Origin of the sequence: Pseudomonas sp. USHLN015, assembly GCF_037153275.1 — a bacterium.
In the GTDB taxonomy this organism is placed as follows: Bacteria; Pseudomonadota; Gammaproteobacteria; order Pseudomonadales; family Pseudomonadaceae; genus Metapseudomonas; species Metapseudomonas tohonis.
In genome coordinates this window covers 443495-553673 of sequence record NZ_JBBCKP010000001.1, presented here as the reverse complement: position 1 = coordinate 553673, position 110179 = coordinate 443495, and the positions used below count along the sequence as shown (strand labels likewise).

Genomic DNA, 110179 nt, shown 5'->3' with positions numbered 1-110179 from the left:
CTTGTGGGCGAAGTACATGTTCGGCACCCAGGCGACCAGGCCACCGCACAGACCAGAATATCCCGCTACGCCATCGTGCCACTGCCAGAGAACGACAGCGGCTAGCAGCAACACGACCAGTTGGGCCAGCAGTACCGGGAATACCGGAAGGCGATGGAAGGGCAGGCGGTTTTGCGTGCGTATGTCCATCGCAGCGGGTCCTCTGAGTCGGCGCCTCGAATCAATAACTTGGCATAGTTTGTGCCGACAAAATTGCGCGCAGAGTATAGGGGCGGAATACCCCCTGTTCAACTGCCGGGTAGTGAATTCCGACCGCGCGCTACATGGCCAAATGTTTCAACGGATGTGGGCCAGAACGCCCTGCAACTCATCGAGGGAGTTGTAGCGGATGACCAGTTGGCCCTTGCCCTTCTGGCCGTGCTTGATCTGCACCGGAGCGCCCAACCGCTCAGCGAGGCGCTGTTCGAGGCGACTGATGTCCGGATCGGCCTTGACCGGTTCGACAGCTTTGTCCTTGCTGCTCAGCCACTGGCGTACCAGTGCCTCGGTTTGGCGCACGGTCAGGCCTCGTGCGACAACATGTCGCGCCCCTTCGACCTGCTGTTCGGCCGGCAATCCGAGCAATGCACGGGCATGGCCCATTTCCAGATCGCCATGGGAAAGCAGGGTCTTGATCTCCTCGGGGAGGGCGATCAGGCGCAGCAGGTTGGTGATGGTCACGCGCGATTTGCCGACCGCCTCGGCTACCTGCTGCTGGGTCAGCTGAAATTCCTGCTGCAGCCGCTGCAGGGCGACGGCTTCCTCGATCGGGTTGAGGTCTTCGCGCTGGATGTTCTCGATCAGCGCCATGGCGATGGCGGCTTCGTCCGGCACCTCGCGCACCAGGGCGGGGATGCGTTCCAGGCCGGCCTGGTGGCTGGCACGCCAGCGACGTTCACCGGCGATGATCTCGAAGCGTCCCCCGTCGATGGGGCGTACCACGATGGGTTGCATGACGCCCTGGGCGCGAATGGACTGGGCCAGCTCCTCGAGGGCGGTGGGGTCCATGTCACGACGGGGTTGGTACTTGCCACGCTGGATCAGTTCCAGAGGGAGATTCTGCAGCTCGCGAGTGTCGGCCTTGGCGGCCTCCTCCTGCAGGACGGTGGGGGTAGTGCCGCCCAGCAGGGCGTCCAGGCCGCGGCCCAGACCTCTTTTTTTCGCTGCCATGCGGTTTCCTTATGCGGTAGCGGTTTTGGCGTTCGCACGCTGGCGGCGAACCAGCTCGCCGGCCAGCGCCAGGTAGGCGATGGCGCCACGGGATTGCTTGTCGTAGACCAGCGCCGGCATGCCGAAGCTGGGGGCCTCGGCGAGGCGGACGTTACGAGGGATGACGGCGTCGTACAGCTTGTCGCCGAAATGCTCCTTGAGCTGGGCGGTGACATCGTTGGTAAGGCTGATGCGCGGGTCGTACATGGTGCGCAGCAGGCCTTCGATCTTCAGGCTCGGGTTGAGCAGCTGGCCGATGCGCTGGATGCTGTTGACCAGATCCGACAACCCTTCGAGCGCGTAGTACTCGCACTGCATGGGGATGATCACGCCGTCGGCGGCGACCAGAGCGTTGATGGTCAGCATGTTCAGCGACGGCGGGCAGTCGATGAGGATGTAGTCGTAGTTCTCGCGGATCGGCGCCAGCGCATAGCGCAGCCGGCTCTCCTTCATCTTCATTTCCAGCAGGGCGACTTCGGCGGCGGTCAGGTCGCGGTTCGCCGGCAATAGCTGGTAGCCGCCGTGCTCGGAGAACTGCATGGCCTCGGCCAGGTCGCACTCGCCGATCAGCACGTCGTAGATCGAGTTCTCCAGGGCGTGCTTGTCGATGCCGCTGCCCATGGTCGCGTTGCCCTGGGGGTCGAGGTCGATCAGCAGCACGCGGCGCTTGGTCGCGACCAGCGAGGCGGCCAGGTTGATGCAGGTGGTGGTCTTGCCCACTCCACCTTTCTGGTTGGCGATCGCGAATACCTTGGCCATGGCTGCCTTTCCCCCTTATTCCGTGCGGCGCAGTATCAGCAGATGGCGCTGGCCTTGGCAACCGGGAACCGCCAGGGCGTGCTCGGCTTCAAGGCGGAAGTCTTCCGGCAGTGCGACCAGCTCGTCGCTGGGGTGCACGCCCTTCATCGCCAGCCAGCGGGTGTCGCCATCGCCCAGGTGACGGGTCCAGTTGGCGAAGTCCTCCAGCGAGCTGAAGGCGCGGGAAATGATGCCGGCGAAGGGGCGCTCGGGCTGAACGGCCTCGACCCGACTGTGGATAACTTCGAGGTTGGCCAGCTTGAGTTCCAGCTTCACCTGGGTGAGGAAGCGGGTCTTCTTGCCGTTGGAGTCGAGCAGGGTGAAGCGCCGATCAGGGAATAGGATGGCCAGCGGAATGCCCGGCATGCCGCCACCGCTGCCGACGTCCAGCCAGTGGTCGCCCAGCGCGGCCACATGGGGCACGACGCTGAGGCTGTCGAGCAGGTGGCGCGAGACCATCTCGTCCGGGTCGCGCACCGCGGTGAGGTTGTAGGCCTTGTTCCACTTGATCAGCAGCGCCAGGTAGGCCAGCAGCAGTTCCTGCTGGTTGGCGGAAAGTTCGACTGCGAGTTGCTGCGCACCACGGGACAGTTCGTCGGCGTGGCGAGAGGTGACCTGCGACATCAGGCGCTCTGCTCCAGTTGGCGACCGGCGCCGCGCTTCTTCAGGTGGATCATCAGCAGCGAGATGGCCGCCGGGGTGACTCCGGGGATGCGCGAAGCCTGGCCCAGCGTTTCCGGACGGCTGAGGCCGAGCTTGTGCTGGATCTCCTTGGACAGGCCGGAGATGGTCGCGTAGTCGAGGTCAGCCGGCAGCCGGGTGTCCTCGCTGGCGCGCAGGCGGGCGATCTCATCCTGCTGGCGGTCGATGTAGCCGGCGTACTTGGTCTTGATCTCGACCTGCTCGGCAACCTGCGGGTCCTGCGCACCCTGGCCGGTCACTTCCACCAGGCCGGCGTAGTCGATCTCCGGGCGACTCAGCAGGTTGAGCAGGTTGTACTCATGGGTCAGCGGCGTGCCGAAGCGCGCGGCGATGGCATCGCCCTGGGGCGTGCCCGGACGTACCCAGGTGCTCTTCAGGCGTTGCTCTTCGAGGGCGATGCCCTCGCGCTTCGCCTCGAACGCGCTCCAGCGGCGGTCATCGACCAGGCCGAGCTCGCGGCCCTTCTCGGTGAGGCGCAGGTCCGCGTTGTCTTCGCGCAGGATCAGCCGGTACTCGGCGCGCGAAGTGAACATGCGGTAGGGCTCCTGGGTGCCCAGGGTGATCAGGTCGTCGACCAGTACGCCGATGTAGGCCTCGTCGCGACGAGGGCACCAGGCTTCCTTGCCCTGGGCGCGCAGCGCGGCGTTGGCGCCGGCGAGCAGGCCCTGGGCGCCGGCTTCTTCATAGCCGGTGGTGCCGTTGATCTGACCCGCGAAGAACAGGCCGCCGATGACCTTGGTCTCCAGGCTGTACTTGAGGTCGCGAGGGTCGAAGTAGTCGTACTCGATGGCGTACCCGGGACGCACGATGTGGGCGTTCTCCATGCCACGGATGGAGCGGACGATGTCCAGCTGAACGTCGAACGGCAGCGAGGTGGAGATACCGTTCGGGTACAGCTCGTGGGTGGTCAGGCCCTCGGGCTCCAGGAACACCTGGTGGCTGTCCTTGTCGGCGAAGCGATGGATCTTGTCCTCGATCGACGGGCAGTAGCGCGGACCGACGCCTTCGATCACTCCGGAGTACATCGGCGAGCGATCCAGGTTGCTGGCGATGATCTCGTGGGTGCGTGCGTTGGTGTGGGTGATCCAGCAACTGACCTGGCGCGGGTGCTGCTCCTTGTTGCCGAGGAAGGACATCACCGGGATCGGCGTGTCGCCGGGCTGCTCGGTCATGACCGAGAAGTCCACCGAACGGCCATCGATGCGCGGCGGCGTGCCGGTCTTCAGGCGTCCGACGCGCAGGGGCAGGTCGCGAAGGCGTTTGGCCAGGGCGATGGACGGCGGATCGCCGGCACGACCGCCTGAGTAATTCTGCAGGCCGATGTGGATAAGTCCGCCGAGGAATGTTCCTGTGGTCAACACCACGGATTCCGCGTGGAAGCGCAGGCCCATCTGGGTGACGACGCCTTTCACCTGATCGTTTTCCACAATCAGGTCGTCGCATGCCTGCTGGAATATCCACAGGTTCGGCTGGTTCTCGAGGATCTCGCGGATAGCGGCCTTGTACAGAACGCGGTCGGCCTGTGCACGGGTGGCACGTACCGCCGGTCCCTTGCGGCTGTTCAATACGCGGAACTGGATACCGCCGAGGTCGGTGGCGACGGCCATGGCACCGCCGAGCGCATCGATCTCCTTGACCAGATGACTCTTGCCGATGCCCCCGATGGCGGGGTTGCAGCTCATCTGGCCGAGTGTCTCGACGTTGTGCGTCAGCAGCAGGGTCTTGACCCCCATGCGCGCGGCCGCCAGGGCAGCCTCGGTGCCGGCATGGCCGCCGCCGATAACGATCACGTCAAAACGGGAAGGGAAATCCACCACGCACCTCGTGCCTGTTCTGTAGATGGGTAATCAGGGAAGGCGGCAAGTATAGGGACTTCCCCTCGGTGAATGAAGCCTTCTGCACAAAAAATAGCCAACCACTCGGAGGAGTCCTTCTGCTTCATCTATTCGATCGCTTTCGTTTCCCAGGCTTCGAGCCAATAGAAAATAAGAGAGAAAGAATTCTTATAGAGCTTGTTCATTGTTTATATGAATGGTGTGGACGAATTTTGTGGATAACTACCTCAAGCCCAATATCCAAGAGCTCTGCAGGCAATGATAAGCCTGTGCTGAAGCTGACCGTTTCCTCCGGGTAAGCCGTGGAGGTCCTGTGGATGAAACGATGACTTACCCACAGGCCTGTTATACCGCCTGTTATCCTCAAGCTTATGGACTGGGTTCAGGCGTGGTTATGCACAGGGTTTGTTTCGCCATGTATAAATCCATGCGCCATAAAAAAGCCACCCGGAGGTGGCTGTGCCTGGAGCAGCTGCGGGCTATTTGCCGATGCAGAAGCTTGAGAAGATCCGCCCGAGCAGATCGTCCGAGCTGAAGGCTCCGGTGATTTCTCCAAGGGACTGCTGCGCGTGGCGCAGATCCTCCGCCAGCAGTTCACCGGCACCGGCTGCCGTGAGCTGGTTGCGCCCGTGTTCCAGGTGGGCGCTGGCCTGGCGCAGTGCTTCCAGGTGGCGCCGACGTGCACTGAAGCTGCTTTCCGCAGTCTGTTCGTAGCCCATGCAGGCCTTGAGGTGCTCGCGCAGCAGTTCCAGGCCGTCGCCTGAGCGGGCCGAGAGGCTCAGGGTCACGTGGCCGTCGGCACTGCTTTGCAGGTCGATGGTGTCGCCGGAGAGGTCCGCCTTGTTGCGGATGAGGGTCACCTTGGCCGGATCCGGTCGGCTGTCGAGGAATTCGGGCCACAGCGCGAACGGATCGGCGCTCTCGGCGGATGTGGCATCGACCACCAGCAGCACGCGATCCGCTTCCGCGATCGCCCTGAGGGCCCGCTCCACGCCGATCTTTTCCACATGGTCGTCGGTGTCACGAAGGCCGGCGGTGTCCACCACGTGCAGTGGCATGCCATCGATGTGGATATGTTCGCGCAATACGTCCCGGGTGGTACCGGCGATGTCGGTGACGATGGCCGCCTCGCGCCCGGCGAGTGCGTTGAGCAGGCTGGACTTGCCGGCGTTCGGCCGCCCGGCGATGACCACGGTCATGCCTTCGCGCAGCAATGCGCCCTGCCCGGCCTCGCGCAGGACTGTGGATAAATTTTCGCGCACACCGTCGAGCAGCCCGAGTACATGGCCGTCGGCGAGGAAATCGATTTCCTCCTCCGGGAAGTCGATAGCGGCTTCCACGTAGATGCGCAGCTGGATCAGCTTCTCGGTCAGGGCATGGACCCGCCGGGAGAACTCGCCCTGCAGCGAGCGCAGCGCGTTGCGGGCGGCCTGTTCGGAGCTGGCCTCGATCAGGTCGGCGATGGCTTCGGCCTGGGCCAGGTCGAGCTTGTCGTTGAGGAAGGCGCGCTCGCTGAACTCACCCGGGCGTGCCTGGCGGGCGCCAAGTTCCAGGCAGCGGCGCAGCAGCAGGTCGAGTACCACCGGGCCGCCATGGCCCTGAAGCTCGAGCACGTCTTCTCCGGTGAAGGAGTTGGGCCCGGGGAAGTAGAGCGCCAGCCCTTCGTCCAGGGTCGCGCCGCTGGCATCGTGGAAGGGACCGTAGTGGGCATAGCGGGGCTTGAGCTGGCGCCCGGCCACGGCCTGGGCGATATGCGATGCCTGCGGGCCCGAGACCCGGACGATGCCGACGCCGCCACGACCCTGGGCGGTGGCGACGGCGGCGATGGTTTCACGGGGAGCGTTCATGGCGTGAACCTCGATCTGCGTGGGGCGGATAGCAAGACGCCCCACAGAGGGGGCGTCTTTTCAAGCGTTGGCGAAGGTGGGCGGTCAGGCCGCCGCCTTGCTCGCAGCTTCGATCCGGCGGGTAATGTACCACTGCTGGGCGATGGACAAGCAGTTGTTGACCACCCAGTACACCACCAGGCCGGCGGGGAACCAGAGGAAGAAGAAGGTGAAGATGATCGGCATCAGCTTCAGCACCTTGGCCTGCATGGGGTCCGGCGGCGTCGGGTTCAGCTGCTGCTGGATGAACATGGTGGCGCCCATGATGATCGGCAGGATGAAGAACGGGTCCTTGATCGACAGGTCGGTGATCCAGAACATCCACGGTGCCTGGCGCATCTCGACGCTTTCCAGGAGTACCCAGTAGAGGGCGAGGAACACCGGCATCTGCACGAGGATCGGCAGGCAGCCGCCGAGCGGGTTGATCTTCTCCTTCTTGTACAGCTCCATCATCGCCTGGGACATCTTCTGGCGATCGTCACCGAACTGCTCCTTCAGGGCCTGCAGCTTGGGCGACACGGCGCGCATGCGGGCCATGGACTTGTAGCTGGCGGCCGAGAGCGGGAAGAAGGCGAGCTTGATCAGTACGGTGAGGACGATGATCGACCAGCCCCAGTTGCCGAGGATGCTGTGGATATGTTGCAGCAGCCAGAAGATCGGCTGGGCGATGAACCACAGGAAACCGTAGTCGACGGTCAGTTCCAGGCCCGGGGAAAGCTCCTTCAGGTGGTTCTGCACCTTCGGGCCTGCATACAGGGTGGCCGACGCTTCGCCCTGGGCCCCGGCGGGGACGCTCAGGCTGGAACCGACGAAGCCTACGATGTAGTTGCCTTTCGGATCCTTGCGGGTCTGGATGACGTTGGTCTGGCCCTTGTCGGCGACCCAGGCGGTGACGAAGTAGTGCTGCAGCCAGGCGACCCAGCCACCGCTCACGCTTTCCTTGAACCAGGCGTCGGGGTTGCCCTCGCGGCGCTTCTCGTCCTGCTTGTCGATGTCCTTGATGGAGATCTTCTTGTAGGGCTCGCTGGGGGTCCAGACGGCAGCGCCGAGGTAGGTCGATACGCCGGTCGCGGTGCTGGAGGACGGGTCGGCGCTGCCGTCGCGCTTGAGCTGCGCGTACATGCTGCCGTTCCAGGCCTGGGCGCTCTGGTTGTCGATGCGGTAGGCGACCTGGAGGTCGTACTTGCCGCGGGTCAGGGTGAAGCGCTTGACGTAGTTGACGCCGTTTTCGCTGAAGGTCAGTTCGACCACCAACTGATCCTGGCCGTCAGCCAGCTTGTATTGGCGCTGGGCAGCGCTGTAGAGCGGGCGGCCGCTGCTGCGAGCGTCGGGACCGTTGGTGCCGATCAGGCCGCTCTGGGCCTGGTACAGGCGCTCGTTGCCGTTGTCGAACAGCTGGAACGGAACGTCAGGGCGATCCTGGCGGCGCGGGAACTTCGGCAGGGTCAGCTGGACGATGTCGCCGCCGTTGGGGTCGATGGCCAGGTTGAGCACGTCGGTTTCGACGCGGATCAGCTCGTTGCTCGGCGCCACCTGGGCTGCGGCAGGTGCGCTGTGCTCGGTGTTGTCGGCGGTCGGGACGTCGTCATTGGCTGCTTGCTGTGCCGGCGTTGCGGTGTCAGGCAGCGTCGCGGTATTGGCGGCGGGTGCGCTGGCGGTCGGCAGGGCGGCCTGGCCGTAGTCCTGGTTCCACTGGAGAACCATCAGGTAGGACACGATTGCCAGGGCGACGATCAGGATCGAGCGTTGAATATCCATGATTACTCGGCCATCGAAGGGGGTTGGGAGGTTTTTACGGGCGGAACCGGGTCGTAGCCACCGGGATTCCAGGGGTGGCAGCGGCCGAGCCGACGCGCGGCCAGCCAGCCACCGCGCAGGAGACCATGGTTCTCGATGGCCTCAAGCGCGTAGCAGGAACAGCTGGGATAGAAGCGACAGTGGCTGGCCATCAGCGGGCTGATGGCATAGCGGTAGAACTGGATCGGAACGAGGGCCAGTTTACGCATGGGGACTGTCGGCCACCCCTGATTCGGTCGTGGATTCAGGGCGAGGCCGGCTGCGGGCGAGGCGTTTCCAGAGCTTGCCGAACTGATGACTCAGCTCTTCGTTCTCCAGATCGCCCAGGCCTTTTTTCGCCACGATCACGATGTCCCAGCCAGCCAGCAACTCGAGGTTGTGACGGAAGGACTCTCTGATCTGGCGTTTGAGGCGATTGCGTTCGACTGAAAGCTTGACGCTCTTCTTGCCGATCACCAAACCGAGGCGGGGATGATCCAGAGCGTTGTCGCGCGCGAGCAGCAGGACGTTCTTGCCGGGAACCTTGCCGGTAGGGGAGTCGAAGACTGCCTTGAATTGCCGGGGAACCAGCAGACGCTTTTCCCGGCCGAAGCCTCGACTCACCACCTGTTCCGGGTGAATCAGACGGTCAGGCGCTTGCGGCCCTTGGCGCGACGACGCGACAGGACTGCACGGCCGTTCTTGGTAGCCATGCGGGCACGGAAACCGTGTACACGAGCGCGCTTGATGGTGCTGGGTTGGAAAGTGCGTTTCATGATGCTTTACCTGGTTGATCACAACGGGCCGGAAGTGGCCCCCGTTTAAAGAGACCGGGGATTCTAGAGAAACAGCGCGGGCAGGTCAATTTCCAACCAACTCTTCCGATCAAAATATGTAAGAAAGAAAAGAGTACTTAAGAAAGACTCGTTTTGTTTATAACTCTTGTGCAGGTCCAGACCTGTGGAAAAGCCGGGCAAAGCCTAGTGAGCCATGACCTTGACCAAAGGATAAGGCTGTCCGGAAGCGGTGATCGACCTGTGCGTCGGCTGGGTACAGCCTGGGTATGAATGCCCGAGTTGCCCACAGGCAGGTTATACACCGGGTCCAGGGGGCGGTTGTCCAGAGGGTTGTTGCGTGGTTATCCACAAAGTTCCGGCATCTTTGCAATGGCACGTAGATATCCAATAACGTCTTGATTTTCCTTGGTGAAATGGCGTTCTTCATGTGGATAACTTTTTCCCCGGCAGCTACAATGACGCCTGTTTTTTCGCGTCGTACTCCTTTCCTTTTGGGGGATATCCGTGTCAGTGGAACTTTGGCAGCAGTGCGTCGAGCTACTGCGTGACGAGCTGCCCGCCCAGCAATTCAACACCTGGATCCGCCCGCTGCAGGTTGAGGCCGAGGGAGACGAGCTTCGTGTCTATGCGCCCAACCGTTTCGTGCTGGACTGGGTCAATGAAAAGTACATGGGGCGCCTTCTCGAACTGCTCGGTGAGCGTGGCAACGGGCTTGCACCCGCCCTCTCCTTATTAATAGGTAGCAAGCGCAGCATGCCGCCGCGTGTGGCGCCGGTCCCTCTCTCCGCCCCTCCGGTCATGGCGGCGCCCCCCGTGGCACCGGTCGCCGCGCAGCGGGTCGAGACGGTGGAAGACTCCCGTGGCGGTTTCGATCCCCTCGCCTCGGTATCCGCTCCTCCGGCCGTGCGCACCGAGCGCGCGGTGCAGGTTGAAGGTGCGCTCAAGCACACCAGCTACCTGAACCGTACCTTCACCTTCGAGAACTTCGTCGAGGGCAAGTCCAACCAGCTGGCCCGTGCGGCGGCCTGGCAGGTCGCCGACAACCCCAAGCACGGATACAACCCGCTGTTCCTCTATGGCGGCGTTGGCCTCGGCAAGACGCACCTCATGCACGCGGTGGGCAACCACCTGCTGAAGAAGAACCCCAACGCCAAGATCGTCTACCTGCATTCCGAGCGTTTCGTGGCGGACATGGTCAAGGCGCTGCAGCTGAACGCGATCAACGAGTTCAAGCGGTTCTACCGTTCGGTTGACGCGCTGCTGATCGACGACATCCAGTTCTTCGCCCGCAAGGAGCGCTCCCAGGAGGAGTTCTTCCACACCTTCAACGCCCTTCTTGAGGGCGGCCAGCAGGTGATCCTCACCAGCGACCGCTATCCGAAGGAGATCGAAGGCCTGGAGGAGCGGCTCAAGTCCCGCTTTGGCTGGGGCCTGACCGTTGCCGTCGAGCCGCCCGAACTTGAGACCCGCGTCGCCATCCTGATGAAGAAGGCCGAGCAGGCGAAGGTCGACCTGCCGCACGATGCCGCGTTCTTCATCGCCCAACGCATCCGTTCCAACGTCCGTGAGCTGGAAGGTGCACTGAAGCGGGTGATTGCCCACGCCCACTTCATGGGACGCGATATCACCATCGAGCTGATCCGCGAGTCGCTCAAGGACCTATTGGCCCTGCAGGACAAGCTGGTCAGCATCGACAACATCCAGCGCACGGTGGTCGAGTACTACAAGATCAAGATCTCGGACATGCTCTCCAAGCGCCGCTCGCGCTCGGTGGCGCGTCCACGCCAGGTGGCCATGGCCCTTTCCAAGGAGCTGACCAACCACAGCCTGCCGGAGATCGGCGACGCCTTTGGCGGACGAGACCACACCACAGTTCTGCACGCCTGTCGTAAGATTGCGGAACTCAGGGAATCCGACGCGGATATCCGCGAGGACTACAAGAACCTGCTGCGTACGCTCACCACTTGATAGCTCAAGCGCAGCCCATTGAGGCAAGGGACTAGACCATGCATTTCACCATTCAACGCGAAGCCCTGTTGAAACCCCTGCAACTGGTCGCCGGCGTCGTCGAGCGCCGCCAGACCTTGCCGGTTCTATCCAACGTCCTGCTGGTGGTCGAAGGCCAACAGCTGTCGCTGACCGGCACCGACCTCGAAGTCGAGCTGGTTGGCCGAGTGACCCTGGAAGAGACCGCCGAGCCTGGCGAGATCACCGTACCGGCGCGCAAGCTGATGGACATCTGCAAGAGCCTGCCGAGCGACGCGCTCATCGACATCCGCGTCGATGAGCAGAAACTGTTGATCAAGGCCGGGCGCAGCAAGTTCACCCTGTCCACCCTGCCGGCCAACGACTTCCCCACAGTCGAGGAAGGCCCGGGTTCCCTCACCTTCAGCCTGGTACAGAGCAAGCTGCGTCGTCTCATCGAGCGCACCAGTTTCGCCATGGCCCAGCAGGACGTCCGCTACTACCTGAACGGCATGCTGCTGGAAGTCAGCGCCAACCTGCTGCGTGCCGTCGCCACCGATGGCCACCGCCTGGCGATGTGCTCCATGGAGTCCGGCATCGAGCAGGCCGACCGTCACCAGGTCATCGTGCCGCGCAAGGGCATCCTCGAACTGGCCCGCCTGCTCACCGAGCAGGACGGTGAGGTACGCATCGTGCTCGGTCATCACCACATCCGCGCTACCACTGGCGAGTTCACCTTCACCTCCAAACTGGTGGACGGCAAGTTCCCCGATTACGAGCGTGTGCTGCCTCGCGGTGGCGACAAGCTTGTGGTCGGTGATCGCCAGGCACTGCGCGAAGCGTTCAGCCGCACCGCGATTCTTTCCAACGAGAAGTACCGGGGCATTCGCCTGCAGCTCGCCTCCAGCCTGCTGAAGATCCAGGCCAACAACCCGGAGCAGGAAGAGGCCGAGGAAGAAGTGGCCGTCGAGTACAACGGCAGCAACCTGGAAATCGGTTTCAACGTCAGCTACCTGCTGGACGTTCTGGGTGTGATGACCACTGACCAGGTGCGTCTGATCCTCTCCGACTCCAACAGCAGCGCCCTGCTCCAGGAAGCGGGCAACGACGACTCCGCTTACGTCGTCATGCCGATGCGCCTGTAACCACTCGATGTCCCTTAGCCGCGTCACTGTCACCGCGGTGCGAAATCTGCACCCGGTGACACTCTCCCCCTCCCCTCGCATCAACATCATTCACGGCGCAAACGGCAGCGGAAAAACCAGCCTGCTCGAAGCGATCTATCTCCTCGGTCTCGCCCGCTCCTTCCGCAGCGCCAAGCTGCAGCCAGTCATCCAGTATGAACAACCGGCCTGCACCGTTTTTGGCCAGGTCGAACTGCTTGAAGGGCGTACCAGTAGCCTGGGCATTTCCCGAGATCGCCAGGGTGAGTTCCAGATCAGGATCGACGGGCAGAACGCCAAGAGCGCCGCGCAACTCGCCGAAACCCTGCCGTTGCAGGTGATCAATCCGGATAGTTTTCGCTTGCTGGAAGGCGCGCCGAAGATCAGGAGACAGTTCCTCGACTGGGGAGTGTTCCACGTGGAACCTCGTTTCCTTCCAGCCTGGCAACGCCTGCAGAAGGCCCTGAGACAGCGGAACTCGTGGCTCCGGCATGGTACACTTGACGCCGTTTCGCAAGCGGCTTGGGACCGGGAACTGTGCTTGGCCAGCGATGAAATCGATGGCTACCGAAGGGCTTACATACAGGCGCTGAAGCCGGTTTTCGAACGCACCCTGGGTGAGTTGGTCGAGCTCGACACCCTCAGCCTGAGTTACTACCGCGGCTGGGACAAGGACAGAGAGCTTGCAGAAGTACTCGCGTCCTCCCTCCTCCGGGACCAGCAGATGGGGCACACCCAGGCTGGCCCTCAACGAGCCGACTTGCGACTGCGCTTTGGAGCGCACAATGCGGCCGACATCCTCTCGCGTGGTCAGCAGAAGCTGGTGGTCTGTGCGTTACGAATCGCACAAGGCCATCTGTTGAACCAGGCGAAGCACGGCCAATGTATCTATCTGGTCGACGATCTTCCGTCTGAACTGGATGAGCAGCATCGACGCGCGTTGTGTCGATTGCTGGACGATTTGGATTGCCAGGTGTTCATCACCTGTGTCGATCGAGAACTAATGAGGGACGGCTGGCGAACGGATACGCCGGTAGCCATGTTCCACGTGGAACATGGCGGTATCACCCAGACCTTTGATCATCGGAGTGAAGCATGAGCGAGAACAACACGTACGACTCTTCCAGCATCAAGGTGCTGAAGGGACTGGACGCCGTACGCAAGCGCCCCGGTATGTACATCGGCGATACCGATGATGGTACCGGTCTGCACCACATGGTGTTCGAGGTCGTCGATAACTCCATCGACGAAGCGCTGGCGGGCTTCTGCTCCGAGATCAGCATCACCATCCATACCGACGAATCCATCACCGTTCGAGACAATGGCCGTGGGATTCCTGTGGATATCCACAAGGAAGAAGGCGTCTCGGCAGCTGAAGTCATCATGACCGTGCTTCACGCCGGCGGTAAGTTCGACGACAACACCTACAAGGTGTCCGGTGGCCTGCACGGTGTAGGTGTGTCGGTGGTGAACGCGCTTTCCGAAGAGCTGCGCCTGACCATTCGCCGCGCTGGCCAGGTCTGGGAGCAGATCTACCACCACGGTGTACCGCAATTCCCGCTGCGCCCGGTCGGCGAGACCGAGGGCACCGGTACGGAGGTCCACTTCAAGGCTTCCAGCCAGACCTTCAACAACATCCATTTCAGCTGGGACATCCTGGCGAAGCGCCTGCGTGAGCTGTCTTTCCTCAACTCGGGCGTGGGGATCGTCCTGCGTGACGAGCGCTCCGGCAAGGAGGAGCTGTTCAAGTACGAGGGCGGCCTGAAGGCGTTCGTCGAGTACCTGAACACCAACAAGTCCGTGGTGAACCAGATCTTCCACTTCAACATGCAGCGCGAGGAAGATGGCGTTGGCGTCGAAGTGGCCCTGCAGTGGAACGACAGCTTCAACGAGAACATCCTCTGCTTCACCAACAACATTCCCCAGCGCGACGGTGGCACCCACCTGGCGGGCTTCCGCTCGGCGCTGACCCGTAACCTGAACAACTACATCGAGCAGGAAGGGCTGGCGAAGAAATTCAAGATCGCCACCACCGGCGACGACGCTCGCGAAGGTCTCACCGCCATCATCTCGGTCAAGGTTCCGGACCCGAAATTCAGCTCGCAGACCAAGGACAAGCTGGTTTCCAGCGAGGTCAAAACTGCGGTGGAACAGGAAATGGGCAAGTATTTCGCCGACTTCCTGCTGGAAAACCCCAACGAAGCCAAGGCTGTGGTCGGCAAGATGATCGATGCCGCGCGCGCCCGTGAAGCGGCACGCAAGGCCCGTGAGATGACCCGCCGCAAAGGCGCCCTGGATATCGCAGGCTTGCCCGGCAAGCTGGCGGACTGCCAGGAGAAGGACCCTGCCCTCTCCGAACTCTACATAGTGGAGGGTGACTCCGCGGGCGGTTCTGCCAAGCAGGGTCGTAACCGCAGGACCCAGGCGATCCTGCCGCTCAAGGGCAAGATCCTCAACGTCGAGAAGGCCCGTTTCGACAAGATGCTGTCCTCGCAGGAAGTCGGCACCCTGATCACCGCGCTCGGTTGCGGTATCGGGCGTGAGGAATACAACATCGAGAAACTGCGTTATCACAACATCATCATCATGACCGACGCCGACGTCGACGGTTCGCACATCCGTACCCTGCTGCTGACCTTCTTCTTCCGTCAGATGCCCGAGCTGATCGAGCGTGGCTACATCTACATCGCCCAGCCGCCGCTCTACAAGGTCAAGCGTGGCAAGCAGGAGCAGTACATCAAGGACGACGAGGCCATGGATGAATACATGACCCAGTCGGCCCTGGAAGATGCCAGCGTGCATGTCAACGAGAGCGCCCCTGGCCTTGCCGGTGAAGCCCTGGAGCGCCTGGTCAACGAGTACCGCGTGGTGATGCGTACCCTCAAGCGCCTGTCGCGCCTGTACCCGCAGGAACTCACCGAGCACATGATCTACCTGCCCCGTGTGAGCCCGGAGCAACTGGCTGACCAGGCTGCCATGCAGGCCTGGCTGGAAGCCTTCCAGGAGCGCCTGAGGGCCTCCGAGAAGTCGGGCCTCACCTATTCCGCCAGCCTGCGTGAAGACCGCGAGCGCCACCTGTGGCTGCCGGAAGTGGAGCAGGTTGCGCACGGCCTGTCCCACTACATCACCTTCAACCGCGACTTCTTCGCCAGCAATGACTACAAGATGGTGACCGCGCTCGGCGACCAGTTGAACAACCTGCTGGAAGAAGATGCATTCGTGCAGCGTGGTGAGCGCCGCAAGGCCATCTCCAGCTTCAAGGAAGCCCTGGGCTGGTTGATGACGGAGAGCACCAAGCGTCACACCATCCAGCGATACAAAGGCTTGGGCGAGATGAACCCGGAGCAGCTCTGGGAAACCACGATGGATCCGAACGTGCGCCGCATGCTCAAGGTCACCATCGAGGACGCCATCGGTGCCGACCAGATCTTCAACACCCTGATGGGTGATGCGGTCGAGCCCCGTCGCGACTTCATCGAAAGCAATGCCCTGGCTGTGTCCAACCTCGACGTCTGAGTCCGGATCTGGAATGGCTCGAAGAAGAAGCCCCGGCATGTCCGGGGCTTTTTATTGGATTGGAAAGAAGGAAGACGCGATGAGCGATGCAGATCGGAATGCAGTGCCCAGCGACGAGGAGATCGCCGCCTACATGCAGCGACTGGTGCGTTCGGGAAGGGTGAAAGCGGCGGTGCTGGTAGCCCAGACGGAGAAGCAATTTCCGACGGCGGGAAGAGACAGGATCATTCGCTGCTACAACGCGCTGGACTCGAAATACCTCAAGGGTTAGCGCGATCGGAAAGAAGCTTATGCACTTTTTCCCGAGATTTCCTGTTGCTGCTGAAAGCCCCGCCAACCGGGGCTTTCAGCGATTCAAATGGCACAAAGCCGGTATTTAATCCACAGCTTATCCACAAATTCAGGCCTGGCTGGAAACCGGCTCGTCCAAGGGCTGTTGCTGGCCTTCGATTTCACGCTGGGCTTGTTCTACCCAGGCGTGGGCGCGGTCGTTGAGCTCGGCGATGGCGCGGGGGCCGGTGCCTTCGGCGAACATCAGCGGTCCGATGACGACCTGGATGGTGCCGGGGTACTTCGCCCAGCCTTCCTTGGGCCAGAAGCTGCCGGCGTTGTGGGCGATGGGCAGTACCGGCATGCCGGCATTCACCGCCAGCGCCGTGCCGCCACGGGAGAACTTGCCCATCTGCCCCACCGGGACGCGGGTGCCCTCCGGGAAGACCAGCACCCAGGCACCCTGCTTCAGGCGTTCGTCACCCTGCTTGGCCAGTTGCTTGAGTGCGGCCTTGGGGTTGTTGCGGTCGATGGCGATCGGCTTGAGCAGCGCCATGGCCCAGCCGAAGAACGGCACGAACAGCAGCTCGCGCTTGACCACCTGGCTCAGTGGCTCGAAGAAGCCGGAGAGGAAGAAGGTCTCCCAGGTGCTCTGGTGCTTGGCCAGGATCACACAGGGTTCGGCGGGTACGTTCTCCAGTCCGTGCACCTCATAGCGCACGCCGGCCACCACCCGGGCCAGCCAGGTCGCGAAGCGACACCAGCGCCAGACGACGAAGCGGTAGCGGGCCCGGAACGGCAGGAAGGGGGCGACGAAGAAGCTCAGCGTGCCCCAGACGAAGGCGCTGGACGACAGCAGCAGGTAGAAGAAGAAGGTTCTGATTGCCTGCACTGTCGTCATGGTGTCCTTGGCCTTAGTTGAGAAGGTGTGCGGCTATCGCCGCCAGATCGTCGAATAACAGGGTATCGCCCGGCAAACCCTTCGCCAGGGTGATCTCGCCCTTGCCGGTCCTAACCAGAACGGGCTGACAATCGACGGCCCGAGCGGCTTCCAGGTCACCACTGCTGTCGCCGACGAACCACACGCCGACCAGAGGTACGCCGTAGTGCGCAGCGATCTGGTGCAGCATGCCGGGCTTCGGCTTGCGGCACTCGCACCCGTCGTCCGGGCCATGGGGGCAATGCACGATCAGCCCCACTTCCCCGCCCTGCTCCGCCACCAGCTCGCGCAGGCGTGCGTGCATGGCATCGAGGGTTGCCAGGGGGTAGTAGCCGCGGGCGATGCCCGACTGGTTGGTGGCCACGGCCACGGTCCAGCCAGCACGTGACAGGCGCGCGATGGCCTCGATGGAGCCCGGGATGGGGATCCATTCGTCGACCGACTTGATGTACGCGTCGGAGTCCTGGTTGATGACACCGTCGCGATCGAGGATGAGTAACTTCATTAACAAGCCTCAAGCGGCAAGCCACAAGCTGCAAGCGTGCTCAAGACCAGGTCTTGTGGCTTGCTGCTTGTGGCTTGCAACCGCTTATCCCAATACCGAAATATCGGCGACGCCGAGGAACAGCCCGCGAAGCTTCGCCAGCAGGGCGTAGCGGTTGGCGCGGACGGCGGCATCTTCGGCGTTGACCAGCACCGCTTCGAAGAAGGCGTCCACCGGCTCGCGCAGGCTCGCCAAGTGGGCCAGGGCTTCGCTGTAGCAGCGAGCCGCCGCCATGGGCTGCACGGCACGCTCGGCGGCCGCCACGGCCTCGGCCAGGGCCTTCTCGGTGGCTTCCTGCAGCAGGGCTGCATCGACACTGGTCGGCACCGCGCCTTCGGCCTTGCTCAGCAGGTTGGACACGCGCTTGTTGGCGGCGGCCAGGCTGGCGGCTTCCGGCAGCTTTCGGAAGGCCTGCACGGCCTGCACGCGCTGGTCGAAGTCCAGGGCCGAGGTGGGTTGCAGCGCGCGCACCGAGAGGTACACGGCAACATCCACGCCTTCGTCTTCATAGCGTGCGCGCAGGCGGTCGAAGATGAAGTCCTGCACCTGGGCGGACAGGCCTTCGGCCTTCACCTTGGCACCGTACTGGGCGATGGCGAAGTCCACGGCGGCGGCGAGGTCCAGGTCGAGCTGTTTCTCGATGAGGATGCGCAGCACCCCCAGGGCCTGGCGACGCAGGGCGAAGGGGTCCTTGCTGCCGGTGGGCAGCATGCCGATGCCGAAGATGCCCACCAGGGTATCCAGCTTGTCGGCCACGGCCAGGGCGGCCCCGGTCAGGGTCTGCGGCAGCTCGGCGCCGGCACCGCGCGGCATGTACTGCTCGTTCAGCGCCTGGGCGACGTCGTCGGCCTCACCGTCGTTCTTCGCGTAGTAGTAGCCCGCGATGCCCTGCATCTCGGGGAACTCGCCGACCATCTCGGTGGCCAGGTCGCACTTGGCGAGGATGCCGGCACGGGCCGCCTTGACCGGGTCGGCGCCAACCTGCTCGGCGACGTAGGCGGCCAGCGCTGAAACGCGCTCGGCCTTCTCGAATACGGTGCCGAGCTGGGCCTGGAACACCACGTTCTTCAGGCGCTCGTTGAAGGTCTCGAGCTTCTGCTTCTTGTCCTGCTTGAAGAAGAACTCGGCGTCGGTCAGGCGCGGGCGCACGACCTTCTCGTTGCCCGAGATGATCTGTGCCGGGTCCTTGCTCTCGACGTTGGCCACGGTGATGAAGCGCGGCAGCAGCTTGCCGTTGGCATCCAGCAGGCAGAAGTACTTCTGGTTGTCCTGCATGGTGGTGATCAGCGCTTCCTGGGGCACCTCGAGGAAGCGTTCCTCGAAGGAGCACACCAGCGGGACCGGCCACTCGACCAGCGCGGTGACCTCGTCCAGCAGGTCGGCGGGCACCACGGCGCTGCCCTTCTGCTCGGCCGCCAGCTCGGCGACGCGGCGGGCGATGATTTCGCGCCGCTCGGCGAAGTCGGCCAGCACGTGGGCGGCGCGCAGGTCGTCCAGGTAGCTGGCGGGGCTGCCGATGCGCACCTGGTCGGGATGGTGGAAGCGATGGCCACGGGATTCGCGGCCCGCCTTCTGGGCGAGGATCTCGCACTCGACCACGTCATCGCCGAACAGCACGACCAGCCACTGGGTGGGGCGCACGAACTCCTCGCGACGTGCCGCCCAGCGCATGCGCTTGGGGATCGGCAGGGCGGCCAGGGAGGCCTCGATGATGCCAGCCAGCAGGCCGGCCGCGGCCTGGCCGGGGATGGTCTGGCTGAACTTCAGCTTGGGGCCGCTCTTGTCGATCTGTTCGAGGTCGACGCCGCACTTCTTGGCGAAGCCGAGGGCGGCCTGGGTCGGGTTGCCGGCGGCGTCGAAGGCGGCCTGCAGCGGCGGGCCGTCGAGGTTGACGCTGCGGTCGGGCTGCTGGGTGGCCAGTTGCTCGATCTGCACCGCCAGGCGGCGCGGGGCGGCGTAGACGCGGGCAGCGCCGTGGCTCAGGCCGGCGCTCTTGAGGCCGCCGAGGATGCCGGCGAGGAAGGCGTCACCGAGGGCCTTGAGGGCCTTGGGCGGCAGCTCTTCGGTGCCCAGTTCGACGAGGAAATCTTGTGCACTCATTCTGCCGCCTCCAGCTTGGCCAGTACTTCGTCACGCAGTTCGGGGGTGGCCATGGGGAAGCCCAGGCGCGCGCGCGCCTGCAGGTAGCTTTGCGCCACGGCGCGGGCCAGCGTGCGTACGCGCAGGATGTAGCGCTGGCGCTCGGTCACCGAGATGGCGCGGCGGGCATCCAGCAGGTTGAAGGTGTGGGAGGCCTTGAGAACCATCTCGTAGGTCGGCAGCGGTAGCTGCAGCTCGATCAGGCGGTTGGCCTCGCTCTCGTAGAAGTCGAACAGCTCGAACAGCTTCGGCACGTTGGCGTGCTCGAAGTTGAAGGTCGACTGCTCCACCTCGTTCTGGTGGAACACATCGCCATAGGTGACGGTGCCGAACGGGCCGTCGGTCCAGATCAGGTCGTAGACCGAGTCCACGCCCTGCAGGTACATGGCCAGGCGCTCCAGGCCGTAGGTGATCTCGCCGGTCACCGGGTAGCACTCGATGCCACCGACCTGCTGGAAGTAGGTGAACTGGGTGACTTCCATGCCGTTCAGCCAGATTTCCCAACCCAGGCCCCAGGCGCCGAGCGTGGGGGATTCCCAGTTGTCCTCGACGAAGCGGATGTCGTGAACCAGCGGATCGATGCCGATGCGCTTGAGCGAGCCCAGGTACAGCTCCTGGAAGTTCTCCGGGTTCGGCTTGAGTACCACCTGGAACTGGTAGTAGTGCTGCAGGCGGTTGGGGTTCTCGCCATAGCGGCCGTCGGTCGGACGGCGGGAGGGCTGCACGTAGGCGGCGTTCCAGGTTTCCGGGCCGATGGCACGGAGGAAGGTTGCGGTGTGGAAGGTGCCGGCGCCAACTTCCATATCGTAGGGCTGCAGCACCACGCAACCCTGCTCCGCCCAGTACTGCTGCAGGGCGAGGATCAGGTCTTGGAAGGTGCGCACGGCAGGCATAGTCTGGCTCACGAAATTTACCTGTGCTGAGGCTGCGACAAAGCCGGGGAGTATACCCGATCGAATCCCGCCGGACCCAGCAGCCACAGGCGTTTCGCTGATTGATCCACAGGCGGCCGGCGCGCGCTTCCCACGCTCGTTTTCCGGCTCTTCCATTACTGGTTTTTTATACAGTCGGGTGCGTATAGTGCGCTTTTTCCCGTTCCAGGAAGGAATGCCATGCCCCGCTGCTTCTGGTGCAACGACGACCCGCTCTACATCGACTACCACGACACCGAATGGGGCGTGCCCCAGCGCGATCCGCAGTGGCTCTTCGAGATGCTGCTGCTGGAAGGCTTCCAGGCCGGGCTGTCGTGGATCACCGTGCTGAGGAAGCGCGAGCGCTACCGCCAGGTGATGTTCGGCTTCGATGCGGCGCGCCTGGCACGCATGAGCGACGAGGAGATCGAGGAGCGCATGCAGGACCCCGGCATCATCCGCAACCTGGCCAAGCTCAGGGCCGCGCGGCAGAACGCCCAGGCCTGGCTGCGCCTGGAGGACCCGGTGGCGCTGCTCTGGTCCTTCGTCGGCGGCACGCCGCGCATCAACCACTTCAGTGGGCGTGGCGAGGTGCCGGCAGTGACGCCCGAGGCGGAGGCCATGAGCAAGGCGCTGAAGAAGGCCGGCTTCACCTTCGTCGGGCCGACCATCTGCTACGCCTTCATGCAGGCCGCCGGGATGGTCATGGACCACACCACCGACTGCGATCGCTACCAGGCGCTGAAGGGCTGAAGTCTCCGTCTGGACCAATTGGTCATCGACGCTGGCGCGCGGCTGGTTAGAATACGCGCCTCGTCGATTCCTGGAGTTGCCCGTGGAGAAGTTCAAAGGCGCGCTGGTCGTGGGGTTTCTGCGGCTCTTCGCTCTGCTGCCCTGGGGCGTGGTCCAGCGCCTGGGGGCCGCCATCGGCTGGCTGATGTGGCGCCTGCCGAACCGCTCGCGCGAGGTGGTGCGCATCAACCTGTCCAAGTGCTTCCCGGAGCTGAGCGCTGCGGAGCTGGACGAACGCACCCGCCTCAGCCTCATGGACATCGGCCGCACCCTGACCGAAAGCGCCTGCGCCTGGATCTGGCCTGCGCAAAAGTCCATCGGCCTGGTGCGCGAGGTGGAAGGCCTGGACGTGCTGCAGGAGGCCTTGGCCAGCGGCAAGGGCGTGGTGGGCATCACCAGCCACCTGGGCAACTGGGAAGTGCTCAACCACTTCTATTGCGACCAGTGCAAACCGATCATCTTCTACCGCCCGCCGAAGCTGAAGGCGGTGGACGAGCTGCTGCGCAAGCAGCGCGTGCAACTGGGCAACCGCGTGGCCCCCTCCACCCGCGAAGGCATCCTCAGCGTCATCAAGGAAGTGCGCCGGGGCGGTGCCGTGGGCATTCCGGCCGACCCGGAGCCGAGCCTCTCCAGCGGCCTTTTCGTGCCCTTCCTCGGCACCACCGCGCTGACCAGCAAGTTCGTCCACGGCATGCTCGCCGGCGGCAAGGCCCGTGGCGTGTTCCTGCATGCGCTGCGCCTGCCCGACGGCACAGGCTTCAAGGTCATACTCGAGGCGGCGCCCGAGGCGATGTACAGCGAGGACGTCGAGACCTCGGTCGCGGCCATGAGTGGCGTGGTGGAGCGCTACGTGCGTGCCTACCCGACCCAGTACATGTGGAGCATGAAGCGTTTCAAGAAGCGCCCCGAGGGCGAGCAACGCTGGTATTGAGGCGCCTTATGGCGCCTTTTTTCCGTCACCGCTGTGCGGCGCCCCGGTTTTAGGCTATTAACGGCACACCACGGCTGAGGATGGCGAACAGACGATGTCGAACCAGCGGCAGTACCCGCGCACTCCGATGAAGTGCCGGATCAAGATCAGTCACGAGAGCTTCGGCGAACTCTTCGCCCAGACGCGCGACCTCTCCGACGGCGGCGTCTATGTGCGTCATCCCGATCTGGTTGCGTTGCCGCTGGGCACCGTAGTCACCGGCCAGGTGCAGGACCTGCCCTTCGAGGCGCCGGTGTTGCAGATGGAGATCATGCGTGCCGACGGCGAAGGCGTCGGGTTGCGCTTCCTCGACCGCTAGTCCGCTTCGGCCGCCATCAGCACCAGGTCTTCACAGCCCTTGCGGCGGCAACCCCAGCGATACTCTTCCCGCGTCGGCCCGTCGCCGCGCCAGGTGGTGGCCGTGGCGGCGCCGTTGATGCGGAAGTTCCACACCTGCCCCGCCCCATCGTGCAGGCGCCCCTCGATGCTGCACGGCAGCCAGTAGAACTGGTGGTGCAGCACCACGCCGTCGAGCAGCTCGCCCAGCTGGAAGAAGCGCTCGACCTGTTTCGGCGACAGCGACCACTGCTTGCAGGCATCGGCCATCGCCATGTCGGAATTACTGACCCCCTCGAACAGTGGGCGCGAGGCGTCGAGCACCGTGAATGGGCCCCTGGGGTCGGCGGCCTGGGCACCCAGCGGCAGGGCCAGCGCCAGGGCGAGGGCGAAGGGACGATGCATCCGCATGAGGGCGCTCAACTGGCGGGCGCCTCGCGGTCCAGGCGCTTGAGGAACACCGACATCTCCTTCTCGGCCTGCTTGTCGCCATGGGCCCGGGCGGCGTCCAGGCCGCGTTCCCAGGCTTCGCGGGCAGCCGAGTCGTCACCACTGGCCTGCAATGCCTTGCCCAGGAGCTTCCAGGCGGCGGAGTACTTCGGGTCCTGCTCCACGCAGCGGGCCAGGTGCCCGGCCGCGCGGATGGCGTCGCCCTGGTCGAGGTAGCCCTTGCCCAGGCCGAAGCGCAGCAGCGGGTTGTCGGTGCCCTTGGCGAGCATCTTCTCCAGTCCTTCGAGCATGGCGCTCTCCTTGTTGGCGGCGATCCGGCGGGCAGGCCTCAGAAGAAGGTGAGGCCCACCTGGAACAGACGCTCGGCGTCGCGGATGTACTTCTTGTCGACGAGGAACAGGATCACATGGTCGCCGGACTCGATCACCGTATCGTCGTGGGCGATCAGCACCTCGTCGTTGCGGATGATGGCGCCGATGGTGGTGCCCGGCGGCAGGGCGATGTCCTCGATCATGCGGCCCACCACCTTGCTCGACTTGGCGTCGCCATGGGCGATGGCCTCGATGGCTTCGGCCGCCCCGCGGCGCAGGGAGTGCACGCTGACGATGTCGCCACGGCGCACGTGGGTCAGCAGGGTGCCGATGGTGGCCAGCTGCGGGCTGATGGCGATGTCGATGTCGCCGCCCTGCACCAGGTCGACGTAGGCGGGGTTGTTGATGATGGTCATCACCTTGCGCGCGCCCAGGCGCTTGGCCAGCAGCGAGGACATGATGTTGGCCTCGTCGTCGTTGGTCAGCGCCAGGAAGATGTCGGCATCGTTGATGTTCTCCTCTACCAGCAGGTCGCGGTCGGAGGCGCTGCCCTGCAGCACCACGGTGCTGTCGAGGGTGTCGGAGAGGTAGCGGCAGCGGGCCGGGTTCATCTCGATGATCTTCACCTGGTAGCGGCTCTCGATGGCCTCCGCCAGGCGCTCGCCGATGTGGCCGCCACCGGCGATGACCACGCGCTTGTAGCTGTCCTCCAGACGGCGCATCTCGCTCATCACCGCACGGATGTGCGCCTTGGCGGCGATGAAGAACACCTCGTCGTCGGCCTCGATCACCGTGTCGCCCTGGGGCGTGATCGGGCGGTTGCGACGGAAGATCGCGGCGACGCGGGTATCGACGTTGGGCATGTGCTGGCGCAACTGGCGCAGCTCCTGCCCCACCAACGGGCCGCCGTAGTAGGCCTTGACGCCCACCAGTTGGGCCTTGCCCTCGGCGAAGTCGATCACCTGCAGGGCGCCGGGGTACTCGATCAGGCGCTTGATGTAGTTGGTGACCACCTGCTCGGGGCTGATCAGCACGTCGACCGGGATGGCCTCGTTGTCGAACAGGCCGGCTCGGGTCAGGTAGGCCGCCTCGCGCACGCGGGCGATCTTGGTCGGCGTATGGAACAGGGTGTAGGCGACCTGGCAGGCCACCATGTTCACCTCGTCGCTGTTGGTCACCGCCACCAGCATGTCGGCGTCGTCGGCGCCGGCCTGGCGCAGCACGGTGGGGAAGGAACCCCGCCCTTGCACGGTGCGGATATCGAGACGGTCGCCGAGGTCGCGCAGGCGGTCGCCGTCGGTGTCCACCACCGTGATGTCGTTGGCTTCGCCGGACAGGTGCTCGGCGAGGGTGCCGCCGACCTGTCCCGCACCGAGGATGATGATCTTCACTGATCGCTCCGTTAGCCGCGCGGTGAGGCGGCGATCTTTATCAGCTTGGCATAGTAGAAGCCGTCGTGGCCGTTCTCCCGGGCCAGCAACTGGCGCCCGTGGGGCTGCTTGAGGCCGAAGGTGCCGGCGATGTCCAGTTCGCGCGCGCCAGGGGTGCGCTGGAGGAAGGCGGCGATGTTCTCGCTGTTCTCCCTCGGCAACGTGGAACAGGTGGCGTAGACGAGGATGCCGCCGACCTCCAGGGTCGGCCAGAGGGCATCGAGCAGCTCGCCCTGCAGCTGCGCCAGGGCGGATATGTCCTCGGCCTGGCGGGTCAGCTTGATGTCCGGATGGCGGCGGATCACCCCGGTGGCCGAACAGGGGGCATCGAGGAGGATGCGCTGGAACGGCTTGCCGTCCCACCAGGCGCCGGTATCGCGGCCATCGGCGGCGATCAGCGTGGCCTCCAGGCCGAGGCGCTGGAGGTTCTCGCGTACCCGCGCCAAGCGGCTTTCCTCCAGGTCGACGGCCACCACGCCAGCCAGGCCGGGCTGGGCTTCCAGCAGGTGGCAGGTCTTGCCGCCGGGGGCACAGCAGGCGTCGAGCACGCGCTGGCCGGGGGCGAGTTCGAGCAGGTCGGCGGCCAGTTGCGCGGCTTCGTCCTGCACGCTGACGCGCCCTTCGGCGAAGCCGGGCAGGGTCTTCACGTCACGCGCTTCGATCAGGCGGATGCCGTCGCGGCTGAATTCGCAGGGCTCGGCTTCGATGCCCGCCGTGCGCAGCTCGGCGAGGTAGGCATCGCGCTCGCCATGGCGGCGGTTGACCCGCAGGATCAGCGGCGGGTGGGCGTTGTTGGCGGCGCAGATGGCCTCCCAGTGCTCGGGCCAGGCGGCCTTGAGTGCCTTCTGCAGCCAGCGCGGGTGGGCGGTGCGCACCATCGGGTCGCGCTCCAGTTCGGCGAAGATCGCCTCGCCATCGCGTTGCGCATTGCGCAGCACGGCGTTGAGCAGGCCCTTGGCCCAGGGCTTCTTCAGCTTCTCGGCGGCGCCCACGGTCTCGCCGATGGCGGCATGGGCGGGGATGCGGCTGTAGAACAGCTGGTAGAGGCCGACCAGCAGCAGCGCCTCCACGTCCTTGTCGGCCGTCTTGAAGGGCTTTTGCAGCAGGCGCTCGGCCAGCGCGCCGAGGCGTGGTTGCCAGCGCGCGGCGCCGAAGGCCAGGTCCTGGGCGAGGCCGCGGTCGCGCGGGTCGACCTTGTCCAGCTGCGCGGGCAGGCTGCCGCCCAGCGAGGCCTTGCCGGAGAGGACGGCGGTCAGCGCGCGGGCCGCGGCGAGACGTGGGTTCATGCGCCGAGCACCTGGCCGGCGGCGAACTGCTCGCGGCGGCTGTTGAACAGGTCGGCGAAATTCAGCGGCTTGCCGCCGGGCAATTGCAGGCGGGTCAGGCGCAGGGCGCCGCTGCCGCAGGCCACGGTCAGGCCATCCTTGCTGGCGGCGAGAATCTGCCCGGGCTGGCCACTGCCGTCGGCGAGCTGCGCGGCGAGCACTTTCAGCGGCTCGCCGCCGAGGGTGCTGTGGCAGATCGGCCAGGGATTGAAGGCGCGAACCAGGCGTTCCAGCTCATCGGCGGGGCGGCTCCAGTCGAGGCGTGCCTCGTCCTTGTTCAGCTTGTGCGCGTAGGTGGCCAGGGCGTCGTCCTGCACGTCGCCCACCAGGGTGCCGGCGGCGAGCTGGGCGATGGCCTGCACCACGGCCTGCGGGCCGAGGCTGGCGAGACGGTCATGGAGGGTGCCGCCGGTGTCTTCGGCGGAGATCGGGGTGGCGACCTTGAGCAGCATCGGCCCGGTGTCCAGGCCCGCTTCCATCTGCATCACGGTCACGCCGCTCTCGGCATCGCCGGCCTCTACCGCGCGCTGGATCGGCGCGGCGCCCCGCCAGCGTGGAAGCAGGGAGGCGTGGCTGTTGATGCAGCCGAGGCGCGGGGTGTCGAGCACCACCTGGGGCAGGATCAGGCCGTAGGCGACCACCACCATCAGGTCGGCACCGAGGGCCTTGAGCTCGGCCTGGGCGTCGGCATCGCGCAGGGTGGGCGGCTGCAGGACGGGAATGCCGTGCTGCAGGGCGAGCTGCTTGACCGGGCTCGGCATCAGCTTCTGGCCGCGACCCGCCGGGCGATCGGGCTGGGTGTAGACGGCGACGATGCTGTGCGGCGTATCGAGCAGGGCCTTGAGGTGCTCGGCGGCGAATTCCGGGGTGCCGGCGAAGACGAGGCGCAGGGCTTGGGTCATGCGGGGCTCACTTGGTCACTCTGAAAAAGAAAAAGGCTTGCCGGAGCAAGCCTTTGGGGTTCGGCGATCAAGCCTGCTGGCGGTGCTGCTTTTCCAGCTTCTTCTTGATCCGGTCACGCTTGAGGGTCGACAGGTAGTCGACGAACAGCTTGCCGTTGAGGTGGTCGCACTCGTGCTGGATGCACACCGCGAGCAACCCTTCGGCAACCAGTTCGTAAGGCTTGCCGTCGCGGTCCAGGGCTTTGATGCGGACCTTCTGCGGGCGGTCGACGTTCTCAAAGAAGCCCGGCACCGAGAGGCAGCCTTCCTGGTACTGGTCCATCTCGTCTGTCAGGGATTCGAACTCGGGGTTGATGAAGACCATGGGCTCCGACTTGTCTTCGGACAGGTCCATCACCACCACGCGCTTGTGCACGTTGACCTGGGTGGCGGCGAGGCCGATACCCGGTGCGTCGTACATGGTTTCGAACATGTCGTCGATCAACTGGCGCACAGCGTCGTCCACCACGTCCACCGGTTTGGCGATGGTACGCAGGCGTGGATCGGGAAATTCGAGGATGTTCAAGATCGCCATATGCGTTTGTGATGCACTTGTAGAATAAAGTCAAAATCCGCTGCTAAGATGATGAGCAGCATTGAAAAACGCCTGCAAAGCCCGGTTGGGGCGGCTTTCAGGCCGTTTCGCGTGAACGCACATAATAAAGGGATTCACCGCATGAGGAAATCACTACTCGCCCTGCTGCTCCTTGCTGCCAGTGGGTTGGCACAGGCTGCGGTGGAACTCAAGGATGGCCACCCGGAGCACTACACGGTAGTGCGCGGGGATACCCTCTGGGATATCTCGGGCAAGTTCCTGCGCGAACCCTGGAAGTGGCCGGAAATCTGGCACGCCAACCCGCAGATCGAGAACCCGCACCTGATCTACCCGGGCGACACCCTGAGCCTCGTCTACGTCGACGGCCAGCCTCGCCTGATGCTGGATCGCGGCGCATCCCGCGGCACCATCAAGCTGTCGCCCCAGGTGCGCAGCACGCCGATGGCCGAAGCCATTCCGACCATCCCGCTCGAAGCCATCAACAGCTTCCTGCTGAGCAATCGCATCGTCGACACGCCCGAGCAGTTCAACGGCGCTCCCTACATCGTCGCCGGCAATGCCGAGCGCGTGGTGAGCGGCGCGGGTGACCGCGTCTACGCTCGCGGCAGCTTCGACGAGCAGAACCCCACCTACGGCATCTTCCGCCAGGGCAAGACCTACATCGATCCCGATACCAAGGAATTCCTCGGCATCAACGCCGACGATATCGGTGGCGGTGACCTGGTCGCCCAGGAAGGCGACGTGGCGACCATGACCCTCACCCGCTCGACCCAGGAAGTCCGCCTGGGCGACCGCCTGTTCCCGACCGAACAGCGCTCGGTGAACTCCACCTTCATGCCCAGCTCGCCGACCACCGACGTCAAGGGCCTGATCCTCGACGTGCCGCGCGGCGTGAACCAGATCGGCCAGTTCGACGTGGTGACCATCAACAAGGGCAAGCGCGACGGCCTGGTCGAAGGCAACGTGCTGGCGGTCTACAAGACCGGCGAGACCGTGCGCGACCGCATCACCGGCGAATCGGTGAAGATCCCCGACGAGCGCGCCGGCCTGCTGATGGTGTTCCGCACCTACGACAAGCTCAGCTACGGGCTGGTCCTGGCGGCCAGCCGACAGCTGGCGGTGATGGACAAGGTGCACAATCCCTAAGCAAACCAAGCCCCCGTCCTACGGGGGCTTGTTGTATACAGGGCGGCCTGCCGCCCTGCGCGGCGCTGGTCAAGGACGATCCCATGCCGCCCCCCTCCCCGGCCGAACTCGAAGCACGCCTGCGTCTGCACAGCCTTCCCGAACTCGGCCCCCGCCGCTTCCGCATCCTGATCGACGCCTTCGGCAGTGCCTCCGCCGCCCTCAGCGCCCCTGCCGCCGCCTGGCGTTCGTTGCGCCTGCCCGACGCCTGCGCCGGCCCCCGGCGCAGTGAGGAGGTACGCAACCGCGCCGCCCGGTCACTGGCCTGGCTGGACGCGACGGACAACCACCTGCTGATGTGGGACGACCCCCGCTACCCCGCCCTGCTCGCCGAGCTGCCCGACGCGCCGCCGCTCCTGTTCGTCCGTGGCGTCCCGACGCTGCTCGAGCGTCCGCAACTGGCCATGGTCGGCAGCCGTCGCGCCTCGCGGGCCGGGCTGGATAACGCCCATGCCTTCGCCCGCAGCCTGGCGGCCGGAGGCTTCTGCATCACCAGCGGCCTCGCCCTCGGGATCGACGGCGCCGCCCACCAGGGCGCGCTGGATGCCGGCGGGCATACGGTCGCCGTGCTCGGCACGGGCCTGGAGCGCATCTACCCGAACCGGCACAAGGGCCTGGCCGAGGCGATAGTCGCCGGCGGCGGCGCGCTGGTTTCCGAGCTGCCGCTGGACTGCGCGCCCCAGGCCAGCAACTTCCCCCGCCGCAACCGCATCATCAGCGGGCTCTCCGTGGGCGTTCTCGTGGTGGAGGCAAGCCCTGCCAGCGGCTCGCTGATCACCGCGCGCCTGGCCGCCGAGCAGGGGCGCGAGGTCTATGCCATCCCCGGCTCCATCCATCATCCCGGGGCGCGTGGTTGCCACCAGCTGATCCGCGACGGCGCCACGCTGGTGGAAACCGTCGGCCACGTGCTCGAGGCCCTGCGCGGCTGGCAGGCGCTTGCGCCCGATCCCGCCGAGCCGAGAGCCCAGCTGCGTGACCACGCCCTGCTCGACCTGCTGCGCGCCGCGCCGTACAGCAGCGAGGCCCTGGCCGCCGCCAGCGGCTGGGACCTGCCCCGCGTACTGGCCGCGCTCACCGACCTCGAGCTCGATGGCTGCATCGCCCGTGACGCCGGGCTCTGGGTTCATCGGCGCGGTTGAGGCCTGTACACTCGCGCCATCGTTTTTCCGGGAGTGGGCAATGGTCAGCAACTGGCAGGTTCAGCAAGTGGCGCGGGTGGTACGGGGCGGCGGTGTGATCGCCTATCCGACGGAGGCCGTGTGGGGGCTCGGCTGCGACCCCTGGAACGAGGAGGCCGTCTATCGCCTGCTGGCGCTCAAGGCGCGCCCGGTGGAGAAGGGACTGATCCTGGTGGCCGACGCCATCGAGCAGTTCGATTTCCTCCTCGATGACCTGCCCGATGCCTGGAAGGAGACGCTGGCCGCCTCCTGGCCCGGTCCCAACACCTGGCTGGTGCCGCACCGGGACATGCTGCCCGAGTGGATCACCGGCAAGCACGACAGCGTCGCCCTGCGCGTCAGCGACCACCCCCTGGTGCGCCGCCTGTGCGCCGAGGTCGGCCCGCTGGTCTCCACTTCCGCCAACCCCGCCGGGCGGCCCTCCGCCGTATCGCGCCTGCGCGTGCAGCAGTACTTCCCCGGCGAGCTGGATGCCGTGCTCTGCGGCGCCCTCGGTGGGCGCCGCAACCCCAGCACCATCCGCGACCTGGTCACCGGGCGGGTCGTGCGCGCTTCCTGATCAGGGCAGCAGCACGCTCGAACCGCGAGTGCGCCGGCCGGCCAGGTCGGCATGGGCGCGAGCGATGTCGGCCAGTGCATAACGCTGGCCGATCTCCACCTTCAGTGCGCCGCTGGCGATCATCCCGAACAGCTCGTCGGCCATGGCCTGCAGGTTCTCCGGGGTGTCGGCGTAGCTGCCCAGGGTGGGCCGGGTCACGTAGATTGACCCCTTCTGCGCCAGCACCCCGAGGTTGACCCCGGTGACCGCCCCCGAGGCGTTGCCGAAGCTCACCAGCAGGCCGCGCGGGGCCACGCAATCCAGCGAGGTTTCCCAGGTGTCCTTGCCCACCGAGTCGTAGACCACCGGGCACTTGCGCCCGTCGGTCAGCTCCAGCACCCGTTGCACCACGTCCTCGCGGCTGCTGTCGATGCACGCCCAGGCACCCAGCGCCTTGGCACGCTCGGCCTTCTCGGCGGAACCGGCGACCCCGATCAGGCGCGCGCCGATGGCCTTGGCCCACTGGCAGGCGATGGAGCCGACACCCCCGGCGGCGGCATGGAACAGCACCGTCTCGCCGGCCTTCAGCGCGTGGGTCTGGCGCAGCAGGTACTGCACCGTCAGGCCCTTGAGCATCACCGCGGCGGCCTGCTCGTAGCCGATGGCGTCCGGCAGCTTCACCAGGTTGGCCGCCGGCAGCACGTGGTACTCGCCGTAGGCGCCCAGGGGGCCGGTGCCGTAGCCGACCCGGTCGCCCACCTTCAGGTGCTCGACGCCCGCGCCCACGGCATCCACCTCGCCCGCGCCCTCGTTGCCCAGCCCGGAGGGCAGCGACGCCGCCGGGTAGAGCCCGCTGCGGAAATAGGTCTCGATGAAGTTGAGGCCGATGGCGTGGTTGCGTACCCGCACCTGGCCAGGGCCGGGTTCGGCGACTGGCGCCTCCACCAGTTCGAGCACCTCGGGACCGCCGTACTGGGAAAACTGCACACGCCTGGCCATGGTCGACTCTCCTTCCGGGAAAAGCCTCAATCCAAGCCTTCCGCTTGATCGGCGTCAAGCCACCGCGAGCCGCTCGCGGTGGTATGCTTGCGCCCTCTTTTTTCCCTGCAAGCCCCGTCCTGCGGCGCGCGCAAGCCGATCCAAGGTGCATTCGACGTGAGTAAACACATTGAGGCCGTGAAGGCCTACCTGCTCGATCTGCAAGACCGTATCTGTGCCGAACTGGCGGCCGAGGACGGCGGTGCCGGCTTCGTCGAGGACGCCTGGGAGCGCCCCGCCGGCGGTGGCGGCCGCACCCGCGTGCTGGAGAACGGCAAGCTGATCGAAAAGGGCGGGGTCAACTTCTCCCATGTGTTCGGCAGCAGCCTGCCGCCTTCGGCCAGCGCCCATCGCCCGGAGTTGGCCGGCCGTGGCTTCCAGGCCCTCGGCGTGTCCCTGGTGATCCACCCGGAGAACCCGCACATCCCCACTTCCCACGCCAACGTGCGTTTCTTCATCGCCGAGAAGGAAGGCGAGGAGCCGGTCTGGTGGTTCGGCGGCGGCTTCGACCTGACCCCCTACTACGCCCATGAGGAAGACTGCGTGCTCTGGCACCAGGTCGCCCGCGACGCCTGCGCCCCCTTCGGCGCGGACGTCTACCCGCGCTACAAGGAATGGTGCGACCGCTACTTCCACCTCAAGCACCGCAACGAGCCGCGCGGCATCGGCGGCCTGTTCTTCGACGACCTGAACCAATGGGACTTCGACACCAGCTTCGCCTTCATGCGTGCCATAGGCGATGCCTACATCCAGGCCTACCTGCCCATCGTGCGCAAGCGTCGCAACACCCCCTTCACCGAGCAGCAGCGCGAATTCCAGGCCTTCCGCCGTGGGCGCTACGTGGAATTCAACCTGGTGTTCGACCGCGGCACCCTGTTCGGCCTGCAGTCGGGCGGGCGCACCGAATCCATCCTCATGTCCCTGCCGCCGCACGTGCGCTGGGGCTATGACTGGAAGCCCGAGCCGGGCAGCGAGGAAGCGCGCCTGACGGAGTACTTCCTGCAGGACCGCAACTGGCTCGGGGAGGCGGGGCTCTGATGGACCGCTACGCCGTCTTCGGCAACCCCATCGGCCACAGCAAGTCGCCGCTGATCCACCGCCTGTTCGCCGCGCAGACCGGCCAGGCGCTGGAGTACGAGGCGCTGCTGGCGCCCCTGGACGACTTCACCGGTTTCGCCCGCGCCTTCTTCGCGCAGGGCCTGGGCGGCAACGTCACCGTGCCCTTCAAGGAACAGGCCTTCCAGATGGCCGACAGCCTCAGCGAGCGCGCTCGTCGCGCCGGCGCGGTGAACACCCTCAAGCGCCTGGATGACGGCCGCCTGCTGGGCGACAACACCGACGGCGCCGGCCTGGTGGGCGACCTGGTGCGCAACGCCGGGCTCGAACTCGCCGGCAAGCGCATCCTCCTGCTCGGCGCCGGTGGTGCCGTGCGCGGCGTGCTCGAACCCCTGCTGGCGCAGCGCCCGGCGGCGGTGGTGGTGGCCAACCGCACGGTGGAGAAGGCCGAGCAGCTGGCCCGTGAGTTCGCCGACCTGGGTCCGGTGCTGGCCAGTGGTTTCGACTGGCTGGAAGAACCGGTGGACCTGATCGTCAACGGCACTTCCGCGAGCCTGGCCGGCGAGCTGCCGCCGATCTCGCCAAGCCTGATCAAGGCCGGCCACACGGTCTGCTACGACATGATGTACGGCGCTCAAACCACCGCCTTCAACCGCTGGGCCCATGAGCAGGGCGCCGTGCGCACCCTCGATGGCCTGGGCATGTTGGTGGAGCAGGCGGCCGAAGCCTTCCTGCTCTGGCGCGGTGTGCGCCCGGATACCGCACCGGTCCTCGCCGAGCTGCGCCGGCTGCTCGCCCAGGGCTGAGTGGATCGTCCCGGGCGTAGGATGGGTAGAGCGCAGCGAAACCCATGCTGCTGCGCCCGTTCTAGCCCTCGATCACCAACCGGCTCTGCTCGTCCTCCAGCTTGCGCAGCTCGCGTTCCACCTGCGGCCGGGCGCGGCGCAGCACCAGGGTGCGGCCCTGCCCGTGCAGGCGACGGGCCTCGTTGTGCAGCAGGCTCACCCCGGCGAAGTCGATGAAGTTGATGTGGTGGGCGTCCAGTACCAGGCGCTTGCCCAGGCTGCGCTGGATCAGCCGCTGCACGTAGGGGCAGGCGCCGAAGAAGATCGAGCCCTCGATGCGCAGCACCTCCTCCTCGGCATCACCCGATTGCAGCACGCGCGGCCGCGAGGTGCGCTTGAGGTAGAAGAACAGCGACGCCAGCACCCCCGCATAGATCGCCGTCTGCAGCTCCAGCACCAGCGTGGCGAGGGCCGTCAGCGCCATCACCACGAACTCCGCCCGGCTCACCCGCCACAGCTGGCGCATGCCCGGCACATCGATCAGGTTCCAGCAGATCAGCAGGATGCTCGCCGCCATCGCCGGCAGCGGGATATGCGCGATCAGGCCGGCGCCCACCAGGGCGAACAGCGCCACCCATAGCGCCGAGCACACCCCGGCCAGGGGCGAGTGGGCGCCGGCCTGCAGGTTCAGCGCCGAGCGGGTGAAGGAGCCGCTGGAGAGGTAGCCGGAGAACCAGGCCCCGACCAGGTTGGACAGGCCCTGGCCACGGGTTTCCCGGTTGGCGTCCAGCACCTGCTGCGACTGGGTGGCCAGGGCCCGGGCGATGGACAGGCTCATGACCAGGCCGAGCAGCCCGCAGGCCACCGCCGAAGGCAGCAGGCGGAGGATGTCGTCGAGGTCGAAACGCAAGGCCGTGAACGGCGGCAGGCGGCCCTCGAAAGGCGGCACCAGCGGCACGCCGGCCATGCTCCCGGGCAGCGCCAGCACCAGCAGGCTGCCCGCCACCAGGCCCAGCAGCAGCGCCGGCAGGCGCGGGGCGAAGCGCCGCAGCAGCAGTGTCACCACCAGGGTGGCCATGGCCACCAGTACGGATGGCCCATGCACCTCGCGCACGTGCCCCGCCAGCTCCAGTGCACCTTGCAGCGCCGTGGCGCGGCCCTCCAGGCTCGGCAGGCCGAGCAGGTTGGGAATCTGCCCCAGGGCGATGACCAGCGCCGCGCCGCCGGTGAAGCCGATCACGACCGACTGCGAGACGAAGTTGGCCAGCGCGCCGAAGCGCAATGCGCCGAGCAGCCACTGGAACAGCCCGGCGAGGAAGGTCAGCAGCAGTACCAGGGCGATGTAGTCGCCGCTGCCGGGCAGGGCCAGGGGGCTGACGCTGGCGAACAGCACCACCGAGATCGCCGCCGTCGGGCCGCCGATCAGGTGCCAGGACGAGCCCCAGAGGCAGGCGATGATCACCGGCACCACGGCGGCGTAGAGGCCGTATTCCGCTGGCAGGCCGGCGATCAGCGCATAGGCGATGGATTGCGGCAGGGCGAGGATGGCGCCGGTCAGGCCGACCAGTGCGTCACGCCCCAGGCTGCGCCCGGTGGTCCGGGGCAGCCAGTCGAGGAAGGGGAAGAGGGTGGTGATTTTCATCGTGGGACGGGGCCCGGTCTCGTCGGCAGTGTGGGTGGGCGAATTCATTCGAACGTGGGAAACCACGTCCTTACGACGTGGTCATCAGACATCGGTTCTGCCCGTGACGATTCGAGCCGAGGCGTCGACAGGATGCGCTCGTGCCGTAGGGTGTGCCATGCGCACCGCCGCACGGTGCTTCCGGCGAGTCCCAGGTGCGCGCAGCACACCCTACGTCCGGAGTGAGTCGCGGGCTGCAACTCCGATGTCGGGTTGCGCACCCTTCCAGGGCACCAAAAGCAAATCCGCGCCTTGAGAACCTGGATTTTCACTCGCGACGGGCAGCGACCGTACGCCACCTCTTGTGGAAAGGGCCATTCCATCGGCCCCATGAATCACAGTTTCGCCTTCACCGCCGCCAGTGCGTCGCCGCCCTCGCGGGTGGTCACGCCCTGCAGCCAGCCCTCGACCACCTGCGGGTTGGCCTTGAGCCAGGCCTTCACCGCCTCGTCGTTGCCGGCGTTCTTGCTCAGCACTTCGTTCATCACCGCGTTCTCCATCTCCTGGGTGAACGCCAGGTTGGCCAGCAGCTTGCCGACGTTGGGGCACTGCTGGGCGTAGCCCTTGCGCGCCAGGGTGTTCACCGTGCCGCTTTCACCGAAGTACTTCTCGCCGCCCTTGAGGTACTTCATGTCGTACTGCACGTTCATCGGGTGCGGCGTCCAGCCCAGGAACACCACGAAGTCCTTGCGCTTCACCGCACGGCCCACCTGCACCAGCATCGCCTGCTCGCTGGATTCCACCAGCTTCCAGTCGCCGAGGCCGAATTCGTCGCCCTTGATCATGTCCTGGATGGAGATGTTGGCCGGGGAGCCGGCGGCGATGCCGTAGAGGGTGTGCTTGAACTTGTCGGCGTGCTTGTCCAGGTCGGCGAAGGTCTTCACCCCCGCGTCATAGGCGTAGCTCGGCACGGCCAGGGTGTACTCGGTGCCACCGAGGTTCTGCGCCACCTTGTCCACCTCGCCGGAGGCGACGAACTTGTCGTAGTTGCTCTGCTGGGCCGGCATCCAGTTGCCGAGGAAGACGTCCACCTGGCCCTTCTGCAGGCCGGCGAAGATGATCGGCACCGCCAGGGTCTGGGTCTCGGCCTTGTAGCCCAGGCCGTCGAGGAGCAGGCGGGCGACGCCGTTGGTGACGGCGATGTCGCTCCAGCCCGGGTCGCCCAGCTTCACGGTCGCGCAGCGGGCGTCCTCGGCGTGGGCGGTGGCGATCAGGGCGCTGCAGAGCAGCGTGGCGGCGAACAGCGTGGTGGTGGTCTTCATGCCTTTTCCTTGTGAGTGGAGGTGTGGCCGGCCGTGGGTTCGTCCCCTCTGGTCATGGCTGTGGATAACGTGCGCGGCGCTCCAGATCGTCGAGGTCGATGTGGTTGCGCATGTACTGCTGGCTGGCGTCCACCCAGGGCTGGTGGTCCCAGCTGGTGAGCCGGCCCTGCTCCAGGGCACCGGCGACGAAGCGGCGGCGACGCTGGCTGGCGAGGGTGGCGCCGTGGATCGCGGGGATGTCCCAGCGTGCCCGGGCTTCGGCGAGGAAGGCCGCGAGCACCTCGCGGTGGCTGGCGGAGGCCGCCAGGTTCTCCAGCTCGCGGGGGTCGCTTTCCAGGTTGAAGAGCAGCAGCGGGTCCTGCTCCGAGTAGATGAATTTCCAGGGGCCGCGACGGATCATCATCAGCGGGCCGGTGGTGCCTTCGGCCATGTATTCGCCGAACACCTCGTCGTGCCCGCCCTCGCCCGCCAGGTGCGGCAACAGCGAGCGGCCATCCAGTGGCAACTGCGGGTCCAGGGTGCCGCCGGCCAGCTCCACCAGGGTCGGCAGCAGGTCCATGGTCGACACCGAGGCCTTCACCCGGCGCGGCGCGAAACGCCGTGGCGCATGCACCAGCATCGGCACCCGCGCGGCCATCTCGAACCAGTGCATCTTGTACCAGAGGCCGCGCTCGCCAAGCATGTCGCCGTGATCGCCGGAGAACACCACCAGGGTGTCCTCGGCCAGGCCGCAGTCCTCCAGCGTCGCGAGCAGCGCGCCGACCTGCGCGTCGATGTAGCTGCAGGCGCCGAAGTAGGCGCGGCGGGCATCGATGACCTTGGACTCGGGCAGCGGCTTGTCCCACAGGTCGATGACCTTGAGCAGGCGCTGCGAGTGCGGGTCCTGCTCGTGCTGGGCCAACTGCACCGAGGGCAGCGGGATGTCGTCCTCGCGGTACAGGTCCCAGTACGCGCGGGGGATGGTGTAGGGGTCGTGCGGGTGGGTCATCGACACCGTCAGGCAGAACGGCCGCCCGGCCTGCTCGCGCACGTGGTCGTAGAGGTACTGGCGGGCCTTGAACACCACCTCCTCGTCGAAGTCCAGCTGGTTGGTGCGCACGCAGGGCCCGGCCTGCAGCACCGAGGACATGTTGTGGTACCAGCTCGGGCGCACGTCCGGCTCGTCCCAGTTCACCGCCCAGCCGTAGTCGGCGGGGTAGATGTCGCTGGTCAGGCGCTCCTCGTAGCCGTGCAACTGGTCCGGGCCGCAGAAGTGCATCTTGCCGGACAGCGCGGTGCGGTAGCCCAGGCGGCGCAGGTGATGGGCGTAGGTGGGCACGTCGGCGGGGAAGTCCGCCGCGTTGTCGTAGGCGCCGATCTTCGAGGGCAACTGGCCGCTCACCAGGGTGAAGCGCGAGGGCGCGCACAGCGGGCTGTTGCAGTAGGCCGAGTCGAACACCACGGCCGCTTCGGCCAGGCGTGAAAGGTTGGGCATGTGCAGGGGCAGGCCGCCGTGGAAGGGCATCAGCGGCGCGGCCATCTGGTCGGCCATGATGAAGAGGATGTTGGGGCGGGTCATGGGGCCTTCATCCATACGATCGGTTTATGCGAGAGTGCTGGCGTCGATCATGGAATCCCGGAAGTCCTCCGGTAAACCGCATGTGCGCACATGCCTCGGATAAGTGAATCTTATGGCAGACCTGCAACCCGAACTCTCCCTCGACCTGCTGCGCGTGTTCGAGGCGGCCGCTCGGCACCTGAGCTTCACCGCTGCGGCGGTGGAGCTGGGCACCACCCAGCCGGCGGTGAGCCAGCAGATCCAGCGCCTGGAGAAGCAGTTGGCCACGCGGCTGTTCGACCGTGTCTACCGCGGCATCGAACTGACTGACAGCGGGCGCCTGCTCTTCGTTCATGTGCAGGATGGCCTGCGCGCCATCAACCTCGGGCTCGAGGCCGTCGGTGCGCGGACCCAGCACGAGGTGCTGCAGGTGGCCACCGACTTCGCCTTCGCCGCCTACTGGCTGATGCCGCGCCTGCATCGCTTCCACGAGGCCCACCCGGAGATCGACGTCAGCCTGGTGACCAGCGACCGCACCATGAACATGCTGCGCTCGGAGATCGACGTCGGCATCGCCTTCGGCGACGGTCGCTTCAAGCACGGCGATGCGCTGCTGCTGTTCCGCGAGGAGGTGTTCCCGATCTGCAGCCCGCGCCTGCTCAAGGACCAGGCAGCCCCCCTGCCCGCCGCCGCGCTCGCCCAGCTGCCGCTGCTGCATCTCAAGCCCGAGGTGCGCACCCGCTGGTTCGACTGGGAGGCGTTGTTCCGCGGCTTGGGCATCGACCGGCCACCGGGCTCCGGGTCGCTGCGCTTCGACAACTACACCCTGCTGGTGCAGGCCGCCATCGCCGGCCAGGGCGTCGCCATCGGCTGGCGCTACCTGGTCGACGAGCTGATCGACCAGGGCCTGCTGGCGCGGGTGATCGAGGGCAGCCTCACCTCCGACTTCGGCTATTACGTGGTGCTGCCCGAGCGCAAGCGCCGTGCGCGGGTGGTGGCCTGTTTCGTCCAATGGCTGCAGCAGGAGCTGGGCGACGGCGCCGACCCGGTACAGAGGATCCGCCATCGCGAAGGCATCGCCGTCTGAGCCCTGCCCCTGGCGAACCCCGAGCGGAGCCGCTCGGCTTGCGGGTACCATGCGAGCTTGCCGGTCCCCGAGAGAGGCGAACATGCAGGCCGCATCCCAACCCCGCATCAAGGGCTTCCACGCCCATGTCTACTACGACGCCGAAAGCTACGAGCAGGCGCGCGAACTCTGCGAAGAGGCCGCGCGCCGTTTTCCCCTGAAGATGGGCCGCCTGCACCGCGAGCCGGTCGGCCCGCACCCGGACTGGAGCTGCCAGCTGGCCTTCCGCCCCGAGCTGTTCGGCGAGCTGGTCCCCTGGCTCGCCCTCAACCGCGCGGGCCTCAACGTGCTGGTGCATCCCATCACCGGCAGCGACCTGCGTGACCACCGCGACTACCCACTGTGGATGGGCGAGGTGCGGCCGCTGGACCTTTCCGATCTCAGCGACGGCGCCGTCGAGTACGACTTCTAGCAGGCCGCCTGAAAACCTGGACGAGGCAGCCGATGCAGGCGTGCCAGCCACTCAGTCCGGGTGCAACGCCGCCAGCACCTCATCGGCCGCCCGCCGGCCGGCGCGCACCGCGCCCTCCAGGTAGCCGCACCAGACTGGCGATGTCTCGCTGCCGGCCCAGTGCAGGTTGCCCAGCGGGGCACGCAGGTGGTGGCCATGGCGGCTCAGCAGGCCCGGCGGCAGGGGGGATACGCAGCCGGCGGTCCAGGGCTCGCGGTTCCAGTCCTGCTCCACGTACGCCAGTGGCCGGCCCGCTTCCTCGCCGAACAGTTGCACCAACTCCTTCAGCACCCGGGCCTGACGCTTGCGCGGGTTGTTCCCCGCCCGCGCCGGGTCGAGGAAGGCCAGCAGCACGCCCAGGCCCTGGTCGGAAGGGCTGCTGTCGAAGGTCATCTGCACCAGAGCGGTGTCGATGAAGCCGGCGCCCGATAGCTGCGCCTCCCGCCAGAAGGGGCGCGCATAGCTGAGGTGCACCTTCATGCCGCTGCCGCCGGTCCAGCCCTTCTGCAAGGCGGCGCGACCTTTTGGCAGCGCCGGGGCGAAGCCGATACGGGCCATGTCGGCGGGCATCATCGCGACTATCACGCGGCGGGCACCTACGCGGCCCAGGGTGCAATCCAGGGTGACCGCTTCCCGGTCCCAGCCCTCGATGCGCCGCACCGGCGCGCCCAGCAGCACCGAGGGCCCGAGCTGCTGCGCCAGGTTCAGGGACAGCCGCTGGGCGCCGCCCTGCAGGCGGAACTGCTGGGCCTGGTCGTCCAGCGCGGCGAAACCGCCAGCGGAGTGCAGGTAGAACAGGAACCACAAGAGCGAGACCCGTGCCGGCGCGCTGTTCAGGGTGGTGGCGACCGTGGTGGACACCGCCTCGACCGCCTCGGCGTCGGCGCGCTCGGCCCTGAGCCAGGCGGCCAGGCTCCAACGGTCCCACTCCTCGGCATGGGGCGCAGCCCAGGGCGCTTCCAGGGGCACCTGCTGGGCCATGGCCTCCAGCCGCAGCTGAAGTGCGCGCACGGCCTCTCCCGGCGGCTCGTCGGCATCGAAGGTGTAGCGTTCGCCGCCCAGCAGGGCGGCCATCTGCCCTGCGCGGTACTGCGGCACCAGGGGCACGCCCAGGTCACCCGCCAGGGCCATCACCATCGGCTGGTCGCCGCCGACCCACTGGCCGCCGCCGTCCACCTCCAGGCCCTCGCCCAGCGGCTGGTTGACGGTGCGCCCGCCGACCCGCTCGCGCGCCTCCAGCACCACCACCCTCAGGCCGCTGCCGGCCAGGTGTCGTGCCGCCACCAGCCCGGACAGGCCTGCGCCGATGACCGCGACGTCCACATCCAGGACGGAAGGCTCGGGCACCGCCGCGCGGCCGGTCCGGGTGACGGCTGCGAGCAATGCCGCGCCGCTGAGGCACAGCAGGTGCCGGCGGGTCAGGGAAGGGGTTTCGAGCAGTCGATAGCGCATGGTGTTCTCCACTTGGTAACCAAGTTGTCGGAGGCAAAAAAACGACCGCTTCCCGCGGTCGTCGGGTTCAGGCCGAGGGGGTACGCACCGAGGCCAGGTAGAAGGGCACGGGGTCCTGGCGCGCCAGCAGCTGGCGGGACAGGGTCAGGTAGAACCAGCGCAGCTCGGCAGGGTCGTCGTCGGTGGCGTCGCGGTCGTCGGTCCAGCGCTGCCAGAGCGCCATTTCCATCTGCAGGATGCGATTGCGGCCGATGGCGGTGATGCGTTTCCAGAACGCGTCTTCCAGGCGCTGCGCCCCTGCGGCATCGAGCGTGGCCGGGCATGCCTCGACCTGCAGCAGCAGCTGCTCCCGCTCGGCGTCCGTGGCATGGCGCGAGGCCGCCTCCAGCAGGCCGATGGCATAGAGCTGCTGGTATTCGGCCAGGTCCTGCAACAGGCGCGAGGCGGCGTCGGACTGCAGCCGGTCGGCGCAGCGCAGCAGCAGCTCGAAGATCCGCGCATCCGCCCGGCCCGGGTCCAGCACGCGGCTGGCACCGCCCTGGCGGACTTCCACCAGGCCGGCGTCCTTCAGCTTGTGCACGGCCTGGCGCACGGTGATGCGCGAGACGCCGTAGCGCTCGGCCAGCAGGCGCTCCGCCGGCAGCGATTCACCGGGCGCAAGGTGACCGTCGAGTATCTCGATGAACAGGCCTTCCAGCGCGGCGTCAGCGGCGTGCCCCCTGGGGGCGGGTGTCTTGGATTCGTTCATGGCGGGAAAATCTACTTGGTTACCAAGTTAAGTCAAGACCCCGTGGCGAATCGACGCGCAGACAGCCACACCCTATGATCCGCCGCCTGTTTTCGTGGAGTCCCGCCATGCGCCATCTGCTCGTCGTCACCCTGCTCTGGGCCTTTTCCTTCAGCCTCATAGGCGAGTACCTGGCCGGGCGGGTGGACAGCGATTTCGCCGTGCTGGCGCGGGTGCTGATCGCCGCCCTGGTGTTCCTCCCCTTCACCCGCTGGCGCGGCTTGCCGGCCAGGCTGCTGGCGGGGTTCTGGCTGGCCGGGGCGCTGCAGTTCGGCATCACCTACCTGTGCCTGTACCGCAGCTTCGCCGTGCTCACGGTGCCGGAGGTGCTGCTGTTCACCGTGCTCACGCCCATCTACGTGACCCTGCTGGACGATGCCCTCGCCCGGCGCTTCAGCCCCTGGGCGCTGTTGGCTGCGCTGGTGGCGGTGGGCGGCGGGGTGATCATCCGCTTCGATCGCCTGGAGGGTGACTACCTGCAGGGCTTCATCCTCCTGCAGGTGGCCAACGCCACCTTCGCCGCCGGCCAGGTGCTGTGCCGCCGCCTGCTGGTGCGTCACCCGGTGGAGCAGCCGCTGCACCGCTTCTTCGGCCACTTCTTCCTCGGCGCGCTGCTGCTGGCGCTGCCCTCCTTCCTGCTCTTCGGCAACCCGGAGCGCCTGCCGCAGACGGCCGTGCAATGGGGAGTGCTGGTGTGGATGGGCCTGTTCGCCACGGCCCTGGGCATGTTCTGGTGGGTGAAGGGCAGCACCACCGTGAGCGCCGGCACCCTGGCGGTGATGAACGAACTCCACGTCCCCGCCGGCCTGGTGGTCAACCTGCTGATCTGGAACCGCGACGCCGATCTCCCCCGCCTCGCCCTGGGCGGCGCGGTGATCCTCGCGTCCCTGTGGATAAGCCGCCTGGGCCGGCGCAAGGTCCACGTCTTGGAGTAAACCCATGTTCTTAGAACGTGGCTTCGCTTTTGGACCTTTGGAAGGGAACGCAACCAGACCTCGGAGCATGCAGCCGCCGCTTACTTCGGACGTAGGGTGTGCTGCGCGCACCTCCGCGCGGAGCTTCCGGCGAGTCCGAGGTGCGCGCAGCACACCCTACGACACGCGTTCATCCTGCAGGGCTTTCAGTTCAAATCGTCGCCGGCAGAGCCGATGACTCATGACCACGCCCTAAGGACGTGGTTTCCCAGTTTCAAATGAAAAAAGCCGCTGCCCCTAATGGGAGCAGCGGCTTTTTCATGGCTGTGTCGCGGTCAGGCGCGGGCGCTGCGCACGCCATCGGCCAGGGTCTTGCAGAGGGTGAGAACGCCGTCGACGGCCTGTTCGGCGGTCTCGGCCTTGGCGATCTGGTCGACCAGGGCGGAGCCCACCACCACGCCGTCGGCGAGGCGGGCGATGCTGGCGGCGTGTTCCGCGGTGCGGATGCCGAAGCCGATGGCCACCGGCAGGTCGGTATGGCGACGCAGGCGGGCCACCGCGTCCTGCACGTGTTCCAGGGTGGCGGAGCCGGCACCGGTGACGCCGGCCACGGAGACGTAGTAGACGAAGCCGGAGCTGCCTTCGAGCACGGTGGGCAGGCGCTTGTCGTCGGTGGTCGGGGTGGTCAGGCGGATGAAGTCGATGCCTGCGGCCTGGGCCGGGTGGCAGAGGTCTTCGTTATGTTCCGGGGGCAGGTCGACGACGATCAGGCCGTCCACGCCGGCTTCCCTGGCATCACCGATGAAGCGCTCGACGCCGTAGTGGTGGATGGGGTTGAAGTAGCCCATCAGCACCAGCGGGGTGCTCTGGTTGCCTTCGCGGAACTCGCGGACCATCTGCAGGGTTTTCACCAGGTTCTGCTTGGCCGCCAGGGCGCGGATGTTGGCCAGCTGGATCGACGGACCGTCGGCCATCGGGTCGGTGAAGGGCATGCCCAGTTCGATCACGTCGGCGCCGGCGTCCGGCAGGCCCTTGAGGATCGCCAGGGAGGCGTCGTAGCCCGGGTCGCCGGCGGTGACGAAGGTCACCAGGGCGGCGCGGTTCTGCTGTTTCAGTTCGGCAAAGCGGGTCTGCAAGCGGCTCATGCCTGGGGCTCCTGTTGCATGTGGTGCATCACGGTCTGCATGTCCTTGTCGCCACGGCCGGAGAGGTTGACCACCATGATGTGGTCCTTCGGCAGGTTCGGCGCGCGCTTGAACACTTCGGCCAGGGCGTGGGAGCTCTCCAGGGCCGGGATGATGCCTTCGAGGCGGCAGCACTGGTGGAAGGCGTCCAGGGCTTCGTCGTCGGTGATGGAGGTGTACTCGACGCGGCCGATGTCGTGCAGCCAGGCGTGTTCCGGGCCGATGCCGGGGTAGTCCAGGCCGGCGGAGATGGAGTGGGCGTCGATGATCTGGCCGTCCTCGTCCTGCAGCAGGAAGGTGCGGTTGCCGTGCAGCACGCCGGGGATGCCGCCGTTGAGGCTGGCGGCGTGCTTGCCGGTCTCGATGCCGTGGCCGGCCGCCTCGACGCCGATGATCGCCACGCTCTGGTCATCGAGGAAGGGGTGGAACAGGCCCATGGCGTTGGAACCGCCGCCGATGCAGGCGACCAGGGAGTCGGGCAGGCGCCCTTCCTTCTCGGCCAGCTGCTCGCGGGTTTCCTTGCCGATCACCGCCTGGAAGTCGCGGACCATGGCCGGGTACGGGTGCGGCCCGGCGACGGTGCCGATCAGGTAGAAGGTGTTGTGGACGTTGGTCACCCAGTCGCGCAGCGCTTCGTTCATCGCGTCCTTGAGGGTGCCGGTGCCAGCGGTGACCGGGATCACGGTGGCGCCGAGGAGCTTCATGCGGAACACGTTGGCCTGCTGGCGATCGATGTCCGTGGTGCCCATGAAGATCACGCATTCCATGCCGAAGCGCGCGGCCACGGTGGCGGTGGCCACGCCGTGCATGCCGGCGCCGGTCTCGGCGATGATGCGTTTCTTGCCCATCCGCTTGGCCAGCAGGATCTGGCCGATGCAGTTGTTGATCTTGTGCGCGCCGGTGTGGTTCAGCTCTTCGCGCTTGAGGTAGATCTTCGCGCCGCCGCAGTGCTCGGTGAGGCGCTCGGCGAAGTACAGCGGGCTCGGGCGGCCGACGTAGTCGCGCTGGAAGTAGGCCAGCTCCTTGAGGAATTCCGGGTCGTCCTTGGCGGCTTCGTACTCGCGGGCCAGGTCGTGGATCAGCGGCATCAGGGTTTCGGCGACGTATTGGCCGCCGAAGGAGCCGAACAGGCCCTTGGCGTCGGGGCCGGTGCGCAGTGAAGTCATGGTGGAACTCCTGGGAGTGGTATCCGATGGCCGCCATTCTAACGCTGGCCGCTCCCGGGAAAAGCGATTAGATTGCGCTAACCTGTCAGTAAAACTCACATATAGCCATGAGCCGCGACCTCCCTCCCCTGAATGCCCTGAAGGCCTTCGAAAGCGCTGCCCGCCTGCTCAGCGTAAGCCGAGCGGCAGAGGAGCTGCATGTCACCCACGGCGCAGTGAGCCGGCAGGTGCGCGCGTTGGAGGATCAGCTGGGCGTGGCCCTCGTGGCCAAGGACGGGCGTGGCATAAAACTCACGGATGCCGGCCAGCGCCTCGCCGAGGCGGCGGGGGATGCCTTCGAGCGCCTGCGCGGCGTCTGCGCCGACCTGCGGCGCCAGGAAGAGGACCGTCCCTTCGTCCTCGGTTGTCCCGGCAGCCTGTTGGCGCGCTGGTTCATCCCGCGCCTGGACCGCCTCGACCGCGAGCTGCCGGAGCTGCGCCTGCAGCTGTCCAGCAGCCAGGGTGAGCTGGACCCGCGCAGCCCGCAGCTGGACGCCACCCTGCTCTTCGCCGAACCGCCCTGGCCGGCGGACATGCAGGTGTTCGAACTGGCCGGCGAGCGCATCGGCCCGGTGTTGAGCCCGCGCTACGCCGGGTTCGCGGAGCTGGAGCAGGCGCCGCCGCAGCGCCTGTTGCAACGCCCGCTGCTGCACACGGCGTCACGCCCCCAGGCCTGGCCGCAATGGGCCCGGGCCGAAGGGCTGGACGAGGGGGGGTTGCAGCTGGGCCAGGGCTTCGAGCACCTGTACTACCTGCTGGAGGCGGCGGTGGCCGGCCTGGGCGTGGCCATCGCGCCGCAGCAACTGGTGGCCGACGACCTGGCCGCCGGCCGCCTGGTGGCGCCCTGGGGCTTCGTCGACACCCCGGCGCGGCTGGCGCTGTGGGTGCCGCTCGGGCGCCAGGGCCCACGTGCCGAGCGCCTGGCGCAGTGGCTGCGCCAGGCGTTTGCCCAGCCCGGCTGAAGCGGGCTGCAACCCTTCGCCTGAGCTAAAAGTCGCCGCGCAGGGTGAGCATGTAGCTGCGCGGAGTGCCATAGGTGGTGCCACGGGTCCAATAGCCGGTGGAGTCGAAGTAGGTGCGGTCGAAGAGGTTCTCGATATCCACGCCGAGGGTCCAGTTCTGATCGATCCTGTAGGCGGCGCGCGCATCGTAGATCGCCCGGCCGCTGTTGGCGGTTTCGTTGTAGGCATCCTCGTAGCCCGACTGCGCCGATACGCCGGCGCCGACGCTGAGGCGGCTCCATTCGCCCGGCAGGCTGTAGTGGGTGGTGAGGCGCAGCAGGTGCTTGGGGGTCTGCGCGGAAATGGGGCCGCCACTTTCCGAGCGGGTGGTGTTGAAGGTATAGCCGGCCGCCACCTGCAGGCCCGGCAGGACTTCGCCGCTGGCCTCCGCCTCGAAGCCCTTGCTGCGGCTGATGCCGTCGCTGTTGACGTAGCAGCGGTTGGCGACGTCCTGCGAGCAGTTGCCGTCGTTGGCGTAGTCGCGGGCGGCGACGTCTTCCTGCTCGATGTAGAACAACGCGAAGGACAGGTTCAGGCGCTTGTCGAACAGCTCGCCCTTGATGCCGGTCTCGTAGTTGGAGCCGATGGCCGGGTCGAGCATGCTGCCGCCCGCGGTGCGGTAGCTGGCCTGGGGCATGAAGATGTCGGCGTAGCTGGCGTACAGCGACCAGGCGTCGTCGAGGTCGTAGATGGCGCCGGCGAAGGGGGTGAATTCGTGCCTCTGCTCGTTGGTCGACAGCAGGTCGCCGTTCCAGGCGTCGGTCTTGTACCAGCTCAGGCGGCCGCCGAGGACCAGGCTGAGATCCTCGGTCATGTGCAGGCGGGTGCTGAGGTAGGTGCCGTAGCGGGTTTCGAGGGTGTCGTCCTTGGCGTCCCAGCCCTGGCGTGCGAGCCGGGGCACATTGCTGTTGTTGGGGTTGAAGACATCGAGCGGGATGGGGCTGGGCAGCGCGACGGTGGCGTCCTTGTCGTTCATCTTGCGCCTTGACCAGTTGGCGCCCAGGGTCACCTGGTGGGACAGGCCGAAGGCTTCGAACTCGCCGTCCAGGTAGCCGTCCGCGGCGTTCGAGGTGGCGTCGAACTTGTGGTAGCTGATGTCGTTGACCAAGGGACCGGTGGGACTGCCGTAGTCCAGGGTGTCGCCCGCGCCCCATTCGATGGCACTGCGGTTGTAGCTGCTCTCGGAGTGGGACAGCGCCAGCGTGCCGGTCCAGTTGTCGTCGAAGCGGTGGGCGAGGTCGGCGAACACCTCGTCGGTGCGGCTCTGCAGCTTGGCCCAGTCCTGACCGAGGAAGGTCGAGCGCTTGAGGTGCGGGTTGCTGCCGTCTGGGTTCATCGGCAGTCCCAGCACGCTGTAGCCGTCGATGCGCGAGGTCTGCCGGCGCAGGCCGAGGGCGACCGTGGTGGCGTCGTTCAGGTCGGCTTCGACGATGCCGTAGAGCAGCGGGCGCTTGGACTCGGTGACGTCGATGAAGTACCCGCGGTCCTCATGGGAGGCGACCATGCGACCGCGCAGGGTGCCTTCGTCGTTGAGCTTGCCGCTGGCGTCCAGGTCGAGGCGGTAGTTGTCCCAGGAGCCGGCGCGGGTGGTGATGGAGAAGCGCGGGTCGGCCGTGGGGCGCTTGCGCACCAGGTTCACCGCACCGCCGGGGTTCCCCGCGCCCACCAGCAGCCCGGAGGCGCCGCGCAGCACCTCGACACGGTCGAACATGGCCATGTCCGGGGTCATCCAGCCGGTGTAGGCGAAGGCCTGCCCGGGCACACCGTCGACCATGTAGCTCTCGTCGGTCAGGTCGAAGCCGCGGGAGCTGAAGTGGTGGTTGCCGTAGCCACGGTTGGCGCGGGTGATGCCCGGGGTCTGGGCCATCACCTGGTCCAGCGACACCAGGTTCTTGTCGTCCATAAGCGTGCGGGTGACGACGGTCACCGACTGCGGGGTGTGGCGCAGCGACTGCGCGGTCTTGCCGATGGTCACGGCGCCGGTGGTGTAGGAGCCGCTGTCTTCGGTGGTTTCGCCCAGCCCGAAGCCTTCGATATTGGTGGCACCCAGCTCCAGGGTGCCGGAGCCTTCCGCCCTGGGCTGCACGCTGAAGTTTCCGCTTTCGGTGATGCGCAGCTCCAGGCCGCTGCTTTCGAGGGCGCGTTGCAGAGCCTGGGCGGCCGTCATCGAGCCCCGGACGGCGGGCGCTCGCTTGCCCCTGACCAATATCGGCTCCAGGGACACCACCTGGCCGCTCTGGCTGGCGATGGCGTTGAGCGTTTCCGCCAGGCTGGCGGCGGGCAGGTCGAAAGCCAGCACCTGCTGCTGGCTGGTGGGCTGGCTGGTGGGCTGGCTGTAGGCGAAGCCGAGCGGGCCGGTGGCGGCGAGCGCGACGGAGATGGCGATGGCGCGGGGCCAGGGTTTGCGCACGGAGAATCTCCTGAATGTTGGCGTTGTCAGGAGTTAGGTGGAACGAGTGCGAAAAACCGGACACGAATGAGATGGATTTTCATTCGTTGGCTGCGAAGCATCCCTGTGGTGACATTCAGGTGGCCGCGCTGATCAGGGTCAACCAGGGGCCGTAGCGGTCGATGCGGATCGGCAGGGTCTCGCCCAGGGCGGTGAGCGCGCGGTCGGGCTCGTCCAGCGGGAACACGCCTTGGACCTTGATCCGGCGAACCGCGGGGCTGACGCGGATCAGCCCGCGCCGATACGGGCGCAGCGCATCGATCACCGCTTCCAGGGGGTCGTCCAGCACGTCGAGGCGGCCTTGTAGCCAACTGGCGCGTTTGCGTTGGTCACCGCCGAGCAACTCGATGTGCCGAGCATGCAGCAGCGCCGCCTGACCCTCATCCAGGCCGAGGGCACCGCCCAGCCGCTGGGACGCCTTGACGCCGCCTTCCAGGGCCACCGCGCGGGTGCTTTCGGGGAGTTGCTCGACCAGCAGGCGGCCGGCCAGGGTCCGCACGTCGCCCTGGCCCGTACGCACTACCAGGGGCTGGGGTCTGTCGGTTGTGGTGCTGATCACCAGTGCGCCCTGGCGCAAATGGAGCAGGCGCGTATTGGCTGATAAGTCGAGGTCGACGGCGCTGTCGGCATTGAGCTCCAGCAGGCTGCCGTCGGCCAGGGTGAAGCGACGCCGTTCTCCGGTGCCGGTACGCAAGTCCGCCAACAGCGCCTGCCCGGGTAGGGTGTGGGCACCGAGCCAGAGCCCGCCACCCAGCAGGCCCAGGCCCACCAGCCCACGCAGCAGGGTGCGCCGGTTCATGTCCGGCTGCAGCAGGGCCTCGCGAGCGCCGCCGGGGGTGTGGTGCTCGAAGGCGCGAAGGGTGGCGTAGTGGCTGCCGAGGCCATCCTGCAGGCGCGCCCACGCGTCGCGGTGGGCGGTGTCGCTGCTGAGCCAGTGTTCGAAGCCGGCCCGTTGACGGGCGCTGGTGGTCCCCGAGCGCAGTCGCACCATCCAGGCGATGGCTTGCTCGCCGACGCGGTCGAGGCGGGCGTCGCTCACGGTTGCATCCCGGTCAGGTAGCACTGGCGCAGGGCCTGGGTCATGTAGCGACCGACGGTGCGCTCGGAGACCTCCAGGCGCCGACCGATCTCCGCGTAGCTCAGGCCATCGAGCTGGCTCATCAGAAAGGCCTTTTTCACCGCCAGGGGCAGGCCAGAGAGGCTGCGGTCGACGGCGTGCAGGGCTTCCAGCAGCATGTGGATATCTTCCGGCGAGGGCGCCAGTTCCTCCGGCAGCAGCATCAGCCGCTCCAGGTAGGCCTGCTCCAGGCGACGTCGGCGGTGGCGGTCGAAGACCAGGCGCCGGGCGATGGTGGAGAGATAGGCACGGGGCTGCTCGAGGGTCGCCGGGTCGATGCGTGCGGCGAGCAACTGGCAGAAGGTCTCGGCCGTCGTGTCCTCGGCATCCGCGCGGTTACGCAGCTGTCGCTGGACATGTTGTAGCAGCCAGCGATGGTGATCGCTGAAGAAGAACGCCAGTTTGCGGGTATCGGACGCGGGCACGAGGGAGGCCGAAGCGAATGAGAATGCGTCGCATGTTATAGAGGTGGTGGCCGCTCCCGCAATCCTCTGCGCTCATGCACCGGGCCGGCCCCGTGGCGGGGCCGGCCCGGGCAGGTACCGCATGGGGCCGGATGGCCCCGCAGGTGCGTCGGGCTCAGCTCCGCTGGCGCAGCATGTAGGTGGCCAGTGCCACCACGCCCACGGCGCCCGCTGCCATTCCGGCGGTGGCCAGCGGGTGCTCGCGGCTGTAGTCACGGGTGGCAATGCCGGCCCTGGCGGTGTGTTCCCAGGCCTGGCCGGCGAGCTTGCGGGAACGGCTCAGCGTATGCAGGGCGCTGCTCTGGATGGCGTCGAGCGAGTGCTGCGACTCGGCCTCCACCACGTTCTTGATGCGTTCGATACCGCTGCGCAGCTGTTCGATTTCCTGCTCGATGCCCTGCAGGGTGGATTTCTTGCGAGACATGAAGAGAGCCATGTCGTACCTCCTTTTTCGGGTTGGGGTATGAAGTCCGACCCCTGTATCGCCGAGGAGTGCAGCTAATCTGAACTTATTCGCGGAATCCCGGGCCTGAGATGGCAAGTGGCCCATTTCTGAAACGCAAGGAGAACATCCATGTCGGATCATCACACCTACAAGAAGATCGAGATTGTCGGCTCCTCCCGCACCAGCATCGACGAGGCGATCAACAACGCCCTGGCCGAGGCGGCCAAGTCCATCCGCAATCTCGACTGGTTCGAGGTAGTGGAGACCCGGGGGCACATCGAGAACGGCAAGGTGGGCCATTACCAGGTCACCTTGAAGGTCGGCTTCCGACTCAGCGATAGCTGATCGTCTTACAGATAACGCCCGGTCTCTGGGCTAGGCTCACACAGGTTTGGCCATGTGGTGTCGAATCGAACAAGACCACAGATGCCATCCCCTTGGAGACGGCTGGTCTCCGCGGCTCGCTCGAGCCTTTCTTTTCTACAACGAGGGAGCGTTACCGATGAAGAAACTGTTGTTGGCCATTGGCCTGTTCACCCTTGCCGGCTCCGCCTTCGCCGCGGGCAAGCCCTGTGAAGAGCTGAAGTCCGAGATCGACGCGAAGATCAAGGCGAACGGAGCGACCTCCTACACCCTTGAGATCGTCGACAAGGGCAGCGCGACCGACAAGAAGGTGGTCGGCAGCTGCGAAGCGGGTACCAAGGAAATCGTCTACCAGCGCAATTGATCGCGCGATCAGCAGTCAAGCCGGCGTCCGCGCCGGCTTTTTCATGGGCGCTCGCCGGCCCGCCTTGCTTACCCCGAGGTGCCCTGGTTACCGAAAAGTGCCTTCTGGTGGCTGCCTGCGGGTCGGCCTAGAGTAGGTCCCCTGTGTCACGTGGAAGGCGCGAGTCTTCCCCTCAGTAAGGTCCCTTCGCTATGTCAGCCCTTTCTTCCCTGCCCCTTTCCGTCCTCGACCTGGCGCCCATCCGCGACGATGGCGGCCCCGCCCAGGCGCTGCACAACTCCCTGGCCCTGGCGCGCCATGTGGAGCAGCTCGGCTTCTCGCGCTTCTGGGTGGCCGAGCACCACAACATGGAAGGCATCGCCAGTTCCGCCACCTCGGTGCTGCTGGGTTACCTGGCGGCCAATACCTCGACGCTGCGCCTGGGTTCGGGCGGGATCATGCTGCCGAACCACGCGCCGCTGGTGATCGCCGAGCAGTTCGGCACCCTCGCGACGCTCTACCCGGGGCGCATCGAGCTGGGCCTTGGCCGTGCGCCGGGCGCCGATCATCTGACCGCCCGCGCCCTGCGTCGCGAACGTTCAGGCAGCGCCGACGATTTCCCCCAGGACGTGGAGGAACTGGAGTTGCTACTCGGCCCGCGCCTGGAAGGACAGAAAGTCATCGCCATGCCCGGCATGGACACCCGGGTGCCGATCTGGCTGCTCGGCTCCAGCCTGTTCAGCGCGCAGCTGGCCGGGCAGAAGGGTCTGCCCTACGCCTTCGCCTCGCACTTCGCGCCGCGCTACATGCACGAGGCGATCCGCGTCTACCGCAACCATTTCCGTCCCTCGGCGGTGCTCGACTCGCCCTACGTGATGCTCGGCGTGCCGCTGGTGGCGGCGCCCACCGACGAGGAAGCGGATTTCCTCGCCACCACCGTCTACCAGCGGGTGCTGAGCCTGATGCGCGGCGAGAGCCTGGTGTTGCGCCCGCCGGTGGACAGCATGGCCGGGCGCTGGCTGCCCCACGAGAAGGAAGCGGTCGGCAGCTTCCTGGCGATGGCCATGGTCGGCGGGCCGGAGAAGATCCGCGGCAAGCTGGAGGTGCTGCTGGAACAGACCGGCGCGGACGAGCTGATCTTCACCTGCGACGTCTACGAGCATGAACATCGCTTGCGCGCCTTCGACATCCTCGCTGGCCTGCGCGGCTGAGGTCAGATAGGGCCGCAGCCCAGCGTCTCGCCACGCGCCACCACCTGGCGTCGGGCGTCGTACATCAGCACCTGCGGGCGCATGACGATGGGGCGTGCGTCGATGCGGTAGCGCTCGCCGGCGGCGAATCCGTCATAGCGGATGCGCACATGGCAGGTGAGCTGGAAGGGGCCTGCGTCGCTGTTGAGGCCGCCGCCACTGGAAACCTCGAACTGGTAGCGCATCTCCAGTTCATGGCGACCGGGGGTGACCTGGTAGTAGCGGCCGTCGGCGGTGCGCCCGCCGTCCAGGCGGTCGGCCATGAAGGTGGTGCCCGGCTCGCCGCGCAGGTCGATCCAGGCCTGGCCGGGGTCGGGTTGGGGAAGCGGGCCGGCGCAGGCCGTCAGGCTGGCCAGCAGGCACGCGGCAGGTAGCTTGCGCATGGCTGAATCCTCGGAAGGGCGTGGCGTTCAGGATAAACCCGGCGCCCGTCTTCAGACATCGCCGCAGCGACTTTCCCGTGCCCGCGCCACCTCGCGGTTGTCTTCGCTGTAGAGCCGCGCCCAGGGGCGGAAGCCGATGCCGCCGGCCTTGAGCTGGTAGCGCTGGCCGGCGGTGAACTCCGGGTAGTCCAGCTTCAGCAGGCAGGTGCGGGTCATGGGCTCGCGCTGGGGGCCGATGTCGTCGCCGTCCACGTCGAAACTGAAGCGCACTTCCAGCTCGTGGTTGCCGGGGGTGACCTGGAAGTAGCGGTCGTCCTGCAGCGGCTGGCGGTCGACGCGGGTCGCCTGCAAGGCATGCCTTTGCGGCGGGTCCAGGTCGATCCAGGCCTGGTCGGGGTCGGGGCTGGGCATGATCAGCGAGCAACCGCCGAGATTGAGCAGCAGGACAGTGGGAAGCAGGCGACGCATGCGGCAACTCCTTGTGGCGTGCTTTGGGGCCATGCGCTAGCTTCACGCCATGCCGGCCCCCATTCTTCTAGCCTTTCTCGACCGCGCCCGCGCCCTTGCGGTTCCGTTGCTGCTCGCCCTGGCGCTGAACGGTTGCTCCAGCCTGGACTACTACGGCCAGCTGGCCAGCGGACAGTTCCAGCTGCTGCGCGCCCGCGAGCCGGTAGCGCAGGTGCTCGCCGATCCCGCCCGCGATGCCGCGTTGCGCCAGCGCCTGGCGCTGTCGCAACGGGCGCGGGATTTCGCCAGCGCCGAACTGGCCCTGCCGGACAACGGCAGCTACCGCGTCTATGCCGATATCCACCGGCCCTTCGTGGTGTGGAACGTCTTCGCCACGCCGGCGCTGTCCCTGGCGCCGATCACCCACTGCTTCCCCATCGCCGGTTGCGTCGCCTACCGCGGCTACTACCAGCCCGGCCGTGCACGCGGCGCCGCGGCGCTGATGCGCGAGCAGGGGCTCGATACCTGGATCGGCGGCGTCGAGGCCTATTCCACCCTGGGCTGGTTCGACGACCCGATCCTCAGCAGCATGGCGCGCTGGGACGATGACCGGCTGGCGGCCGTGATCTTCCACGAGCTGGCGCACCAGAAGCTGTATGTCGCCGACGACAGCGCCTTCAACGAGTCCTTCGCCAGCTTCGTCGAGCGCGAGGGCCTGCGTCGGTGGCGTGCCAGCCAGGGCCTGCCGGTCGGCGGCGAGGACGGCGTGCGCCAGCGCGAGCAATTCACCGCGCTGGTGCTGGCCTGTCGCGAGCGCCTGGAGCGGCTCTACGCCAGCGACCTGCCCGAGGCGCAGAAGCACAGGGCCAAGCAGGCCGAATTCGAGCGCCTGCGTCGCGACTATCGCCAGCTGCGTGACAGCCAGTGGCAAGGCGTGGGCCGCTACGACGGCTGGATCGAAAGCCCGCTGAACAACGCCAAGCTGCTGCCTTTCGGCCTTTACGATCGTTGGGTGCCGGCCTTCGCCGAGCTGTATCGGCGTAGCGCCGGCTGGGCGGATTTCCACGGGCGGGTGGCGGCGCTGGCGGCGCGTCCGCCGGTCGAGCGCCAGGCCGCCCTGGCCGAGCTGATGGCGGAGAACTCGCCGGTGGCCGCATCGGTCGAATGAACGCGGATTCGCCTGACAGGAGGTGTGCGATGAACAGATGGGGATTGGCCGTGCTGCTCGGCCTGCTGGGGAGCTCCGCCGTGGCGGCGCCCAAGCCGTGCGAGGCGCTCAAGCAGGAGATCGAGGTGAAGATCCAGGCCGCCGGGGTGACCGCCTACACCCTGGAAATCGTGCCGGCCGCGGAGGTGGAAGACCCGAACATGGTGGTCGGCACCTGCGAGAACGGCACGAAGAAGATCGTCTATCAGCGCAACGGGACCTGAGCCCGCAGCCCTGGAATCCCCGGACTGAAGCCCGGGCTACACGCCTTCGAAGGCCTGGTGCATTTCCGCAAGGGTGGCGAAGTACAAGGCCGGTGATTCCGCCATCAGCTCCTCGTGGCTGCCGAAGCCGTAGCCGACGCCGATGGCCTGCAGGCCATTCTCCCGGGCGCCGATCAGGTCGTGCTTGCGGTCGCCGATCATCAGCGTCTGCGCCGGGTCCAGCCCCTCCTCGTCCAGCAGGTGGCGGATCAGCTCCACCTTGTTGGTGCGGGTGCCGTCCAGCTCGCTGCCGTAGATCACCTTGAAATGCCTGGCGAAGTCGAAGTGCCGCGCAATCTCGCGGGCGAACACCGCCGGCTTGCTGGTGGCGATGTACAACGTGCGGCCCTGCTCGCCGAGCATCCCCAGCAACTGGGCGACGCCGTCGAACACGCGGTTCTCGTAGAGCCCGGTGACCTTGAAGCGATCGCGGTAGTGGTTCACCGCCTCCCAGGCGCGGGGCTCGTCGAAACCGTAGGTCTGCATGAAGCACTGCAACAGCGGCGGGCCGATGAAATGCTCCAGGCGGGTGAGGTCCGGCTCGTGGATATCCAGCTTGCCCAGGGCGTACTGGATGGAGCGGGTGATGCCCTCGCGCGGGTCGGTGAGGGTGCCGTCGAGGTCGAAGAGGATGTTCTGCTGGTGCATGGCGGTCAGGCGGTCCGGTCTCGGGGTTGGCAGGATATCCGGGTTGGCGGGCCATTCCGAGCATGCGCTGGAAGCGGCCCGCCTCACGGCGTCAGCGGTCGTACCCCTCGGCGATATGCAGGTCCTTCAGCTTCACGTAGTTGGCGGCGCTGTAGGTGAAGAAGGCCCTTTCCTTGTCGCTCAGCGGGCGGGCCTGTTTCACCGGGCTGCCGATGTAGAGGAAGCCGCTCTCCAGGCGCTTGCCCGGCGGCACCAGGCTGCCGGCGCCGATCACTACCTCGTCCTCGACCATGGCGCCGTCCATGACGATGCTGCCCATGCCCACCAGGATGCGGTTGCCGAGGGTGCAGCCGTGCAGGGTCACCTTGTGGCCGATGGTCACGTCGTCGCCGATGAGAAGGGGAAAGCCGTCCGGGTTGAAGGGACCGGCATGGGTGATATGCAGGACACTGCCGTCCTGTACGCTGGTCCGCGCCCCGATGCGGATGCGATGCATGTCGCCGCGGATCAGGGCGAAGGGCCAGACCGAGCTGTCCTCGCCCAGTTCGACATCGCCGATGACGACCGCGGATCGATCGACGAAAACCCGCTGGCCCAGCCGGGGGGCGGTGCCGCGGTAGGTTCGTATCGCGCTCATAGAAAGTCCTGTGGCTGCGTTGTGCGCCGATTGTAATTAAGATGTTCGCCGTCGACCCGGGTTAAACCTCGCGGCCCGATGGTTGTCCCACTCTTCAGTCCCTTCCCGAAAGGCCCGTCAAAATTCTGGCATAGTGGCCGGCCGTCTCTGGAAAGGAGAGTGTTCATGACCACCTTGCGTTTCAGATCTTCCGCGAATCGTTCCAAGGCCGCAGTGGCCACGGTGACCCGCGAAGCCCTCGAGGCCCATGTAGCCGCCTATCTGCGGCGCGGAGGGCAGATCCAGAAGATCGCCAAGGGCGTGAGCGGTATGCCATTGAACGGCTCCTGGCATCTGTCCAGGCGCAGGAAATGATTTCGGAGGGGGCCTTGTGCCCCCTCTCTCTTTCCCGGTATCAACGATCCATCAACTTTCCAGACGCAACAGGTGAATGCCGTGAGTTCCAGCAATCCCCTCCTTCAGGATTTCGACCTGCCGCCCTACTCCAGCATCCGTCCGGAACATGTAGAGCCCGCCATCGACACCATCCTCGCCGACAGCCGTGCCGCCATCGATGCGCTGCTCGCCGGCCAGCAGGGCACGCCGACCTGGCAGGGCCTGGTGCTGGCGCTGGACGAGCTCGGCGAGCGCCTGGGCCGTGCGTGGAGCCCGGTCAGCCACCTCAACGCCGTGTGCAACAGCGCCGAGCTGCGCGGTGCCTACGAGGCCTGCCTGCCCAAGCTCTCCGAGTACTGGACGGAACTCGGCCAGAACCGCGAACTGTTCCAGGCCTACGAGGCGCTGGCCGGCAGCCCCGAGGCCGCCGGCTTCGACGTGGCGCAGAAGACCATCCTCGAACACGCCCTGCGTGACTTCCGCCTCTCCGGCATCGACCTGCCGGCCGACAAGCAGCAGCGCTACGGCGAGATCCAGATGAAGCTCTCCGAGCTCACCAGTCGCTTCTCCAACCAGTTGCTGGATGCCACCCAGGCCTGGACCAAGCACGTCACCGACGAAGCCGCGCTCGACGGCCTCACCGAGTCCGCCCGTGCGCAGATGGCCCAGGCCGCCCAGGCCAAGGGCCTGGATGGCTGGCTGATCAGCCTGGAGTTCCCCAGCTACTACGCGGTGATGACCTACGCCAACGACCGCGCGCTGCGCGAAGAGGTCTACACCGCCTACTGCACCCGCGCCTCCGACCAGGGGCCGAACGCCGGCCAGAACGACAACGGCCCGGTGATGGAGCAGATCCTCGACCTGCGCCAGGAGCTGGCCGGCCTGCTCGGTTTCGCCAGCTACGCCGAGCTGAGCCTGGCGACCAAGATGGCCGAGTCCAGCGACCAGGTGCTGAGCTTCCTCCGCGACCTGGCCGTGCGCAGCAAGCCCTTCGCCCGGCAGGACCTCGACGAGCTCAAGGCCTTCGCCGCCGAACAGGGCCTGGACGACCTGCAGAGCTGGGACACCGGCTACTACAGCGAGAAGCTGCGCGAGCAGCGCTACAGCATCTCCCAGGAAATCCTCCGCGCCTATTTCCCCATCGACAAGGTGCTCACCGGCCTCTTCGCCATCGTGCAGAAGCTCTATGGCATCGAGATCCGCGAGCTGTCGGGCTTCGACACCTGGCACCCAGACGTCCGCCTCTTCGAGATCAGCGAGAACGGCCAGCACGTCGGACGCTTCTTCTTCGACCTCTATGCCCGCGCCAACAAGCGTGGTGGCGCGTGGATGGACGGTGCCCGCGACAAGCGCCGCACCTCCGCCGGCAAGCTGGTCAGCCCGGTGGCCAACCTGGTGTGCAACTTCACCCCGGCCGTCGGCGGCAAGCCCGCGCTGCTGACCCACGACGAAGTCACCACCCTGTTCCATGAATTCGGCCACGGCCTGCACCACCTGCTGACCCGCGTCGAGCACGCCGGGGCCTCCGGCATCAACGGCGTGGCTTGGGACGCGGTCGAGCTGCCCAGCCAGTTCATGGAGAACTGGTGCTGGGAGCCGGAAGGCCTGGCGCTGATCTCCGGCCACTACCAGACCGGCGAACCCCTGCCCCAGGACCTGCTGGACAAGATGCTGGCGGCGAAGAACTTCCAGTCCGGCCTGATGATGGTGCGCCAGCTGGAGTTCTCCCTGTTCGACTTCGAGCTGCATGCCACCCACGGCGATGGCCGCAGCGTGCTGGAGGTGCTCGAAGGCATACGTGCCGAGGTCTCGGTGATGCGCCCGCCGGCCTTCAACCGCTTCGCCAACAGCTTCGCGCACATCTTCGCCGGTGGTTACGCAGCCGGTTACTACAGCTACAAGTGGGCGGAAGTGCTCTCCGCCGACGCTTTCTCGAAGTTCGAGGAAGAAGGCGTGTTCAACGCCGACACCGGCCGCGCCTTCCGCGAGGCCATCCTCGCCCGGGGCGGCTCCCAGGAGCCGATGGTGCTGTTCGTCGATTTCCGCGGTCGCGAGCCCTCCATCGACGCCCTGTTGCGCCACCTCGGCCTGTCGTCGGAGGCCGCATGAGCGAAGGTCCCGTGAACGTCACCAAGAAGCGCTTCATCGCCGGTGCCGTGTGCCCGGCTTGCAGCGAGCAGGACCGCATCCAGATGTGGGACGAGGACGGCGTGCCGCACCGCCAGTGCGTAGCCTGCGGCTATGCCGACACCCTCAACGCGCAAGGCCAGTCGGTGCCCAAGGAACTGGGCACGCGGGTCAACAAGGCCGTGCCCAAGCCGGCCGACCCGAAGGTCCAGGGCGTGCAGTTCTTCCCCAATCCGAAACTGAAGAAGCCCAGCGAATAGCGTCGAGGCCAAGGAGGGCGTGATGTGGCACCTGGTATGCGGTGACAACGCGGTCGAAGGCGTCGCGTCCGTGCTGGGCGAAGACGTGGCGCGCAGCTTCCTGCGGGTGCTGCCCGACGACCTCGCGGTCGGCCCGCTGAAGGACATCGAACAGCCGCCCTGCACCCGCCGCGCCGCCTTCTGGCGGGCGGTCTGGCCAGCGGCGGTGCAGCCGGTGCCGGATTTCGAAGCAGGCCTGGGCGAAGACGCGCAATGGCTCGCCGGCCTCGCCCTGCAGAGCCACGCGGTTACCGTCTGGCATGGCGACAGCGCCTCCGAGCAGCTGTTGCTGGCACGGGTCGCGGCGGCGCTGGAACACAGCCAGCTGCCGCTCTGGGAAGTGCCCTGCGGCAGCGGCGATAGCCGCGTGGCCAGCCGTCGCGCCGTGGCCATGCATGCGCCGGACGAGCTGGCCGAGCTGTACCTGCCCAGGCTGATCGAGGCGGAGCGCCGCCAGGCGCTGGCCGCCCAGTGGCGCGGCGCGCTGGCCGAAGGCGCGGGCATCCGCCGCTGGCGCGAAGGGGCTTTCCATGGCGAGGACTTCAGCTTCATCGATGCCGACCTGATCGGCTCCTGCACGTCGGAGTGGCGCTCGCTGGGCCGCGCGATGGCCGACGTCATGGCCCGTTGCGATGGCTTCTTCGCCACCGACTTCTTCCTCTTCTGGCGCGCCCGTGAACTGGCCGCCCAGGGCCGTGTCGAGATCCAGGGCGAGCCCGGGGCCAATGGCTACGGCGGCCTGCAGGTGCGCCTGCAAGGCTGACCCGGGCGGCACCCACCCCCACGAGCCGGAGGCTCCATGCACGGACCCGACCCCCGCAACCCGCACCCCATGGCGGGCTTCCCCCAGGTCTGCTTCATCCGCAACACGGTGAGCAACCCGCAGATCGAGATCGGCGAGTACACCTACTACGACGACCCGGAGGATTCGGAGAACTTCGAGCGCAACGTCCTCTATCTGTACCCCTTCATCGGCGATCGCCTGGTGATCGGGCGCTTCTGCGCCATCGCGCGCGGGGTGAAGTTCATCATGAACGGCGCCAACCACAAGCTCTCCGGCTTCTCCACCTACCCTTTCCAGATCTTCGGCGGTGGCTGGGAGCGGCACATGCCGGAGCTGTCCGAGTTTCCCAACAAGGGCGACACCCTGATCGGCAACGACGTGTGGATCGGCTACGAGGCGCTGATCATGCCCGGGGTGAAGATCGGCGACGGTGCCATCATCTCCTCGCGCTCGGTGGTGACCCGCGACGTGCCGCCCTACACCCTGGTCGGCGGCAACCCGGCCGAGCCGCTCAAGCAGCGCTTTCCCGACGCGGTGGTGGAGCGCCTGCTGGCCATTGCCTGGTGGGACTGGCCGGTGGAGAGAATCAGCCGGCACCTGGGGGCGATCATGGCGGCGGACCTCGATGCCCTGGAGCGCTGCGCCCGCGAAGACTGAGGCGAACTGCGTCACTTCCGCCGACCGGGCGCCTTGCCGCAGCGCGGGGCCGGGAGTAATTTTCCCTGCTGTGCCCCGCTGCACAGGGAGCCGCCGCAGAGGGCGGCGATACAGCAAGGAGACCCAGGTGCCCACCTTTACCCGCAACAAACTTCCGGTCGTCGGCAGCCTCGAACTGGTGGTCGGCAACGTCCTCAAGCTGAAGCTCAACGGCCTGGGCCCGGGCAAGAAGCACTACCGGGTCAAGAGCGCCAACACCTGCCTGGAAGTGAAGCAGGACGCGAACGATCGCCAGAGCGAGCAGAGCATCACCATCAAGGCGCTGCGCGCCTGCCAGTCGGTGCGCGTAGAAGCCTTTTCCGCCACCGACGACCTGCCTTCCGGCATCCACGTGGTGATCACCGTGCTGGAAGCGTTGACGCTGCCCGATGCCAGTACCGACGAAGGCTGCCTCGCCCGCCTGCTGCTGGCCGAATCGGTGGTGCCGAAGAATGCCGGCGGCCTGGAGGAAGCCCTGTTCTCCATGCAGCTGATGCGGCAGGTCATCGAGAACCGCATGGCGTTCTCCGAACCCAAGCACTTCGGCAAGCCGGCCAACAAGACCATGACGGGCTTCATCACCGCCCGCGATCCGCTGCAGTTCGAGGGGTTCGGCAACTACCCGTCCATCGGCAGCAAGGAAGGCAAGATCGACAGCTACCTGCGCCTGGCCAACGACGGTTCCGACCTGCGCTTCTCCTTCGTCCGCCAGCATGTGCAGAACGCACTGGACGTGGCGGCGGGCAAGAGCCTGGCCAAGCCCTACAAGCCGCCGGTCTACGGCTGGATGACCGAAGGCAGCAACCCGGGCGGCTATTTCATCAAGGCGGTCGACAAGGGAGGCCAGACCTTCTTCAGCCTCACCCAGGCCTTCATCGACAACCCCAACAACCCCGGTAAACCGAAGAAATGAACAGCCCACGCCTGGCCGGACTCTTCCCCGGCGCCCTGCTCCTCGTCGCCCTCGGTGCCTGCGCGGCCGAGTCCTTCGGCCCGTCGATCTACAGCGGCCAGGTGGCGCGCTTCGACATCGCCCAGGACAAGGCCTTCGCCGATCCCGAGCAGGACATGCGCTTCCTGCTGGTGCAGGCCAAGCGCAACGACAGCGCCAATCACTTCTGCGTGGTCGGCTACCAGTGGCCGGACGGCAAACGCAAGGCGGCGGTGCACTGGCAGGAAGGCCAGCGCATCGTCCTCTGGACCGGCAAGTCCGGCTGGGGCGATGACTTCAAGTACGCCGACTCGATGGCCATGGCCAACAGCGTGGACCTCAAGGACGGCCTGGTGGATACCGACGAGCAGCGCTTCGGCAGCAGCTTCCTGCAACTGCGCTCCTCCGCCGAAGGCACCCTCGCCGACTGCAAGGCCCATGGCCGCCAGTACCTGATCGAGCCGTTCACGCCGCCGGTGGACGAAGACGAGTAGGGCTTTCCGACGAAAACCGGCTGGCGCAGGACGCTGTAAGAATATACTGTTCATGCATACAGTATTTTCGGAGCGCCCCGCCATGTCCGTCACCCTTCCGCCCCGTGGCCGTGGAACCGGTAGCAACCCCTACAACCGCTTCGCCCCGACCCTCTCGGTGGCCGAGGACGACGGCTGGTACCAGGAGGTGCCGCCGACCCGCGCCACCGAGGTGCGCATCGAGACGGCCAAGAGCATCATCGCCCGCAACCAGTCGCCGGACCTGCCCTTCGACCGTTCCATCAACCCCTACCGTGGCTGCGAGCACGGCTGCATCTATTGCTACGCGCGGCCCAGCCACGCCTACTGGGACCTGTCGCCGGGCATCGACTTCGAGACCCGGCTGATCGCCAAGACCAACGCCGCCGCCCTGCTGGAGCAGCAGTTGAGCAAGCCCGGCTACCAGTGCGCGCCCATCGCCCTGGGCGCCAACACCGACCCCTACCAGCCCATCGAGCGCGAGCACCGCATCACCCGCCAGGTACTGGAAGTGCTGCTGCGCTACCGCCATCCGCTGACCATCGTCACCAAGGGCTCGCTGCTGTTGCGCGACCTCGACCTGCTGACCCAACTGGCCGAGCAGCGCCTGGTCAAGGTGATGATCAGCCTCACCACCCTCGACGATGAGCTCAAGCGCATCCTCGAACCACGTGCGGCGGCGCCCTCCGCGCGGCTGCGGGCGATCCGCGTGCTGCGCGAGAACCGCGTGCCGGTGGGCGTGCTCTGCTCGCCGATGATCCCGATGATCAACGACAGCGAACTGGAGAGCCTGCTGGAGGCGGCCCGCGATGCCGGCGCGCGCAGTGCCTCCTACATGCTGGTGCGCCTGCCCCGGGAGGTGGCGCCGCTGTTCGAGGAATGGCTCCAGGCCCACTACCCGCAACGCGCGGCCCACGTGATGAGCATCATCCGCCAGTGCCGGGGCGGCGAGGTGTACGACAGCCGCTTCGGCAAGCGCTTCAGCGGCGAAGGCGCCTTCGCCGAGCTGCTGGCCCAGCGCTTCGCCGTGGCCATGCGTCGCCTGGGCCTGGAGAAGCGCGGCGACGTGGCGCTGGATTGCTCGCGCTTCTGTCCGCCCGGCGGGCAGATGGCCCTGCTGTGAGCGAAAGGATGGGCGGAAGGGCTTTTGCGGGGCCGAAGTGTGACCGGAACGCGCCGAACGGTGTCCTGTAGGGGGTCGGATAAATCCGACCATGTCGGTAAAGTAATCCCACCTACCCCTACAGAGTCCCAAGGCGAACGAGGTCGGCATGAGCGACGAGCACGATACCCCGCAAACCCAGGAAAGCGCTGAAGAAGCGCTGCGCAACATCGTCGAAGGTTTCCAGCGTTTCCGCGACCAGGTCTACCCGGAGCAGGAAGAACTGTTCAAACGCCTGGCCCATGAGCAGAAACCCCGCGCCATGTTCATCACCTGCGCCGACTCGCGCATCGTCCCGGAGCTGATCACCCAGAGCTCCCCCGGCGACCTGTTCGTCACCCGCAACGTCGGCAACGTGGTGCCGCCCTATGGGCAGATGAATGGCGGCGTTTCCACCGCCATCGAGTTCGCCGTGATGGCGCTCGGCGTTCACCACATCATCATCTGCGGCCACTCCGATTGCGGCGCCATGAAGGCGGTGCTCAACCCCGAGCAACTGGAGCGCATGCCCACCGTCAAGGCCTGGCTGCGCCACGCCGAAGTGGCCCGTACCGTGGTCGCCGAGAACTGCGGCTGCGCCAACCACGAGACCCTGGGTGTGCTGACCGAGGAGAACGTGGTGGCCCAGCTCGACCACCTGCGCACCCACCCCTCGGTGGCGGCGCGACTGGCCAGCGGCCAGCTGTTCATCCACGGCTGGGTGTACGACATCGAGACCGCCGCCATCCGCGCCTACGATGCCGAGAGCGGCCACTTCCGCACCATCGGCGACGGCCCGCTGCCGATGGCCACGCCCCGCGCCCGCTACCTGTGACCCTGGTGCCCCGGTTTCGGCCGGGGCACCGTCCGTTTCTTCCTCCCTTTCGCGGATGCGCCTTGGCCGCGTCGAGCGCCTGCACGGTGGTCCCATCGCCGGCCCGGGCTGGCAGACTGCTATCGGCCATTCGTCTGCAATGCTCATTCCAGAGCGGTTTCTTCAGTTTGAATTAAGTCTTCGCGCCTAAGGTTTTTCTCCATCCCGACCGCCCGGTCGGGTTGCAGGCCGCCATCAATCGGCAGGTCACGAGGGCCAACGGCCCGCTCGGAAAGCAAACAGGAGAAAGCATGAAACAGGACATCCGCACCATCCCGCCCGCCCCCCAGGCAGATAGTGACGCCGCAACCACCTTCGACACCCTGGTGCGTGGCTGCCGGCGCTTTCGCGAGGAGACCTTTCCCCAGCAACGCGGCCTCTTCCAGCGCCTGGCCCGGCAGCAGTCGCCGCGCGCCATGTTCATCACCTGCGCCGACTCGCGGGTGGCGCCGGAGCTGATCACCCACAGCTCGCCCGGCGATCTGTTCGTCACCCGCAACGTCGGCAACCTGGTGCCGCCCTACGGCCAGATGAACGGTGGCGTCTCCACCGCCATCGAGTACGCGGTCATGGCCCTTGGCGTGCATCACATCATCGTCTGCGGGCACTCCGACTGCGGCGCGATGAAGGCCGTGCTGGCTCCGGATGCCCTGCGCGGCATGCCCACCGTCAGCGCCTGGCTGCGCCATGCCGAGGTGGCTCGCAGCCTGGTGGAGCGCAACTGCGATTGCGCCGGGCACGATGCCCTGGGTGTGCTGACCGAGGAGAACGTGGTGGCCCAGCTGGACCACCTGCGCACCCATCCCGCCGTGGCGGCGCGCATGGCCGCCGGGCAGCTGTTCATCCATGGCTGGGTCTACGACATCGAGACCGCCGCCATCCGCGCCTATGACGCCGAAGCCGGGGGCTTCCTGCCGCTGCAGCAGGGCCGCCTCGCCATGGCCACGCCCCGCCCGCGCTACCTGGCGTCCTGACACCCTCCCCATACGCCGTGGCGGCCGAGACCGCCGCGCCCCCCTTCGTGCCGCAGGAGATCGCGACATGCGCCTTGCTTCCTTGAAATCCACCTTGCCCCGGGACCTGCTGGCCTCGGTGGTCGTCTTTCTCGTCGCCCTGCCGCTGTGCATGGGCATCGCCATCGCGTCCGGCATGCCGCCGGCCAAGGGGCTGATCACCGGCATCGTCGGCGGCCTGGTGGTCGGCTGGCTGGCGGGCTCGCCCTTGCAGGTCAGCGGCCCGGCGGCCGGCCTCGCCGTGCTGGTCTTCGAACTGGTGCGCGAGCACGGCATGGCCATGCTCGGGCCCATCCTGGTGCTGGCCGGGCTGTTGCAGTTGTGCGCGGGGCGCCTGCGCCTGGGCTGCTGGTTCCGGGTCACGGCGCCAGCGGTGGTCTACGGCATGCTCGCCGGCATCGGCGCGCTCATCGTGATGTCGCAGGTGCATGTGATGTTCGATGCCAGGCCCCAGGCATCGGGGCTGGAAAACCTGCTGGCGTTCCCCGAGACGCTGATCAACGCGCTCGCCCAGGTCGGTCCCGGCGGCGGCCTGGCGGCTGCCGCGCTGGGTCTTGGCACCATCGCCTGCATGTGGGGCTGGGAGCGCTGGCGCCCGCAGTCGCTGCACTTCCTGCCCGGCGCGCTGATCGGCGTCGGCCTGGCGACCCTGGCCAGCCTGGCCCTGGCGCTCGATGTGCAGCGGGTCAGCGTGCCGGCGACCCTGGGCGAGGCCATCGACTGGCTGCGCCCGGCCGACCTGCTCGGCCTGGCCGACCCGCAGATCCTCCTGGCGGCGCTGGTGGTGGCCTTCGTCGCCAGTGCCGAGACGCTGCTCTCCGCCGCAGCGGTGGACCGCATGCACGGCGGGCCGCGTTCCGACTTGGACCGCGAGCTGTCGGCCCAGGGCGTGGGCAACCTGCTCTGCGGCGTGCTCGGCGCGTTGCCCATGACCGGGGTGATCGTGCGCAGTTCCGCCAACGTCCAGGCCGGCGCCCGCACGCGCCTGTCCGCCGTGCTGCACGGTGGCTGGCTGCTGGCCTTCGTCGCCCTGCTGCCGATGGTGCTGCAGAGCATTCCGGTGGCGGCGCTGGCCGGCGTGCTGGTCTTCACCGGCTGCAAGCTGGTGGATGCCAAGGCCATGCGTAATCTCTCGCGCTATGGCCGTGCCCCGCTGCTGATCTACGCGGCCACCGCGCTGGGGATCGTCGCCCTCGACCTGCTCAGCGGGGTGCTGATCGGCTTCGCCCTGACCCTGGCCAAGCTGGCCTGGAAGGCGTCGCGCCTGAAGATCGCCCTGGTGCACGGCGCTCCCGGCGAGGCCGAGCTGCGCCTGGCCGGCGCGGCCACCTTCCTGCGGGTGCCGCAACTGGCGCGGGTGCTGGAGGGGGTGGAGCCGGGCACGCGGCTGCAGGTGCCGCTGGATAACCTCAGCTACATCGACCACGCCTGCATGGAGCTGCTGGAGGACTGGGGGCGGGCCGCGCAGCGACAGGGTGGGGCCCTGCAGATCGAGCCCCGTGCCCTGAACCGGCGCCTGGAAGGACGCCTGCTCAGCCTGCGCGGCCGCGCCGTCTGAAGTTCAGCCGGCGGCGCGTTGCGCCTGGTCCAGCTGCAGTTCGACGCCGAGCTGGCGCGAGAGGCAGGGCCAGCGCTTCCACGCCGCTTCCACCTTTGGGTCGTGCAGCCTGTCGCGGTAGTGCTGCACCGAGGCGCGCTCGAACACCGCCTCCTCGAGCATGCCGTCCACCGCGTGGTGCACGGCTTCGTCCAGCTGATTGGCGAAGGGTTCGCCGATCAGCTGGTGGGCGATGAGGTTGGCCACGGTGGTGTCCAGCGGGATCAGCGGCTCGCCGAGGTGGGCGATGTAGCGGTCGTTCACTTCCTCCACCAGGCGGTGGGCGAGGTAGGCCTCGTCGAGCAGGCCGTCCAGGCCCTCGTGGCCTTCCACCATGCTCGGCGGTTGCAGGAAGAACTGCTCGGCGACCTTAAGCACCGGCTTCACCTGCGCCTCGATGCCGGCCTCGCGGGCAACGTTGGCGGCGGCGTCGAGCACATCCGGCACCTGCTCGATGTAGGCGCTGACGAAGCGCGCCAGCACGCCTTCGGCGTCGCTGGCGGGCAGGTGGATGGCTGGGTGGAGGCGGTCCATCTGGGTTGCGAGGATGCGTGCCAGATGCCCGCTTTGGGCTTCCTGTTCGTGGGCTCGCTGGATGAGTTCGCGCAGGGCGAGGGTATTCATGACTGCTCCTGGGTAGGACATGGATCGAAGGGTGGGGAAGACACAACTTAGCTCGCCGCCGCGTTCAGCTAAGACCCGATTGTCATAATGAAGAAATACTTATGCATGGTCGCGATAACGTCGGTCCCTCATCTGCGTCAACCCCGCGCCAGCCGTGGCGTTTAGGACAAGGCTTGTGGCCCTTGCGCCAATTTTTCCGTCGCGTTGCCAGCTTCAAGTCGGTGTCTATACTCCGACTCGAAAGGCGTTACCTGATGACACCCGACTGCGCACCACCGTGCTGAAGGTCGGCCGTTAAAGTCAGCCGTATTAACGACCGCTCCCTTAGCCGCTGGCCCAGCCGGCGGGATAACAAGAACGATAAGGGGAACCCGCAATGATGCGACATCCACGAGTCTGGATGGGACTCCTGCTGTGGTCGATTTTCAGCCAGGCGCAGGCCGCCTGGACCGTCAACATGGCACCTGGTGCCACCGAGGTCAGCCGTACCGTTTTCGATCTGCACATGACGATCTTCTGGATCTGCGTCGTGATCGGCGTGATCGTGTTCGGCGCCATGTTCTGGTCGATGATCATCCACCGCCGCTCCACCGGCCAGGAACCTGCGCATTTCCACGAGAGCACCACGGTGGAGATCCTCTGGACGGTCGTGCCCTTCGTCATCCTGGTGCTGATGGCGATACCCGCCACCAAGACCCTGATCGACATCTACGACAGTTCCGAATCCGAGCTGGACATCCAGGTCACCGGCTACCAGTGGAAGTGGAACTACAAGTACCTGGGCCAGGACGTCGAATTCTTCAGCAACCTCGCCACGCCCGCCGAGCAGATCCACAACAAGGCGGAGAAGGACGAGCACTACCTGCTGGAGGTGGACGAGCCGCTGGTGATCCCGGTGGGCACCAAGGTGCGCTTCCTGATCACTGCCGCCGACGTCATCCACTCCTGGTGGGTGCCGGCGCTGGCGGTCAAGCGCGACGCCATCCCCGGCTTCGTCAACGAGGCCTGGACGCGCATCGACAAGCCCGGCATCTACCGCGGGCAGTGCGCCGAGCTGTGCGGCAAGGACCACGGCTTCATGCCCATCGTGGTCGAGGCCAAGTCCAAGGAGGACTTCGCCAAGTGGCTCGCCGGTCGCAAGGAGGAGGTCGCCAAGCTCAAGGAGCTGACCGACAAGGAGTGGACGCTCGAAGAGCTCTCCGCCCGTGGCGACAAGGTCTACCACACCACCTGCGCCGCCTGTCACCAGCCCGAGGGCCAGGGCATGCCGCCGATGTTCCCGGCGCTCAAGGGCTCGAAGATCGCCACCGGGCCGAAGGAAGACCACCTCAGCATCGTCTTCCACGGCAAGCCCGGCACGGCCATGGCCGCCTTCGGCAAGCAGCTGTCGGAAGTCGACATCGCCGCCGTCATCACCTACGAACGCAACGCCTGGGGCAACGCCAAGGGCGACATGGTGACGCCGAAAGAAGTGCTTGCGCTCAAGCAAGCCGAGGAGAAATGACATGAGTGCAGTGATCGACCACGATCATGCCGGGCATGATCACCACCACGGCCCGGCCAAGGGCCTTATGCGCTGGGTGCTCACCACCAACCACAAGGACATCGGCACCATGTACCTGTGGTTCGCCTTCGCCATGTTCCTCCTCGGGGGTTCCATGGCGATGGTGATCCGCGCCGAGCTGTTCCAGCCCGGCCTGCAGATCGTCGAGCCGGCCTTCTTCAACCAGATGACCACCATGCACGGCCTGATCATGGTCTTCGGCGCGGTGATGCCGGCCTTCGTCGGCCTGGCCAACTGGATGATCCCGCTGATGGTCGGCGCGCCGGACATGGCCCTGCCGCGCATGAACAACTTCAGCTTCTGGCTGCTGCCGGCGGCCTTCGGCCTGCTCATCAGCACCCTGTTCACCGCCGGCGGCGGGCCCAACTTCGGCTGGACCTTCTACGCGCCGCTGTCCACCACCTACGCGCCGGAGAGCGTCACCTACTTCATCTTCGCCATCCACCTGATGGGCATCAGCTCGATCATGGGCGCGATCAACGTGATCGCCACCATCCTCAACCTGCGCGCCCCGGGCATGACCCTGATGAAGATGCCGCTGTTCGTCTGGACCTGGCTGATCACCGCCTTCCTGCTGATCGCGGTGATGCCGGTGCTGGCGGGCTGCGTGACCATGATGCTGATGGACATCCACTTCGGCACCAGCTTCTTCAGCGCGGCCGGTGGCGGCGACCCGGTGCTGTTCCAGCACGTGTTCTGGTTCTTCGGCCATCCCGAGGTGTACATCATGATCCTGCCCGCCTTCGGCGCGGTCAGCTCGATCATCCCGGCCTTCGCGCGCAAGCCGCTGTTCGGCTACACCTCGATGGTCTACGCCACCGCCTCCATCGCCTTCCTGTCCTTCATCGTCTGGGCGCACCACATGTTCGTGGTCGGCATCCCGCTGACCGGCGAGCTGTTCTTCATGTACGCCACCATGCTGATCGCCGTGCCCACCGGGGTGAAGGTGTTCAACTGGGCCAGCACCATGTGGCAGGGCTCGATGACCTTCGAGACACCGATGCTGTTCGCGGTGGCCTTCGTCATCCTCTTCACCATCGGCGGCTTCTCCGGGCTGATGCTGGCCATCGCCCCGGCGGACTTCCAGTACCACGACACCTACTTCGTGGTGGCCCACTTCCACTACGTGCTGGTGCCCGGCGCCATCTTCGGCATCTTCGCCTCGGCCTATTACTGGCTGCCGAAGTGGACCGGCCACATGTACGACGAGACCCTCGGCAAGCTGCACTTCTGGATGAGCTTCATCGGCATGAACATGGCGTTCTTCCCCATGCACTTCGTGGGGCTGGCCGGCATGCCGCGACGCATCCCGGACTACAACCTGCAGTTCGCCGACTTCAACATGATCTCCTCCATCGGTGCCTTCACCTTCGGCGCCACCCAGCTGCTGTTCCTGTTCATCGTCATCAAGTGCATCCGTGGCGGCAAACCCGCACCGGCCAAGCCCTGGGACGGTGCCGAGGGGCTGGAGTGGACCGTGCCCTCGCCGGCGCCCTACCACACCTTCAGCACCCCGCCGGAGGTGAAGTGAGATGAGCGGGGAACTGGACAATCGCCGCCTCATCCCGCGCCTCCTGGTGCTGGTGGTGGCGATGTTCGGCTTCGGTTTCGCCCTGGTGCCCATCTACGAAGTGATGTGCGTGGCCTTCGGCATCAACGGCAAGACCAACGCCAACGCCTACGAAGGCAGCCAGGCGCTGGACGAGAAGCGCCAGGTGCGGGTGCAGTTCCTCGCCACCAATGCGGCGGACATGACCTGGGAATTCCGCTCCAAGGCGGACGACCTGGTGGTGCACCCGGGGGCGAGCAACGAAATGCTGTTTGTCGCCCACAACACCACCGACAAGCCCATGACCGCCCAGGCGGTGCCGAGCATCTCGCCGTCCAAGGCCGCCGCGTACTTCCACAAGACCGAATGCTTCTGCTTCACCCAGCAGGTCCTGCAGCCGGGCGAGCGCATCGAGATGCCGGTGCGCTTCATCGTTGACCGCGACCTGCCGCCCGACGTGCACCACCTGACACTCGCTTACACGCTGTTCGATATCACGGCCCGCAAGCCCCCGGTCGCCAAGACCGGCAGCTGACGCGCCGACAAGGAGAACAACAACGATGGCAAGTCACGAGCAGTACTACGTTCCCGCCCAGAGCAAATGGCCGATCATCGCCACCATCGGCATGCTCGTCACCGTCTACGGCCTGGGCACCTGGTTCAACGACCTCAAGGCCGCGCGCCCGGATTCAAACGGCCCGCTGATCTTCTTCGTCGGCGCCCTGTGCCTGGCGTACATGCTGTTCGGCTGGTTCGGCGCGGTGATCAAGGAAAGCCGCGGCGGACTCTACAGCCCGCAGATGGACCGCTCGTTCCGCTGGGGCATGAGCTGGTTCATCTTCTCCGAGGTGATGTTCTTCGCCGCCTTCTTCGGGGCGCTGTTCTACGTGCGCGCCTGGGCCGGCCCCTGGCTGGGCGGTGAAGGCGACAAGGGCGTGGCCAACATGCTCTGGCCCAACTTCCAGTACACCTGGCCCCTGCTCAACACCCCCGACCCGAAACTCTTCCCCGGGCCGAAGGAAGTGATCGACCCGTGGCACCTGCCGCTGATCAACACCATCCTGCTGGTGACCTCCAGCTTCACCGTCACCTTCGCCCACCACGCGCTGAAGAAGGCCAACCGCAAGCTGCTGAAGATCTGGCTGGGGCTGACCATCCTGCTGGGCGTGTCCTTCCTCGCCCTGCAGGTCGAGGAATACGTCCACGCCTACACCGAGCTGGGCCTGACCCTGGGCTCGGGCATCTACGGCGCCACCTTCTTCATGCTCACCGGCTTCCACGGCGCCCACGTGACCATGGGCACGCTGATCCTCACCGTGATGCTGGTGCGCATCCTGCGCGGCCACTTCGACGCCGACCACCACTTCGGCTTCGAGGCCGCCAGCTGGTACTGGCACTTTGTGGACGTGGTCTGGGTGGGGCTGTTCATCTTTGTGTATGTGCTTTGAAGAGGCAGCTGCAAGGGGCAAGTGGTGGCTGAGCCCGGCTTTTCTTGCAGCTTGAAACTTGCAGCTTGCAGCTCCGACCTACCAGGTCGTATGCGATACCAGCTGTCCGCTGTAGAAGCCCCAGGCCACCAGGCCGATGGTGAGGGCGGCAAGGATGACGCGGACGGTGAGGGCGTTGACCACGCGTGAGCCGCGGCCCTCGTCCTTGACCAGGAAGAACAGGCCGCTGAACAGGCTGACCACGGTGGCCAGCAGCAAGAGAACGATGAGCGCCTTGAGCATGGGGCGACTCCGGGGGCAAGGGGGATGTCGTGCAGTATAGCCAGAGCTTTCCAGGCTCCAGGCCGCGCCGGGTGAGGCCTTTCCGGCCCGGCCTCGTGCCCACCCTCGTGGTGCTGGCGCTGCTGCCCGTGCTTGTCGGGCTGGGCATCTGGCAGCTCTCCCGCGCGGAGGAGAAGCGCCAGCTGCTGGCCGGCTACGAGGCGCGCCGCAGCGCCGAGCCCATCGCCATCACCGATCTGGAGCGCTTGCCCGACCCGGCCTATGTGCGGGTGCGCCTGCAGGGCCATTTCGACGACCAGCACAGCCTGCTGCTGGACAGCCGCATCCGCGCCGGCAAGCCCGGCGTCGAGCTGCTGCAACCCTTCTACGACCAGGCCAGCGGGCTCTGGCTGCTGCTCAACCGCGGCTGGCTGCCCTGGCCGGACCGGCGCACCCCGCCGCAATTCGACACCCCGCACCAGGCCCTGGCCCTCGACGCCTGGGTCTACGTGCCGCCGGGGGCCAGCTTCGAGCTCAAGCACGTCGAAGGCACCGAATGGCCGCAACTGATCAACCAGGTCGAGCCGCGCACCCTGTGGCAGAAGCTCGGCCGTGGCGGCCTGCCCTTCGAGCTGCGCATCGAGCCCGGTCTTGCCGCCTACGAGGCCGACTGGCCGGTGGTGGCCATGGGGCCGGAGAAGCACCTCGGCTACGCCGTGCAGTGGTTCGCCATGGCGGCGGCCCTCTGCGCGCTCTTCATCTATTTCGGTTTTCGCCAAGCACGGGAGACAACGGATGAATCCAGCACTCGCTCTGCCTGATACGCCGCCGCGCCGCTCGCGCGGGCGCCTGCAGCTGCTGCTGATCCTCGCAGTGGTGATCGGGCCCATGGTGCTGGCATCGGCCATGTACCACCTGCGCTTCTGGGTGCCGGACGGGCGCAGCTACCACGGCGCGCTGATCGGCAACGGCCAGACCCGCACCGACCTCGGCGTGCAGGGCGCGGGGGACGAGGCGCTGTGGCAGCTGCTGGTCACCGCACCGCAAGGCTGCGAGGCCGATTGCCAGCAGCTGGTCTACGTCGCCCGGCAGATCCACATCGGCCTCGGCCGTGAGGCCGGGCGCGCCAGCCACGCCTTCGCCGTCGGCCAGCCATTGTCGGCGGACTACCAGCAGACCCTGGAACGCGAATACCCGCGCCTGCAGCGCTACGGCCTGGACCCGGCCGTGTACGGCAAGGCGGTGGAAAGCGACGTCACCGGCCCGCAGCTGTGGATAGTCGACCCCCACGGCAACCTGGTGCTGCGCTACGACGCCAGGATCAAGGGCAAGCAGATCCTCAACGACCTGCGGCACCTCATGAAGCTCTCGAATATAGGGTGAGGGCAGCGGCAAGCTTCAAGTTACAAGCTGCAAGAGGCCTGCTCTTCTCTTGTCGCTTGAGGCTTGAAGCTTGCAACTGAGAAAACGGAGTTCTCCCATGCAACGATCGTCCCGTCCCGGTTTCTACCTTGCGGTGCTGGCCACCGCGCTGGCTGTGGTGGTGGTGCTGCTGGGCGCCTACACCCGGCTGACCCATGCCGGCCTCGGTTGCCCCGACTGGCCGGGCTGCTATGGCTTCATCGGCGTGCCCAAGACCGAAGCCCAGCTGGCCCACGCCGAGGTGCATTTCCCCGAGGCGCCGGTGGAGGCCGACAAGGGCTGGAACGAGATGATCCACCGCTACTTCGCCGGCACCCTGGGCCTGGCCATTCTCGGCCTCGCGGTGCACGCCCTGGTGCGGCGCGGGCGTGACGGCCAGCCGCGCAAGCTGCCGCTGCTGCTGCTCGGCGTGGTCATCGCCCAGGCCGCCTTCGGCATGTGGACGGTGACTCTCAAGCTCTGGCCCCAGGTGGTCACCGCGCATTTGCTCGGCGGCTTCACCACCCTGGCGCTGCTGTTCCTGCTCAGCCTGCGCCTGTCCGGCGCCTTCGCCCCGCTGCAACTGCCCGCGCGGCTGCGGCGCCTGGCGGCACTCGGCCTGTTGCTGGTGATCGGGCAGATCGCCCTCGGCGGCTGGGTCAGCTCCAACTACGCGGCGGTGGCCTGCGTCGACCTGCCCACCTGCCACGGCCAGTGGTGGCCGGCGATGGACTTCGCCAACGGCTTCCACCTCAGCCAGCACATCGGCCCCAACTACCTGGGCGGGCAGCTGGACAGCGACGCCCGCACCGCCATCCACATGACCCACCGCCTCGGCGCCCTGGTGGTGACCCTCACCCTGCTGGCGCTCGCCTGGCGCCTGCGCGGGGCCGGTCTCGGCCGCCTCGCCGCGCTCGTGCTCGGCGCCCTGGCGCTGCAGGTCGGCCTGGGCATCAGCAACGTGATCTTCCACCTGCCGCTGCCGGTGGCGGTGGCCCACAACGGCGGCGGCGCGTTGCTGCTGCTGACGCTGGTGCTGGTGAACTACCGCGTGCGCGCGCCGGCCCTCGCCGCCGAATGCTCGACAACGGCTGTCCGGCTGCACGCCGGCAAGCCCGCCTGAACACAAGAAGAAGGAGAGACGCCATGGCCATTCTGCTCAGTGAACGCCAGGCCCGGGTCCACGCCAGCTGGCGCGATTACCTTGAGCTGACCAAGCCCAAGGTGCTGGTGCTGATGCTCATCACCTCCCTGGTTGGGATGTTCCTCGCCACCCGCGCGGGCGTGCCCTGGGAGGTACTGATCTTCGGCAACCTCGGCATCGCCCTGTGCGCCGGGTCGGCGGCGGCGGTGAACCACGTGGTGGACCGGCGCATCGACTCGATCATGGCGCGTACCCTCAAGCGCCCGGTGGTCAATGGCCGCGTCTCGCCCGCTGCGGCGCTGGTCTTCGCCCTGATCCTGGCGGTGGCCGGGCAGGTGCTGCTGCTGCACTTCACCAACGAGCTCACCGCCTGGCTGACCCTCGCCTCGCTGCTGGGCTACGCGGTGATCTACACCGGCTTCCTCAAGCGCGCCACGCCGCAGAACATCGTCATCGGTGGCCTCGCCGGCGCCGCCCCGCCGATGCTCGGCTGGGTCGCGGTCACCGGCCACCTGTCCGCCGAGCCGCTGCTGCTGGTGCTGATCATCTTCGCCTGGACCCCGCCGCACTTCTGGGCCCTGGCCATCCACCGCAAGGAAGAGTACGCCAAGGCCGACATCCCCATGCTGCCGGTGACCCATGGCGAGCACTACACCAAGGTGCACATCCTGCTCTACACCCTGGTGATGTTCGCCGTGAGCCTGCTGCCCTACGCCATCCACATGAGCGGCATGCTCTACCTGCTCTGCGCCATCGCCCTGGGCGGGCGCTTCCTGCAATGGGCCTGGGTGCTCTACCGCGACAGCCGACCGCACGCCGCGATCAAGACCTTCAAGTACTCTATCGCCTACCTGTTCCTGCTGTTCATCGCCCTCCTGGTGGATCACTACCTGCTGCTGAACATCTGACTCCAAAGGCTGTTACACCGCGGACCGTGCCATCGGCACGCTTCGCGGTTAGTCTTGCCGCCACCGAATTCCCCGAGTGAAGACCGCCCCATGACCCGTGTGCAGAAAACCGTATTCGTCCTCATCGCCCTGGTGGCGCTGGTGCTCGGCCTGACCGTGCACAAGGTGCTCAACAACCAGCGCCAGGCCGACCCGACCCAGTTGCTCGACGCCGGCATCGTGCTGCTGCCGCAGAGCCGCACCCTGCCGTCCATCAGCCTCACCGACCAGGACGGCAAGCCGGTGGCGGTCAACGAGCTCAAGGACAAGTGGAGCCTGCTGTTCTTCGGCTACACCTTCTGCCCGGACATCTGCCCCACCACCCTGGCGCAGATGCGCGAGCTCAAGGGCCTGCTGCCGGAGGCGGCGCGCAACAACCTGCGCGTGGTGCTGGTCAGCGTCGACCCCAACCGCGACACCCCGCAGCAGCTCAAGCAGTACCTGGGCTACTTCGACCCGGCCTTCGTCGGCTACACCGGCGAGCTGGCCTCGATCCAGAAGCTCGCCAATGCCGTGAGCATCCCCTTCATCCCGGCCGACACCAGCAAGGAAAACTACACCGTCGACCACAGCGGCAACCTCGTGGTGATCGGCCCGGATGGCACCCAGCGCGGCTTCATCCGCGCGCCGCTGAACAACCAGAAGCTCAAGGACCAGTTGCCGACCCTGCTGGCGCCGGCCAGCTGAGAAGTTTCTTTCTCAATTGCAACTAATTCTCAATAAAAATAAGATGGCGCTCCCTCACCCTCCGCCAGTCAGGGAGCGCGCTTGTCGGAGCCTGATCTCAAGAGCCTTTTCATCAAGCATGCGAAGGCCCTGCAAAGCCTGTTGACGCGCAAGGTGCGCGACCCGCAGCTGGCCGCCGACCTGGTCCAGGAGAGCTTCCTGCGCCTGGCCGAACAGCGCGGCAAGGAACGCATCGACAACAGCCCCGCGTACCTCTACCGCACCGCCCACAACCTGATGATCGACCACGCCCGGCAACAGTCGCGGCGCAGGACCGAGTCGGTGCCCCACGAGGCGCTGGAGGAGATAGTCGAGGAGCGCCCCGGTCTCGATGACCAGGCCGCCGAGGCCCAGCACATGCGCAGGCTGCGCGAGGCGGTGGCGGAACTGCCGCCGCGCACCCGCGAGATCTTCCGCCTCAACCGCCTCGAAGGCCTGACCCATGCCGAGGTCGCGCGGCGACTGGAGATCTCCGACAGTTCGGTGCAGAAGCACCTGTCCCGGGCCCTTGCGCATGTCATGCAGCGCCTGCAGGACGACGCCCGGGACGCCACATGACCAACGGTTTACCGAGTATCGGCCCCTCGGACGTCAGCATTCCTATAACGAGAACTCGAGAGACCGACGTGATCAGCCACGACCTGCGCGAGCAGGAAATCCGCCAGCAAGCCGCCGACTGGGCCGTCCGCCTCGGTGCCGGGCCCCTGGACGCCGAACAGGCGCGGGCCCTGGCCCTCTGGCAGGCCGAGGACGCACGCCACTCGCCCGCCTTGCAGTTCGCCCAGCGCACCTGGGCCGACCTCGCGCGCCTGGGCGAGATGCCCGCGCCCGCCCATGCGCCCGCCGCGCAGGCGACACACCTGGCCCGGCCGCGCCTGTCGGCGCGCCGTCGCCCGCGCCTGCGCTGGGTGGCCAGCGCCGCCGCCGTGCTGCTGCTGGCGGGGCTCGGCGTGGAGCAGGGCCGGCAGATGCTGCGGCCGCTGCTCGCCGACCACGCCACCGCCAAGGGCGAGGTGCGCCAGGTGCAGTTGCCGGACGGCAGCCGGGTGGAGCTCGACACCCGCAGCGCCATCGACCTGGAATTCAGCGACACCGAGCGCCGGGTGCGCCTGCTCGGCGGTGATGCCTACTTCACCGTGGCACCGCTGGGACCGAACGAGTCGCGCCCCTTCGTGGTCGAGAGCGCCGGGGGCACCACCCGCGCGCTGGGCACCCAGTTCCTGGTCAGCCAGGACGATGCGCGCGGCGCCTGGGTCGGCGTCACCGAACACAGCGTCGCCCTGGCGCTGGAACAGGCGCCCGAGCGGGGCGCGCGCGAGCAGGTCCTGCAGGAGGGCCAGAGCGCCCGCTACGACGCCCTTGGCGGTATCGAGGCCCTCGCCCCGCGTGACTTGCAGCGTGCCACCAGCTGGCGACGCGGCGTGCTGGTGTTCGAGCGCGTGCCCCTGGGGCAGGTCGCCGAGCAGCTCAACCGCTACCGGCCCGGCCACGTGCTGATCAGCGACTCCGCCCTGGCCGGTCGCGAGGTCAGCGGCGTGTTCCGCCTCGACATCCTCGACGAGGCCCTGGACACCCTCACCCACGAACTCAAGGTCAGCCGCCTCGACCTGCCCGGCGTCACCTTCCTCTACTGAGCCGGCAGCCCGCCCGGTGCGGGCTCCGGCGCCCCCGCTGCAAGAATCCCGAAAAAACCTTACTGAGTTTTCCCGGCTGGCTCGTCTTGGTATTGAGAGTGATTTTCATTCACCAAACACGAAGCCGTAAGGAAGACCGATGAACGTATGCAAGGGGCCGGGCCAGCGATGCCGTCGTGCGCTGCTCGCCTTGGGGGGAAGCTGGATGCTGGCCTGCGTGGGGGCGCTGCAGGCCGCCGAGTCCGATCCGCTGGCGACGCAGGCGCAGCAGGTCCTGGTCGCCTTCGACATTCCGGCGCAGCCGCTGGACAGCGCGGTGCTGGCCTTCGCCGAGCAGTCCGGCGTGCAGGTGATCTTCGACGCCGCCCTGCTCGAAGGGCTGCAGGGCAATGCGGTGCACGGTCGCCTCGACGTGCGAGCGGGCCTGCGGGCCCTGCTGCTTGGCCACCCGGTGAGCTACAGCTTCGTCTCGCCGCGCCAGGTGAGCCTGAGCCGTATATACGCCGAGGCGGATGGCCGGGCCCTGCAACTGGGCGCCACCCATGTGCAGGGGCAGGCGATCGCCGATGACTGGGTCTATGAGGCGCCCCGCTCTGTCGCCGTGATCGGTCGCGAGCAGATCGACCGCAACCCGCCGCGCCATGCCGCCGACATGCTCGAACAGAGCGCCGGCGTGTACACCGCCGTCAGCCAGCAGGACCCGGGGCTTTCGGTGAACATCCGCGGCCTGCAGGACTATGGCCGGGTCAACATGAACATCGACGGCATGCGCCAGAACTTCCAGCAGAGTGGCCACCAGCAGCGCAACGGCACGATGTACATCGACCCGGAGCTGCTCTCCGCCGTGACCATCGAGAAGGGCGCCACCTCGGGCATGGGCGGCGCCGGGGTGATCGGTGGCGTGGCCGAGTTCAGCACCCTCGATGCCCGCGAATTCATCCACCCGGGCAAGGAGTTCGGGGGCCGCCTGCGCGCCACCAGCGGGCTCGGTGGCCATGCCAATGGCACCGACTTCATCGGCAGCAGCGCCTTCGCCCTGGGCAACGAGATCGGCGACATCCTCGTCGCGGCCAGCGAGCGCCACCTGGGCGACTACGATCCCGGCACCCACGGCAGCATCGGCGCGCTGCGCACCGGTTCCGCGAGCGACCCCGGCATCGCCGACCGCATCAAGCACTCGACCGTCGCCTACTCCGGCTCCACCATGCGCTCGCGCCTGGCCAAGCTGGGCTGGAACCTGCCCGCCGACCAGCGCCTCCAGTTCGCCTACCTGCGCACCCAGGTCTCCTACGACGACGCCAACATGATGAACGTGCAGAACGCCGAGCTCTGGGAAAAGCTCGGCAGCAGCAACGTGGTGTCGCAGAACTTCGCCCTGGACTACAGCTACAGCCCGGACGACCCGCTGGTCGACCTCAAGGCCAAGCTCTATTACGTCGACAATCGCAACGAGCAGAGCACCCTGACCCGCGGCACCGCTGCCGGCTACGACGTCACCTACCAGACCGACACCTACGGCCTGCAGCTGCAGAACACCTCGACCCTCGCGCTGCTCGACCGTGCCGGCCTGAAGGCCAACTACGGCCTCGAGTACTTCCTCGACAAGGTCCGCCCCGACTCCACCCAGGCCACGGCCGCCAGCTCGGCGGTGGACTATCCGGTATCCGAAGGCATGACGCCCCGGGGCGAGCGCGCCATGGGCAGCCTGTTCGGCAACCTCGAATTCGACTACGACGACTGGCTGACGCTGAGCGCGGGCCTGCGTTACGACCGCTATCGCCTCGAGGGCGAGACCGGCATGAACATCAGCACCTTCACCCTCGGCACCACCCAGCAGGTCACGGTGCCGCTGCGCTATGACGTGGACCGGGAAGAGGGCCGGTTTTCCCCGACCTTCGGCATCTCGGTCAGGCCCGGAGTGGACTGGCTGCAGCTGTTCGCCCGCTACGGCGAAGGCTGGCGCCCGCCGGCGGTGACCGAGACGCTGATCTCCGGGCGCCCCCACGGCGGCAGCGCGGAGACCCTGTACCCCAACCCGTTCCTCGAGCCGGAGCGCTCGCAGTCCTGGGAGGTGGGGTTCAACGTCTTCACGCGGAGCCTCATCACCGAGGGCGATGCCCTGGGCCTGAAGGTCGCCTATTTCGACACGCGCATCGAAGACTTCACCTTCATGTCGGTCGGCCTGCAGCGCCCCGGCTATGGCCTGCCCGCGCTGGGCATCGCCGCCTACGTGAACGACCTCAGCAGCACGCGCTTCCGGGGCGTCGAATACGCCCTCGACTACGACACGGGCGGCTACTACGGCAACCTCACCTACACCCACATGATCGGCGAGAACCAGTACTGCCGGAACCAGGCCTGGCTGGGTGGCGTCACCTCGCCGGTGTACGGCACCGGGCGCCGCCCGCCGGTCATCGGCATGGTGCCGAACCAGGCCGCGAACGCCATGGTCGGCTGTGGCGGGATGATGGGCACCGCCGAGCACATGCCCATGGATCGCGGCAGCCTCACCCTCGGCACCCGCCTGCTCGACCGCCGCCTGGATGTCGGCGTCCGCGCCCGCTACAGCGAAGGCTACGCCCTGGACAGCGGGGACCCGGATGCCCGCGACCAGATCTACCCCGCCGACTGGAAGTCCTACACCGTTTACGACCTCTTCGGCAGCTACCGCGCCAGTGACTCCCTGACCCTGCGCCTGGCCCTCGACAACGTCACCGACCGCGCCTACCTGGTGCCGCTGGGCGACGTGCTGGCCTTCACCCTCGGCCGTGGCCGCACCTTGCAGGGGACCGTGGAATACAGCTTTTGAGCCGCATTTGCCCATGAAGGGCAAAACCGCCGTGCGGCTGCCTGCCGTGCGGCGCCAACCTGTGAAACCTCAATCGGAGAACGAGCATGAGCCTTTCCATCACCTACTCCACCACCTACTCCAGCTGGACCATCAGCGATTACCTGGCCGACTGGGCGGGCTACTTCGGTGACGCCAACCACCGCGTCGGTGAAGTCGAGGACGGCGTGAACACCGGTGGTTTCTACCCGGGCACCCTCAGCGGTACCCAGTACGCGCTGACCAGCCCGAACAGCGATGCCGGCTTCGTCGCCGAAGGCAACCTGACCTACTCGCTGTTCTCAGCGCCGGCCCACACCCTGTACGGCTCGCTGGACACCGTCTCGCTGGGCACCGACGTCACCCGGGATGCGTCCGGCTTCGGCTTCAGCGGCGGCGCGGAAGCCAGCTTCAGCGGCCTGGGCCTGTCCAGCCTGCTCAGCGAAGGCCATGCCGGCATCGTCCACCAGGTCGTCTACGGCCTGATGAGCGGCGACGCCACCGCCTTGCAGGGCGTGCTCGACGGCCTGCTGGACGACTACGGCGTAGACACCGGCGACACCTTCGACGTGGTGGCCGCCGCCCTGGCCGCCGGCCCGCTGAGCCTGGCTCCGGCCGAGGCGGTGGGCGTGCAGGCGCCGGTCGAGGACCTGGCCCTGGCCGCCTGAGCCCGGGCGTAAAAAAAGCGAATGGAAGATCACGCCTCCATTCGCTCCGTTGACGCCACCGCAGCCCGTGTCTTGCAGGGCCCAGGCTGCGGTGGCGCGAATTCTGTGGCCGCGCCCGGCAGGCGTCAATCGCCGGGCGCGGCCCTTCTGGGGGCTTCGATGAAGCGCATGCCTTCTACCAAGCCGGACGACCTGCTGCAGGCCCTCGGGGGTTGCAGGGCCGCCCTGCTCAACATCGGCCTGTTCACCGCCGTGACCAACCTGCTGATGCTCGCCCCGGCGATCTACATGCTGCAGGTCTACGACCGGGTGCTGTCGTCCGGCAACGAGATGACCCTGCTGATGCTCAGCATCATGGTGCTCGGCCTGTTCGCCTTCATGGGCGTGCTGGAGTGGGTGCGCAGCCTGGTGGTGATCCGCCTCGGCAGCCGGTTGGACATGCAGCTCAACCCTCGCGTCTTCGCGGCCGCCTTCGAGGCCAGCCTGGCGGCGGACGGCCGGGGCGCGGCGTCACAGGCCCTGGGCGACCTCAATGCCTTGCGCCAGTTCGCCACCGGGCAGGCGCTGTTCGCCTTCTTCGATGCGCCCTGGTTCCCGCTCTACCTGCTGGTGATGTTCATGTTCAGCCCCTGGCTGGGGCTGCTGGCGCTGGCCGGTGCCCTGGCACTGATGGCGCTGGCCTGGCTCAACGAGCGCGTCACGCTGGAGCCCCTGAGCGAGGCCGGGCGGCTCTCGCAGCTGGCCGGGCAGCAGGCTGCCGCCAACCTGCGCAACGCCGAGGTGGCCGAGGCCATGGGCATGTTCGCGGCCCTGCGCCAGCAGTGGACGGGCCTGCACCAGGGCTTCCTGGCACGGCAGAGCCAGGCCAGCGAGCGCATGGCGGCCATCACCGCGCTGTCCAAGGTCGCGCGCCTGGCCCTGCAGTCGCTGGTGCTGGGGCTGGGGGCCTGGCTGGCCATCGAGCAACTGATCAGCCCCGGGATGATGATCGCCGGCTCCATCCTCATGGCCCGGGTGCTGGCCCCCATCGACCAGCTCATCGCCGTCTGGCGGCAATGGAGCTCCGCGCGCCTGGCCTATGCCCGGCTGCGCGACCTGCTCCAGGCCCAGCCGCCGCGCAGCGCCGGCATGCCGTTGCCGCCGCCCGAGGGGCGCCTGGCGGTCGAGCAGCTCGCAGCGATGCAGCCCGGCACCCGCAAACCCTGCCTGGCCAACATCGGCTTCGAGCTGGCCGCGGGCGAGACCCTGGGCATTCTCGGCGCCTCCGGCTCGGGCAAGTCCACCCTCGCCCGCCTGCTGGTGGGCGCGGCGCAGCCCGCCTCCGGCAAGGTGCGCCTGGATGGCGCCGACCTGCAGCACTGGGACAGGGGCGCACTCGGCCCGCATATCGGCTACCTGCCCCAGGACGTGCAGCTGTTCGCCGGCAGCATCGCCGAGAACATCGCGCGCCTGGGTGCCGTCGACCCGGCCGGGGTGGTCGAGGCGGCCCGGCTCGCGGGTGTGCACGAGCTGATCCTCAAGCTGCCGCAGGGCTACGACACCCGTCTCGGCGAAGGCGGCGCGGGGCTCTCCGGCGGCCAGCGCCAGCGTATCGGCCTCGCCCGCGCGCTCTACGGCCTGCCGGCGCTGATCGTGCTGGACGAACCCAACGCCAACCTGGACGAGGCGGGCGAACAGGCGCTGCTGGCCGCCATCGCCCGGCTGCGCGCGTGCAGGCGCACCCTGGTCCTCATCACCCACAAGCCGGCCCTGATCGCCGGTGCCGACCAGTTGCTGGTGCTGCGGGGCGGGCAGATGCAGGCCTTCGGGCCCGCCGCCCGGGTGCTGCAGGACCTGCAGCGCGGCGCCCGGCCCGCGCCGACCGCCCCTCAACCGGCCCCGGCCCTGCGGGTCGCGCCCACCATCAGCATGAGCTACGGCTCCCCGGGTAACTGACCGATGACCGCCTTGCACAGCCCGCCCCTCCCGCCGCGCCCCGCCCTGCACGAAGCCCCCCGGGTGGATGATCGCCACCCTGCCCGGCTCGGGCTCTGGCTGGTGTTGCTCGGCTTCGGCGGCCTGCTCCTGTGGGCCGCCCTGGCCCCGCTCGACAAGGGCGTACCGGTGGCGGGCACCGTGGTCGTCTCCGGTCATCGCCAGGCCGTGCAGCACCCGCTGGGCGGCGTGGTCGAGCGCCTGCTGGTGCGGGACGGCGACCGCGTGCAGGCCGGGCAGGTGCTGCTGCGGATGGACACCACCCGGGCGCGCGCCCAGCGCGATGCCCTGCGGGCGCAGTACCTCAACGCCCGCGCCAGCGAGGCCCGCCTGCGCGCCGAGCGCGAGGGCAGCGTGCGCATCGCCTTCCCCGAGGCGCTGCGTGCCGATGCCGGCGAGCCCTGGGTGAACGATGCCCTGGCGTTGCAGGAAGCGCTTCGCGCCAGCCGCCACGAGACGCTGGAGAGCGAACTGGACGGCCTGCGCGAAAGCATCGCCGGCGCCCGGGCCATGCTCCAGGGCATCACCGCCTCGATGGCCCACAAGGAAGAGCAGCGCGTCGCCCTGCAGGAGCAGTTGGGCGGCCTGCGCGCGCTGGCCCGGGACGGCTATATCGCGCGCAACCGCTTGCTGGACAACGAGCGGCTCTACGCCCAGGTCAACGGTGCGATCGCCGAGGACCTCGGCAACATCGGCCGCACCCGGCGGCAGATTCTCGAGCTGAAGCTGCGCATCCAGCAGCGCCGGCAGGAATTCCAGCGCGACGTGCACCAGCAGCTCGCCGATACCCAGGCCAGCGCCGAAGACCTGGCCAGCCGCCTGCGCAGCGCCGAGGCCGAGCTGGCGGCCACCCAGGTGCGGGCACCGGCCAGCGGCACCGTGGTCGGCCTCGCCGTGTTCACCGAGGGCGGCGTGGTCGCGGCCGGCCAGCAGCTGATGGAGATCGTCCCGGCCGATGCGCCCCTGCTGGTGGACGCACGGGCCCCGGTGGAGCTGGTGGACCGGCTGCGCCCCGGGCTGCCGGTGGAGCTGCGCTTCGTCGCCTTCAACCAGAGCCGCACGCCACGGGTGGACGGCGAGGTGGCGCTGGTCTCGGCCGACAGGCTGCTGGAAGACGCCACGCAGCAGCCCTACTACCAGGTGCGGGTCAAGGTCGCCGACGCAGGCATGCGCCAGCTCGCCGGCGAGGACATCCGCCCCGGCATGCCGGTGGAGGCCTTCGTGCGCACCGGCGAGCGCTCGCTGCTCAACTACCTGTTCAAGCCGCTGACCGACCGCGCCCACGTCGCGCTGGCGGAGGAGTGAGCCCGATGCGCCTGTTGCTGGCCATGCTCCTGCTGCTGCCCTGCCTCCCCGCCGTGGCCCTCGACCTGCGCGACGCCTACGCCCTGGCGCTGCGCAACGACCCGACCTTCCACGCCGCCCTCGCCGAGCGCGACGCCGGCCACGAAGAGCGGGTGATCGGTCGCGCCGCGCTGTTGCCCAGGCTGTCCTACAGCTACAACAGCGGTCGCAATGACTCCGAGGTGACCCAGTCCACCGCCCTCGGCGACATCACCAGCGAGCGCGACTACCGCAGCTACTCCTCCACCTTCACCCTGCAGCAGCCGCTGTTCGACTACGCCGCCTGGGCCGAGTACCGCCAGGGCCAGGCCAAGGCGCTGCTGGCCGACGAGCGCCTGCGCAGCCGCAGCCAGGAGCTGGCGGTGCGCCTGTTCAACGCCTATTGCGAGGCGCTGTTCGCCCACGAGCAGATCGCCCTCGCGCAAGCCCAGCGCCGCGCCTACGCCGAGCAGCTGCAGCTCAACCAGCGCCTGTTCGAGGCTGGCGAGGGCACCCGCACCGACCTGCTGGAGACCCGTGCCCGCCATGACCTCGCCCAGGCCCAGGAGATCGAGGCCGCGGACAACCTCGATGCGGCCCTGCGCGAGCTGCAGGCCATCGTCGGCGAGCCGCTGGATATCCAGGACCTCGCGCCCCTGGCCGACGGCTTCCGCGTGCAGCCGCTGCAGCCGGCGCGCTTCGAGACCTGGCGCGACCTGGCCCTGGCCAGCAACCCCGAGCTGGCCTCGCAGCGCCACGCCCTGGACGCCGCGAGCTACGCGGTGGAACGCAACCGCGCGGGGCACCTGCCCACCCTCAGCGCCTACGCCAGCACCAGCAAGACCCGCTCCAGCTCCGAGAGCACCTACAACCAGAAGTACGACACCGACAGCGTCGGCATCCAGATCAGCCTGCCGCTGTTCGCCGGCGGCGCGGTCTCCGCCTCCACCCGCCAGGCCGCCGCCGAGATGGAGCGTGCCAGCCACGCCCTGGATGCGCAGACCGCCGAGACCCTCAACCAGCTGCGCAAGCAGTTCAACCTCTGCGTCAGCAGCGGCGCCAAGGTGCGTGCCTATGAGCTGGCAGTGGAATCCGCCAGCACCCTGATCGAAGCCACCAGGCGCAGCGTGACCGGTGGCGAGCGGGTCAACCTCGATGTGCTCAACGCCGAGCAGCAGCTCTACGGCGCCCGCCGCGACCTGGCCCAGGCACGCTACGGCTACCTGCGCGCCTGGTTGCAACTGAAATACCACGCCGGCCTGCTGGAGGCCGGCGACCTGGATGTGCTGGCGGGGTACTTCCAGGCCCGTGGCTGACGCATGGTTTCAACCGAAACCCCGGTGCCGCCCCTGGATGTAGCCCGGGCTTCAGCCCGGGGAAAACCGTTCGGAATATTTTTTACTGAGTTTCATTCGCTACAACGTCATTCAGTGCAAAGCCCGGCCGATCGACCGGGCATGCCACCCGAATCGAGACACCGTCATGACCGCTTCCCAGCCGCAACTCTCCCATCCCCTGCGCTCCCAGCGCCTCAACCAGTTGACCCACGAGCCCCACAGCCGTCTGGACGCCCTGGTGAAGAGCCACGACCCCTTCGGCAATCGCGAGAACTTCGCCCGCTTCGTCGCCGCCCAGTACCTGTTCCAGTACGACCTGGCGGCGCTCTACGCCGATGCCGGGCTGGGTGCGATCTTCGACGGCCTCGCCGGCCGGGCCCGCCATGAGCAGGCGCGCCTCGACCTGGCCGACCTGGGCCATGCGCTGCCGGAGGGCGACGAGACCGTGCGTGGCGCAAGCCACGGGCTCGGCGCCGCCCTGGGCTGGCTGTTCGTGTCCGAGGGCTCCAAGCTCGGTGCCGCGTTCCTCTACAAGCGCGCCGAGGCGCTGCAGCTGTCCGACAGCTTCGGCGCCCGCCACCTGGGCGACCCGGAAGGCGGTCGTGCCCAGGGTTGGAAAAGCTTCGTCGCCACCCTCGACGGCATCGAGCTGGACGCCGAGCAGGAGCGCCAGGCAGAGGCCGCGGCCATCGCCGCCTTCAACCGCTTCGCCGACCACCTGGAGCGCTGCTTTGCCTGAGGCCGTTGCGCGGGGGCCGCTGCGCTGGTTGTGGCAGGCCCTCGCCTACCTCCTCATCGGCCTGGCGCTGCTGGGCGTGGTGCTGCCGGGGCTGCCCACCACCGAATTCGTGCTGCTGGCGGCCTGGGCGGCGGCCAAGGGCTCGCCGCGCCTCAGCGCCTGGCTGGAGAACCACCGCCTGCTCGGCCCCTCGCTGCGCAATTGGCGCAACGGCGGGGTCATCACCCGGCGCACCAAGCTGGTCGCCACCCTGAGCATGAGCCTGGGCCTGACGCTGATGGCCTGCACCGTGTCGCACACGCCGTCGGTGATCATGGCTGGCATCGGCATGGCGATCGGCGCCGCGTGGATCTGGTCGCGGCCGGAGCGTGTGGAGATCGGCTGATGGCGCTCGCTAACAGATGCTTCTTTCAATTCCGGCTCGAACGCGGCCTACACAATCGTCATGTACTGATCTTCTGTTGCCGCTCTCCAAAGCCCTGCAACTGACCTTGCCCCCACTCCCTGTATCGAAAGCGTTAGCAAGTCGTGAGCGCACGCTGTGCTTGCATTGAGCGTGGGAGGGTGGGGCGGCAACAGTGCCCCTTCAGGAGGCCGAGTGGAATCGTTGTGGAAGGGGTTGAGCGACATGGATGTCGCGAGAGCGCCGCCGGGCCATGGATGGCCCGTCGGCGCGTGCCCCTGTAACGACGATGGAGTGAGGGTACCCGGCGTAGCCGGGCCGGATGCAGGGGCGAGCCTTTTTGGTTTCTTTGGCGACTGAAAAAAGAGACTCGCCCGGCAAGGCGAAACAGGTGACCTCCACAGAACTCGATAATCAGCTTGGCTCCGCAACAAAGCGCTGGGACAGCACCACAAAAAAGCCCGCTCGATGAGCGGGCTTCTTCATGGCCGGGCAGCGATCAGAACGCCGGAACCACGGCGCCCTTGTACTTCTCGAGGATGAACTGCTTCACCTCGGGGCTGTGCAGGGCCTTGGCCAGTTTCTGCATGTCGGCGCTGTCCTTGTTGTCCGGGCGGGACACCAGGATGTTCACGTAGGGCGAGTCGCTGCCTTCGATGGCCAGGGCGTCCTTGGTGGGGTTCAGCTTGGCTTCCAGGGCGTAGTTGGTGTTGATCAGGGCCAGGTCGACCTGGGTCAGCACGCGCGGCAGGGTGGCCGCTTCCAGTTCACGCACCTTGATGCCCTTGGGGTTCTCGGCGATGTCCTTGGGGGTGGCGGTGATGCTGGTGTTGTCCTTCAGCTTGATCACGCCGACCTTGTCCAGCAGCAGCAGCGCACGGCCGCCGTTGGTGGCGTCGTTGGGGATGACCACGGCGGCGCCCTGGGGCAGCTCGTCGAGCTTCTTGATCTTGCTGGAGTAGGCGCCGAAGGGCTCGATGTGCACGCCGGCGACGCTCACCAGCTGGGTGCCCTTGGCCTTGTTGAACTCATCCAGGTACGGCTGGTGCTGGAAGAAGTTGGCGTCCAGGCGCTTCTCGGCCACCTGCACGTTGGGCTGCACGTAGTCGGTGAAGACCTTGATCTTCAGGTCCACGCCTTCCTTGGCCAGCTGCGGCTTGATGAATTCGAGGATTTCCGCATGCGGCACCGGGGTGGCGGCCACGGTCAGGGTGTCGGCCTGGGCGGAGAGGGCAGCGAAGGCGGCAGCGGCCACCAGCAGTTTTTTCATGGAACGCTCCTTATGGGAATGCGAGGGCCGGGTCGGGTGGACGCCGGCCATCCTTTCATTTGCGGGAGAAATGCACCACCAGCTTGTCGCCGATGGTCTGCAGGATCTGGACGAGCACCAGCAACAGCACCACGGTGACCACCATCACGTCGGTCTGGAAGCGCTGGTAGCCGAAGCGGATGGCCAGGTCGCCCAGGCCGCCCGCGCCCACCACGCCGGCCATCGCGGTGTAGGACACCAGGGTGATGGCGGTGACGGTGATGGCGGCGATGATGCCCGGCCGGGCTTCCGGCAGCAGGGCGTTGACCACGATCTGCCGGGTGGTGGCGCCCATGGACTGGGTGGCCTCGATGATGCCGCGGTCCACCTCGCGCAGGGCGGTTTCCACCAGGCGCGCGAAGAATGGCGTGGCGCCCACCACCAGCGGCGGGATGGCGCCGGCGACACCCAGGGAGGTGCCGGTGATGAACACGGTGAAGGGGATCATCACGATCAGCAGGATGATGAACGGCAGCGAGCGCAGCACGTTCACCACCAGCGACAGCAGGCTGTAGACGGCGCGGTTCTCGAACAACTGGCGCGGGCTGGTGAGGAACAGCAGCACGCCCAGCGGCAGGCCCAGCAGCACGGTGAACAGCAGCGAACCGCCCAGCATCAGCAGGGTGTCCAGGCTGGCCAGCCAGATTTCGTACCAGTCGATGTTGGCGATGAGCTCTTGCATCAGCGCAGGACCTCCAGGTGCACGTCCGCTTCGCGGAAGCAGGTCAGCGCGGCCTCGATGTCGCCGCCGGTCAGGGCCAGGGTGAGCTGTCCGTAGGGGGTGTCCTTGATGCGGTCGATACGCCCCGCGAGGATGCTGTAGTCGACGCCGGTGCGGCGCGCGACGGTGCCCAGCAGCGGCGCGTAGGTGGCCTCGCCACGGAAGGTCAGGCGCAGGATGCGGCCCTGGACGTGGGCGAAGTCGTCACGCTGCTCGCCCTCGTCTACCTGCTCGTCTTCCTGGACGAAGCGCTGGGTGGTGGGGTGCTGCGGGTGGAGGAAGACATCGGCCACCGGGCCCTGCTCGACGATGACGCCGGCATCCATCACCGCGACGCGGTCGCAGACGCGACGGATCACGTCCATCTCGTGGGTGATGAGGACGATGGTCAGGTTCAGCTCGCGGTTGATCTCCGCCAGCAGCTGCAGGACCTGGCCGGTGGTCTGCGGGTCGAGGGCGCTGGTGGCTTCGTCGCAGAGCAGGATCTTCGGTTGGGTGGCCAGGGCGCGGGCGATGCCGACGCGCTGCTTCTGGCCGCCGGAGAGCTGCGCGGGGAATTTCTTCGCGTGGTCGCTGAGGCCGACGCGGGCCAGCAGCTCGGCGACGCGGGCGTCGATCTCGGCGCGGGACAGCTCGCCCGCCAGCTTCAGCGGCAGGGCGACGTTGTCGGCGACGGTCTTGGACGACAGCAGGTTGAAGTGCTGGAAGATCATGCCGACGCGCTGGCGGAAGCGGCGCAGGCCTTCGGCATCGAGGGCGGTGACATCCTCGCCGGCGATGACGATGCGGCCGCCGCTGGGTTCCTCCAGGCGGTTGATCAGGCGCAGCAGGGTGCTCTTGCCGGCGCCGGAGTGGCCGATCAGGCCGAACACCTCGCCCTGCTCGACGCGCAGGTCGGTGGGCTGCAAGGCTGGAATCTCGCGGCCTTCGACGCGATACGCCTTGTGGACGTCATGGAATTCGATCACGGGGGAAACCTTGTGGGTTCTCGGGAGCCGGGTGGGCCTAAAAAGCCGGGTAGTCTACCTGTTCGCGCATAGGCGCCGAAAATCTTTGTCGGCCTAGGGCTATAGCCAGATGGAATATGGGTGACGTGCGCGCACGCCCTAGCGGTGATGCCGCAGGGGGGAGTGGACGCGGGTGTCACCCGCCCTGCGCAACGGCGTCGCGCTTCACGTCGCTCGGGTGCCACCCGGCGCGGGAGGGGCTCAGCTTTTAGGGCTGAGTACCAGGCTCGGCACCTTGGCGGGGTCGACGCTGTGGTCGACGCGCAGCTTGTAGGCGGGGTCGAGCTTCTTCACCCGGGCGGACAGCAGGGCCACGACCCAGGGGTACTGCTTGGCTTCGCGCACTTGCAGGCGCACGCCGCAATCGAAGGCGACCACGTCGGCGGCGACGGCGTCGAGCAGGCTGCGCAGGCGCTCGTTGTCATCGTTGTCGAGCATCGGCAGGGCCACCTGGTTGGCCACGCGGCGCACGGGTTTGGCGGGCTCGGCCTTGGCGGCGGGCTGGATGGCGACCAGCTTCGCCGCCTCGGCGGCCTGGCGCTCGAGGGCGAGGCGCTGCTGGCGGGCCTGCTCGGCGGCGCGGGCGGCGTCCTTGGCGGCGGCCTGCTCGCTGGCGGTGCGGGCCTGTTCGGCACGGTCCAGCTCGCTGGCGCGGGCCTGGGCGATGGCGCCGTCGAGGCCGGTGGTCAGCGCCGGTGCCTGGGGCATCAGGCTGCGGGCGTGGCTGAGGGCTGTGGTGGCGGTGTCCAGGTCACCCTGCTGCAGCGCGGCCTGGCCCTTCTTCAGCCAGGCTTCGGTGAGCTGGCGCTGGTACTGCTCCAGGCGGGTGTCGCCGGTGGCGCGTTGCTGGAGATCCTTGAGCTGGGTTTCGGCGTCGGCCAGTTGGCCGTTGTTCAGGCTCAGGTCGAGCTGGCGGAAGCGGGTGACCAGGTCGTCGGTGGGCAGGCTGGCCACCTGCGGTTTGCTCTGGCACGCGGCTAACAGCAGGGAAATCGCGATAACGGGAAGGTATCGGGTTGCGAACTGCATCATTCCTGCAAGTCTCGTGTTGCTCAAAAAACGCGCAATTCTACACTGCGCGACCGGGCAGGACAAAAGTCGAGGTCACTTTTTTGCCATCTGCGTGCTATCAGACCAGGCGGCCTGCGCGCCGTTCGCCGTTCGTCCTGTATTTCTGCGGCGGCTTCCCTACCATGGTGAACGACAACAATTACAAGCGCTGGCGAGGTCCCCATGCAGCCTGACAACAGCCCTCACGACTACCTGATCGTCGGTGCCGGCCCCGCCGGTTGCCTGCTGGCCAACCGGCTTTCGGCCGACGGGCGGCACCGGGTTCTACTGCTGGAAGCCGGGGGACGCGACAACCATCCCTGGATCCACATCCCCGTGGGCTACCTCTATTGCATCGGCAATCCGCGCACCGACTGGTGCTACCGCACCGAGGCCGAGCCGGGCCTCAATGGCCGCGCGCTGGGCTACCCGCGTGGAAGGGTGCTGGGCGGCAGTTCGTCGATCAACGGGATGATCTACATGCGCGGCCAGGCGGCGGACTACGACCACTGGGCCGCCCTGGGCAACCCGGGCTGGGGCTGGGATGACGTGCTGCCGCTGTTCAAGCATTGCGAGGACCACCACGGCGGCGCCTCGGAGCACCACGGCGCCGGCGGAGAATGGCGGGTGGAGCGCCAGCGCCTGTCGTGGGACCTGCTGGACGCCTTCCGCGCGGCGGCGGGCGAAACCGGCATCGCCCCGGTGGAGGACTTCAACACCGGCGACAACGAAGGCTGCGGCTACTTCCAGGTCAACCAGCGCGCCGGGGTGCGCTGGAATGCGTCCAAGGCCTACCTGCGCCCGGCGCGGCAACGACCCAACCTCACCGTGCTCACCGGCGTCGAGGCCGAGCGGGTGCTGCTGGAGGATGGCCGCGCGCGGGGCGTGCTGGCCCGCTGGCAGGGCCAGGCCCGCGAATTCCGCGCGCGCGAGGTGATCCTCAGTGCCGGGGCCATCGGTTCGCCCACCCTGCTGCAGCGCTCGGGAATCGGCCCGCGGCCCTTGCTGGAGGGGCTGGGCATCGGCGTGCGCCACGCGCTGCCGGGTGTCGGCGGCAACCTGCAGGACCATCTGCAGTTGCGGCTGATCTTCAAGGTCAGCGGCGTGCCCACCCTCAACCAGTTGGCCGGCAGCCTCTGGGGCAAGGCCGGCATGGGCCTGCGCTATTTGCTCAGCCGCAGCGGGCCGCTGGCCATGGCGCCGAGCCAGCTGGGCGCCTTCGCCCGCAGCGGCCCGGAGCAGGACAGGGCCAACCTCGAATACCACGTGCAGCCCTTGTCGCTGGAGCGTTTCGGCGAGCCGCTGCATGCCTTCCCGGCCTTCACCGCCTCGGTGTGCAACCTGCGCCCGGCCAGCCGGGGGCGCGTGGACATCCGCGCCGCCGAGGCCAGTGCCGCACCGCTGATCCAGCCCAACTACCTGAGCGAGGAGGAAGACCTGCGCGTGGCCGCCGACGCCATCCGCCTGACTCGGCGCATCGCCGCCGCGCCGGCCCTGGCGCGCTACCGTCCCGAGGAATACCTGCCGGGTGCGGCATTGCAGAGCGAGGAGGAGCTGCGCCGGGCGGCGGGCGACATCGGCACCACCATCTTCCACCCGGTGGGCACCTGCCGCATGGGCGCCGACCGCGAGGCGGTGGTCGATGCGCGCTTGCGGGTGCACGGGGTGCCGGGGCTGCGGGTGGTGGACGCGTCGATCATGCCGACCATCGTTTCCGGCAACACCTGCTCGCCGACCCTGATGATCGCCGAGAAGGCGGCGCGGATGATCCTGGAAGATGCCGCCACGGGCCCCCTGAAGGCGGCCGTGGCGCAGGCGGTGAGCGGCTAGGCGCGCTTGGGCAGGGCGAAGCTGAGGAGGAACAGCGCCGCCGCCGAGACGACAATGGAGGGGCCGGCGGGGGTGTCCTTGAACCAGGACAGCGCCAGGCCGGCGCACACCGCCACCAGGCCTAGCAGGCTGGCACCGGCGGCCATCTGCTCCGGGGTGCGCGCGTGGCGCTGGGCGGCGGCGGCGGGAATGATCAGCAGCGAGGTGATCAGCAGCACGCCGACGATCTTCATGGCGACGGCGATGACCACGGCTATCAGCAGCATCAGCGCCAGGCGGATGGCCGCCACGGGTAGGCCTTCCACCCGCGCCAGCTCCTCGTGCACGGTGATGGCCAGCAGCGGCCGCCACAGCGGGATGAGGATCAGCATCACCAGGGCGCTGCCGCCGAGGATCCAGGCGAGGTCGGTGGGGCTCACCGCCAGCAGGTCGCCGAACAGGTAGCCCATCAGGTCGATGCGCACTTCGCTCATGAAGCTCAGGGCCACGAGGCCCAGGGACAGGGTGCTGTGGGCGAGGATGCCCAGCAGGGTGTCCGAGGCCAGCGGCTGGCGCTGCTGCAGGGTGACCAGCAGCACGGCCAGCAGCACGCAGCCGACGGTCACCGCCAGGGTCGGGCTGACGTCGAGCATCAGGCCCAGGGCGACGCCCAGCAGGGCGGCGTGGGACAGGGTGTCGCCGAAGTAGGCCATGCGCCGCCAGACCACGAAGGAGCCGAGCGGGCCCGCCACCAGGGCCAGGGCGAGGCCGGCGAGAAGCGCGTTGACGAGGAAATCAGCCATGGTTGCAGTCGGGGCCGTGCGTGTGGACGGGCGTGAAGCGGGTGCCCTCGGGGAAGGTGGGGGTGGCCACGACCTCGCCGTGCAGGTCGTGGGCGTGATCGTGGTGGTGGTGATAGACGGCGAGGCTCTTGGCGTCCTGGCCGAACAGCTCGACGAAGGCCGGGTCGAAGCTGACCTGCTCGGGGTGGCCGGAGCAGCACACGTGGCGGTTCAGGCAGACCACCTGGTCGGTGGTACTCATCACCAGGTGCAGGTCGTGGGAGACCATCAGCACGCCGCAGCCGAGGCGGTCGCGCAGGCGGGTGATGAGGCGGTAGAGCTCGGCCTGGCCGGCGACGTCGACGCCCTGCACGGGCTCGTCGAGCACCAGCAGTTCGGGCTGGCGCAGCAGCGCGCGGGCCAGCAGCACCCGTTGCAGCTCGCCGCCGGAAACGCTCTGCAGCGGGCTGTCGATGACATGGGTGGCGCCCACTTCCTTGAGCGCGGCCAGGGCGGCGTCGCGGTCCACCCCCGGCACCAGGCGCAGGAAACGCAGTACGGAAAGCGGCAGGGTGGCGTCCACCTGGAGCTTCTGCGGCATGTAGCCGATGCGCAGGCGCGGCTTGCGCCAGACGCTGCCGCGCTCGGGCTTGAGCAGGCCGAGCACGGTGCGCACCAGGGTGGTCTTGCCGGCGCCGTTGGGGCCGATCAGGGTGACGATCTCGCCCGGCTTCAGGCTCAGTCCGACGTCCTGCAGCACCGCCTGGCCGGCGAAGCTGACGCCGACGCCGTCGAGGCGGATCAGCGCATCGCTCATGCCGCCTCCCGGCAGGTGGCGCAGAGGCCGACGATCTCCACGGTTTGCCCTTCCACGGCGAAGCCGACGGCCTGGGCGCTGGCGACTATGGCGTCGCTGATGGTCGGCTGTTCCAGCTCGATGGCGGTCTGGCATTCGCGGCAGATGAGGAACTGGCCCTGGTGGGCCTCGCCCGGGTGGTTGCAGCCGACGAAGGCGTTGAGGGAAGCGATGCGGTGCACCAGGCCGTTTTCCAGGAGGAAATCCAGCGCCCGATAGACGGTGGGCGGCGCGGCGCGGCGACCGTCTTCCTCGGTGAGCACGCCGAGGATGTCGTAGGCGCCCAGCGGCTTGTGGCTGGCCCAGACCAGCTCCAGCACGCGCTTGCGCAAGGTGGTCAGGCGCAGGCCGTCGCGAGCGCAGAGCACCTCGGCTTCGGCCAGGGCATCACGCACGCAATGGGAGTGGTCGTGGGGCAGGCAGGCCAGGGGGGCTTTGGTCTTGATGGGCTTGAGCATGGGCGGCGACGTCCGGGCAAAGAGACGTTATTCTATTACGCTTTCGAGCCGGAGTCTTTTCCCGTGTCGCGTCTGTTCGTTCTCATCGTCCTTGCCTGCCTGGCCATCCCGGCCCAGGCCGAAGTGCGCCTGCTGGCCAGCATCAAGCCGCTGCAACTGATCGCCGCCGCGGTGCAGGACGGCGTCGGCGAACCCGAGGTGCTGCTGCCTCCGGGCGCCTCGCCGCACCAGTACGCGCTGCGCCCCTCCGACGTGCGGCGGGTGCGCGAGGTGGACCTGCTGTACTGGGTCGGCCCGGACCTGGAAGGCTTCCTCCCCCGCGTGCTCGAAGGGCGCGGCAAGCCGGCGGTGGCGGTGCAATCCCTGCCCGGCATGACCCTGCGCCACTTCGAGGCCGTCGGCCATGACGAGCACGAGGCCGAGGACGAACACGAGCATGACCACGATCACCGCCCCGGCTCACTCGACGCCCACCTCTGGCTGCTGCCGGCCAACGCCCGGGTGATCGCCGCGCGCATGGCCGCCGACCTGGCCGTCGCCGACCCGGCCAACGCCGCCCGCTACCAGGCCAACCTCAAGGCCTTCGGCGAGCGCCTGGACCAGCTCGATGCGCGCCTCAAGGCACGGATGGCCGCCGTCGCCGGCAAGCCGTTCTTCGTCTTCCACGAGGCCTTCGACTACTTCGAAGCCGCCTACGGCCTGCGCCACGCCGGGGTCTTCAGCGTCGCCGCCGAGGTGCAGCCCGGTGCCCGCCACGTCGCCGTCATGCGCGCGCGTCTGCAGCAGGCCGGGCCCAGCTGCGTGTTCAACGAGCCGCCGGTGCGCCCGCGCTTGGCCGAGACCCTGACCGCCGGCCTGCCGGTGCGCCTGGCCGAACTGGATGCCCTGGGCATGCAGGCGCCGCTGGACGCGGGAGGCTACGAGGCGCTGCTGGAGAGCCTCGGCACCGGCCTGGCGGGCTGCCTGGAAAAGCTCTGAAGGATCGGACGGAACGCCCGGCGGGGAGGCGTTCCGAGGACTAAGGTGTCACCGAGGGTTTTGCGGCGGTGACACAAGATGTTGATGTGCGTCATCGATCTGGCACTACATGTTGATAGGGTGAGCCCCTTCCAAAGGTTCATCCAGGCGACAGGAGGTTCCGGCGAATGGCCAAGACAGGCACCACGATCCAGGCGCGCGAGGGCATCGCCCTGCAGGCCGCGTCCGAAGACATCTGGGACAGCAAGTACCGGCTCAAGCACAAGGACGGCACCCCGGTCGACGCCACGCTCGACCACACCTGGCAGCGGGTCGCCAAGGCCCTGGCCGAGGTCGAGACGAACGACCCCGGGCACTGGTACGAACGCTTCCTCTGGGCGCTGCGCAACGGCGCCATCCCCGCCGGGCGGATCATCTCCAACGCCGGCGCCCTGGGCCACAAGCCGGCCACTTCCACCATCAACTGCACGGTCTCCGGGATCATCCACGACTCCATGGACGACATCCTGGCCAAGGTCCACGAGGCCGGACTGACGTTGAAGGCCGGCTGCGGCATCGGCTACGAGTTCAGCACCCTGCGCCCACGTGGCGCCTACGTTTCCGGCGCCGGCGCGCATACCAGCGGGCCGCTGTCGTTCATGGATATCTACGACAAGATGTGCTTCACCGTGAGCTCCGCCGGTGGGCGCCGGGGCGCGCAGATGGGCACCTTCGACGTCAGCCACCCGGACGTGCGCGAGTTCATCCGTGCCAAGCGCGAGGATGGCCGCCTGCGCCAGTTCAACCTCAGCCTGCTGATCACCGACGGCTTCATGCAGGCGGTGGAGGCCGATGGCGACTGGCCCCTGGTGTTCCCCGTGCACGCCAAGGAGCTGGATGAGGTCGACCTGGGCGACCCCGAGCAGGTGGTCTGGCGTGAGTGGCCGGTGCACGAGGGCTACCAGGTGCGCGAGGACGCTCTGGTGGCCTGCCGCGTCTATGGCCGGCTCAAGGCTCGGCACCTGTGGGACATGATCATGGTCTCCACCTACGACTACGCCGAGCCGGGGTTCATCCTCATCGACCGGGTCAACGACCTGAACAACAACTGGTGGTGCGAGGCGATCCGCGCCACCAACCCCTGCGGCGAGCAGCCGCTGCCGCCCTACGGCTCCTGCCTGCTGGGCTCGATCAACCTGACCCGCTTCGTCGAGGCGCCCTTCAGCGAGGACGCGCGCTTCGACTGGGACCGCTTCCGCGAGGTGGTCGGGGTCTTCACCCGCATGCTCGACAACGTGGTGGAGATCAACGGCCTGCCGCTGGAACAGCAGCGCGAGGAGATCACCGACAAGCGCCGCCACGGCATGGGCTTCCTCGGCCTGGGGTCGGCACTGACCCTGCTGCGCCTGCGCTACGGCAGCCCGGAGGCCTGTGTGTTCACCGAGGAAGTGGCCCGTGAGATGGCCTTGGTGGGCTGGCAGCAGGCCCTGGAGCTGGCCCGGGAGAAAGGCCCCGCGCCGCTGCTGGCGAAGCGCTTCGCGGTGACCGCGGAGATGCTGCGCAAGCGCCCGGAGATGGCCGCGGACGGCCTCAAGGTGGGTGACGAGGTGCCGGGCAGCGTGCTGCATGCGCGCTACTCGCGCTACATGCAGCGCGTCGCCGAGTACGCGCCGGAACTGGTCGAGGAGCTGGCACGGGTCGGCGCGCGCTTCACCCACCACAGCTCCATCGCCCCCACCGGCACCATCAGCCTGAGCCTGGCCAACAACGCCTCCAACGGCATCGAGCCGAGCTTCGCCCACGCCTATTCACGCAACTTGATCCGCCCCGGGCGCAAGACCAAGGAGAAGATCGAGGTGTGCAGCTACGAGTTGCTGGCCTACCGCACCCTGGTCAACGCCCGCGCCGTGCCGGGGGCCGAGACGGCGGCGCAGAAGCTGCCGGACTACTTCGTCGCCGCCGACGACATCAGCCCGGCCGAGCATGTGGACATCCAGGCGGCGGCGCAGAAGTGGGTGGACTCGTCCATCTCCAAGACCGCCAACGTGCCCACCGACTACCCCTTCGAGGATTTCAAGGACATCTACCGCTACGCCTGGCGCCAGGGACTCAAGGGCTGCACCACCTTCCGCTTCAACCCGGCGGCCTTCCAGGGCGTGCTGGTGAAAGACGCGGACCTGGAGAAGACACGCTACCGCTTCGAACTGGAAGACGGCAGCGTGGTGGAGCTCAAGGGCAACGAGCAGGTGGAGTACGACGGTGAGTTGCACACCGCCGCCAACCTCTTCGACGCCTTGAAAGAAGGCTATTACGGCAAGTACTGATTCGCGGAGGCAGCGATGAGCGTGAAGATCAGCCAGAAGATCAAGGGCTTCAAGGTGGTCGACGTGGAAGCCGAGCGTGTGCGCCTGGCCGCCGAGGAAGCGGCCGCCGTGGTGCAGATGGACGAGACCCTGCAGCGCCCGGAAACCCTGGTGGGTGCCACCTACAAGATCAAGTCGCCGCTGTTCGAGCATGCCCTGTACGTGACCATCAACGATGTCGTGCTCAACCCCGGCACGGCCTACGAGCAGCGCCGGCCCTTCGAGATCTTCATCAACTCCAAGGGCATGGAGCACTTCCAGTGGATCGTCGCCCTAACCCGCATCATGTCGGCGGTGTTCCGCAAGGGCGGCGATTGCACCTTCCTGGTGGAGGAGCTGAAGGCGGTGTTCGACCCGCGCGGCGGCTACCTCAAGCGCGGCGGCATCTACATGCCCTCGCTGGTGGCGGAGATCGGCGCGGTGCTCGAACGCCACCTGATCGCCATCGGCCTGATGGAAGGCCAGCAACTGGGCGAGGAACAGAAGCTCTACCTCGCCGAGAAACGCGCCGCCTACGAAGCCAGCCTGGGGACCAGCACCGCCGAACCCGGCGAAGGCTTCCCGCCCGGCTCCCAGCTCTGCGGCAAGTGCAACACCCAGGCGGTGGTGCAGATGGACGGCTGTGCCACCTGCCTCAACTGCGGGCACTCGAAATGTGGGTGAGCCCGCTCAAAACGCATGCGTTTTGAAGGGCGAACGCCCGGCCAAGGATGGCCGGGCCGGGGTCGAACCGAGGCAGCGGAGTACCGACAGGGATGTCCACAGCGGGCTTCACCTTCACACGGACACGCATGCGTTGCGCCTGAGCGCATATTTCCTGGGCTGAAGCCCAGGCTACATCGAGTCTCAATCCGGGCTTCGGAGCCCACGTAGGGTGTGCTGCGCGCACCTGCGACGTTCCAGCCCATGCATCGTCTACCCCTGATAGCGAGGCCTGGGGTAGCTGCACCACATTCGGCAAACCGGCAACATGTCGCCTTTTCCAGGTTCAGGGAGAGCCCGAATGATCCGCTTCACCCTCTCGGATGTTGAACACGGCGCGCGCTATCGGCCCGTGCCGGCGGATACGGTCATGCGCGCGTTGCTCAACCGGCCGGTGGAGGCGCTGGACTGCATGGCCGCCGAGCTGCTGGAGGAGGACAACTGCAACGCTTTCGCCAAGGCCGCCTGCCGGGCCTTCTATGGGCACCACCCGCTGGTCATCCGCCCGGACGACATCTGGTTCTGCATCGCCCAGGGTTTCGCCAACCACATGGCGCTGCACGGCGAGCAGCTCCGGCCCGATCTGGTGAGCCACCAGGGCAAGAAGAAGCTCTCGGTGTTCTGCCCCGACTATCCCTTTGCCGACAAGAGCCGGTGGGTCGAGCTGTTCGGTGATTTCTCCCGGCAGATCGCCGGGGAGATCCCGCAGTTCTCCGACTTCATCGCCACGGCCTTCTCCACCACCGGCCCCATCGAGAGCGCCGCCTTCTCGCTGTGCTGGATGGATGCCTTCAGCGGCTATTTCGACTACGAGATGCTGGCCGGCTGCGGTATCCCCGAGATCGAGCTGCAGGGCAGCGAGGATGACTGGCAGCTGATCATCGAGCGCTTCACCGTACTGGAGGGCTACGGCCTCGGCGCCTGGGTCGCGAGCCTGAAGCCGGTGCTGGAAGCCATCGCCCGCACGGCTTCCGGCGAAGTCGACCGGGCCTTCTGGGAGTCCTTCTTCCGCTATCGCAGCGGTTCGGGCCCGTCGGAGCTGACCGGCTGGATCCTCACGCTGTTCCCCTACCTCACCGACCCCTGGACGGACGCGCTGCAGCCCAACCCCTACCTGGGGGATTGGCAGGTGCGCTTCGAGCGGGCGCGTGCAGCGGCGATCCCGGGTGACTGGCTGATGGCGGACCAGGCCCAGGGGCCGGGTCTGCAGGCGATACCCAAGAGCCTGGTGAGCGCGGTGCTGCTGATCGATGACCTGACGACCGGCACCAGGCGCGACGCGCGGCTGGTGGGCGGGCTGTTCGGCGTGGCCCAGCGCGACGCGGACGGCGCGCTGTACCCGGCGTTCGGCTGGGCGGTGGTGGAGGAGCCCGCCGCCTAGAGGGCGAAGGGCAGCGGCAGGTGCACGTCCTGGCGGTGGGCCAGGCGGCGCTGGAATTCGGCGGGGTCGTGGATCAGCACGTCCTGGCCGGCGAAGGCGTTGGCGGCGATCAGGCGCGACAGCCAGAAGCGCACGCAGGCGACGCGCAGCAGGGTCGGCCAGAGTTCCGCCTCGGCGGCGCTGAAGGGGCGCAGGGCGGCATAGGCGCCGAGCAGGGCGCGGGCGCGCTGGGCGTCCAGGCGGCCTTCGTCGTCGGAGCACCAGTCGTTCAGGCAGATCGCCAGGTCGTAGAGCATCGGCCCCGAGCAGGCGTTGTAGAAGTCGATCAGCCCGGCCAGGTGCGGGCCGTCGAACAGCACGTTGTCGCGGAACAGGTCGGCGTGCAGGTTGGCGCGGGGCAGGGCGAGGATGCGCGGCTTGAGCTCGGCGATTTCCTTCAGGGCGTCACGCAATAAAGGCAGCGCGGCGTCGTCCAGTTGCAGGGCGAGGGACGGGCCCTCTTCGATCATCCAGTCCAGGCCGCGGTCGCTCTTGCGCTCGATGGGGTGTTCGCGGGTGGCCAGGTGCAGGCGGGCCAGCAGTGCGCCGACCTCGCTGCAATGGTGCGCGTTGGGCTCGCGCACATGCTTGCCGGCGAGCCGGGGTTGCAGCAGCGCGGGCTTCTCCGCCAGCTCGCGCAGGGCCTGGCCGTCGGCGGTACGCAGGGCGTAGGGCACTGGCAGGCCGGCGTCGTGGAGCACGTCGAGCAGTTCGATGAAGAACGGCAGGTCGTGGCTGGGGCCGCGCTCCACCAGGGTCAGCACGTATTCACCCCGCTCCAGGCTGACGAAGAAGTTGCTGTTCTCCGAGCCTTCGGCGATGCCCTTGAAGTCCTTGAGGCGCCCCAGCCCGTAGGGGGCCAGGAAGGTTTCGAGTTCGGGGCGTTCGAGCGGGGTGAAAACGGACATTGGACTACCTTGTTACGGCCGGCACGACGGCCTTACCAGCTGAAGATTTCCCACTGCGGGATCAGCATGTCCGGGTTGTCCGACCGGATGAAGTTGCTGTCGCCGTCTGCGCGGACCAGGAAATAGGGCTTGCCACCCTTGGGGGTGACCTTGATGGCATAGAGGAAACCGTTGACGCGGTATTCCTGGATGGTCTTGTCGCCGTCCTGGCGGATGGTCACGTCGGGCTCGGCAGAGGGGGCGTCGTCGGCGGCGAATACGCCGGCCGGGGCGACGACCAGCAGGCTGGCAAGCAACAGGCGGTTGATGGCGCGCATGGTGGTAACCTTGTCCCTTATCGTCAATGATCGGGCCATTCTACTGCGGGTCCGGCGAATAAAGGTTGAATTCACGCATGAGCCAAGCCCCTCTCGTCCTGGTGGACGGTTCCTCCTACCTGTACCGCGCCTTTCATGCCCTGCCCCCGCTGACCACCTCCGCCGGCCTGCCGACGGGCGCGGTCAAGGGCGTGCTGAACATGCTGAAAAGCCTGCGCAAGCAGTACCCGGACAGCCCCTTCGCGGTGGTCTTCGACGCCAAGGGCGGGACCTTCCGTGACGAGATGTTCGCCGAGTACAAGGCCAACCGGCCGTCGATGCCGGACGAGCTGCGAGTGCAGGTCGAGCCGCTGCACGCCACCGTGCGCGCACTGGGGCTGCCGCTGCTGTGCGTGGAGGGCGTGGAGGCCGACGACGTGATCGGCACCCTCGCCCGGCAGAGCGCGGCGCTGGGGCGCGCGGTGGTGATCTCCACCGGCGACAAGGACATGGCGCAGCTGGTCGACGGGCACATTACGCTGGTCAACACCATGACCGGAAGCGTGCTGGACATCGATGGCGTGAAAGAGAAATTCGGCGTCGGTCCTGAGCTGATCATCGACTACCTGGCCCTGATGGGCGACAAGGTCGACAACATCCCCGGCGTGCCCGGCGTCGGCGAGAAGACCGCCCTGGGCCTGCTGACCGGCGTCGGTGGCGGCCTGGACGTGCTCTACGCCAGCCTCGACAAGGTGCCCGAGCTGGCGATCCGCGGCGCCAAGGGCCTGCCGGCCAAGCTCGAGGAGCACAAGGAGATGGCCTACCTCTCCTACAAGCTGGCCACCATCAAGTGCGACGTCGAGCTGAACGTCGAGATCGAGGCGCTGCACCCCGGCGAGCCGGATGTGGAAGCCCTGACCGAGCTGTACCGCACCCTGGAATTCAAGACCGGCCTGGACGACCTGCAGCGCCAGGCCAAGGCCGCCGGCGAGACGCTGCCGCCGCCCGTGCAGCCGGCCGAAGCGGTCGAGACCCGCTATGAAACCGTGCTGGATCAGGCGCAGTTCGATGCCTGGCTGAAGAAGCTGCAGGACGCGCCGCTGTTCGCCTTCGACACCGAGACCACCAGCCTCGACCCGCAGCAGGCGCAGGTGGTCGGCGTGTCCTTCGCCGTCAGCCCGCACGAGGCGGCCTATGTGCCGCTGGCCCACTCCTATATGGGCGTGCCCGAGCAGTTGGACCGCGACGCCGTGCTCGAGGCCCTCAAGCCGCTGCTGGAGGACCCGGCCAAGGGCAAGATCGGCCAGCACGCGAAGTACGACATGAACGTCCTGGCCAACGCCTCGACGCCCATCCTCATGCAGGGCATCGCGTTCGACACCATGCTCGAGTCCTATGTGCTGGATTCCACCGCGACCCGCCACGATATGGACAGCCTGTCGCTGAAGTACCTCGGCCACAGCACCATCCGTTTCGAGGACATCGCCGGCAAGGGTGCCAAGCAGCTGACCTTCGACCAGATCGCCATCGAGCAGGCCGGCCCCTACGCCGCCGAGGACGCCGACATCACCCTGCGCCTGCACCAGACCCTATGGCAGAAGCTGGAGGCCACGCCGTCGCTGGCCTCCGTGTTCCGCGACATCGAGATGCCGCTGGTGCCGGTGCTAGCGCGTATCGAGCGCAACGGCGCCTACGTCGACGCCAGGTTGCTCGGCCAGCAGAGCATCGAGCTGGGTACGCGCATGGTGGAGCTGGAGCGCCAGGCCTACGAGCTGGCCGGCCAGGAGTTCAACCTCGGCTCGCCCAAGCAGCTCGGTGCCATCCTCTACGAGAAGCTCGGCCTGCCGGTGCTGTCCAAGACCGCCACCGGCCAGCCGTCGACCGCCGAGAACGTGCTGGCGGAGCTGGCCGAGCAGGACTTCGAGCTGCCCAAGGTGATCATGCAGTACCGCACCGTGAGCAAGCTCAAGAGCACCTACACCGACAAGCTGCCGGAGCAGATCAACCCGCGCACCGGGCGCATCCACACCTCCTATCACCAGGCGGTGGCGGCGACCGGGCGGCTGTCCTCCACCGACCCGAACCTGCAGAACATCCCGATCCGCACCGCCGAGGGCCGGCGCATCCGCCAGGCCTTCGTCGCGCCCAAGGGCTACAAGCTGCTGGCGGCGGACTACTCGCAGATCGAGCTGCGCATCATGGCCCACCTGGCCAAGGACGAAGGCCTGCTGGACGCCTTCCGTCACGACCGCGACGTGCACCGGGCCACGGCGGCGGAAGTCTTCGGCGTCGAGCTGGAGCAGGTGAGCAACGACCAGCGCCGCAGCGCCAAGGCGATCAACTTCGGCCTCATCTACGGCATGAGCGCCTTCGGCCTGGCCAAGCAGATCGGCGTCGATCGCAAGCAATCCCAGGCGTACATCGACCGCTACTTCGCCCGTTACCCCGGCGTGCTCGCCTACATGGAACGCACCCGCGAGCAGGCCGCGCAGCAGGGCTTCGTCGAGACACTGTTCGGGCGGCGCCTGTACCTGCCCGAGATCAACTCGAAGAACCAGGCCATGCGCAAGGGCGCCGAGCGCACCGCGATCAACGCGCCGATGCAGGGCACGGCCGCCGACATCATGAAGCGCGCCATGGTGGCTGTGGATAACTGGCTGAGCGAATCCGGCCTGGACGCGCGGGTCATCCTCCAGGTGCACGACGAACTGGTGCTGGAGGTGCGCGAGGACCTGGTGGAACAGGTGCGCGAGGCCATCCGCCCCTTGATGAGCGGCGCGGCGCAGCTGGATGTGCCGCTGCTGGTGGAAGTCGGGGTGGGTGACAACTGGGACGAGGCGCACTGAGGCGGCGCCAGCTCTGGCTTAGGCCTCCGGCGCATAACGCCGGAGGCCTTCATAACGAACGGATTTCAGAGAGAGGGTGAACTTTTCCGCTAGGCACAGAGTCAGAGTTCGGGAATGGCTGGTGAAGCCTTCGATGCTCCTTTTGCTGTGTTTAGTGTTGGCAGATATCTGGACCCCGCCCTAGCGGTTCAGACTTGAACCCCGAACTTCCCCCTCCCCATACGAAGCTCGGGGTTTTTTTTGCCTGCGATTCAGGCTTCCGGCTCGACCTGCTCGAATTCCTCGCCCAGTTGCAGCCAGTTGGCCAGCACCGCTTGCGCTTCCTCGACGCCCTGGCGCTTGGGCGCCGAGAACAGCTGGATGGTCACGCCCTCGCCCCACCCCTTGCGGATGTCCTGCTGGACCTTGAGCAGCGCGTTCTTCGCGGCGCCGAACGCCAGCTTGTCGGCCTTGGTCAGAAGGATGTGCATGGGCATGTTGCCGGCGGCGGACCAGTCGAGCATCAGGCGGTCGAAGTCGGTCAGCGGGTGGCGGATGTCCATCATCAGGATCAGCCCGGCCAGGCTTTCGCGGCTGCTCAGGTAGGCTTCCAGGTGGCGTTGCCAGTGCTGCTTGAGCGGGATCGGCACCTTGGCGTAGCCGTAGCCGGGCAGGTCGACCAGGCGCCGCTGCTCGTCCAGCGAGAAGAAGTTGAGCAGTTGGGTGCGCCCCGGGGTCTTCGAGGTGCGCGCCAGGCTGGCGTGGGTGAGCGTATTCAGCGCGCTGGACTTGCCGGCGTTGGAACGCCCGGCGAACGCCACTTCCAGGCCTTCGTCGGGAGGGCACTGGTCGACCTTGGCGGCACTGATGAGAAAGCGGGCCTGTTGGCACAGGCCGATGATCGGGTTCTTGAATGACATGAGGTGTCCACGGGTGCGACGCGGTGTCGCAGGGGGCTGTTTCGTTTCCGTTTGAGCATCGCCAGTATATAATGCCGCAGATTTAGTGTGCGCTTTATCCCCCAGGGTTCAGTGTCCACGGGACTGACCGTTGCGCGACAGAACGCATGGCAGGGCCCCTCTGATGAGGTTGATCATGAAGAAAGTGCTACTCGTCGCAAGCCTTGCGGCGCTGGCCTTTGGCGCTCAGGCCGCCCAGGATCCGGAAGCGGTTTTCAACCGGGCCTGCGGTGCCTGTCACAACGGTCAACTGCCTATGGCGCCGAAAAAGGGCGACAAGGCCGCCTGGGAGCCGCGTCTGGCCAAGGGCAACGATGCTCTGGTCAAGAGCGTCACCAATGGTTTGAACGCCATGCCTCCCCGAGGCTTGTGCATGGACTGCAGTGCCGAGGACTACCAAGCGGTCATCCAGTGGATGAGCCAATAATCAAGGTAGCCCGGCGCTAACTCTTTCACCCTTAGCCGTAATTGGATTAGCTGATGAACAAAGTACTCGTGAGTCTGCTGTTGACCCTGGGCATCACCGGTCTGGCCCACGCCGCTGGCGACGCCAAAGCCGGTCAGGCGAAAGCTGCCGTATGTGGTGCCTGCCATGGTCCGGACGGCAACAGCGCCGCCCCCAACTTCCCGAAACTGGCCGGCCAGGGCGAGCGCTACCTGCTCAAGCAGCTGCACGACATCAAGTCCGGTAACCGCCAAGTGCTGGAAATGACCGGCCTGCTGACCAACCTGAGCGACCAGGACCTGGCTGACATCGCCGCCTACTTCTCCAGCCAGTCCGGCAGCGTCGGCGCCGCCGATCCCAAGCTGGTCGCCCGTGGTGAAGCCCTGTTCCGTGGCGGCAAGCTGGAAGAAGGCATGCCCGCCTGCACCGGTTGCCACTCCCCGAACGGTGCCGGCAACGCCGCCGCCGGCTTCCCGCACCTGGGTGGCCAGCACGCCCAGTACGTGGCCAAGCAACTGACCGACTTCCGCGAAGGCAACCGCACCAACGACGGCGACAGCATGATCATGCGCGCCATCGCCGCGAAGCTGAGCAACAAGGACATCGAAGCCGTGTCTAGCTACATTCAGGGTCTGCACTGAGTCCGACCCAGCGGTAGAAATCGGTAAATAAAAGGGTGGCCATGGCCACCCTTTTTCATTGGTTCCGCCGCTACAATTGCCGGAACCCGACGCACAGCGATCGGTCGAAGCAAGGCCCGCCGCAGAACCATACTGACCGCTTAGGAGTTAAGCATGCGTAACCTGATTCTTTCCGCCGTTCTTGCCAGTGCGAGCCTTTTCGGCATGACCGCACAGGCCGAGGACATCCAGGCCGGCAAACAGTACGTCGAACTGAGCAGCCCGGTCCCGGTGTCCAAGCCCGGCAAGATTGAAGTGGTGGAACTGTTCTGGTACGGCTGCCCCCATTGCTACCAATTCGAACCCACCCTGAACGCCTGGACCGAGAAGCTGCCCGAAGACGTCAACTTCGTGCGCATCCCCGCCATGTTCGGCGGCGTGTGGAACGTCCATGGCCAGCTGTTCATCACCCTGGAGAGCATGGGCGTCGAGCACGCCGTGCACAAAGCTGTGTTCGAGGCCATCCACAAGGAAGGCAAGAAGCTCTCCACCCCCGACGAGATGGCCGAGTTCCTCGCTGGCCAGGGCGTCGACAAGGCCGCCTTCATCAAGGCCTATAACTCCTTCGGCGTGAAGAGCCAGATGGAGAAGGCCAAGAAGCTCGCCATGGCGTATCAGATCTCCGGTGTACCGACCCTTATCGTCAACGGCAAGTACCGCTTCGACATCGGCTCCTCCGGCGGCCCCGAGCAGGCCACCCAGGTTGCCGACTTCCTCATCGCCAAGGAGCGCGCCGCGAAGTAAGCGGCGCCCTGCAGAGCGAAGATGCTGCGCCGCTGGAGCAATGATCGCACCGCGGGCCTGCGGACCCCGCAGGTCAACCCGCATTGCAATTCCAGCGGCCTGCCCCAGGACGGTCGCCTCCGGCTGCTCAGCTTCAATATCCAGGTCGGCATCAGCACCGGCCACTACCGTCATTACCTGACCCGCAGCTGGCAGCACCTGTTGCCCCATGCCGGCCGTGCAGGCAACCTGCAGCGCATCGGTGCCCTGCTCGGCGATTTCGACCTCGTGGCCCTGCAGGAAGTCGATGGCGGCAGTCTGCGCTCGGGCTACGTCAACCAGGTCGAGCACCTCGCCCACCTGGCCGCGTTTCCCTTCTGGTACCAGCAGCTCAACCGCAACCTCGGGCGCATCGCCCAGCACAGCAACGGGTTGCTCAGCCGCCTGCAGCCCACCTGCCTCGAAGACCACCCCCTCCCCGGCCCGCCTGGTCGCGGCGCCATCCTCCTGCGCTTCGGCGAGGGCGAGGACGCGCTGGTAGTGGTGATGATGCACCTGGCCCTCGGCACCAAGGCCCGTACCCGCCAGCTCGCCTACATCCGCGAGCTGATCGGCGGCTACCGCCACCAGGTGCTGATGGGCGACATGAACACCCATGCCAACGACCTGCTGAAGACCTCGCCCCTGCGTGATCTCGGGCTGCTCGCGCCGCAGGTCGAGGCCACCTTCCCGAGCTGGCGCCCACAGCGCTGCCTCGACCACATCCTGCTCAGCCCCAGCCTCGCCCTGGAGCGTGTGCAGGTGCTCAGCCAACCCATCTCCGACCACCTGCCAGTGGCGGTGGACATCCGCCTCCCCGCCTCCCTCACCGGGGATGCGCTGCCGGCCCTGATGGACACCCCCCACGGAACACCTTCATGAGCGACGACGGCCAGCGCTGGAAAGAAAAGTACCTGCAGAGCCTCGAACAGCAGGAGAAGCTGGAGCGCCGCTGGGACGCCCGCCTCGACCTCTTGCGCCGTGGCCTGGTGCGCAGCTCCCTCGCCGCCGAGGGCACCGACAAGGCCGTCGACCAGTGCATGCAGGAGCTGCGCGAGATCATCCGTGGCGACCAGATCGACGCCGGCCTCTCCGCCCTGATCCCGCGCCTGGAAAAGGCCGTGCTCGATTCCGAGCAGCGCCGCCAGCAACGGATCGACCAGAACGTCGGCGCCCTCACCGGGCTGACCAACCAGCTGCTCAAGCTGGATGTGCCGCGTGACGTGCGCAAGGCCCTCAAGCAGTTCGCCAAGCGCATCGACGAGCGCGCAAGCCAGGCGCGGGAGATGCCCGCCCTCCTCGGCGAGCTCAGCGGCCTGCAACAGCGCGCCCTCGACGAAATCGTCAATGCCGAATCCGCCACGCCCAGGCCCGGCCTGCTGCAGCGCCTGTTCGGAGGCCAGGGCGACAGCGCCGAAGAGCCCCAGGCGGGCGGCGCGCCGCTCCCGGGTGGCGAAGCCTTGGCCCCGCCGCCGGCCGTCCCCGCACCCGCCGCGTTGCAGGCGGCTGCGACGCCTGCCGAGGATGACGAGCCCGCCGCGCCGGCTGCCGGCGCACCCGTTCCCGCGCCTGCCCAGGCCCCGGTGGCCCAGCCAGCGCCGGCCGCCCCCGGGGCCCTCGAACAACCGGCCCCGCTCCAGGCCGCCGCCGAGGCCGCGCCTGCCGCTGTCCCGGCGCCTGCACCCGTAGCGCCCGCCGCCGCCCCGGTCGATCCGCTCGCCGTGGAGCCCATGGCGTCCGTCGCGGCAGCGGCGCCCGTCACCGCTGTCACCGGTGGCGTGAGCCCGAGCCTGTCCCCGCGCCTCGACAGCCTGCCGCTGCCAGCGGCGCTGCTCACCGGCGAAGGCGACCCGGGCTACGCGCTGCCCACGCCGCCCGAGCCTGGCTACAGCGCCGTCGCGCCGCACGTCGCCGCCAGCCTGCGGGGGCTTCTGGACGAACTCGACCTGCCCGAGCGCCACAAACCCCAGGGCGAAGCCCTGCGCGAGCGCCTGGAGGGCGGCCTGAACTGGTACGAACTGGTGCCGGTGCTGGACGACCTCGCCGTGCTGGTGCTGGCCGTCACCAACAGCGAACACCGCGACTTCGCCCTCTACCTCAAGCAGCTCAACGAGCGCCTGGTCGCCTTCGTCGCCTCCATTTCCGCCGCCCAGGAGGGCTACAGCGAGACCCTGGAAAGCGCCCGCGTGCTCGACGACCAGTTGCGCGAGCAGGTCAGCGACCTGCAGAGCAGCGTGCAGGACGCCACCGACCTGGACGACCTCAAGCGCGCCGTGGAAAAGCGCCTCGACGGCCTGCTCAGCACCATGAACGACTACCAGCGCCAGCGTGCCGCCCGCGAAGAAGAAGTCGGCGGGCGCCTCAAGATGCTGGTGGACCGCGTCGCGACCATGGAACAGGAAGCCAGCGCCTTCCGTGACCATCTCGAGGAGCAGCGGCAGAAGGCACTCAGTGATCCGCTCACCGGCCTGCCCAACCGGGCCGCCTGGAGCGAGCGCCTGGAGCTCGAGGTGGCGCGCTGGAAGCGCTATGGCGGCGAGCTGCTGCTGGCCGTGCTGGACATCGACCACTTCAAGCGCATCAACGACAACTACGGCCACCTGGCCGGCGACAAGGTGCTCAAGATCATCGCCGGCGAGATCGCCAAGCGCCTGCGCAAGACCGACTTCATCGCTCGCTTCGGCGGCGAGGAGTTCGTCCTGCTGATCCCCGCCACTCCGCTGGAGGGTGGCCAGCAATTGCTCGACACCCTGCGCGGGGCCATCGAGCAGTGCCCGTTCCACTTCAAGGGCGAGCCCGTGACCATCACCTTGTCGGGGGGGCTGGTGTCCTTCGTCGAGGGCGAGAAGGACGACCAGGCGTTCGAGCGTGCCGACCAGGCGCTGTACCGCGCCAAGCGCGACGGTCGCAACCGCATCGTGCTGGGCTGAGTCGCCTCAGGCGGCGTAGGTGAGG

The 110179-nt window shown here is 67.2% G+C and carries 111 protein-coding genes (2 of these 111 cut by a window edge); 62 read left to right on the top strand and 49 right to left on the bottom strand.

Features of this window, described 5'->3' with window-relative positions; genetic code table 11:
- The 10 genes from WFQ67_RS02625 to rpmH all read right to left on the bottom strand — a co-directional run.
- On the bottom strand, positions 1–189 hold the start of the coding sequence (locus WFQ67_RS02625) for a F0F1 ATP synthase subunit I (RefSeq protein WP_337056096.1). Its footprint begins 219 nt before the window's first position; 189 of the gene's 408 nt are visible here — the first part of the coding sequence; the start codon lies at positions 187–189; its stop codon lies beyond the left edge, outside the window.
- A 147-nt stretch (positions 190–336) separates the two neighbouring features.
- A complete protein-coding gene (locus WFQ67_RS02620) occupies positions 337–1209 on the bottom strand; it encodes a ParB/RepB/Spo0J family partition protein (RefSeq protein ID WP_213627389.1) in 873 nt (290 codons plus the stop codon).
- 9 nt (positions 1210–1218) lie between these two features.
- Positions 1219–2007, bottom strand: a complete 789-nt coding sequence (locus WFQ67_RS02615; protein WP_111259228.1) for a ParA family protein — start codon at positions 2005–2007, stop codon at positions 1219–1221.
- Positions 2008–2022: 15 nt separating this feature from the next.
- On the bottom strand, positions 2023–2670 hold the full coding sequence (rsmG, locus tag WFQ67_RS02610; RefSeq protein WP_213627390.1) for a 16S rRNA (guanine(527)-N(7))-methyltransferase RsmG: 648 nt from the start codon (positions 2668–2670) through the stop codon (positions 2023–2025).
- Positions 2670–4562, bottom strand: coding sequence for a tRNA uridine-5-carboxymethylaminomethyl(34) synthesis enzyme MnmG (mnmG, locus tag WFQ67_RS02605; protein ID WP_337056095.1), 1893 nt, complete (start codon positions 4560–4562; stop codon positions 2670–2672). The genes rsmG and mnmG overlap by 1 nt, the downstream gene beginning before the upstream one ends.
- A gap of 500 nt (positions 4563–5062) precedes the next feature.
- Positions 5063–6430 (bottom strand): tRNA uridine-5-carboxymethylaminomethyl(34) synthesis GTPase MnmE, encoded by a 1368-nt coding sequence (mnmE, locus tag WFQ67_RS02600; RefSeq protein WP_337056094.1) that lies wholly within the window; start codon positions 6428–6430, stop codon positions 5063–5065.
- An 84-nt stretch (positions 6431–6514) separates the two neighbouring features.
- Positions 6515–8227 (bottom strand): membrane protein insertase YidC, encoded by a 1713-nt coding sequence (gene yidC / locus WFQ67_RS02595; protein ID WP_337056093.1) that lies wholly within the window; start codon positions 8225–8227, stop codon positions 6515–6517.
- Between the two features lie 2 nt (positions 8228–8229).
- The gene (gene yidD, locus WFQ67_RS02590) at positions 8230–8475 is read right to left on the bottom strand and encodes a membrane protein insertion efficiency factor YidD (RefSeq protein ID WP_337056092.1); all 246 of its coding nucleotides are present in this window, start codon (positions 8473–8475) and stop codon (positions 8230–8232) included.
- Positions 8468–8872, bottom strand: a complete 405-nt coding sequence (rnpA, locus tag WFQ67_RS02585; RefSeq protein ID WP_111259234.1) for a ribonuclease P protein component — start codon at positions 8870–8872, stop codon at positions 8468–8470. Before rnpA ends, yidD begins: the two co-directional genes overlap by 8 nt.
- 14 nt (positions 8873–8886) lie before the next feature.
- Positions 8887–9021, bottom strand: a complete 135-nt coding sequence (rpmH, locus tag WFQ67_RS02580) for a 50S ribosomal protein L34 (RefSeq protein WP_021217136.1) — start codon at positions 9019–9021, stop codon at positions 8887–8889.
- Between the two features lie 525 nt (positions 9022–9546).
- Between rpmH and dnaA the strand changes: the two genes are divergently transcribed.
- From dnaA to WFQ67_RS02555, 5 genes are all read left to right on the top strand, one after another.
- Positions 9547–11010: a chromosomal replication initiator protein DnaA gene (gene dnaA, locus WFQ67_RS02575; RefSeq protein WP_213627395.1), complete on the top strand. Its 1464-nt coding sequence runs from the start codon at positions 9547–9549 to the stop codon at positions 11008–11010.
- A gap of 38 nt (positions 11011–11048) precedes the next feature.
- Positions 11049–12152, top strand: a complete 1104-nt coding sequence (gene dnaN, locus WFQ67_RS02570; protein ID WP_337056091.1) for a DNA polymerase III subunit beta — start codon at positions 11049–11051, stop codon at positions 12150–12152.
- A 7-nt stretch (positions 12153–12159) separates the two neighbouring features.
- Positions 12160–13269, top strand: a complete 1110-nt coding sequence (recF, locus tag WFQ67_RS02565; protein WP_213627396.1) for a DNA replication/repair protein RecF — start codon at positions 12160–12162, stop codon at positions 13267–13269.
- Positions 13266–15686 (top strand): DNA topoisomerase (ATP-hydrolyzing) subunit B, encoded by a 2421-nt coding sequence (gene gyrB / locus WFQ67_RS02560; RefSeq protein WP_337056090.1) that lies wholly within the window; start codon positions 13266–13268, stop codon positions 15684–15686. Before recF ends, gyrB begins: the two co-directional genes overlap by 4 nt.
- Before the next feature lie 79 nt (positions 15687–15765).
- Positions 15766–15957, top strand: a complete 192-nt coding sequence (locus WFQ67_RS02555) for a hypothetical protein (protein ID WP_173174627.1) — start codon at positions 15766–15768, stop codon at positions 15955–15957.
- Between the two features lie 129 nt (positions 15958–16086).
- Here the strand turns inward: WFQ67_RS02555 and WFQ67_RS02550 are convergent, their stop codons facing one another.
- From WFQ67_RS02550 to glyQ, 4 genes are all read right to left on the bottom strand, one after another.
- Positions 16087–16857: a lysophospholipid acyltransferase family protein gene (locus WFQ67_RS02550; RefSeq protein ID WP_173174629.1), complete on the bottom strand. Its 771-nt coding sequence runs from the start codon at positions 16855–16857 to the stop codon at positions 16087–16089.
- A 13-nt stretch (positions 16858–16870) separates the two neighbouring features.
- Entirely contained in the window at positions 16871–17407 is a 537-nt protein-coding gene (gmhB, locus tag WFQ67_RS02545; protein ID WP_213627400.1) for a D-glycero-beta-D-manno-heptose 1,7-bisphosphate 7-phosphatase, read from the bottom strand.
- A gap of 78 nt (positions 17408–17485) precedes the next feature.
- Positions 17486–19540 (bottom strand): glycine--tRNA ligase subunit beta, encoded by a 2055-nt coding sequence (gene glyS, locus WFQ67_RS02540; protein ID WP_337056089.1) that lies wholly within the window; start codon positions 19538–19540, stop codon positions 17486–17488.
- Positions 19537–20484: a glycine--tRNA ligase subunit alpha gene (gene glyQ / locus WFQ67_RS02535; RefSeq protein WP_111259243.1), complete on the bottom strand. Its 948-nt coding sequence runs from the start codon at positions 20482–20484 to the stop codon at positions 19537–19539. The genes glyS and glyQ overlap by 4 nt, the downstream gene beginning before the upstream one ends.
- Before the next feature lie 207 nt (positions 20485–20691).
- On the opposite strand from glyQ, the gene WFQ67_RS02530 reads away from it, so the two are divergent.
- From WFQ67_RS02530 to WFQ67_RS02520, 3 genes are all read left to right on the top strand, one after another.
- On the top strand, positions 20692–21243 hold the full coding sequence (locus WFQ67_RS02530) for a DNA-3-methyladenine glycosylase I (protein WP_173174633.1): 552 nt from the start codon (positions 20692–20694) through the stop codon (positions 21241–21243).
- Between the two features lie 82 nt (positions 21244–21325).
- Complete coding sequence (locus WFQ67_RS02525; protein WP_173174635.1) at positions 21326–22213, top strand: lysophospholipid acyltransferase; 888 nt, start codon at positions 21326–21328, stop codon at positions 22211–22213.
- Positions 22214–22307: 94 nt separating this feature from the next.
- Entirely contained in the window at positions 22308–22571 is a 264-nt protein-coding gene (locus WFQ67_RS02520; protein WP_173174637.1) for a PilZ domain-containing protein, read from the top strand.
- Here WFQ67_RS02520 and WFQ67_RS02515 read toward each other — a convergent pair.
- The 6 genes from WFQ67_RS02515 to def all read right to left on the bottom strand — a co-directional run bounded on the left by WFQ67_RS02515 (position 22568) and on the right by def (position 27580).
- Positions 22568–22999 carry a hypothetical protein gene (locus WFQ67_RS02515; protein WP_271104375.1) on the bottom strand — a complete coding sequence of 144 codons (432 nt, stop codon included), beginning with the start codon at positions 22997–22999 and terminating at the stop codon, positions 22568–22570. The two genes, WFQ67_RS02520 and WFQ67_RS02515, sit on opposite strands and share 4 nt — an antisense overlap.
- Before the next feature lie 8 nt (positions 23000–23007).
- The gene (locus WFQ67_RS02510) at positions 23008–23328 is read right to left on the bottom strand and encodes a tetratricopeptide repeat protein (RefSeq protein WP_337056088.1); all 321 of its coding nucleotides are present in this window, start codon (positions 23326–23328) and stop codon (positions 23008–23010) included.
- A gap of 38 nt (positions 23329–23366) precedes the next feature.
- Positions 23367–24740 carry a Trk system potassium transporter TrkA gene (gene trkA / locus WFQ67_RS02505; protein WP_021219935.1) on the bottom strand — a complete coding sequence of 458 codons (1374 nt, stop codon included), beginning with the start codon at positions 24738–24740 and terminating at the stop codon, positions 23367–23369.
- Between the two features lie 11 nt (positions 24741–24751).
- The gene (gene rsmB, locus WFQ67_RS02500) at positions 24752–26065 is read right to left on the bottom strand and encodes a 16S rRNA (cytosine(967)-C(5))-methyltransferase RsmB (RefSeq protein ID WP_337056087.1); all 1314 of its coding nucleotides are present in this window, start codon (positions 26063–26065) and stop codon (positions 24752–24754) included.
- Positions 26062–27006, bottom strand: a complete 945-nt coding sequence (gene fmt, locus WFQ67_RS02495) for a methionyl-tRNA formyltransferase (protein ID WP_337056086.1) — start codon at positions 27004–27006, stop codon at positions 26062–26064. The genes rsmB and fmt overlap by 4 nt, the downstream gene beginning before the upstream one ends.
- Positions 27007–27073: 67 nt before the next feature.
- The gene (gene def, locus WFQ67_RS02490) at positions 27074–27580 is read right to left on the bottom strand and encodes a peptide deformylase (RefSeq protein ID WP_213627412.1); all 507 of its coding nucleotides are present in this window, start codon (positions 27578–27580) and stop codon (positions 27074–27076) included.
- A 141-nt stretch (positions 27581–27721) separates the two neighbouring features.
- Here def and WFQ67_RS02485 point away from each other — a divergent pair, with 141 nt between their 5' ends.
- The 3 genes from WFQ67_RS02485 to WFQ67_RS02475 all read left to right on the top strand — a co-directional run bounded on the left by WFQ67_RS02485 (position 27722) and on the right by WFQ67_RS02475 (position 30523).
- A complete protein-coding gene (locus WFQ67_RS02485; protein WP_111259252.1) occupies positions 27722–28747 on the top strand; it encodes a LysM peptidoglycan-binding domain-containing protein in 1026 nt (341 codons plus the stop codon).
- A gap of 83 nt (positions 28748–28830) precedes the next feature.
- A complete protein-coding gene (dprA, locus tag WFQ67_RS02480) occupies positions 28831–29925 on the top strand; it encodes a DNA-processing protein DprA (protein ID WP_337056085.1) in 1095 nt (364 codons plus the stop codon).
- Positions 29926–29965: 40 nt separating this feature from the next.
- Positions 29966–30523 carry an L-threonylcarbamoyladenylate synthase gene (locus tag WFQ67_RS02475; protein ID WP_173174665.1) on the top strand — a complete coding sequence of 186 codons (558 nt, stop codon included), beginning with the start codon at positions 29966–29968 and terminating at the stop codon, positions 30521–30523.
- On the opposite strand, the gene WFQ67_RS02470 is transcribed toward WFQ67_RS02475, so the two are convergent.
- Complete coding sequence (locus WFQ67_RS02470) at positions 30524–31501, bottom strand: quinone oxidoreductase family protein (protein WP_271104379.1); 978 nt, start codon at positions 31499–31501, stop codon at positions 30524–30526. It lies immediately after the preceding gene.
- 156 nt (positions 31502–31657) lie between these two features.
- Here WFQ67_RS02470 and hemF point away from each other — a divergent pair, with 156 nt between their 5' ends.
- Complete coding sequence (gene hemF, locus WFQ67_RS02465; RefSeq protein WP_173174669.1) at positions 31658–32578, top strand: oxygen-dependent coproporphyrinogen oxidase; 921 nt, start codon at positions 31658–31660, stop codon at positions 32576–32578.
- Positions 32578–33402: a shikimate dehydrogenase gene (aroE, locus tag WFQ67_RS02460; protein WP_337056084.1), complete on the top strand. Its 825-nt coding sequence runs from the start codon at positions 32578–32580 to the stop codon at positions 33400–33402. Before hemF ends, aroE begins: the two co-directional genes overlap by 1 nt.
- 61 nt (positions 33403–33463) lie before the next feature.
- Here the strand turns inward: aroE and WFQ67_RS02455 are convergent, their stop codons facing one another.
- The 3 genes from WFQ67_RS02455 to betC form a co-directional block, all read right to left on the bottom strand.
- The gene (locus tag WFQ67_RS02455; RefSeq protein WP_337056083.1) at positions 33464–35023 is read right to left on the bottom strand and encodes a SulP family inorganic anion transporter; all 1560 of its coding nucleotides are present in this window, start codon (positions 35021–35023) and stop codon (positions 33464–33466) included.
- Positions 35024–35397: 374 nt separating this feature from the next.
- Positions 35398–36324 (bottom strand): choline ABC transporter substrate-binding protein, encoded by a 927-nt coding sequence (choX, locus tag WFQ67_RS02450; protein ID WP_213627426.1) that lies wholly within the window; start codon positions 36322–36324, stop codon positions 35398–35400.
- Positions 36325–36376: 52 nt separating this feature from the next.
- Positions 36377–37882, bottom strand: coding sequence for a choline-sulfatase (betC, locus tag WFQ67_RS02445; RefSeq protein ID WP_213627428.1), 1506 nt, complete (start codon positions 37880–37882; stop codon positions 36377–36379).
- 112 nt (positions 37883–37994) lie between these two features.
- Between betC and WFQ67_RS02440 the strand changes: the two genes are divergently transcribed.
- Together WFQ67_RS02440 and WFQ67_RS02435 are read left to right on the top strand one after the other, a co-directional pair.
- A complete protein-coding gene (locus WFQ67_RS02440) occupies positions 37995–38948 on the top strand; it encodes a choline sulfate utilization transcriptional regulator (RefSeq protein WP_337056082.1) in 954 nt (317 codons plus the stop codon).
- A gap of 82 nt (positions 38949–39030) precedes the next feature.
- On the top strand, positions 39031–39399 hold the full coding sequence (locus WFQ67_RS02435) for a DOPA 4,5-dioxygenase family protein (protein WP_213627432.1): 369 nt from the start codon (positions 39031–39033) through the stop codon (positions 39397–39399).
- Between the two features lie 51 nt (positions 39400–39450).
- Here WFQ67_RS02435 and WFQ67_RS02430 read toward each other — a convergent pair whose 3' ends face one another.
- Together WFQ67_RS02430 and WFQ67_RS02425 are read right to left on the bottom strand one after the other, a co-directional pair.
- A complete protein-coding gene (locus tag WFQ67_RS02430; RefSeq protein WP_337056081.1) occupies positions 39451–40890 on the bottom strand; it encodes a flavin monoamine oxidase family protein in 1440 nt (479 codons plus the stop codon).
- Between the two features lie 67 nt (positions 40891–40957).
- Entirely contained in the window at positions 40958–41638 is a 681-nt protein-coding gene (locus WFQ67_RS02425; protein WP_337056080.1) for a FadR/GntR family transcriptional regulator, read from the bottom strand.
- Between the two features lie 107 nt (positions 41639–41745).
- Between WFQ67_RS02425 and WFQ67_RS02420 the strand changes: the two genes are divergently transcribed.
- A complete protein-coding gene (locus WFQ67_RS02420) occupies positions 41746–42612 on the top strand; it encodes a carboxylate/amino acid/amine transporter (protein ID WP_337056079.1) in 867 nt (288 codons plus the stop codon).
- A 314-nt stretch (positions 42613–42926) separates the two neighbouring features.
- Here WFQ67_RS02420 and trpA read toward each other — a convergent pair whose 3' ends face one another.
- A complete protein-coding gene (trpA, locus tag WFQ67_RS02415; protein WP_213627442.1) occupies positions 42927–43736 on the bottom strand; it encodes a tryptophan synthase subunit alpha in 810 nt (269 codons plus the stop codon).
- Positions 43733–44941 carry a tryptophan synthase subunit beta gene (trpB, locus tag WFQ67_RS02410; protein WP_173174685.1) on the bottom strand — a complete coding sequence of 403 codons (1209 nt, stop codon included), beginning with the start codon at positions 44939–44941 and terminating at the stop codon, positions 43733–43735. The genes trpA and trpB overlap by 4 nt, the downstream gene beginning before the upstream one ends.
- Positions 44942–45048: 107 nt before the next feature.
- Between trpB and WFQ67_RS02405 the strand changes: the two genes are divergently transcribed.
- Positions 45049–45942 carry a LysR family transcriptional regulator gene (locus tag WFQ67_RS02405; RefSeq protein ID WP_337056078.1) on the top strand — a complete coding sequence of 298 codons (894 nt, stop codon included), beginning with the start codon at positions 45049–45051 and terminating at the stop codon, positions 45940–45942.
- A 25-nt stretch (positions 45943–45967) separates the two neighbouring features.
- On the opposite strand, the gene WFQ67_RS02400 is transcribed toward WFQ67_RS02405, so the two are convergent.
- The 4 genes from WFQ67_RS02400 to WFQ67_RS02385 all read right to left on the bottom strand — a co-directional run bounded on the left by WFQ67_RS02400 (position 45968) and on the right by WFQ67_RS02385 (position 50447).
- Positions 45968–48391 carry a TonB-dependent siderophore receptor gene (locus WFQ67_RS02400; RefSeq protein WP_337056077.1) on the bottom strand — a complete coding sequence of 808 codons (2424 nt, stop codon included), beginning with the start codon at positions 48389–48391 and terminating at the stop codon, positions 45968–45970.
- A 115-nt stretch (positions 48392–48506) separates the two neighbouring features.
- Positions 48507–49469, bottom strand: a complete 963-nt coding sequence (locus WFQ67_RS02395) for a FecR domain-containing protein (protein WP_337056076.1) — start codon at positions 49467–49469, stop codon at positions 48507–48509.
- Positions 49466–49972, bottom strand: coding sequence for a sigma-70 family RNA polymerase sigma factor (locus WFQ67_RS02390; RefSeq protein WP_337056075.1), 507 nt, complete (start codon positions 49970–49972; stop codon positions 49466–49468). The genes WFQ67_RS02395 and WFQ67_RS02390 overlap by 4 nt, the downstream gene beginning before the upstream one ends.
- 154 nt (positions 49973–50126) lie before the next feature.
- Entirely contained in the window at positions 50127–50447 is a 321-nt protein-coding gene (locus WFQ67_RS02385; protein ID WP_337056074.1) for a DUF883 domain-containing protein, read from the bottom strand.
- Positions 50448–50585: 138 nt separating this feature from the next.
- On the opposite strand from WFQ67_RS02385, the gene WFQ67_RS02380 reads away from it, so the two are divergent.
- From WFQ67_RS02380 to WFQ67_RS02370, 3 genes are all read left to right on the top strand, one after another.
- Positions 50586–50801 carry a dodecin gene (locus WFQ67_RS02380; RefSeq protein ID WP_043241890.1) on the top strand — a complete coding sequence of 72 codons (216 nt, stop codon included), beginning with the start codon at positions 50586–50588 and terminating at the stop codon, positions 50799–50801.
- A 157-nt stretch (positions 50802–50958) separates the two neighbouring features.
- Positions 50959–51183 carry a DUF1161 domain-containing protein gene (locus WFQ67_RS02375; protein WP_213627448.1) on the top strand — a complete coding sequence of 75 codons (225 nt, stop codon included), beginning with the start codon at positions 50959–50961 and terminating at the stop codon, positions 51181–51183.
- 191 nt (positions 51184–51374) lie between these two features.
- Positions 51375–52373, top strand: a complete 999-nt coding sequence (locus tag WFQ67_RS02370; protein WP_213627450.1) for an LLM class flavin-dependent oxidoreductase — start codon at positions 51375–51377, stop codon at positions 52371–52373.
- 2 nt (positions 52374–52375) lie between these two features.
- Here WFQ67_RS02370 and WFQ67_RS02365 read toward each other — a convergent pair whose 3' ends face one another.
- Both WFQ67_RS02365 and WFQ67_RS02360 read right to left on the bottom strand, forming a co-directional pair.
- On the bottom strand, positions 52376–52795 hold the full coding sequence (locus tag WFQ67_RS02365; RefSeq protein WP_213627452.1) for a PA0061/PA0062 family lipoprotein: 420 nt from the start codon (positions 52793–52795) through the stop codon (positions 52376–52378).
- Between the two features lie 51 nt (positions 52796–52846).
- Positions 52847–53263, bottom strand: coding sequence for a PA0061/PA0062 family lipoprotein (locus WFQ67_RS02360; protein ID WP_173174697.1), 417 nt, complete (start codon positions 53261–53263; stop codon positions 52847–52849).
- A 49-nt stretch (positions 53264–53312) separates the two neighbouring features.
- On the opposite strand from WFQ67_RS02360, the gene WFQ67_RS02355 reads away from it, so the two are divergent.
- Positions 53313–54410 (top strand): aminopeptidase, encoded by a 1098-nt coding sequence (locus WFQ67_RS02355; RefSeq protein WP_337056073.1) that lies wholly within the window; start codon positions 53313–53315, stop codon positions 54408–54410.
- A gap of 29 nt (positions 54411–54439) precedes the next feature.
- Positions 54440–54673: a DUF1161 domain-containing protein gene (locus tag WFQ67_RS02350; RefSeq protein WP_213627455.1), complete on the top strand. Its 234-nt coding sequence runs from the start codon at positions 54440–54442 to the stop codon at positions 54671–54673.
- A 36-nt stretch (positions 54674–54709) separates the two neighbouring features.
- On the opposite strand, the gene WFQ67_RS02345 is transcribed toward WFQ67_RS02350, so the two are convergent.
- Complete coding sequence (locus WFQ67_RS02345) at positions 54710–55360, bottom strand: HAD family hydrolase (protein WP_337056072.1); 651 nt, start codon at positions 55358–55360, stop codon at positions 54710–54712.
- Positions 55361–55451: 91 nt separating this feature from the next.
- Positions 55452–55997 carry a gamma carbonic anhydrase family protein gene (locus WFQ67_RS02340; RefSeq protein WP_337056071.1) on the bottom strand — a complete coding sequence of 182 codons (546 nt, stop codon included), beginning with the start codon at positions 55995–55997 and terminating at the stop codon, positions 55452–55454.
- A gap of 165 nt (positions 55998–56162) precedes the next feature.
- Here WFQ67_RS02340 and WFQ67_RS02335 point away from each other — a divergent pair, with 165 nt between their 5' ends.
- From WFQ67_RS02335 to WFQ67_RS02285, 11 genes are all read left to right on the top strand, one after another.
- On the top strand, positions 56163–56351 hold the full coding sequence (locus WFQ67_RS02335) for a hypothetical protein (RefSeq protein ID WP_337056070.1): 189 nt from the start codon (positions 56163–56165) through the stop codon (positions 56349–56351).
- An 81-nt stretch (positions 56352–56432) separates the two neighbouring features.
- On the top strand, positions 56433–58481 hold the full coding sequence (prlC, locus tag WFQ67_RS02330; RefSeq protein WP_337056069.1) for an oligopeptidase A: 2049 nt from the start codon (positions 56433–56435) through the stop codon (positions 58479–58481).
- Positions 58478–58759, top strand: coding sequence for a YheV family putative zinc ribbon protein (locus WFQ67_RS02325; RefSeq protein WP_021219893.1), 282 nt, complete (start codon positions 58478–58480; stop codon positions 58757–58759). Before prlC ends, WFQ67_RS02325 begins: the two co-directional genes overlap by 4 nt.
- 22 nt (positions 58760–58781) lie before the next feature.
- Complete coding sequence (locus WFQ67_RS02320) at positions 58782–59561, top strand: DUF3658 domain-containing protein (RefSeq protein ID WP_337056068.1); 780 nt, start codon at positions 58782–58784, stop codon at positions 59559–59561.
- A gap of 36 nt (positions 59562–59597) precedes the next feature.
- Positions 59598–60239, top strand: a complete 642-nt coding sequence (locus WFQ67_RS02315; protein WP_337056067.1) for a Vat family streptogramin A O-acetyltransferase — start codon at positions 59598–59600, stop codon at positions 60237–60239.
- A gap of 127 nt (positions 60240–60366) precedes the next feature.
- The gene (locus WFQ67_RS02310) at positions 60367–61191 is read left to right on the top strand and encodes a hypothetical protein (RefSeq protein WP_213627464.1); all 825 of its coding nucleotides are present in this window, start codon (positions 60367–60369) and stop codon (positions 61189–61191) included.
- Positions 61188–61703: a hypothetical protein gene (locus WFQ67_RS02305; protein WP_337056066.1), complete on the top strand. Its 516-nt coding sequence runs from the start codon at positions 61188–61190 to the stop codon at positions 61701–61703. Before WFQ67_RS02310 ends, WFQ67_RS02305 begins: the two co-directional genes overlap by 4 nt.
- Positions 61704–61785: 82 nt before the next feature.
- Positions 61786–62844 (top strand): PA0069 family radical SAM protein, encoded by a 1059-nt coding sequence (locus WFQ67_RS02300; protein ID WP_213627468.1) that lies wholly within the window; start codon positions 61786–61788, stop codon positions 62842–62844.
- Positions 62845–62992: 148 nt separating this feature from the next.
- Positions 62993–63697, top strand: coding sequence for a carbonic anhydrase (locus tag WFQ67_RS02295; protein WP_213627470.1), 705 nt, complete (start codon positions 62993–62995; stop codon positions 63695–63697).
- A gap of 290 nt (positions 63698–63987) precedes the next feature.
- Entirely contained in the window at positions 63988–64710 is a 723-nt protein-coding gene (locus WFQ67_RS02290; protein WP_337056065.1) for a carbonic anhydrase, read from the top strand.
- 67 nt (positions 64711–64777) lie between these two features.
- On the top strand, positions 64778–66307 hold the full coding sequence (locus WFQ67_RS02285) for a SulP family inorganic anion transporter (RefSeq protein ID WP_337056064.1): 1530 nt from the start codon (positions 64778–64780) through the stop codon (positions 66305–66307).
- Between the two features lie 3 nt (positions 66308–66310).
- Here WFQ67_RS02285 and WFQ67_RS02280 read toward each other — a convergent pair whose 3' ends face one another.
- Positions 66311–66970, bottom strand: coding sequence for a hypothetical protein (locus tag WFQ67_RS02280; protein ID WP_337056063.1), 660 nt, complete (start codon positions 66968–66970; stop codon positions 66311–66313).
- A gap of 376 nt (positions 66971–67346) precedes the next feature.
- Here WFQ67_RS02280 and coxB point away from each other — a divergent pair, with 376 nt between their 5' ends.
- From coxB to WFQ67_RS02260, 4 genes are read left to right on the top strand one after another with little or no spacing between them, the layout of a single operon-like run.
- Positions 67347–68474 (top strand): cytochrome c oxidase subunit II, encoded by a 1128-nt coding sequence (gene coxB, locus WFQ67_RS02275; protein ID WP_213627476.1) that lies wholly within the window; start codon positions 67347–67349, stop codon positions 68472–68474.
- 1 nt (position 68475) lies between these two features.
- Complete coding sequence (gene ctaD / locus WFQ67_RS02270; protein ID WP_021219881.1) at positions 68476–70065, top strand: cytochrome c oxidase subunit I; 1590 nt, start codon at positions 68476–68478, stop codon at positions 70063–70065.
- A gap of 1 nt (position 70066) precedes the next feature.
- A complete protein-coding gene (locus tag WFQ67_RS02265; RefSeq protein ID WP_337056062.1) occupies positions 70067–70618 on the top strand; it encodes a cytochrome c oxidase assembly protein in 552 nt (183 codons plus the stop codon).
- 25 nt (positions 70619–70643) lie between these two features.
- Positions 70644–71531 carry a cytochrome c oxidase subunit 3 gene (locus tag WFQ67_RS02260; RefSeq protein WP_173174735.1) on the top strand — a complete coding sequence of 296 codons (888 nt, stop codon included), beginning with the start codon at positions 70644–70646 and terminating at the stop codon, positions 71529–71531.
- Between the two features lie 78 nt (positions 71532–71609).
- Here WFQ67_RS02260 and WFQ67_RS02255 read toward each other — a convergent pair whose 3' ends face one another.
- Positions 71610–71813, bottom strand: a complete 204-nt coding sequence (locus tag WFQ67_RS02255) for a twin transmembrane helix small protein (protein WP_111259294.1) — start codon at positions 71811–71813, stop codon at positions 71610–71612.
- 71 nt (positions 71814–71884) lie between these two features.
- On the opposite strand from WFQ67_RS02255, the gene WFQ67_RS02250 reads away from it, so the two are divergent.
- The 14 genes from WFQ67_RS02250 (at position 71885) to WFQ67_RS02185 (ending at position 86897) form a co-directional block, all read left to right on the top strand.
- Positions 71885–72613, top strand: coding sequence for an SURF1 family protein (locus WFQ67_RS02250; protein ID WP_337056061.1), 729 nt, complete (start codon positions 71885–71887; stop codon positions 72611–72613).
- Positions 72588–73175 (top strand): hypothetical protein, encoded by a 588-nt coding sequence (locus WFQ67_RS02245; protein WP_213627482.1) that lies wholly within the window; start codon positions 72588–72590, stop codon positions 73173–73175. Before WFQ67_RS02250 ends, WFQ67_RS02245 begins: the two co-directional genes overlap by 26 nt.
- 97 nt (positions 73176–73272) lie before the next feature.
- Positions 73273–74316: a COX15/CtaA family protein gene (locus tag WFQ67_RS02240; RefSeq protein WP_442969566.1), complete on the top strand. Its 1044-nt coding sequence runs from the start codon at positions 73273–73275 to the stop codon at positions 74314–74316.
- A 23-nt stretch (positions 74317–74339) separates the two neighbouring features.
- Positions 74340–75245, top strand: a complete 906-nt coding sequence (gene cyoE, locus WFQ67_RS02235; RefSeq protein WP_271104405.1) for a heme o synthase — start codon at positions 74340–74342, stop codon at positions 75243–75245.
- A 90-nt stretch (positions 75246–75335) separates the two neighbouring features.
- Complete coding sequence (locus WFQ67_RS02230) at positions 75336–75971, top strand: SCO family protein (RefSeq protein WP_173174743.1); 636 nt, start codon at positions 75336–75338, stop codon at positions 75969–75971.
- Positions 75972–76052: 81 nt separating this feature from the next.
- A complete protein-coding gene (locus WFQ67_RS02225; protein WP_337056060.1) occupies positions 76053–76568 on the top strand; it encodes an RNA polymerase sigma factor in 516 nt (171 codons plus the stop codon).
- Positions 76569–76636: 68 nt separating this feature from the next.
- Positions 76637–77644, top strand: coding sequence for a FecR family protein (locus tag WFQ67_RS02220; RefSeq protein ID WP_442969567.1), 1008 nt, complete (start codon positions 76637–76639; stop codon positions 77642–77644).
- A 139-nt stretch (positions 77645–77783) separates the two neighbouring features.
- On the top strand, positions 77784–80453 hold the full coding sequence (locus WFQ67_RS02215; RefSeq protein ID WP_442969565.1) for a TonB-dependent hemoglobin/transferrin/lactoferrin family receptor: 2670 nt from the start codon (positions 77784–77786) through the stop codon (positions 80451–80453).
- An 86-nt stretch (positions 80454–80539) separates the two neighbouring features.
- The gene (locus WFQ67_RS02210; RefSeq protein ID WP_173174751.1) at positions 80540–81139 is read left to right on the top strand and encodes a heme acquisition protein HasA; all 600 of its coding nucleotides are present in this window, start codon (positions 80540–80542) and stop codon (positions 81137–81139) included.
- Positions 81140–81298: 159 nt separating this feature from the next.
- A complete protein-coding gene (locus WFQ67_RS02205) occupies positions 81299–83074 on the top strand; it encodes a type I secretion system permease/ATPase (protein WP_213627495.1) in 1776 nt (591 codons plus the stop codon).
- 3 nt (positions 83075–83077) lie between these two features.
- Positions 83078–84418, top strand: coding sequence for an HlyD family type I secretion periplasmic adaptor subunit (locus WFQ67_RS02200; RefSeq protein ID WP_337056058.1), 1341 nt, complete (start codon positions 83078–83080; stop codon positions 84416–84418).
- A 5-nt stretch (positions 84419–84423) separates the two neighbouring features.
- Entirely contained in the window at positions 84424–85752 is a 1329-nt protein-coding gene (locus WFQ67_RS02195; protein WP_263151885.1) for a TolC family outer membrane protein, read from the top strand.
- Between the two features lie 166 nt (positions 85753–85918).
- Entirely contained in the window at positions 85919–86512 is a 594-nt protein-coding gene (locus tag WFQ67_RS02190) for a biliverdin-producing heme oxygenase (protein ID WP_173174759.1), read from the top strand.
- Positions 86505–86897 (top strand): YbaN family protein, encoded by a 393-nt coding sequence (locus WFQ67_RS02185; protein ID WP_213627501.1) that lies wholly within the window; start codon positions 86505–86507, stop codon positions 86895–86897. The genes WFQ67_RS02190 and WFQ67_RS02185 overlap by 8 nt, the downstream gene beginning before the upstream one ends.
- A gap of 517 nt (positions 86898–87414) precedes the next feature.
- On the opposite strand, the gene WFQ67_RS02180 is transcribed toward WFQ67_RS02185, so the two are convergent.
- The 4 genes from WFQ67_RS02180 to WFQ67_RS02165 all read right to left on the bottom strand — a co-directional run bounded on the left by WFQ67_RS02180 (position 87415) and on the right by WFQ67_RS02165 (position 90906).
- Positions 87415–88185, bottom strand: coding sequence for a MetQ/NlpA family ABC transporter substrate-binding protein (locus WFQ67_RS02180; protein ID WP_213627503.1), 771 nt, complete (start codon positions 88183–88185; stop codon positions 87415–87417).
- A 55-nt stretch (positions 88186–88240) separates the two neighbouring features.
- The gene (locus WFQ67_RS02175; protein WP_173174765.1) at positions 88241–88906 is read right to left on the bottom strand and encodes a methionine ABC transporter permease; all 666 of its coding nucleotides are present in this window, start codon (positions 88904–88906) and stop codon (positions 88241–88243) included.
- Entirely contained in the window at positions 88906–89913 is a 1008-nt protein-coding gene (locus tag WFQ67_RS02170) for a methionine ABC transporter ATP-binding protein (RefSeq protein WP_173174767.1), read from the bottom strand. Before WFQ67_RS02170 ends, WFQ67_RS02175 begins: the two co-directional genes overlap by 1 nt.
- 240 nt (positions 89914–90153) lie before the next feature.
- Positions 90154–90906, bottom strand: a complete 753-nt coding sequence (locus WFQ67_RS02165; protein WP_333781764.1) for a hypothetical protein — start codon at positions 90904–90906, stop codon at positions 90154–90156.
- 279 nt (positions 90907–91185) lie between these two features.
- On the opposite strand from WFQ67_RS02165, the gene WFQ67_RS02160 reads away from it, so the two are divergent.
- On the top strand, positions 91186–92832 hold the full coding sequence (locus WFQ67_RS02160) for a GMC family oxidoreductase (protein ID WP_337056057.1): 1647 nt from the start codon (positions 91186–91188) through the stop codon (positions 92830–92832).
- On the opposite strand, the gene znuB is transcribed toward WFQ67_RS02160, so the two are convergent.
- The 3 genes from znuB to WFQ67_RS02145 are packed head-to-tail and all read right to left on the bottom strand — an operon-like array spanning position 92829 to position 94907.
- Entirely contained in the window at positions 92829–93614 is a 786-nt protein-coding gene (znuB, locus tag WFQ67_RS02155; RefSeq protein WP_021219858.1) for a zinc ABC transporter permease subunit ZnuB, read from the bottom strand. The genes WFQ67_RS02160 and znuB overlap by 4 nt on opposite strands.
- Entirely contained in the window at positions 93607–94410 is an 804-nt protein-coding gene (gene znuC, locus WFQ67_RS02150; RefSeq protein ID WP_337056056.1) for a zinc ABC transporter ATP-binding protein ZnuC, read from the bottom strand. The genes znuB and znuC overlap by 8 nt, the downstream gene beginning before the upstream one ends.
- Entirely contained in the window at positions 94407–94907 is a 501-nt protein-coding gene (locus WFQ67_RS02145) for a Fur family transcriptional regulator (RefSeq protein ID WP_173174775.1), read from the bottom strand. The genes znuC and WFQ67_RS02145 overlap by 4 nt, the downstream gene beginning before the upstream one ends.
- Before the next feature lie 63 nt (positions 94908–94970).
- Between WFQ67_RS02145 and WFQ67_RS02140 the strand changes: the two genes are divergently transcribed.
- The 4 genes from WFQ67_RS02140 to WFQ67_RS02125 all read left to right on the top strand — a co-directional run bounded on the left by WFQ67_RS02140 (position 94971) and on the right by WFQ67_RS02125 (position 100310).
- Entirely contained in the window at positions 94971–95885 is a 915-nt protein-coding gene (locus WFQ67_RS02140) for a zinc ABC transporter substrate-binding protein (RefSeq protein WP_337056055.1), read from the top strand.
- A gap of 167 nt (positions 95886–96052) precedes the next feature.
- On the top strand, positions 96053–98188 hold the full coding sequence (locus WFQ67_RS02135) for an adenosylcobalamin-dependent ribonucleoside-diphosphate reductase (RefSeq protein WP_213627513.1): 2136 nt from the start codon (positions 96053–96055) through the stop codon (positions 98186–98188).
- A gap of 15 nt (positions 98189–98203) precedes the next feature.
- Positions 98204–98890 (top strand): TSCPD domain-containing protein, encoded by a 687-nt coding sequence (locus WFQ67_RS02130; RefSeq protein WP_021219853.1) that lies wholly within the window; start codon positions 98204–98206, stop codon positions 98888–98890.
- A gap of 340 nt (positions 98891–99230) precedes the next feature.
- The gene (locus tag WFQ67_RS02125; RefSeq protein ID WP_213627517.1) at positions 99231–100310 is read left to right on the top strand and encodes a DUF4419 domain-containing protein; all 1080 of its coding nucleotides are present in this window, start codon (positions 99231–99233) and stop codon (positions 100308–100310) included.
- Here WFQ67_RS02125 and WFQ67_RS02120 read toward each other — a convergent pair.
- Positions 100307–101257: a homoserine kinase gene (locus WFQ67_RS02120; protein ID WP_213627519.1), complete on the bottom strand. Its 951-nt coding sequence runs from the start codon at positions 101255–101257 to the stop codon at positions 100307–100309. The genes WFQ67_RS02125 and WFQ67_RS02120 overlap by 4 nt on opposite strands.
- A gap of 32 nt (positions 101258–101289) precedes the next feature.
- The gene (locus WFQ67_RS02115; protein WP_111259321.1) at positions 101290–101574 is read right to left on the bottom strand and encodes a DUF2782 domain-containing protein; all 285 of its coding nucleotides are present in this window, start codon (positions 101572–101574) and stop codon (positions 101290–101292) included.
- A gap of 77 nt (positions 101575–101651) precedes the next feature.
- Here WFQ67_RS02115 and polA point away from each other — a divergent pair, with 77 nt between their 5' ends.
- Positions 101652–104399 carry a DNA polymerase I gene (polA, locus tag WFQ67_RS02110; protein WP_263151905.1) on the top strand — a complete coding sequence of 916 codons (2748 nt, stop codon included), beginning with the start codon at positions 101652–101654 and terminating at the stop codon, positions 104397–104399.
- Positions 104400–104650: 251 nt separating this feature from the next.
- Here the strand turns inward: polA and yihA are convergent, their stop codons facing one another.
- Positions 104651–105298 carry a ribosome biogenesis GTP-binding protein YihA/YsxC gene (gene yihA, locus WFQ67_RS02105; RefSeq protein WP_173174797.1) on the bottom strand — a complete coding sequence of 216 codons (648 nt, stop codon included), beginning with the start codon at positions 105296–105298 and terminating at the stop codon, positions 104651–104653.
- 175 nt (positions 105299–105473) lie between these two features.
- Here yihA and WFQ67_RS02100 point away from each other — a divergent pair, with 175 nt between their 5' ends.
- From WFQ67_RS02100 to WFQ67_RS02080, 5 genes are all read left to right on the top strand, one after another.
- Positions 105474–105764: a c-type cytochrome gene (locus tag WFQ67_RS02100; RefSeq protein ID WP_111259379.1), complete on the top strand. Its 291-nt coding sequence runs from the start codon at positions 105474–105476 to the stop codon at positions 105762–105764.
- A 53-nt stretch (positions 105765–105817) separates the two neighbouring features.
- Entirely contained in the window at positions 105818–106423 is a 606-nt protein-coding gene (locus WFQ67_RS02095; RefSeq protein ID WP_111259324.1) for a c-type cytochrome, read from the top strand.
- Positions 106424–106576: 153 nt separating this feature from the next.
- On the top strand, positions 106577–107206 hold the full coding sequence (locus WFQ67_RS02090; protein WP_111259325.1) for a thiol:disulfide interchange protein DsbA/DsbL: 630 nt from the start codon (positions 106577–106579) through the stop codon (positions 107204–107206).
- A gap of 21 nt (positions 107207–107227) precedes the next feature.
- Positions 107228–108106: an endonuclease/exonuclease/phosphatase family protein gene (locus WFQ67_RS02085; RefSeq protein WP_213627525.1), complete on the top strand. Its 879-nt coding sequence runs from the start codon at positions 107228–107230 to the stop codon at positions 108104–108106.
- A complete protein-coding gene (locus tag WFQ67_RS02080; protein WP_337056054.1) occupies positions 108103–110154 on the top strand; it encodes a GGDEF domain-containing protein in 2052 nt (683 codons plus the stop codon). Before WFQ67_RS02085 ends, WFQ67_RS02080 begins: the two co-directional genes overlap by 4 nt.
- Before the next feature lie 6 nt (positions 110155–110160).
- Here WFQ67_RS02080 and WFQ67_RS02075 read toward each other — a convergent pair whose 3' ends face one another.
- Positions 110161–110179 carry the 3' end of a DASH family cryptochrome gene (locus WFQ67_RS02075; protein ID WP_213627529.1) on the bottom strand. 1403 nt of this gene lie beyond the right edge of the window, so the window shows 19 of its 1422 coding nt (coding positions 1404–1422); the start codon falls outside the window, past its right edge; its stop codon occupies positions 110161–110163.

What these genes read in the sequence shown, in the direction of transcription:
- aroE (WP_337056084.1), top strand. Translation starts at nt 32,578, where the DNA reads ATGGACCGCTACGCCGTCTTCGGCAACCCCATCGGCCACAGCAAGTCG.
- WFQ67_RS02440 (WP_337056082.1), top strand. Translation starts at nt 37,995, where the DNA reads ATGGCAGACCTGCAACCCGAACTCTCCCTCGACCTGCTGCGCGTGTTC.
- WFQ67_RS02300 (WP_213627468.1), top strand. Translation starts at nt 61,786, where the DNA reads ATGTCCGTCACCCTTCCGCCCCGTGGCCGTGGAACCGGTAGCAACCCC.
- WFQ67_RS02090 (WP_111259325.1), top strand. Translation starts at nt 106,577, where the DNA reads ATGCGTAACCTGATTCTTTCCGCCGTTCTTGCCAGTGCGAGCCTTTTC.
- dprA (WP_337056085.1), top strand. Translation starts at nt 28,831, where the DNA reads ATGCCGCCCCCCTCCCCGGCCGAACTCGAAGCACGCCTGCGTCTGCAC.
- WFQ67_RS02345 (WP_337056072.1), bottom strand. Translation starts at nt 55,360, where the DNA reads ATGCACCAGCAGAACATCCTCTTCGACCTCGACGGCACCCTCACCGAC.
- WFQ67_RS02405 (WP_337056078.1), top strand. Translation starts at nt 45,049, where the DNA reads ATGAGCCGCGACCTCCCTCCCCTGAATGCCCTGAAGGCCTTCGAAAGC.
- WFQ67_RS02365 (WP_213627452.1), bottom strand. Translation starts at nt 52,795, where the DNA reads ATGCGCAAGCTACCTGCCGCGTGCCTGCTGGCCAGCCTGACGGCCTGC.
- gyrB (WP_337056090.1), top strand. Translation starts at nt 13,266, where the DNA reads ATGAGCGAGAACAACACGTACGACTCTTCCAGCATCAAGGTGCTGAAG.
- WFQ67_RS02360 (WP_173174697.1), bottom strand. Translation starts at nt 53,263, where the DNA reads ATGCGTCGCCTGCTTCCCACTGTCCTGCTGCTCAATCTCGGCGGTTGC.
- WFQ67_RS02420 (WP_337056079.1), top strand. Translation starts at nt 41,746, where the DNA reads ATGCGCCATCTGCTCGTCGTCACCCTGCTCTGGGCCTTTTCCTTCAGC.
- cyoE (WP_271104405.1), top strand. Translation starts at nt 74,340, where the DNA reads ATGGCCATTCTGCTCAGTGAACGCCAGGCCCGGGTCCACGCCAGCTGG.
- WFQ67_RS02120 (WP_213627519.1), bottom strand. Translation starts at nt 101,257, where the DNA reads ATGTCCGTTTTCACCCCGCTCGAACGCCCCGAACTCGAAACCTTCCTG.
- WFQ67_RS02380 (WP_043241890.1), top strand. Translation starts at nt 50,586, where the DNA reads ATGTCGGATCATCACACCTACAAGAAGATCGAGATTGTCGGCTCCTCC.
- ctaD (WP_021219881.1), top strand. Translation starts at nt 68,476, where the DNA reads ATGAGTGCAGTGATCGACCACGATCATGCCGGGCATGATCACCACCAC.
- WFQ67_RS02355 (WP_337056073.1), top strand. Translation starts at nt 53,313, where the DNA reads ATGCCGGCCCCCATTCTTCTAGCCTTTCTCGACCGCGCCCGCGCCCTT.
- WFQ67_RS02240 (WP_442969566.1), top strand. Translation starts at nt 73,273, where the DNA reads ATGCAACGATCGTCCCGTCCCGGTTTCTACCTTGCGGTGCTGGCCACC.
- WFQ67_RS02295 (WP_213627470.1), top strand. Translation starts at nt 62,993, where the DNA reads ATGAGCGACGAGCACGATACCCCGCAAACCCAGGAAAGCGCTGAAGAA.
- WFQ67_RS02280 (WP_337056063.1), bottom strand. Translation starts at nt 66,970, where the DNA reads ATGAATACCCTCGCCCTGCGCGAACTCATCCAGCGAGCCCACGAACAG.
- WFQ67_RS02385 (WP_337056074.1), bottom strand. Translation starts at nt 50,447, where the DNA reads ATGGCTCTCTTCATGTCTCGCAAGAAATCCACCCTGCAGGGCATCGAG.
- WFQ67_RS02510 (WP_337056088.1), bottom strand. Translation starts at nt 23,328, where the DNA reads ATGCTCGAAGGACTGGAGAAGATGCTCGCCAAGGGCACCGACAACCCG.
- WFQ67_RS02520 (WP_173174637.1), top strand. Translation starts at nt 22,308, where the DNA reads ATGTCGAACCAGCGGCAGTACCCGCGCACTCCGATGAAGTGCCGGATC.
- WFQ67_RS02160 (WP_337056057.1), top strand. Translation starts at nt 91,186, where the DNA reads ATGCAGCCTGACAACAGCCCTCACGACTACCTGATCGTCGGTGCCGGC.
- glyS (WP_337056089.1), bottom strand. Translation starts at nt 19,540, where the DNA reads ATGAGTGCACAAGATTTCCTCGTCGAACTGGGCACCGAAGAGCTGCCG.
- WFQ67_RS02620 (WP_213627389.1), bottom strand. Translation starts at nt 1,209, where the DNA reads ATGGCAGCGAAAAAAAGAGGTCTGGGCCGCGGCCTGGACGCCCTGCTG.
- WFQ67_RS02485 (WP_111259252.1), top strand. Translation starts at nt 27,722, where the DNA reads ATGAGGAAATCACTACTCGCCCTGCTGCTCCTTGCTGCCAGTGGGTTG.
- rsmB (WP_337056087.1), bottom strand. Translation starts at nt 26,065, where the DNA reads ATGAACCCACGTCTCGCCGCGGCCCGCGCGCTGACCGCCGTCCTCTCC.
- WFQ67_RS02555 (WP_173174627.1), top strand. Translation starts at nt 15,766, where the DNA reads ATGAGCGATGCAGATCGGAATGCAGTGCCCAGCGACGAGGAGATCGCC.
- WFQ67_RS02080 (WP_337056054.1), top strand. Translation starts at nt 108,103, where the DNA reads ATGAGCGACGACGGCCAGCGCTGGAAAGAAAAGTACCTGCAGAGCCTC.
- recF (WP_213627396.1), top strand. Translation starts at nt 12,160, where the DNA reads ATGTCCCTTAGCCGCGTCACTGTCACCGCGGTGCGAAATCTGCACCCG.
- WFQ67_RS02215 (WP_442969565.1), top strand. Translation starts at nt 77,784, where the DNA reads ATGAACGTATGCAAGGGGCCGGGCCAGCGATGCCGTCGTGCGCTGCTC.
- polA (WP_263151905.1), top strand. Translation starts at nt 101,652, where the DNA reads ATGAGCCAAGCCCCTCTCGTCCTGGTGGACGGTTCCTCCTACCTGTAC.
- WFQ67_RS02135 (WP_213627513.1), top strand. Translation starts at nt 96,053, where the DNA reads ATGGCCAAGACAGGCACCACGATCCAGGCGCGCGAGGGCATCGCCCTG.
- WFQ67_RS02290 (WP_337056065.1), top strand. Translation starts at nt 63,988, where the DNA reads ATGAAACAGGACATCCGCACCATCCCGCCCGCCCCCCAGGCAGATAGT.
- yihA (WP_173174797.1), bottom strand. Translation starts at nt 105,298, where the DNA reads ATGTCATTCAAGAACCCGATCATCGGCCTGTGCCAACAGGCCCGCTTT.
- trpB (WP_173174685.1), bottom strand. Translation starts at nt 44,941, where the DNA reads ATGACTTCACTGCGCACCGGCCCCGACGCCAAGGGCCTGTTCGGCTCC.
- rsmG (WP_213627390.1), bottom strand. Translation starts at nt 2,670, where the DNA reads ATGTCGCAGGTCACCTCTCGCCACGCCGACGAACTGTCCCGTGGTGCG.
- WFQ67_RS02230 (WP_173174743.1), top strand. Translation starts at nt 75,336, where the DNA reads ATGACCCGTGTGCAGAAAACCGTATTCGTCCTCATCGCCCTGGTGGCG.
- WFQ67_RS02430 (WP_337056081.1), bottom strand. Translation starts at nt 40,890, where the DNA reads ATGCGCTATCGACTGCTCGAAACCCCTTCCCTGACCCGCCGGCACCTG.
- WFQ67_RS02190 (WP_173174759.1), top strand. Translation starts at nt 85,919, where the DNA reads ATGACCGCTTCCCAGCCGCAACTCTCCCATCCCCTGCGCTCCCAGCGC.
- WFQ67_RS02085 (WP_213627525.1), top strand. Translation starts at nt 107,228, where the DNA reads ATGCTGCGCCGCTGGAGCAATGATCGCACCGCGGGCCTGCGGACCCCG.
- yidC (WP_337056093.1), bottom strand. Translation starts at nt 8,227, where the DNA reads ATGGATATTCAACGCTCGATCCTGATCGTCGCCCTGGCAATCGTGTCC.
- znuC (WP_337056056.1), bottom strand. Translation starts at nt 94,410, where the DNA reads ATGAGCGATGCGCTGATCCGCCTCGACGGCGTCGGCGTCAGCTTCGCC.
- znuB (WP_021219858.1), bottom strand. Translation starts at nt 93,614, where the DNA reads ATGGCTGATTTCCTCGTCAACGCGCTTCTCGCCGGCCTCGCCCTGGCC.
- WFQ67_RS02515 (WP_271104375.1), bottom strand. Translation starts at nt 22,999, where the DNA reads ATGCGGATGCATCGTCCCTTCGCCCTCGCCCTGGCGCTGGCCCTGCCG.
- WFQ67_RS02210 (WP_173174751.1), top strand. Translation starts at nt 80,540, where the DNA reads ATGAGCCTTTCCATCACCTACTCCACCACCTACTCCAGCTGGACCATC.
- dnaN (WP_337056091.1), top strand. Translation starts at nt 11,049, where the DNA reads ATGCATTTCACCATTCAACGCGAAGCCCTGTTGAAACCCCTGCAACTG.
- WFQ67_RS02265 (WP_337056062.1), top strand. Translation starts at nt 70,067, where the DNA reads ATGAGCGGGGAACTGGACAATCGCCGCCTCATCCCGCGCCTCCTGGTG.
- WFQ67_RS02340 (WP_337056071.1), bottom strand. Translation starts at nt 55,997, where the DNA reads ATGAGCGCGATACGAACCTACCGCGGCACCGCCCCCCGGCTGGGCCAG.
- yidD (WP_337056092.1), bottom strand. Translation starts at nt 8,475, where the DNA reads ATGCGTAAACTGGCCCTCGTTCCGATCCAGTTCTACCGCTATGCCATC.
- betC (WP_213627428.1), bottom strand. Translation starts at nt 37,882, where the DNA reads ATGACCCGCCCCAACATCCTCTTCATCATGGCCGACCAGATGGCCGCG.
- WFQ67_RS02370 (WP_213627450.1), top strand. Translation starts at nt 51,375, where the DNA reads ATGTCAGCCCTTTCTTCCCTGCCCCTTTCCGTCCTCGACCTGGCGCCC.
- WFQ67_RS02305 (WP_337056066.1), top strand. Translation starts at nt 61,188, where the DNA reads ATGAACAGCCCACGCCTGGCCGGACTCTTCCCCGGCGCCCTGCTCCTC.
- trpA (WP_213627442.1), bottom strand. Translation starts at nt 43,736, where the DNA reads ATGAGCCGCTTGCAGACCCGCTTTGCCGAACTGAAACAGCAGAACCGC.
- WFQ67_RS02475 (WP_173174665.1), top strand. Translation starts at nt 29,966, where the DNA reads ATGGTCAGCAACTGGCAGGTTCAGCAAGTGGCGCGGGTGGTACGGGGC.
- WFQ67_RS02245 (WP_213627482.1), top strand. Translation starts at nt 72,588, where the DNA reads ATGAATCCAGCACTCGCTCTGCCTGATACGCCGCCGCGCCGCTCGCGC.
- WFQ67_RS02425 (WP_337056080.1), bottom strand. Translation starts at nt 41,638, where the DNA reads ATGAACGAATCCAAGACACCCGCCCCCAGGGGGCACGCCGCTGACGCC.
- WFQ67_RS02115 (WP_111259321.1), bottom strand. Translation starts at nt 101,574, where the DNA reads ATGCGCGCCATCAACCGCCTGTTGCTTGCCAGCCTGCTGGTCGTCGCC.
- WFQ67_RS02205 (WP_213627495.1), top strand. Translation starts at nt 81,299, where the DNA reads ATGAAGCGCATGCCTTCTACCAAGCCGGACGACCTGCTGCAGGCCCTC.
- WFQ67_RS02315 (WP_337056067.1), top strand. Translation starts at nt 59,598, where the DNA reads ATGCACGGACCCGACCCCCGCAACCCGCACCCCATGGCGGGCTTCCCC.
- WFQ67_RS02335 (WP_337056070.1), top strand. Translation starts at nt 56,163, where the DNA reads ATGACCACCTTGCGTTTCAGATCTTCCGCGAATCGTTCCAAGGCCGCA.
- choX (WP_213627426.1), bottom strand. Translation starts at nt 36,324, where the DNA reads ATGAAGACCACCACCACGCTGTTCGCCGCCACGCTGCTCTGCAGCGCC.
- WFQ67_RS02615 (WP_111259228.1), bottom strand. Translation starts at nt 2,007, where the DNA reads ATGGCCAAGGTATTCGCGATCGCCAACCAGAAAGGTGGAGTGGGCAAG.
- coxB (WP_213627476.1), top strand. Translation starts at nt 67,347, where the DNA reads ATGATGCGACATCCACGAGTCTGGATGGGACTCCTGCTGTGGTCGATT.
- WFQ67_RS02095 (WP_111259324.1), top strand. Translation starts at nt 105,818, where the DNA reads ATGAACAAAGTACTCGTGAGTCTGCTGTTGACCCTGGGCATCACCGGT.
- WFQ67_RS02285 (WP_337056064.1), top strand. Translation starts at nt 64,778, where the DNA reads ATGCGCCTTGCTTCCTTGAAATCCACCTTGCCCCGGGACCTGCTGGCC.
- WFQ67_RS02100 (WP_111259379.1), top strand. Translation starts at nt 105,474, where the DNA reads ATGAAGAAAGTGCTACTCGTCGCAAGCCTTGCGGCGCTGGCCTTTGGC.
- WFQ67_RS02470 (WP_271104379.1), bottom strand. Translation starts at nt 31,501, where the DNA reads ATGGCCAGGCGTGTGCAGTTTTCCCAGTACGGCGGTCCCGAGGTGCTC.
- WFQ67_RS02145 (WP_173174775.1), bottom strand. Translation starts at nt 94,907, where the DNA reads ATGCTCAAGCCCATCAAGACCAAAGCCCCCCTGGCCTGCCTGCCCCAC.
- WFQ67_RS02180 (WP_213627503.1), bottom strand. Translation starts at nt 88,185, where the DNA reads ATGAAAAAACTGCTGGTGGCCGCTGCCGCCTTCGCTGCCCTCTCCGCC.
- WFQ67_RS02195 (WP_263151885.1), top strand. Translation starts at nt 84,424, where the DNA reads ATGCGCCTGTTGCTGGCCATGCTCCTGCTGCTGCCCTGCCTCCCCGCC.
- WFQ67_RS02320 (WP_337056068.1), top strand. Translation starts at nt 58,782, where the DNA reads ATGTGGCACCTGGTATGCGGTGACAACGCGGTCGAAGGCGTCGCGTCC.
- WFQ67_RS02550 (WP_173174629.1), bottom strand. Translation starts at nt 16,857, where the DNA reads ATGACGACAGTGCAGGCAATCAGAACCTTCTTCTTCTACCTGCTGCTG.
- WFQ67_RS02455 (WP_337056083.1), bottom strand. Translation starts at nt 35,023, where the DNA reads ATGAAAATCACCACCCTCTTCCCCTTCCTCGACTGGCTGCCCCGGACC.
- WFQ67_RS02200 (WP_337056058.1), top strand. Translation starts at nt 83,078, where the DNA reads ATGACCGCCTTGCACAGCCCGCCCCTCCCGCCGCGCCCCGCCCTGCAC.
- WFQ67_RS02255 (WP_111259294.1), bottom strand. Translation starts at nt 71,813, where the DNA reads ATGCTCAAGGCGCTCATCGTTCTCTTGCTGCTGGCCACCGTGGTCAGC.
- WFQ67_RS02125 (WP_213627517.1), top strand. Translation starts at nt 99,231, where the DNA reads ATGATCCGCTTCACCCTCTCGGATGTTGAACACGGCGCGCGCTATCGG.
- WFQ67_RS02175 (WP_173174765.1), bottom strand. Translation starts at nt 88,906, where the DNA reads ATGCAAGAGCTCATCGCCAACATCGACTGGTACGAAATCTGGCTGGCC.
- WFQ67_RS02350 (WP_213627455.1), top strand. Translation starts at nt 54,440, where the DNA reads ATGAACAGATGGGGATTGGCCGTGCTGCTCGGCCTGCTGGGGAGCTCC.
- mnmE (WP_337056094.1), bottom strand. Translation starts at nt 6,430, where the DNA reads ATGAACGCTCCCCGTGAAACCATCGCCGCCGTCGCCACCGCCCAGGGT.
- WFQ67_RS02435 (WP_213627432.1), top strand. Translation starts at nt 39,031, where the DNA reads ATGCAGGCCGCATCCCAACCCCGCATCAAGGGCTTCCACGCCCATGTC.
- WFQ67_RS02375 (WP_213627448.1), top strand. Translation starts at nt 50,959, where the DNA reads ATGAAGAAACTGTTGTTGGCCATTGGCCTGTTCACCCTTGCCGGCTCC.
- WFQ67_RS02530 (WP_173174633.1), top strand. Translation starts at nt 20,692, where the DNA reads ATGCCCCGCTGCTTCTGGTGCAACGACGACCCGCTCTACATCGACTAC.
- rpmH (WP_021217136.1), bottom strand. Translation starts at nt 9,021, where the DNA reads ATGAAACGCACTTTCCAACCCAGCACCATCAAGCGCGCTCGTGTACAC.
- WFQ67_RS02260 (WP_173174735.1), top strand. Translation starts at nt 70,644, where the DNA reads ATGGCAAGTCACGAGCAGTACTACGTTCCCGCCCAGAGCAAATGGCCG.
- WFQ67_RS02130 (WP_021219853.1), top strand. Translation starts at nt 98,204, where the DNA reads ATGAGCGTGAAGATCAGCCAGAAGATCAAGGGCTTCAAGGTGGTCGAC.
- WFQ67_RS02325 (WP_021219893.1), top strand. Translation starts at nt 58,478, where the DNA reads ATGAGCGAAGGTCCCGTGAACGTCACCAAGAAGCGCTTCATCGCCGGT.
- def (WP_213627412.1), bottom strand. Translation starts at nt 27,580, where the DNA reads ATGGCGATCTTGAACATCCTCGAATTTCCCGATCCACGCCTGCGTACC.
- fmt (WP_337056086.1), bottom strand. Translation starts at nt 27,006, where the DNA reads ATGACCCAAGCCCTGCGCCTCGTCTTCGCCGGCACCCCGGAATTCGCC.